Genomic DNA, 115,343 nt, shown 5'->3' with positions numbered 1-115,343 from the left:
TAGTAGCACTTTATCTTTCCTTTTTTCTAAATCAACTCAAAAAGCATCTGCTTAAACAGATGCTTTTTTTGCTAGTTTCTTCTATATATATTTAGAAAATATTTCATATAAAAAATCCCCGTTCGAAAAAGGGTGCTTTTTCGAACGGGGCATTACTTTAATTAATTACTTGGAAAAGAAAAATCCGTTTTATTTTCGATTTCTTTAGATTCAGGCCATCTTTCTGAAACGGTTTTGGTTTTTGTGAAAAAGCGGACGGTGTCTGGGCCAAACATGTGGCCTTCTCCAAATTTTGAACGTTTCCATCCACCAAAGTTGTGATATCCTACTGGGATTGGAATAGGTACGTTTATTCCTACCATCCCTACTTCAATTTGTTCAGAAAATTTTCTAGCAGCAGCACCGCTTTCTGTAAAGATCGTGACACCATTCCCAAATTCGTGATTATTAACTAATGCAATAGCTTCATCTAAGTTATTAACACGTACTACAATACGAGCTGGGCCAAACACTTCATCACGATAAATTTTCATTTCAGGAGTAACATGATCCAACAGTGTTGCTCCTAAATAAAAACCTTTGTTTGTTTCGCAAATTTCTGGATTTCGACCATCCACACATAATTCTGCGCCTTCTTCAAGACTTTCATCTATATACTTGATGATTGTATTTTTCGATTCTTGAGTAATAACGGCTCCGAAGTCTGCATTCTCGTCGTTATATGCTCCCACTTTTAATTCTTCAACACGAGTTTTTAATTTTGCCACGAATGCTTCAGCTGTTTTTTCGCCAATTGGCATTGCTGCTGAAATTGCCATACAACGTTGGGAAGCCGATCCATACGCAGCACCTAGGAAGGCATTAACCGCTTGATCTAAATCAGCATCAGGCATAATGATCATATGATTCTTTCCGCCACCAAAAGCAGCGACTCGTTTATTATTTCGGCATCCCTCGTGATAAATATATTCAGCTACCCTCGTGGAACCTACAAAAGAGATAGCATGTACTTTTTGATTTTTAAGTATGGCATCAACTGCCTCTTTATCACCATTAATAACGCTCCAAATCCCATCTGGCAAACCAGCTTTTTCCCATAATTCTGAGATGAATAAAGCAGCATTCGGAACACGTTCAGATGGTTTCAAAATCACTGCATTACCACATGCAACTGCCATCGTCGTCATCGCAAGCGGCACCATTGCCGGGAAATTAAATGGAGAGATCGCTGCAACCACACCTAAAGGTTGTTTCATGGAGAAAGCATTGATATTTCCCCCAACATTGACCGAATATTCACCTTTTAACATATGCGGAGCGTTAATAGCGAAATCAACAGATTCAATCCCTCTACTAATTTCCCCTTTTGCATCATCGATCGTTTTCCCATTTTCCAAACCTATTATATTGGCAAGTCTTTCTGTTTCTTCTACTAAAAGACTTCTGAAACGGTGGATGACCTCCACTCTTTTTCCGACAGAGGTATTTTTCCATGCTGTAAATGCCGCATGTGCCACATCAACTGTCTCATTCACATCTTCTACAGAAGCATATGGACACAAATTAATTACTTCACCCGTTGAAGGACTATACACATTACCAAAGCGTTCACTTTTGCCCGCTTTCATTTCTCCGCCAATAAAATGTGTTAATTTCTTTGTATCATTTTTAATTGTAGTCATTTTTATTCCTCCTAATTTTTATTAGATACTAAACCATCATTTTTACTTGCTATTAATTCCTTGACCATTAGATATACAGATGCCATATCCTGCTCGCCATATCCTTTTTCCACAGCCTCGGAATATAAATCAATTAATTTATCCCCAATTGGCAATGGAGTCTGGTTTTCGTCTGCCATTTGTTTTGCCAGCTTTAAATCTTTTAATAAGAGATTTGTTGAAAAACCTGGATTAAAGTCGTTTTGTGCAATATGACCTTTATAGTTTCTTTCATATATTCTGCTTTGACCGAAACTAACACTTAAAACATCATAAATCGTATCTGCTTTCACACCCATTTGTTCTCCAAGGGCAACAGCCTCTGCGACAGCTTGTGTATAAAAACCAATCATTAAGTTATTTAATAGTTTAATAACGGTCCCCACACCCACACTTTCACCTAAATGAAATGGATTGTCACCCAATACTCTCAGTAATGGCAGAGCTTGTTCATAAACCTTTTTGTCTCCACCCACCATGATCGTTAGGGTGCCATTTACTGCCCCAGAAACGCTTCCACTTACTGGTGCTCCAAGATAGTCGATTCCTTTCTCCTTGGTAATGGCATATATCTTTTCATTTAATTGAGGAGAAATGGTACTAAAATCAATAATAGTTAGAGCAGAATCTGCGTTTTCAACGATTCCACCATCTCCTAAGTAGACTTTCTCAACAATTTGTGGAGTAGGAAGACTTGTCATGACAATGTCTACCTGCTTAGCCAAAAGCTCAGTAGGGACACCTATTTTTCCACCATCTTGTGAAAACTTCTTTTCTGCTTCAGAATTTGTATCCACACCGTAAACGGTATATCCAGCTTTCACAAGATTAGTAGCCATGGGCAGTCCCATATTTCCTAAACCAATAAAAGCTATTGTTTGAAATTCCTTCATATAGTTCCCTCCATATTTATTAATTGTTTTCATGTTAATAAAAAATTGTATATAACAAGACCGCTAAAACCAATGCGATCATTGGAACAACAACACTCAGAATAAAAATTGGCTTATAAGCCCGTTTATGTGTCTCATTACTTACTACTCTAATGGTTGTGACCACATAACCGTTATGGGGAAGCGAATCAAGTCCACCAGAAGCAAGTGACGAAATACGGTGCATTGCCCCTGGATCTAACCCTTGTGCATTATAAAGAGGAGCCAAAATTGGAAGTGCGATTCCCAGTCCACCTGATGCTGAGCCTGTAACACCAGCAATAATCGTCACAGCAGCCGCTAATCCTGCATAAGCCATTCCAGGCATACCAACAAGCGAATCTACTATATATGTAAATGCTTGTGACTCTTTTGCAACTGCACCGAAACCAACAACTCCACAGATATTCGCAGTTGCAATGATAGCGTTTTCACTTCCTTTACCAAAAATCATGCCATATTTCCGGGTATATTTATTCATCAGTACAAGCCCAACGATAACCCCTAAAAATAAAGCCACTAACGCTGCACCAGTTGGAGAAAGAAACTTTGACACGATATTCAAAACAATGACTACTACAACCAAGGGTAAAATAGCAATCAGAATATTCGGTAATTTTTCGTCCTTTTTCATTTCTACCGTAGCTGCTGTTTCTGCTAATGCTGCCCCACCCGTTTCCGAATTCGGCAAATTGAAAAACTCTCCATCTTTCACTGCTTTAGAGACCATGCTCTTAAGCCAAAAACCACCTAGAATCATAATAAATACAGCAATGATAACACCAATCAAACCACCTGCTGTTGGCTGAGTATTAAAGAACTCCATAGGTATCAAATTCTGAACTTCTGGTGATCCTGGTGAAGTCATTGAGAATGAGATAGATCCAAATACAATAGCACCTGGAATAAATCGATGAGGCAGATTTGCTGCTTTAAATAAAGAGACTGCAATTGGATATACCGAAAATGCGACGATGGCAATACTTACTCCACCATAGGTCATCAAAGCACAAGCTGTAACAACAGCAAACACCGCTCGGTTAGCACCTACTTTGATTTTTATCCATTCTGCAATTGCGTCTGCGGCTTTCGTTTCTTCCATCACCTTTCCAAACACAGCTCCAAGTAAATATACTAGAAACCATGAAGCAAAATATCCGGTGAACCCATCCATGTAATTCACTGTAAGCGCTTTCTCCAAAGGCAACCCGCTTGTTAATGCTAGGATTGCTGAAGATACTAATGCAGCAATGATGATATTAACTCCTCGCATAGTAAAAATAATTAATAAAATTAAGGCGGCAAAAAATCCTATAAAGCTAATGACCATTAAGCACCTCCACCATTATTTAGTTTTTTTGATTCGACTCTTACCTATAAACAATGCAATAACTGTGCCACATTTGATTTATGTGAAAACACACAATTATTTTATTTTCAAACTAAAAAACTGTATAACTAATTATACAGTTGTAAAATATTTTGTTCAGGTGTCTAATCAAGTAGACAATTCTATGTTATATTCCTTCAATTTATTGTATAAAGTAGCTCTTGAAATCCCTAATTTTTTTGCTGCACGTGTTTTATTTCCCTTTTCTTCTTTAATAATTAGAAGTAATAATTCTTTTTCCTTATTTAATCCTGCATTTTTAAGGCTTTCAAATGAGTTAAAACTTTCAAGTTTTGTTCTTTCCATTGTTGTGAATTCTGGAATCTGCTTTTTTTGTTCTAAAAAATAGCGCTGAAAATCATCAAAATAAATATCATGGCCTTCTACCAATGTAACTAGCCTTTCTATTACATTCACCAGCTCCCTGATATTTCCTGGCCATTCATACTCCATCATAGCTGCTACCGTTTCTCTACTAATCTCTTTAGATGGTATCTTATATTTTTTACAAATTAATTTAATAAAATGACCAATAAGAAGTGGAATATCATTTTTCCTTTCCCTTAAAGGTGGAATATAGATGGGAATGACATTCAAACGATAATAAAGATCTTCTCGAAATTTATTTTTTTTTATCATATCCTCGATTGGACGGTTGGTCGCAGCTATAAGTCGGAAATCGACAGAAATAGGCTTTGATCCACCAACTGGTTCTACTTCTCGTTCTTGCAGGACACGTAATATCTTTGATTGCATATGTAAAGGCATATCACCAATCTCATCGAGAAAAAGGGTCCCTTTATGGGCTAAAAGAAACTTCCCTGGTTTCCCTTTTTTCTTTGAACCAGTAAAGGCCCCTTCTTCGTAACCAAATAGCTCCGATTCTAATAATTGTTCAGGTATAGAAGCACAGTTAACACTGATGAAAGGACCTCCGCTGTAATTACTAAGGGAGTGGATTGCCTGGGTAAATATCTCTTTTCCTACTCCACTTTCACCCGTTATCAATATGGATGCAGGTGACTTTGCTGCACGACGAGCAATGTTTTTTGCATGTGCAAAGCTTTCACTCTCACCAATGACTTGAGCAAAGGTTATTGGATCCTCTTTTGGAGGCTGTTGTTCAATATTAATGTTAGAAAGTGAAGGATTTTTTGTGACTTGTAAGTCCTGGATTCTATCAAATATCCTATATAATTCAGATACCCCTTGAAAAACGAGTATCCCTATCCCACCGATTATTTCATTATTCCTCCAAATAGGAATACGATGAGCAACCACTTCCTGTCCTTGCAAAAATTGAACTTGATTCCGTTCTGGAATACCGGTTTGAAGAACAATATGTAAGCGGGTTCCTTCTATTACACTTACTACATGTTGACCAATAGCTGCACCTTGTTCCACCCCAAGATAACTACTATATGCTTTATTAATCATTTTGACGAAACCATTTTTATCAACTACAATAATGCCTTCATAAATATTATCAAAACAAACATTAAACCATTCTACCTTAGTTTCTAGCAAGTTCATTTTGTGATAGGTTTGGGCAAGAACTTCTAAAATTTCATGCTGAGTCAACACACCTATCAAAATATTTTGATTATTAACAACAGGAACACTAGCTTTTGTCAGTGGCGAAATGTCTGATAATATTTCTTGAAAGGAAAGCGGTTTAATCCTCCGGTCATAATGTATTTCGATTGACTCGGCTAGGGAAGTGTCTTTTAACAAGGATTGCATAATCATAGATAAAGATAATACACCAAGAAAATGTTGATGTTCATCAACAATCGGTACCTCATTCAATTGATTCTTTATAAGAAGCTCCGCTGCATCTTTTAACGTAGTGGTATTACGCAAAAAAACAAAATCCGTTTTCATCCAGCGCGCAACTTCTAATTCGTCTCGCTGAAAATGCTCTTTATGTTCTACTAAATTATGTCTCATTGTTTCCCCTCCCCCAAAAATATAATATTTGGTAGATACATTCTATCATTTTGTAAAATAATCACATATATCCAAATTATATCATCTCTTCTTGCCCAAGTGAGTTTTAACTCTAGACGTATTTTGATAGTCGAAGCATAAGCATATAGGCACTAAAAATGAGGGGTCTAGGTTAATCTAGATCTGATCCAGGAGGGATGAAAAATCGGCTCCATCATTGGATTAGACATTGGAGAAGGAGAAAGTAAGACAAGCTTTCTCTAAATAAAGGAGGCTTAGGAAAATCACTATTGATTACTTACGCTTGAAGAGATTTCAACAGGTAACATTATCAGGGGCCAGTCGTTCAGTTCTTAGAGGAGATAGACTACAGTATCCGTTTTACTGTTAACATCGAATGTATGAAAAAGCATATTCGTTGTATTAACATAGAGTAATAATTTCACTCCATACGCTAAGCTTTTAGCGCTTCTTGTTCAACCTTTTGCATAAATTCCTGTACTACTTTATTTTTGCTTTTCTCGCTACCTAGTTTCAACATAGCTCTTCCTACAAAATTAACTCCTTTGTTTTGCCCCTCATAAATAAATTTCGTGTGTGTATCAGGAATATGCATGGATTTGATTTTCCCTGGTATAACGGAAGAACCCGGCTGTACCGCTGGCAAACACTTTATTGTTATTGAGAACGATATTTTGCGACCTGCTAACCTGTTATTTCTAGGAAGAATCACCATTATTCCCTTTCAATGCCTAAAAAAATTAAAAATAAAACGACAACAATCTGAAATATTAGCCTGAATTGATTCCCTTACTATTTCGTTTGCTTTTTCTTTTACGTATAACAGCTATCACCAATAAAGACAGCGGAATAATGGTTTGTATTAATACTGCATAAATAGGAAAAGTTTCGAGGTTAAAACGCTCCAAGTCCATTGAGTTAGGCATTGACCAAAAGCCGAAAACTATCATTAAGATTCCTAACGGCCATATAACGTGCCGATAATCCGAAAGATTTAACCACTGTGCGGTACCTAAAACAGTTGCATAATAAAACACAGAAATTTTCACAAAAGCCCCTACTACCCAAATGGCCATGACGATGGACTCCATATGTTCAAAAAATTCGCCAAAACTGATGTAACGAGCTACGTTCATCAGAGGATAAACCTTAGTTTGTGTCGTTGTTCCGAGTACAAAAAGAACGACAAGATTTACCACAACTAACGTGATCATCACAGCAAAGACCGTCAACATTCCATACTTCATTCCTTTTTTCTTATCCGCTAAAAAAGGTAGGAGAAAAGTCATAAGAAAAAACTCCGTGAACCATCCACCCGGAACAATTGAACCCTTGATTGGAGGCATAATCCCTTCCCCTAATATAGGGAATATATTCTTAAGTTCAAAATCGGGGAACACCAAAATGATTGCAATAAGCAGTGGAAATATAAAAAGAGGGACAAATAATTGGGCAGCCCTCCCTATTCCTTCTAAACCACCTTGTACGACGAAGGCACAGAGGACTGTCATTGTTCCCATGATCACGATTATTGGTGTATTAATTAGAAAGGAGTCCACTACAAATTCTGCATACTCTTTGATAATGATTCCCGTGATCTGTACATAAAAAAACAAGAATATAAAACCGATGATTTTCCCCGCTAATCGGCCAATGATATGTTCACTGAATTGGATAACTGTTTGTTCCGGATAAAGTTTGTGCAGTTTATATGCGATATACACCGTCACATACCCCATGAGGGACGCCAAAATAGGAGAAAGCCAAAAATCCGTATTGGCAAATTTCGCTGTGACGCTTGGAATCCCAAGAATAGCGGTAGCCACGATAGTTGGATACATCATGACTGCCATTTGTAGTGATGAAATTTTGCCTTTCTCCATCATCTTTCTCCTTTCTGTGATAGTATGGAAAATCGAAATCACGCAGCCCAAAGATCGATTCACTTTGCATAAACTCTCTAAACGGTTTTATAAGTGCTCTCGCCCATATAACGAGCCCCACCAATATCAAAAAAAAATCTAATTCAGCGTGTTTTCGTTCCCTTATTTCGCTTCCTTACAAAAGCAATCACCAACAAAAGCAGAGGAATAATCGTTTGCATCAAAATTCCATGAAAAGGGAAGGCGATGATATCATAACGACTAACTTCCATAGAGCTAGGAAACGACCAAAAGCTGAATTCTACAATTAAAATCCCTATCGGCCATACAACAGGCCGATAGTCGGAAAGATTCAGCCACTGGGCGGTACTTAAAGCAGCCGCATAATAAAACACAGAAATTTTGACAAACGCTCCTACTACCCAAATGGCCATAACGGCGGACTCCAAATGTTCAAAAAAGTCGGCAAACCTGATGTATCGAGATACGCTCATCAGAGGATATACCTTAGAGGGTGTCGTTGAACCGAGTACAAAAAGAACGATTAGGTTTACCACAACTAACGTCATCATCACGGCAAAAACAGTCATCATCCCGTATTTCATTCCTTTTTTCATATCCGCTAAAAAAGGGAGGAGAAAAATAATCAGAAAAAACTCGCTGAACCATCCACCCGGTATAATAGCACCCTTTAGTGGAGGCATAATCCCATTCCCCAATATCGGGAATATATTCTTAAAATCAAGATCTGCACTCAGTAGGATGATTAAGATACAGATTGGAAAGATAAAAACAGGTAAAAACAATTCGGCAGCTCTCCCTAACACCTCTATACCTCCGCGTACGATAAGTGCACAAAGGATTACCATCGATGCCATGATCACGATAATCGGGGTATTGACCATAAAAGAGTCGACAATAAAGTCTCCGTAACCTCTTAGGATTTCCCCCGTGATAGGGATATAAAAAAACAAGTATAAAAAACCGAGAATTTTCCCCGGAATCCGACCAATAATTTGTTCACTGAATTGGATAACCGTTTGTTTCGGATAAAGTTTGTGCAGTTTATAAGCGATATACACCGTCGCGTACCCGATGAGGGCAGCTAAAATGGGGGACAGCCATAAATCATTTAGAGCATATTTTGCTGTGATGCTTGGAGCCCCGAGTATAGCTGTAGCCACAATCGTAGGATACAACATGATCGCCATTTGCAGAGATGAAATTTTACCTTTCTCCATCATCCTCCTCCTTTCCTCTGCATGAGGTAAACGATATCCGCCTCAATCATGGGCCTTTACTTTTCCATAAACTCTCCAAACGGCTTAAAAAAAGTTTCAATCCATGCAGTGGGTCCTGACATTTGTTGAATGTTGAACATGGACAGAACCAAACCCATGAGGAGCAATGAACAAAAAGCCATTTTGTCTTTTTTAGGATTTTGTTTCATTTTCGGCCACTCATACAAAATGATTAGAGCTACAATTACGGTTGTACACAAAAATGTCCCCCATCTCACTTGTCCTTCACCTCTTTCTCAGGCAGCCCCGCCGGTTTGTCTATATAGCCCTGTCTGCGAATATGTGCCACAACATCAATTTCCACTTCAATCTCCTCAAATTTCTCATTCCAGTGGTTTTCGATTTTATTAAACTGCTTAGGATATTTCCGATAGAATTCTTTACCTAACCCTATAATGTCAGCTTTCTTATTCTGAGTATGCAGAAAAGCCATCTCGATACGCTTTTCTATCTCTTTTTGATAAGATCTTTCTGCATCCTTTAGTGCTTTTGGACTTGAAAGAATCAAATTCGTTCCATTCTGAATAACAGTTCCTTCTGTATTAACCTTCACTAGCAATTTCCATTTCTTATTTTGAATTTGTGGAACCAGCTTGACTTGTGCCGACACAGGATTTAAAGATATCTCCCCTTTTTCACCTTTGGGTTTTAGGGTCACTGTGTAGGATTCTATTTCATCTCTTAACCACAATATCCCTCTTGTTTCTTTTTCCGTCATCGTGCCAGTCATTTTATCTTTATTTAACACGGCTGCTCCGACAATGTAAGGAATCCCTTGTAATTTCTTTTGACCTTTCCCAGGCGGTAAAATGTCAATTAACGGAAGTGCAGCAGCGTGAGATTTACCCGTTAACATTTCATCTAAGTTCTGTAATGTGACCCGCATCCCTATATGTAAATCAGTTAGTTCCCTCATCACCTCCCCTGAATAGGTTTCTAGAGGAGGCAATGAATCAAGGATAGGCTTAGCTTTTCCTTTGCTGACATACACATATGCTCTCTCCCTTGGCTGCGGATGGCGCAGCAAGAAATCCAGATGCTCTTTTATTCCTTCCTTTGCTACCTTTTCGCCGAATACAAATACTTTACATTGTCCCCAAAAAATTTTGCGTGGAATCTTGCTTTGAAGCTTAGACAATGCATCTGAAATATTGGATCCTTTTTCGGATCTCACCAATGTTGTAGGTACTCCACCTCCTCCACCTGGCCCGCCTTGACCGCCTCCGCTGCTTAATGACTTAGGGATAAATACTTGGATGGATAGCTCGATTTGATTATCTTCCTTTTTTTCGATGGCCGCTGCTGTGACAATCGCCAAATCATTGATTTCCACTCGATCCCAACACCCGCTTACTAAAGGGATTGTTCCACAAATGCCCAGAAAAAGCAGGACGCTTTTCCTGAAGTGACCCCTCTTTACCTTCTCCAATATCTTTGATCGCCTCCAACCAGTATTCACTCCGTTTCACTTCCCCTTTTGGGTTTTGGCCCCTGTCCTGGAGACTGACGGTTTACGTTAGATTTCCCTGTAAAGCTCGGGCGTGTATCCATCATCCACATAGGAGATCTCCATAGTACATCTTTCAGTTCTTTACCTTTTAAAGGTGCAAGTGGTGCTAAATAGGGAACACCGAAGGAGCGCATGTTGCACAAATGAATGACTATAGCAATAACTCCCATTATTATGCCAAGCAGTCCTAAGGTACCGGCAAGAAGCATTATTGGAAAACGCAGCATCCTTATCGCAATTCCAGCAATATAACGAGGCATCATAAAAGAAGAAATCCCCGTAATCGCAACCACAATCACCATTGGTGCTGAAACCAACCCTGCTTGTACGGAAGCTTGACCAATCACTAGCGCTCCAACAATGCTGACAGCGGAGCCTACCTGCTTTGGCAATCGAACCCCTGCCTCTCTTAGTGCTTCAAACGTAATTTCCATGATCAATGCCTCGATAATAGCAGGAAAAGGGACCGCCTCCCGGGATGCAGCCATGCTTAGCAGCAGTGCAGTAGGGACCGCTTCATGATGGAACGTCAAAATAGCAATATAAAAGGAAGGAAGCAATAGAGATAACACCATAAAAATATAACGTAACCAACGGATGAGAGTTCCTATCATAAAACGTTGATAATAATCCTCTTGTGATTGAATCAAAGAAAAGAAAGATACTGGAGCAATTAAAGTAAAAGGGGTTCCTTCTACAAGAATGACAGCCCGTCCCTCCAGCAAGCACGAACTGGCCACATCAGGCCGTTCTGTTGACAAGATCTGAGGGAAAGGTGAATACGGATTGTCCTCAATCATTTCCTCGATATATCCACTTTCTAAAATACCGTCCATCTCAATTCGTTCCAGCCGAATCGTAATCTCTTCAATCAGTGTTTTATCCACAAGTCCATCAATATATGCAATCGCAACAGTCGTCTGAGTATACTTCCCAATTTTCATAGATTGCATTTTAAGAGCAGGACTTTTAATAATACGTCTCAATTGAGATGTATTTACCTCTAGAGATTCATTAAATCCCTCTCGCGATCCCCTTATTCCTCCCTCAGCAACAGGTTCTTCAATCGCTCGCTTTTCCCATTTAGACAATCCTAAAGAAAATCCATCACTCTCCCCTTCATATAGAAGAAGCGGGTTTCCAATGGAGATAGATTCAATGCAATCCGCTATCATTTTCACTCTTTTCACTTTTGAAACGGGCATTTTATGTACTAGAAAGTCATTTAATGGTTGTGGCACATTTGCTGATTCCTGCATGAGTGGAGAAAGCACATATTCTTCTATCCCCTCGATGTCTGAAAGACCCTCAATGTAAATAAGCATTGCTCTCGTTTTACCGAAAAGTAAGAACGAACGGAACATGACATCTGAACAATTATCATAAATCAAACGAAGCGTTTCTACATTTTGACTAAACTCTCCATTAAGAGGATCCTCCGGTTTAGAATCCTGGTAATCATTTTGTATATGAGGTTTTTTTTCTTTCGTCTTTCTTAACAATTTACTCACATTACGAATCAAGCTGGTTACCCCCATTTTTTTGCAGGTCGCTCTAACTCCATTTTTCTATGTTTCTTCATCCAGGATATTTTATACAGAAAATCCTGAAACTCACATAACATAATTTTCATATTGAAAAGATTTATCATGATGAAAATAAAGAGACACTTGGAGGAAACGATTATAAATGCTAAGGAACTGGGGATAAATCAGGTCATAATGGAACGTAGTTTTGAAAATGAGGTGAGGGAATTACAGCCAATACTCAGTTTGAGTAAAAGAGCTATTTTTGACGAGTTTCTTCTATAAAATAGCTACTTTTTTAAGTCTCTTTCGTATTCTTTTACCAACCCTTAAAAAAGTCGTATTTAATCCCCTAATTTCTCCATGGCTTTCACTAAAAAGATTCCCCCATACCAGGATCACTCAAAAAAACCGCAAATCCTTTTACTTCAAAGGTTTGCGGTTATTAATACAATACTATCCAGGTAGCGCTTCCTATTATTTTTCAAAAAAGTTCGGGTGGAGTCCAAGAAGAAGATTAGCTATCTATTTCATTCGAAAAAAAAATCAAATAAGCAGCCTAATGGCTGTTCTACCTCTCTCTTGTTCTCTTGATTTTAGGTCCTCCGTTAGGAGCTATGGTTATCATTCAACTAAAGTGTTCTTGAGTTTAACAAATGATGCATTTTTACAGCATCAGTTAAGTTTTCAGGATTAAGTAACTCAGCCGCATCCGCTTCATTAAACAGGCCTTTTTCAACTGCTACTTCCTTTACTGTTAGATTTTTCTCGTATGCCTCTGAAGCTATATTGTTAGCTACTTGATACCCGAATATAGAAGAAATAACGACGGACAAAGATAACGAATTCTCAGCGTTCTTCAAACAAACCGTTTTATTAGCTTTAATACCGTTTAGACATTTTTCAGTAAACAGCGTAATACAATTTGTCAAAATAGAAAAAGAGTCAAATATATTTTTCAAAATAATCGGTTCCCAAATGTTCAAATCCAGTTCGCCTCGATCTACAGCGAATGTAATCGCTTGATCATTTCCATATACATCAAAACAAACTTGCATCATCATTTCGGGTATACATGGATTGATTTTCCCTGGCATAATGGAAGAACCCGGCTGTACCGCTGGCAAATTGATTTCAGCAAATCCTGCCCTAGGCCCTGATGAAAGTAATCTTAAATCGCTGGCTATTTTCGATAATCCACTCGATAATCCTTTTAAGCAAGAAGATATTTTTAAATAAATATCTGCGTTTTGCAGTCCATCGAAAAAATTATCCACTTTGATAACAGCTAAATGTGATACCTCTGGCAAATATTCATATATTTTTTCTGTGTAACCAGGAGCAGCTCCTATACCTGTTCCCACTGCCGTTGCCCCAATTACAATAGACAAGCAATTTTTTTGCAGTTTCTTCATTTCTTCTATTTGTCTCTTGATAAAAGAATGATACCCGCTAAATTGTTGACCTAGAGTAATAGGTACAGCATCTTGGAGACAAGTTCTTGCTATTTTTACAACACCCGAAAATTCTTCTGTTTTATTCGCCAATGAGCATTCGATCTTATTCAAACTGATTAATAAATCGTCTATATAGAAATAGCAAGCCATCTTCATTGCACTAGGAAGTACATCGTTCGTTGATTGAGACATGTTAACATGTTCATTCGGATGTATACAATTATAACCTTTATGACCCGTCAGTAATTCATTTGCCCGGTTAGCAATTACTTCGTTGACGTTCATATTAATTGAGATTCCACCACCAGCTTGATAAATATCGACAGGAAATTGATTTTTCATTTCCCCATTTACTATTTCGTCTACAGCTTGGCAAATTACGTCTTTCTTCTCTTGATCAAGAACTCCTACACTTTGATTAGACATCGCTGCTGCTTTTTTTATATAAGCCATACTTCTTATTAAGTGGGGATATAATTCAATCGTCCGCCCAGAAATTGAAAAGTTCTGACAGGCACGAACCGTTTGTATTCCATAATATACATCCTCATCAATTTCCATTTCTCCAATTAAATCTTTTTCTACACGCATTTTTCTAACACTCCTTTTATTTTCAGTTAGAACAAAAAGAAGGTTGCTTAAATTGATTAATGACAGCAATTTAAACACCCTTCACTTTTATGGAATTTATTAAGAAATGCAGTTTGAAAATTAATCGTTAAACTCAATCACTGCTCTTCCCACATTGACACAACTGCAATCATGGAAAGAATCAAAAGCTTGATTGATATTGTCTAATTCAATACGATCTAACACAAGCTCATCTAATTTAAATTTCCCATCTAAATACATTTGTGCAATCATTGGGAAATCACGGAATGGCTGCGTATCTCCATAAAAACTTCCTTTTAATACTTTCCCAACTCTATGAAAACCTCCTGCTGGAAGATTCAATGTTTTTTCCGGATTAAATGCACCAACGACTACGACAGTGCCACCTTTTCTAGTACTCTTCCAAGCACTTTCGGTCGCTACAGTATGCCCCGAACAATCAATAGCAAAATGAACACCTAAACCTTTTGTCAGTTCTTTTAGCGCTACTTCTACATCCACTTCAGCTGAATTAATCGTATGCGTTGCACCAAACTGTTTCGCAATTTCCAGATTAGCAGGTTTAACATCACAGGCAATAATTTTAGAGGCACCGGCTATATGCGCTCCTTGAATCGCATTGACGCCTACTCCGCCAATACCGAAAATTGCGACTGTAGAACCTGGTGTTACACCAGCTGCATTCACAGCGGCTCCATAACCTGTCGCCACTCCGCATCCGATTAAGGAAGCTTGTGCCAAAGGCATTTCATCCGGCAACTTTACACATGCCATTTCGGGAACAACCGCATATTCTGCAAAAGTAGATAATAAAGAGTTGTGGTATACTCGCTTTCCATCTTGACTAAGTCTTGACGTACCATCAAGTAGAGTTCCTTCAAACATTGGACCAAATGCAGCCTCACATAAATGTACATCCCCTGTTACGCAAAATTCACATTTCCCGCAATATGGAACCCAACTTAAAGCTACTTTATCACCTGCTTTGACACTTGTTACATTTGAGCCGACTGCTTCAACTATTCCTGAACCTTCATGTCCAAGAATAGTCGGCGTTGGCGTCGTTTGATCATTTAAGGCATTTAAATCACTATGACAAACACCAGTTGCTTTTATTTTCACAAGAACTTCATTAGATTTCGGTTCACTAAGATCTACTTGCTGGATCGATAATGGTTTACCCACTTCAGTCATGATAGCTGCTTTTATTTTCATTGTACTATTCCCTCTTTCATGTGAATTTTCAATACGCGAACCAAATAGCTTTTGTTTTTGTAAATGCTTGTAATGAATGAATGGCATATTCTTTGCCCCATCCGCTTTGCTTTAGTCCGCCAAATGGGCTAGCAAAGTCATAGCAACCATATTTATTAACAAAAACCATACCCGCTTCAAGCTGTTTAGCTACCCGATGAGCACGGGAAGTATCACCTGTCCAGAGCCCTGCACCAAGACCATAAATAGTATCATTTGCCTTCTTGACAACTTCTTCTTCTGTTTCGAATGGGATGATGCAGAGGACGGGTCCGAAAATCTCTTCCTGTGCAATTTTCATTTTATTATCAACATCAGCAAAAATAGTTGGTTGAACAAAACAGCCTTTCGCATTTGTTCCAGTTATATCTCTTTCTCCACCAGCTACGATACGGGCCCCTTGCTCTTTGCCACTCTCAATGTAATTTAAAATAGATTCCATATGCTGTTTGGACACTTGTGCACCTTGATCACTTGCTGGATCGAATGGGTCGCCACATTTATAATTTTTAGCGTACTCGGCAATTTTCTCCACAACTTCATCATAAATTTCACGTTGGGCAAACAAGCGGGTCGGCGCAGAACATTTCTCACCTTTATGTGTAAATAACCCATAAAAAGAACGTTCGATCGCTGCATCTAAATCCGGAAAATCGCTAAAAATAATGTTAGGTGACTTACCACCAAGTTCTAATGTTACTGGTTTTAAATTGCTATCTGCTGAGTCGTGGATTAATTTTTTTCCGATATTTGTGCTACCGGTGAACGATAGTTTATCAATATCCATATGACGACTAATATGAGAACCAACCTCACCATCTCCAAGGATTAAATTAATAACCCCCTTTGGCAATACTCCTGCTTCATCAATAATTTCAAACAATCGAATAGCAGAATAAGAGGTTTTATCCGCTGGCTTTAAAATAACCGTATTTCCCATAGATAAGGCAGGCGATAGTTTTAAGACAGCCATTTGAATAGGGAAGTTAAATGGTACAATTTGTCCGCATACACCGATTGGATCTCTCGTGGTTACACTTAAGAAATTGCCTTCTACTGGATTGTTTTCACCATAATATTTATCTGTCCATCCTGCGTAATATTCAAATAAATCTGCTGCTTCTTGCACATCATCGTTGTACGCTTCTGTATATAATTTTCCGTTATCAAGCGCTTCCAATGTTGCAAGCTCTGCATGATGCTCATGAATAAGTTCGCTGATTTTCCGTAATGCTTTCCCTCTATCCTTTCGGCTCATTTCTTTCCATGAACCTTGTTCTAACGCGATTCTTGCTGCTTGTATAGCTGTATCGACGTCCTGCACTTCAGCACATTGAAAATCACCTAAAATTTCTCCATTAGCTGGATTGATCGATTCAATCACTTTATTTCCTGAGCTACCTGTCCATCTTCCATTTATGTAAAGTTTTTTCGTTGTTTTAAGCCATTCATGTGCCCACTCTAGCTTCGGCTGTTCAATTCCTTCAAACTGTTTGTTTTCATGTGTCATGGATCTATACCTCCATTATTTTAGTAAGTTTTTTATAAATTCCCGATCATGTTCTAACATTAATTTAGAAACTGCCGAATAACCCAATCGTTCCTTCAATTCCGTGATAACTGGAATAAATGTATTTGAAAGTTCTCTACATCTTTCTTCATTAGATGTTATGTCCTTTAGACATAGCTCTGTAAAGGAATAAACTGAGTTCGTCAGCATATGTAACCCATTCAATATATTGGCGCCAGCCATTCCTTCAAAAACATTTAAGTCAAGTTCACCATGTTCCAATGCAGCTTGAACAACCCGGTCACACCCAAGGACTTGAAAACAGCTTTGAATCATCGTTTCAGGGATGACTGGATTAACTTTTCCTGGAAAAAAAGAAGAACCAGCCTGAACAGATGGCAGGGTAATTTCTGAAAATCCCGCTTCTGGCCCAGATGAAAGTAATCTTAAATCTTTAGCAACTTTTATTAGAGATGTTGCTAATAAACTTAATTGCTTTGACATATGACCCAGGTCATCGATGTTTTGCGCTGCATCAAATAAATTATCACGTATTGTCACATTCATATTTGTTACTTCACGCAATTTCCCGATAACCACTTCTTTGTATTTTTCAGATGCACCTACGCCATTTCCAATAACAGTTGCTCCAAGGTTAACTGTAAGTAATGACATGATGGATTCTTTTAAAGAATTGTGACGTCTTTTGAGTACCGATGCATATCCACTGAAAACATCCCCTAGCTGAACCCGCATCGCATCCTGTAAACAAGTTCTGGAGATTGTAGTAACACCCACAAACTCTTGTGATTTTTTGTCCATCGTATTGTGCATCTTTGTTAATTCATTATCCAATCCTTCAAAACAGCGTACGATTGCCAGACGAATAGATGTATGACATACATCCGATGTAGATTGGGAAGCGTTTACATGATCTATAGGATGAACAGGCGTATATACACCTAAAGTTCCTTCTAAAGATTCATTTGCTAAATTAGCTAGCACCTCATTAACATTCATATTCGTACCAATCCCACCGCCTCCATGCATAATATCTACAATAAAGTGGTCTTGATAATTCCCGTGAATTAATTGATCACAAGCATTTACAATTGCGGTCCCAATAGATGGGGCTAAAATACCAGCCTCCACATTTGCTAATGTAGCTGCCTTCTTCACCATGGCTAATGACACAATATATTCCGGGAAATTTTTTAATAATTGACCCGAGAAAGAAAGATTTTGCACGGTTCTCAATGTTTGGATGCCGTATAGAGCATTTTTAGGAATATCTACTTTGCCGAAGTAATCTCTCTCCGTCCGTTTTTCAAACTCATCATTCTGACTGATTGAAATCCCTCCTACAAAACTTCTTTTATTAAAAGCGATGTAATCCATGTAGCCTCTATTCTATAAGGATAACGAGCACCACTCTTTTGTTCATATAACGAACATAAAGTTCATATAAAGAACTTATAGCTATTATATGGCCAGGTAATTTATCAGTCAATGAGAATTAATAAATTTTTCTAATTTTTTTGATTAGGGCGAATTAAGCGCATCTTTTTTTTTGATCAAAGTGAAATGATTGACATTCCATTATTCCCTTACGCTATAATAAAAAGATGGAAAATAATAATCAGACCACAACAAAAAAAACCAGCAATAAAGACAGTTCTTCTGTACAGGCTGTAGAACGTGCTTTATTACTTTTGAAGTTTATCGGAGAAAGCACATCACCCATTTCAGTCGGTGATTTGGCCAAACAAGCTGAGCTGAACCGTACTACGGCCTGGCGTTTGATTGGAACCCTTGAAAATCAAGGCTTTGTAGAAAAGGATCCTGTTACAAAAGGGTATCAGCTCGGATATACCCTTTATCAATTAACTTCTCAACATGATCCATATGGTTCTCTCATACGAAGAGCTCGAAGAACGCTAGAAGAATTAAAAGAAGAAGTGGGTGAAACTGTTTTACTTAGTGTTCCTAAGCATGATGGAACTCTTACTATTGATCAAATAGATACCGACCATAGCGTTAGACTAGTCGACTATACTCATACCATTTCACCTCTGCACTGCACATCTAATGGAAAAATTTTATTAAGTTTGCTACCTAAAAAGGAGTTGAACATTTTATTAGAGCAGACTCTTGAACCATTTTCCAAATATACAATTACAGATCCAGAAGAACTGCGCAAAGAACTTGAAAAGATTCGCGTACAAAAAGTTGGAACATCGATTGGTGAACTAGATGAAAATGAAAATGCCATTTCAGCTCCTATTTTTGACAGAAAAAAGAATTTAGTCGCTTTTATCACGCTAGGTGGACCGAGTTTTCGCCTAACAGAGAAAACTCTATTACTATTAAGCAATCGAATGCTAGAAGCCGCTAAAAAAATCGAAGATCAGTTAGAATGAGCTAAAAAAGGTTAAACAATCTCATTTGAAACAAAAAGAACGATGCTGTCATTTTACTGATTGTAAATGCCAGCATCGTTCTTTTTATTTGGTTCTCTACTTTTAACTCTATTTAATCTGAAGATTTTTAATTTTTTATAAAAGTTTGACAAAAACTCAAACACGCAATTATAATTCAGTTATATTCATATAACGCACTTAAAGTTCATATTGCGAACAAATTCCATTCTCCACAAATGAAAACGCTTCCCTCTATAAGCGGCTTCATATTTACCTTTATTAATCTACAAGTAACCGTAGAGGTTTAACAGCATCAATCAGGAGGAGATTCTATGAAAAATAAGAATGCAGCACTTAATGATAATGGCAGTGGTAATACAATTAAATTAGATGATGCACCATTAAACAAATTCCATATTAAAATTGCAGGTCTTACGTTCGGGGCTCATTTCACTGATGGATATATATTAGGTATTATCGCATTTGCCCTATCCCTGCTGACACCTCAAATGGATTTAACACCATTTTGGATCGGGTTAATCGGAAGTTCTGCTTTAATAGGTCTTTTTTTAGGCAGTTTGGTTTTAGGATGGATATCTGATTATGTAGGAAGGCAAAAAATATTTGTCTTTAGTTTTATCGTCATTACCGCTGCATCCATTTTACAGTTTTTTGCAGACAGTCCTACAGAGCTTGTACTATACAGAATTTTGCTTGGAATTGGACTAGGAGGCGATTATAGCGTAGGACACACGATGTTGGCTGAATTTTCACCGCGTAAACATCGCGGTGTGTTATTAGGATCATTTAGTGTAGTCTGGACGTTTGGCTACGTGATAGCAAACTTGATCGGCATTCTTGCAGTCGACTCCGCTCCAGACGCTTGGCGGTGGATGCTTGCTTCATCAGCGATTCCTGCTGTCATCATTTTGGTTTTGCGAATGGGTACACCTGAGTCACCCAGATGGCTGATTAGCAAAGGCCGGGTTGAAGAAGCCCGAGAAATCGTCAAAAAGCATGTCGGCCCCAATATTGTACTTGATGATGAAAGACCTGTACAAACGAATAGCAGTTTTGCAACTTTATTCCGTAAAGATATAAGAAAACGTACAGCTTTCAATTGTATATTTTTCGTTTGTCTCGTTATCCCTTACTTTGCTATTTACACGTTTTTACCAAGCATTCTCGAAGCAATCGGACTAAGTGAAGGATATGGAACAGATTTTCTATTAAATGGACTACTCATTGTAGGTGCCATTTTAGGTATTTGGTTTACTGTTAAATTTTCTCGTCGAGGATTTTTGATCAGCTCTTTTATTGTATTAATCGTTACTCTCACTCTTCTAAGTGTTTTACCTAGCAGTGCAACAGTATTAATGATTCTTTCATTTGCCACCTTCACCTTGATTATGTCTGCTGTAAGTAACTTGGTTGGCGTATTTCCAGCCGAGAGCTTTCCAACAGAAATCCGATCTTCTGGCGTTGGACTGGCAACAGCAATAAGTAGATTAGGATCAGCAATCGGTACGTTCCTACTTCCAATTGGTATTGCAAGTATAGGAATTCAATTTACAATGCTTTGTCTCACAGCTGTACTAATTATTGGAGCAATTGTATCAATTGCTTGGGCTCCTGAAACTAAATCACTTACACTTAGTGAAGCAAGTAATAGCGGAAAGAAAAATTAAAGGATTGTTTATTATTCAGGACTTTTATAAATAAAATCCTTTAAAAGTTTTATATGGTTGCATCAGCAACAGCCAAAACAGGCACCAGCTGTTCCTTTAGCTGGCGCCTGTTTCTTTTTATCAAAACTTCAGCCCATTTCCTTCATCCTCACAGTTTGAATAATACATTAAGATTTAGTTTTATAGATTCTTCATTGATAGTTATTTCTATGCTACTGTTATCAGCTGATCCTCTTTTATCCATTTAATGAGCGATATCGATGCCATCTCCATTATTAATATGAGTAGTGCGGAGGTAATGACTACTACTAAATTAAAAAGGAATAAATTTCTGCTTCAAATAGGAAGAATCAACCTCTATGTTCAACTGCAAGCTCTCCATTCACATATACTTTTGCAGCATGTGTTGCAGAACCGAATCTTAATACAACACGTTCTGAAGCAAGAATGGCCGGCACTGTAAATTCACGTTCATACCAGACCTAGCCAACATGATTGCGGATTTCACCCGTAACTCCTACATCATTGAAAGAGGATGGGACCGCCATCGTCATAGTGCCAGCCAATTTTTCGTCTTTCCAATTTTCATGAAACCCTTCACCTGCATCCAGTTTAAAGTTCCAAATTCCATTCAGGTCTATAAGGTTTCGAGTTTCGGTTACGATGGGATATAACATGTCCAACACTCCTTTAAAAAATAAAATGATTTATTCCTTTTAACTCCATTAACATTTAAAAAATCAAGCAAAAAAAGACAACAATTATTTTTTATCGTTTCGCAAAATATTTTTCAGCATTGTAATAGCCAATATTCCTGACCATTTGCTCACGTAGCTCTTTATCATTAGGCATTAATCCTTGTTCAGTCCAATCGCCTAGGATGTTGCAAAGAATCCTACGGAAATAATCATGGCGAGCATACGAAAGGAAGCTTCGGGAATCTGTCAGCATACCAACAAAGTGGCTCAGAAGTCCGACATTCGCAAGTTCCTTCATTTGTTTTTCCATTCCATCAATATGGTCATTAAACCACCAGCCTGAACCAAATTGAACTTTTCCCGGGATCCCTTCTTCAAAGAAATTTCCGATCATTCCCGCAAGAATCGCATTATCTTTTGGATTTAAATTGAATAATACAGTTCTGGGTAAGGATCCATCTTGATCTAGCGCATCAAGAAAACTAGATAATCCTTCTGCTAAATTGGTCTCTCCAATAGAATCGAATCCAATATCTGTACCAATTAGTTCCTTCATCTTAGTGTTGTTATTACGCATAGCTCCCATATGCAGCTGCATAACCCACTGCTTTTCTGCATACATTTTCCCCAATTCCTTCAATAAGAATGATCGGTAAGCAGTCAATTCTTCAGTTGATAGCTGTTCGTCATTCATCCGTTTCTTGAAGATGATATCCGCTTCTTCTAAAGTGGTGTCTACATATACCATTTTCTGAATATCATGATCCGAACCCCTACCACCGTTTTCATGAAAGTAATTGACACGTTGTTTAAGGGCCTTTATTAGGCTTTCAATTGAATTCACGTTAATTTTTGATACTTTTTCTAATTTTTGAAGCCAGCTTTTAAAATCAGGACGTTCGACAAATAAGGCTCCATCGGGACGGAAAGTCGGAGCAATGGTTATTTGAAAGGATTCGTCCTGCTTCAGTAACTGATGGAATTCGAGCTCAGAAATAGGATCATCCGTCGTTCCAATAAATTTAACGTTTGATTTTTCAATAAATGATCTTGGTTTGAATTCGTGCCTGGAAAGCTTTTCGTTGCACTCATCGTAAATTTCTTGCGCAGTTTCAGGGCTCAGGATTTTTTCAATACCAAAAAACATTTTCAGCTCCATGTGTGCCCAATGATATAGAGGGTTTCCAATTAATTGAGGCATCGTTTCCGCCCATGCAGCAAACTTATCCCAATCCTCTGCATCACCTGTTATATATCGCTCGCCAATTCCGTGCATACGCATGGCTCTCCATTTATAATGGTCGCCTCCAAGCCACAATTGTGTAATATTTTCATAGGGTTTGTTTTCCCATACCTCTTGTGGGGATAAGTGGCAATGAAAATCAAAAATCGGCAGGTTTCCACCAACATTTTCGTATAATTCGATTGCTGTGTTCGTGTTTAACAAAAAATGATCATCCAAAAAGACTTTCATAAATTTCCCTCCTGATAAAAGTTTATATGGGTACCAGCATCGGTTCTACTGTAAGCACTTTCATTTTTTAATAAGCTCATCTAATTAATTCGTTTACTAAACTAATTAATTATATAAATAATTTATCATTTTTTAACTTTTCCGTCAATTAACTCTATCTGAATACACTATAATCTAATAGTATTTGACATACGAGAAACTGTTATAATAAAAATATATCTAAAAGTTGTTGCCAAAATGGGAGGATATTAATGATTACCGGTGATGCAGCATATATCAAAAAAATTAATCGTGGGTTAATTATTAAAGAAATAATAAAAGAAAGCATGATTTCAAGGGCAGATTTGTCCAAAGCTACGGATTTAACAAGAGCAACTATCTCAGCGCAGGTTGCAGATTTATTGGACGAAGATCTAATAGTAGAAACACAACTAGAGCATAACAGTGTCGGTAGGAAGCCTATCATGCTCTCCTTAAACGGCCAAGCAGGATATGCTCTCGGGATTGACATTGATTACGGACGGATTTCCTTCACTCTAAGCAATCTTCTCGGCTGTAGTGTCACCTCCTCTATCAAAGAAATAAATACTACAGACTACTCGGAGATTCTCAAACTGCTGAATAAAACGATCAAAAAGTACAAAGCCAAATACGCTGACAGTCGCTATGGAATTGTTGGTATAGTCATTGCTATCCATGGTCTGGTAGGAAAAGACGAACTCATTCACTTTGTACCACGATTTAAATGGAAAGATATCAATTTAAAAAACGACATAGAAAAGGAATTTGAAATTGATGTTCATCTTGAAAACAATGCTAATCTAAGTGCTTTTGCTGAGCGTATTTTTGTGCATCATGAAGCAGATAACCTTTTAAGCGCAACCTTTCATTCTGGAATAGGCCTTGGAATGATGATGAAGAATGAGTTTTTTCGGGGACATGATGGATTTGCAGGAGAAATTGGCCATATGATTGTTGTTCCGGACGGAAAGCAGTGTAGTTGTGGTAATAAAGGCTGCTGGGAGAAATACGCTTCAGAATCGAGTATTTTTGAATTTCTATCAGAAGAAAAACAAATCCCAAATTTGACATATGAGAATATTCAACGCTGGATTGATGAAGGTGATGAAGCGGTACATAAGATTATGGAACGATTTATTTACTACTTATCCATTGGCCTAAACAATATGATTAACATGTATAATCCGGACGTACTGGTATTAGACAGTGAATTGCTTCGTATATATCCTGATTCCATTAACAAAATCAGGAATAATCTGACCTCCTCCATTAGTCATTACCGAGAACTTACTCTCTCGGCAATTGGAAAAAAATCATGTGTAATGGGGGCATGTGCCCTTGCAATCAAAAATTTCCTTGATGTTCCTATTCTGAATCTTTCTTATGAAAATAGCTATCCCAAATAATAACGAAAAACTCCCCTTTCTGTGTTTCAGGGGAGTTTTTTCACTAATCCTTAATATTTCTTCTCTCAGCCAAGTCTTCAGCAAGTTGAATGGTCCTTTTCTTATTTAATGGATAAAGGAAGGCCAAAATTAAGAAAACAACTATATAGATGACTGCGGGTACTAAGGTTGCCAGTGCATGAATTCCATCAAGCGCTTGTTGTGTTTGTGCTTCTCGTGTTGCATCGTATCCAACCATTGCAATCGCAAAACCGCCGATTCCTCCTGCAATTGCTTGTCCTACTTTACGAGCAAATGAATAGATTGAATATACAGTTCCATCTTCACGAAGGCCAGTTAAATATTCGTGATAATCTATTACATCTGTTACAAATGCCCACACCACAATATTAAAGAATCCGAATCCAAACATCCCTATCGCTGAAATGATGATGAATTGTATCGCAGATAGGTTTGGCATGAAGTACAGTAGCCCATATACTCCCCCCGCAAGCAGCATCCCTATTGACGCCGTTTCTTTTTTACCAAATTTAGCAACGCATGGTTTTGCTATTGGCATAGCAACGAAAACTGCGGCAGTTTGTACAAATCCTATTAAACTTAGGGCTGATGCATTGCTGAAATAATCTTTAAACAAATACACATTAATTGCTCCTATCAGCATCGTACACATCATGAAAATTAAGGATGCTGAAAGGATAGACAATAAAGGCTTGTTTTTGACAATTCCTTTTACAGACATCCTTTATTGCATCCTATTAAACTAACGCACCTGTAGTTCTATAAGAAATCAGATAATTATTAGACAATAAATTTAGTACCGCGCAATATATCCTGCCCCTGGAATAAAAAATACTTGAGCTAGTAAAGTTCCTAATAAACGAGAAGTAACCATCATAAGAGATACACCCTTGAAATTAAGGTAACTTCCCTTTTGATTTATTACGTCATCCGCAAGAATAGATTCTTTGGTATTGTCTTTTTTCGAAGTTACAGAAATTTATTTTCATGGTAGTTCAAGAAGGATTAAACCAATTTATACATAAGAATGTCATCTACATATAAGTCCTCGCTAAACTTTACTTCTTTAATTTTACGTCCTTCCTCTACAAATCCCACACTTTTGTATAAGGCTATTGCCCTCTGATTTGTTGATAAAACTCCTAAACTTACTTTCTCAATTAAAGGGTTTTGTTCTGCCCAGTTTAAAAGTTCTTTAATAAGGAGTTTACCAATACCCATATCTCGATAATCTTTCTTTATCATAGTCGTAAAATAACCAGTATGAGCAAGTCTTTTGGTATTTTTTGAACGAAATACAATCAAACCAATAACTTTTCCTTTAATTTCAGCCACAATTATTGTTTCTCTTTCATTTTCTAAAATTTTCTGTATCCAAGTTCTTTGTTGCTCCGTTGTCTCTTCAAATTCTTCTAAAACGGAAATCATAAATTCGTTTTCTGAAACAACTTCCCTTTGAATTTCTAACAAGGCTTCTGCATCATCTAAATTTCCTGTTCTTAGGGAAACTTGGAAATCATTTTTTGTCATCATTATTAGCCCCTTTACCTTACATATTTCAATAATAATTCCACAAATATGGTAGATACCCTCTTTCACTAACCTGCCCCTTTTATTCTATAAGAAAAAGGCTGCCATATCTGACTGCCCACACTCAATGATCTCACCTTTGTTAGTTCATGATAAATCAAATATTCTTGTGCAGTGCTTTCTGAGCTTTTTGTTCATCTTCTTTTTTAACAAAAACATCATATTGAGTAGAATCCATACGATTTTGGAGATTTTCGGAACCTATATTTATTGGAGTTTTAGTTTTGTATGTTATTCCTTCGCTTTTCAGTTTGGCAACCACCTTAAAATAATTCTCATATCCAAATGTAGTATAGATACATTTCCAATACCTATTTGAAATTAGTTGGGTAGTTACAATAAACACAATCACAAAAACTAGAAATGCAATTATTATATACACCTTTTTAGCTCCTCTTCTTTCCGGATTCTCTTAAAAAAATGTAAGTAAAGGATATATATTACATTACATTCTTTCGCATGTGTACTATTTCCTTCTAGAACTAAACTGCCCCGTTAGTTGCATAAAAAAAAGCTGCCTTAAAGACAACTCCTTGTTCAACTAACGCACCCGTTTGTTTAAGTACAATTTATCACAATGTGAGTCGGTATAATTCATTTATAAGTGAATTATACTTTCAGTTCTGATTATAAAGTCTATTTCGTTAAGTAGAAGTGACACTTCACTAATTTAGTGAAGAATAGTTCTTTTAAAATTAAATAACTTTATTGTCTTTTTACAATTTTCTCGGTATTGTAGCGAGAAATTAGGCTTCTTCTTCAAAATGCCAGTCAGTGGTCGGTGTATTCTATAATAAATTATAGTCTAACCTTAACCTCAGTACCGTCCTTAGCTTTGACATCTACTAGTACGATCCCCTTATAATTTTTCAGTTCCTTGACGATAGGCTTTAGCGTTTTTTTGTCTATTAGTGGAAAGGTAAAGTCCAGTTTTTTTCTTTCGAAGTGCTCTTTTGTCCATTTGTTTGCATTTTGCTGAAAAAATTTTGAAGACAAAATTGAAATAACAATGTTTAAAATAGCATATGGAATTGGGATGGTAAACCGAACGTCTTTTGCTTTCACTTTTACATGTATCATAAGCAAATCACTAATCAATGATGACCGAAACGGTATCCCCGTTTGCCGATTTAATATCAACAATTTGGCCATCTAATTCGTTTTCGATTGCTTCAATAATAAGGCTTATGTCTATATCTTTAATGTATTTTTCCGATTGAGGAATACTCGCTGCGATGCTGTGTCCAGCCATTAATACTACCTTGACAAGTTTTATAGGCAAATTGACCGTGACGTTATCATTTTCGGCTGATACAACACGAATTTTTAATTTTTTATCTAAATATTTAGTCGGTTTTTCAAAAAGCTTATTACCTGTTTCTTCTTTCTCTTTTAATACTTGGATCAGTTCTGATCCCTTATCTGCATCAATCTTCCCTTCTTGAACCATTGTTAACACTCTTGTAATTTCCTCTTTCATGATAAATTCCTCCCTATTCATCTTTTAAGAGCTTAATGGCTTCTTCTGGTGTGATTTCGCCATTTTCCAACATGGTGACAACTTTTTTCTCGTCTACTTCATTTTTCTTCTTCTGTACATATCCAAGGGATGAAATGATGTCTGTTAGCTTGCCTCGAACCGTTGGATACGAAATCCCCAGTTCCTTTTCAACTTCTTTGATATTCCCTCTGCATGTTAAAAATACTTCCACAAAATGAAGCTGATCCTTTGATAAGGATGCCAGCTTAGATAATTCAAACTCATTTTCAATCGTAGTGTGACAATGAGAGCACTGCAACTTTATAATTTTCAATGTTTTACTGCAGACAGGACAATGTGTGAGTACTTTATAAGCCATAATGAAATTCCTTCCTTTTAGTTGATTCGATTATATAACAATGAATTAAAAATATAAATAATAAAATTTAAATTTTTTAATCAAAAAAATCAATAATATTAATTTACTATTTAATATTATTGATTATCCATTTTCATTATTCATTCAAGTATTATATTTACCATAATGGTTAAAATTGTAGACATTCCTCTTGGTGAAAATACCCAGTTACATAATGAGCACGATTACTTAGTCTTTGAGATGCTGATTAATAATCCATGGATATTTGATATTAATATTCCAACTGATGATGATTCAGCAGTCGTTAGCATTGATGTATTATTTAATGATTTAGAACTTGAAATTTATTAAGCTTACGGGTTGATTAATCTCCAATTATGCAGTGATTTGAGGACTTAGTCTATATTTTAGTTATTCCAGAATAGGGCGCTATTGTTGAATAAAACTTAGATTTTTTAAACGACTTTATTGTTATATTTTTAAGTACAGAAGTATCTTATAGCGAAAATTAAAGAACTATATTTTTACCCCCGTCCTAAATTTAGAAAGGGGGTATGCTTGTTTTAGGTTTTAAAATTAAATAACTTTATTGTCTTTTTACACTAAGAAGAACTTTATATTGTTATACATTGCAATTTTTTCTTATTCAACTAACCTGCCCCTTTAGTTGCGTAAAAAAAGATCCTTAAAGACAGCTCTGATCTTCAGCTAACGCACCCGTTAGCTCAATAGCAAATGAATTACAACTCGTTATTTCTCCCAAAGCTCGACCAGTCGACCTTCAGGATCTTCAATCCAAATAAACTTTCCAAATTCACTAATCTCTTTTTTCTTTGCAAGAGGTACACCAATATGTTCAAGATGCTTAATAGTCTCGTTTAGATTATGTACTTGGAAATTTAACATCACTTGTTGTTCTGTTGGAAAATAACTGTCATTCTCGGTAAAGAAAGAAAAGATAGTCTCATTTCCTAATTGGGGTTTTATCACAGTCCCATTCCAATTTTCTATTTCAATCTTCAACACTTCACTGTACCATTTTTTTATAACTTCAAGATTCTTAGTTCTCCAAAATATTCCTCCGAAACCTTTTATCATCTTATCTAACTCCTGTCTGTCATCAATTTTTAGCTATTTCCTTTTTCAACAATACTGCCCCGATAGTTCCATAAGAAAAACGGTTAAATTTTTTTCAAATCGGTACGACTTTATTGTAAATTAAACACCTATAAGAATAAAGTAAGCCTACGATCCTTGCTATTTAAGGAAGTAGGCTTTCTTCTATTTCAGTTATTTTTTGGCTTTTCTCTATTTTTTAAATGGAATTTGTGGTTCTTCGTCTTTATATCGAGAATAAGTCGTTCCTGCGCTTTCCATTTCTGAGCATTGTTCATTACTGCAAGCAAACAGATAGGTTTGTATGTCAGTACGGACACTTACTCCAAAATAGTAGGGGAACATTCCACCTTTATTTTTATCCATGTTTGCATCAATAGCAATAATATTCTCTTTTTCTGCTAACTTTTTATACTCTTTACTCTCAACTGTTTTCTGCACCATTTCACTTAAAATAGCCTGTTCACTTTCGGATGGTTCATACGCTTGTTCAAAAATAAACCATCTTCCAAATAAAAACAAATTAATCCCTATACTGATTATCAATACTGTAACTAAAATCTTATTCTTCATATATCCCCATCCCTATACCTTTGTCTATCTCGATAGTCCCCACCGCCTGTAATTCATTTAAACGACTTAAACTCTCTTCTTTATTAAAAGAACTATGCCAACGATAATCATATTGATCCAATATACGGTAATGGTTACTAATCAAATTTTGTTGCAAACGAAAATCCCCTCTATACTCGATTTCTTTCCACCATATCTTACCACCCATTGTTTTTTCTTTAGGCGTACCACCATTTTTGCTAGCAATTAACTGAACAAAATCAACTGGATTGTCACCAATTGATGATATCAACAATTGGCTATGATTAAACAAAGCACAAAATGCAACAACGGTGGTCCAATTGGCTTCTGTTCTTCTTTTTTCAATTTGAACTAGTGTTTTTTTTGAAATCCCTAGAATTTCAGACATCTTATCTTGAGAAAAACTTTGTTCTGTTCGGACAAGTTTCATTTTTTCTGATATTAAATTGATGAATTCTTCTTTTTCCATATATACTAAACGCTCCCTTTTAGTGTAATTTTACACTAATAGTATTATTTTTCAACAAAAAAATACCCTTTTTGAATAAAAAGCAACTTTAAAACACAAAGAAAAAAGCAAGAAATAACCTTGCTCTAAATAAGTTTGAAATGGCAATATTTCTTAATTAAAGCCTGTTGAACTAAACTGCCCCGATAGTTGCATAAGCAAAAGCGATTCTTCTTAATGAAGAATCGCACCTGTTAGTTGAATAAGAACCTTGCTATCCATTATTCAAGAGCTTAAGTTCAAACAGACTATCTTCCTTTTAAATGCAAAAAATAATCAAAAAGTTACTCCTTATTATTTAACGAAAAGTTTTCAACCTTTCCATTCCACGTCACTTCTATATCGATAACATCAGTTTTTGATGTAGAAAATTCACCCGTTTCAGTTTTATGTGTTTTGTATACACCAGTACTATTCAATTCAATATCGCCCATACCCCAAGCATAATTAGGAGTATTAATCTTAAATTCAAGGTTTTCAACAGCTTTATAATCCTTTCCTTTGAACTGTAATTCAAACTTTTTAGTTTCTTTATCGTTATCAGTTTTTACTACATTAAGTTTTGCTGACCAATTTTCACTATTACCCTTAAAATTCAAATTTTCTGATGATTGTTGGCAAGCCACTAATACTAGCAATAATATTAAATTAAGGGCATAAAGGCTTTTCTTTTTAATAGTAATCCCCACTTTTATTTTTTCTTTATTGTACCAAAGATAGAAAAATTAACATCTTAAATTGACTACTCAAATCTTATACTACAATCCTGCTACTTTAGCTCCATAAATCGAGTAGGAGGAGGCGCCTAGCCTCCGACCTCTCACACCACCGTACATACCGTTCGGTATACGGCGGTTCAGTTTAAGTCTGACGTAGTTTTGTATATCGTTCATATAGATTTACTAACCCATGATGGAGCCAATAAACATTATTAAGGGTTTTGTCTAGAATAGGACTATGCGCTATGCGCCAATAACCCTTTCTGCTATTTCCCCATTCATATGCTTTTCCAAATGGGACGCCTAATCCTTTGAGTTTCTTCACCCTCGTTCTTGGCAATTTCCATTGCTTCCATAGGCACATCCTGAGTCTTCTTCGAATCCATGAATCTAAATTCTTCAATACGTTCGGAGTATCAATGAGGGCGAAATACCCCATCCAACCTCTAAGGTATTGCTTTAACTTATTTATTCGGAGTTTCATGGGTATCGGTAATTTTCTCGAGGTCATTTCCCTGATTCGTTTCTTTACTCTCTTCACCGTTTGTTTAGCCAGTAGAACCTTCGGGTTCTTCTTTGACTTCGTGAAACTAAAACCGAGAAACGTTCTGTTCCAAGGGCGATCATACTTCGACTTCTCGTAGTTGACCTTTAGCTTCAGTTTATTTTCAATGAAGCTTGAGATATTTCCCATTGCACGTTTGGCGGCTTTTCGTGTCTTCACAAAGATAGTACTGTCATCCGCATACCTTACGAATCGAAGATTGCGTTTCTCTAGTTCTTTATCTAAATCGTCTAACATGATATTAGATAATAAAGGACTTAACGGACCTCCTTGCGGAGTTCCCTCCTCACTTTTATGAAAAAGTCCGCCTATCATAATGCCTGCTTGAAGGAATTTACGAATCAGTTTGAGAACTCGTTTATCTTCAATTTTCCGCTCTAACATTCCCATGAGCTTGTCATGATTCACTTTATCGAAGAACTTCTCCAAGTCCATATCCACTACCCATGTATAACCTTCGGTTATATAGGACTTTGCCTTTCGAACCGCCTGGTGCCCTTGTTTGTTAGGGCGAAATCCATAGCTATTCTCCGAAAAGGTTGAGTCATATATCTTAGTCAATATTTGGGCAATGGCTTGTTGAATGAAACGGTCTAGAACGGTTGGAATACCCAATAGCCGAACTCCGCCGTTTGGTTTCGGGATTTCGATACGACGGACGGGCTGCGGTTGATAGGTACCCTGTAAAAGGGCAGTTTTCATGTTGTACCATTCGGTTGCGAGGTGCGGTCTCAGGTTTTGAACCGGCATTCCATCTACACCATGGCTTCCCTTATTTCTTTCTACACGCTTCAATGCCTGTATTAAGTTTTCCCTCTCTAGTATCTGTTCCATTAACATCGTTGATATCCTTTCCCTGCGTGGACGAGATGGTCTATTTGTGCCTTTATCTGCTCCGCCCTTTTGAAGTTCCCCGTGTATTCACCACTTCTTCCTTCAAATAAGTTCCGTTAGGAATTGTTTGCTTCTTCGCAGATAACGAACGCCTAGTATTCATCCTCCTTAATCTGTTCGGTCCTTCCTTATCTTCTCGAGTAGACAAGTACTATGACCTCTGCTGACTTCTGATGATTCAGCTGTCCATCACTGGACAGGTTACCAAGTGTACTTGGCTGTCATCAGACCTCCCCGGGTAAGAGTGCAATCTTTCCCTCCATCTATCTGCTTCATTTACTCTGTACCACCTTCGGCAGTAAGGACTTTGTTTTGTTTCGCAAACTCATCCAATGATACCTAGCCTTATATGAAGTTCGTGTTCCTCAGACCGGAGGTTTGCCGCTTGCTTCCTTCAGATTCCACGTCACCGTGGACACCCTTGCATTAAGCTAACCACTACTACTGCCTTCATGGTTCGGGACTTTCACCCTATAGATTGCACCCATGCCGGGCGCACGAAAAGAGCTGATTATCACAGCTCTTTAAAGAACGAACGCACCTGTTAATTGCATAACAAACTGCAGCTGAAAATTGGAACATGAAAATAATGATCAATACTGATGCTACCGTTTATGGAACTATTCCAGTTAAATATTCTACTGTACACTTGATTATCCCCTCATTGATAAAAAAAAGGGATAGTAAAACTTAATCCAATAGTTGAATTTTAATCCTTTTTTTCATGGGACCTTTATTTTGAATTTTCATAATGGAAAAGTCTTTAATTTCAGTTGTGTTGTTGACGTGGGTTCCGCCACATGCTTGCTCATCAATATCATTTATTTGAACGATCCGAATTTCGTTAAGAGAAGCTGGAAGTAAGTTAATTACCGTCTTAATAGTCCCTTCTTTTTGCTCGGCTTCATCTCTACTTAATATTTTCGTGTAAACATTATGGGGTTGTGCCAGTAACTTCTTTATTGATTGTTCTAATTGATCAAATGGTATTTCTTGTATAATATCAGGAGAAAAAGACAGCTCTAATCTCGCATGTTCTTTTTCAATTTGACTACTTGTAGCTAAAGCATTGTAATGTTGATATAAATAACCTGAAATGACATGCAATAATGTGTGATACTGCATATTCTGAAACCGCCAAGACCAGTCAATCTGCATTTCTACTGTTTGATTAATGTCCTGTAATGGGCGTTCTAGTTCATGAATAATTTCACCATCTATTTTTTTTACTGTTAAAATATTATAGGTTTTATCACCTTGTTTAATAATCCCTCGGTCACAAGGCTGTCCACCGCCACCTGGATAAAAAATCGTTTGATTAAACACAACAAATTGTTCTTTTATTGAAACAATATTTGCCGTGCATTCTTTTATATAACTATTCTCTGCGTATAACTCTATCGTTGCCATTTTTTTATCCTTTAGTCGCCTTAATATCTTCTACTAGCATTTCAACATGTTCTTTTTTCGTAGACCAACTAGTACAAAATCTCATAGCACTGTGTGTAGCATCGACTTTTTCCCAGAAGGAAAATGAATACTTTTTGCCTAATTCCAAAATTACATCATCCGGCAAAATGGGAAACTGCTGATTTGATGTAGAATCATATCGTAATGAAAATCCATTTTCAACAAATGCATCTCGAATCATGATTGCCATTTCCACGGCATGATTAGAAATTTCATAGTATAATCCATCTTCAAATAACGTTTCAAACTGGATCCCCAAAAGTCTTCCCTTAGCCAATAATCCTCCCTTTTGCTTGATAATATATCGGAAATCCTTTTTCAGGGCATCATTTATGATGACTACCGCTTCACCAAACATCGCACCAACTTTAGTTCCGCCAATATAGAATACATCACATAGACTTGCAATATCTGCCAAGGTTAAATCACTATCCATTGAAGCCAAACCATATCCTAATCTAGCGCCATCCATTACCAATGGCAAACGACATTCCCGGCAAACTTTACTTAATGCTTCCAATTCGACTTTACTATAAGTCGTTCCATTTTCTGTAGGATTAGAAATGTAAACCAAGCCTGGCTGTACCATATGCTCATGAGTGACATCATTCCAATGAGCATCATATAAATTTTTCACCTGTGCTGCTTGGATTTTCCCATCATCACTCGGTAAAGTAAGTATTTTATGACCCGTTGCTTCAATTGCGCCAGATTCATGTGCTGCTATATGACCAGTAATTGCTGAAACTGCACCTTGATGCAGGCGCAAAATGGAAGCGATAATAGTGGTATTCGTTTGTGTTCCTCCTACTAAAAAGTGTATATCTGCATTCGGAGCATCACACTCTTTTCGAATGTAAGCCCTCGCTTTTTCACAGTGTTCGTCCACTCCATATCCGGGTGTTTGTTCTTCATTGGTTTCTATTAATCGTTTTAGAATTTGCTTATGAGCACCTTCTGTATAATCATTTTCAAAACGTATCATCCTATATTCTCCCCAAACTATCCAGTTTCTTCTGAATGAACATCATAGAAGCATGGATTTCTTTTATTTCATTTTGTGATAATCCTTGGAATAACCTCACTAATTGTTCATCGGATCTTTCATTAAGCTGGTTAAAAAGAGTCATCCCTTTAGGAGTCAACCGAATCAGACTAGTTCTGTTATCCAAAGTCGAGTTTTCCTTAATAACCAGTCCATCTTTACTTAACTTGTTAATTATTCTACTCATATAACTGCGATCAATTTCCAGTTTATCAACTAAATTGTTTGCTATACACTGCTCCATCATACCGATTTCTAAAACTACTCGTGCCTCAGTGAAAGAATATCCGGTATCCAAAATATGCTTATCCAATACACCAAGTATATTCGTATAAAATCTATTGAATTGCCGTATATCAGCAATGGTATTATTATTAATTTTCATTGTAGCCTTCCCTTTTAGTGGACTTTATCCACTAATACTTTAGTATTATTAGTGGACTTTGTCAACATCTTTTAAATCAATGAAGGATGAAGGATAAAACGTAATCCCAAATACGCTTTCCAATTGATTTGATACCACTAGTTTGGCCAATTTCAAAAATAAAAAATAACCCCGAAAGATCGAGGTTATTTTTTTCAATATTGAACAAAAACACCATTCTTAATAATTATTTTTTATGCAACTAACCTGCCCCGATAGTTGCATAAAATCGAGTAGGAGGAGGCGCCTAGCCTCCGACCTCTCACACCACCGTACATACCGTTCGGTATACGGCGGTTCAGTTTAAGTCTGACGTAGTTTTGTATATCGTTCATATAGATTTACTAACCCATGATGGAGCCAATAAACATTATTAAGGGTTTTGTCTAGAATAGGACTATGCGCTATGCGCCAATAACCCTTTCTGCTATTTCCCCATTCATATGCTTTTCCAAATGGGACGCCTAATCCTTTGAGTTTCTTCACCCTCGTTCTTGGCAATTTCCATTGCTTCCATAGGCACATCCTGAGTCTTCTTCGAATCCATGAATCTAAATTCTTCAATACGTTCGGAGTATCAATGAGGGCGAAATACCCCATCCAACCTCTAAGGTATTGCTTTAACTTATTTATTCGGAGTTTCATGGGTATCGGTAATTTTCTCGAGGTCATTTCCCTGATTCGTTTCTTTACTCTCTTCACCGTTTGTTTAGCCAGTAGAACCTTCGGGTTCTTCTTTGACTTCGTGAAACTAAAACCGAGAAACGTTCTGTTCCAAGGGCGATCATACTTCGACTTCTCGTAGTTGACCTTTAGCTTCAGTTTATTTTCAATGAAGCTTGAGATATTTCCCATTGCACGTTTGGCGGCTTTTCGTGTCTTCACAAAGATAGTACTGTCATCCGCATACCTTACGAATCGAAGATTGCGTTTCTCTAGTTCTTTATCTAAATCGTCTAACATGATATTAGATAATAAAGGACTTAACGGACCTCCTTGCGGAGTTCCCTCCTCACTTTTATGAAAAAGTCCGCCTATCATAATGCCTGCTTGAAGGAATTTACGAATCAGTTTGAGAACTCGTTTATCTTCAATTTTCCGCTCTAACATTCCCATGAGCTTGTCATGATTCACTTTATCGAAGAACTTCTCCAAGTCCATATCCACTACCCATGTATAACCTTCGGTTATATAGGACTTTGCCTTTCGAACCGCCTGGTGCCCTTGTTTGTTAGGGCGAAATCCATAGCTATTCTCCGAAAAGGTTGAGTCATATATCTTAGTCAATATTTGGGCAATGGCTTGTTGAATGAAACGGTCTAGAACGGTTGGAATACCCAATAGCCGAACTCCGCCGTTTGGTTTCGGGATTTCGATACGACGGACGGGCTGCGGTTGATAGGTACCCTGTAAAAGGGCAGTTTTCATGTTGTACCATTCGGTTGCGAGGTGCGGTCTCAGGTTTTGAACCGGCATTCCATCTACACCATGGCTTCCCTTATTTCTTTCTACACGCTTCAATGCCTGTATTAAGTTTTCCCTCTCTAGTATCTGTTCCATTAACATCGTTGATATCCTTTCCCTGCGTGGACGAGATGGTCTATTTGTGCCTTTATCTGCTCCGCCCTTTTGAAGTTCCCCGTGTATTCACCACTTCTTCCTTCAAATAAGTTCCGTTAGGAATTGTTTGCTTCTTCGCAGATAACGAACGCCTAGTATTCATCCTCCTTAATCTGTTCGGTCCTTCCTTATCTTCTCGAGTAGACAAGTACTATGACCTCTGCTGACTTCTGATGATTCAGCTGTCCATCACTGGACAGGTTACCAAGTGTACTTGGCTGTCATCAGACCTCCCCGGGTAAGAGTGCAATCTTTCCCTCCATCTATCTGCTTCATTTACTCTGTACCACCTTCGGCAGTAAGGACTTTGTTTTGTTTCGCAAACTCATCCAATGATACCTAGCCTTATATGAAGTTCGTGTTCCTCAGACCGGAGGTTTGCCGCTTGCTTCCTTCAGATTCCACGTCACCGTGGACACCCTTGCATTAAGCTAACCACTACTACTGCCTTCATGGTTCGGGACTTTCACCCTATAGATTGCACCCATGCCGGGCGCACGAAAAAGCTGCCTTAAAGACAGCTCTGATTCTTCAGCTAACGCACCCGTTAGTTAAAAAAGAAGGAAAAATCCACTTACTTCACTATCCAGCTAATTTTGTAAACAAAAATAGCGTTAACCCTTTTGGTTAACGCTCTAAAATCGATTTAAAATACATTAATAACGAATACATGAACCTATTCGACTATGCCAAGCATAAATTTCAATATCAATCTTCATTCTCTACTTCTTCTTCATATAAATCATGTTCACCAATATAAATAGGGCTGTTTGCATGATCAATTCTGATTGGCCATTCATAAGGAACAGATAAACGGCTGGATACACCTCTCCAAAATTTACTCGAATCGGTTTCAAAATCTTGAAACTCTTTTAATAGTTCTTTATAAGATGCACCGTCAAACTGTATATTCATTTCCTGCAACCTCATGAAAGCCATATGTCTAATTTCAAGCTCTGCTGCCTTTTCCATTTCTTCTTCCGTTGCCTCTCCGATAATGGTTCCTGGAGGGGGTAAGATAGCGTAGATATTATCTACTTCTTCTCCCGTTTCTTGTGTGGGAATCAATTTATTCTTGATCCGATTAAGCATAAAGTCAATTCCTAATGGTTTTCATCTATTATATATAAGTCTATCGAGCTGCGTAAACTAAATACTCTTCATGTTCAACTAAAGCACCCTTTAGTTTGAATACATATCTCACAATCTTGCTTTCTTGGATAAATTACTATTACTAAATATTTGATATATTAAAAAAGGGAACACCTGCTAACCAGGAGGTTCCCTTTTTATTTTGTGAGATAAAAGTACACTTTAAAACAACGATTGAAAAAATAGGCTGCGGTTAGGGTTCCAAGCATTGTTTTCAACCGACAACTGTTACATTACCTACAGGAGTTGCATTGAATGAATATGGTTGGCTACCAGCACCTGAAAATTTTGTATTCGTAGCACCAAAAAGGCAAAATTACAATAAAATTCAAGAATTAATAATAGCTCCTAGACAACCTAACCGGTATAAACACTTTCACATGATCCAGGTTTTGGTTCATAATAACAATGATTTTTATATTGTCCAGCAAAAGGTTGATCGTACCATGTAGGTGGGCATGGAGCATATGGATTAAAATACCAAAGGGCATATTTCCCTGGGTGTTGTCTCCAGTATTCCAAATTCTGTTTTGCTAATCGTTTTTCAGCAGTTCTCGCTCTTTGATAAAATACATTACCTTTTTGAACAGCTTCAAAAGAATAATTTCCTCCTTGTACGTGATAAATGACCTGTGGAATTGTTCTTAAATCTTTAAAGTCTAAACAATCAGCTTTAAGACGATTAACAATTACATTTCCAACATATAACATTCCTTGTAATCCTTCACCTTCGGCTTCTGCTCTCATCATCCTTGCCATTAAGTCAACGTCTGAACTTCGGTAATTTACTCTTGTCATTTTTTCACCCCAAATATATCGTATGAAAAAAAGCCCACATTAATGTCATTGATTATAAAATAAGAATGCTTAGTTTTTAAAGCTTACAGTTTTTAAGTAAGATGAAAACTATGGCATTCTTTATTCAACTAAACTGCCCCGTTAGTTGCATAAAGAAAAAAAAAGCTGCCTTAAAGACAGCTCCGATCTTCAGCTAAAGAACCCGTTAGTTCTATAAGATTTTTATTACTTTATCTTCTTACCATATACGTTCCAAGAACACTTCATTATTAATACAGTTTATTTGAAAAACGTCAGGATTACTAAGATTCTTCCAACACTCGAAATCAAAGTCACTATTATAATTCTTTAAAAGTAAGGATATTATATTTCCGTGACTGACGATTACTGTGTTTTCAGCCCCACTTTTAAAGACTTCTTCTACAACATTTACGATTCGATCCATTGCTTCTTGACTTGACTCTCCTCCTTCAAATTTTAATTCCATATCAATAAATGTTGCTTTTAGTTTTTCATACCAATCATGTAAGTCAGTTGTGCTTAGTGAGCGTTCTGAGAGGCGTTCATCGATCTCTATTTTAATATTCGTTTTTTCACTTAATGGTTCTACTGATTGAATAGCACGCAAAAATGGACTTGATATTATTCGGTCAATTTTTGCATTACTGAAGAAATCAACTAAATATTTCGCTTGTTTTGAACCTTTTTCTGTTAATTGAGATTCCGAAGGTTGTCCCTGTGCTTCGCAATGTCTGACAATGTAAATCTTCATTAGCATAAGATCCTCCCACATAAGTAATAAATACTAGTTTCTATATTTGTCTGTAATTTTCCTTATTGAACTAACTTGCCCCGTTAGTTCAATAAGAAAAATCAAAAGCATTGTTTAATAGAGTCTATTTTAAAGAAGTAACAATCAAAAAAAGTTCGTAAAAGACTGGTCCCCCCCGGGGGAGTCGGACTTAAACGTAATCCACAAGTATTTATGAGACCCGGTGACACAGTGGTAGTAGAAGTAAGTCAAATTGGAGTATTAACCAATAAAATTAAAGCCGAATGAATTAAAACAAAAAAATGATTTCGTTATGTGCCTGCAGTTTAAATAAAAAAGACACTTACTACATGACACCAATAAAGTAGAAACCCTTGAGATTCAAAGTCTTATAGTATAGGAATTTTGAAGAAGTAATGTACGTCATGCATAATGAAAAAAACAAGAATCTCCTTTTTTTAAAAAAGGAGATTCTTCTCTTGCCGTGATCAACCAAAGAATAGATCCAGCAGATTACTGCCTGCTGATGATTGCTTATTATAAAACTCCGAATAGCCGCACTTCTTGCAATACACAACCGTAAATTGATTAGTTTGGACATCAAACATTTTCGACAATCCTGTTCCAGTCATTGCCACGTCTTTCTTAGCAGCATCATTGCTTCCACATTTCATACATCCTTTTTCACTCATAATTCTTCATCCCCCAATTTATGTAGGTTTAATTAAAGTAGCTTATCTATTAAATCCTATAGTTTCATCTTGGCAGTACTTACAGATACTGAACAAAGCCAATTATTTCAGTTGTGTTCTATGTTAAGTGAAAATAAAATTATGTAATTTTATTACCTTAAAGCGTATGCGTTATCCATTATCAGTAAGTCTAATTTTTCCTAGTAAAATCAATATATCTTGTTCCTTGAAAGGTCAAAGTGCCGATATCTCCTTCTGCAAGCATACCAAATTCCTTGCCTGAAATACGAAATTCTGATCGATCGCCACTCTCAAATTCAAATGTACTAAAATAAGTCGTAGAGGAGCCATGCGAGTGGACATTGTTATTATGATCGTGAAGATGACTATTCCTTGTGACATTCGTTCGTTTAATTTTTACAATTGCAGGAACAGATAAGCGAGGAGATTCCTCATTTTTCTTCCATTGACTAAGTCCACTGAATAAATTAACTATTATTACTATAAAAATGATAACGAAAATAATTCCTATAAACATCGGAGCAACTGTGAAAAGCCAATCTCCGCTTCCACCAACATCGTACATTAGATATTCCTCCTTGTTATGATAATAAAATATACGGATAAAATGAAATAAAGTTTCAGACTACCTTCAAAAAAATGGCATATACATTTTGGACTTATCCTACCCTTTGCTCTTCGAATGGCTCCCCTTCATAATGAAGAGTAGCACTTGTTAGCTGAAGAAGACTTTTTACTTTACGAAGGTAGAGTGATAGATTTTCAATGGAAGGGATTCTGGTGAAAATGTGACATGTATTAGTTGTTGGCGGTAGGGAATGTTAGCGGATGTTTCTAAATGGCATGCAAAACGTTATCATAAGGATCGATAATCGCTCGGGATAAATTGAAGATGCAAAAAATAGAAAGGGAGAGTTCTTTTTATTCCCCTTTTTTTAAACCAAGGTATGTGTCTATAAAAACATTTATGAACGTTCGTCGATTTTGAATTGACTTTTGCGAATGTTTTTTAATAGAAAGGAAGAAAAAAGGAGTCGCTGCAGCAACTCACCCTCTTGTACTCAAGCCCCCGTTAGTTAAAGATGACTCATACACTAAGAGAAACTTTCTACTCCATCAAATGTGATGGACCAAATAGAATCAAAGAACAGCCAACCCTTGTGATCCTAAATATGGAAAGTTGGTCCAAGCAGCAACCTGCAACCTAACCAGACTTCCATCATCTTGAATAGTAAATACGGAGACTGTGCCCTGGTTTCCGTTAAGAGTGTAAAAATGCCGTCCATCTTTACTCACTCCAACATCCATGGGCAGTCCTGGAGCTGTACCTGGCGGTGTACTGGTAATATGCCTTACAACTGAAAGTGCTCCATTGCGATCGATTCGGTAGGTGGAGATGGTGCCGCTTAAGGTATTGGTAATATATGCAAAACGTTCATTCCTCGTTGTTACAACCCAGCATGCGGTTTTATATCCAGTTGGTACAGAGCCACTGATCACATGAAGGATCCCGTCGGTACTCATTGAATAGGATGACAGGGCATTTGAATCTGCTTCAGTAACTAAGAGGATTCCAGAGGATAGAAAATAAGCACCCAATGGTCCTTGACCATAAGAATCATTAACGATTGGTTCTGTAACCGTACCATTTTGATTTACATGGAATACACTGAGATGGTTTGAAGTAAGCTCGGATACAAGGATTTTACTACCATCACGAGTGAAGAGAACCTGAGCGGGCTGAGCATTGAAAGTACTGAGAGAATGGGTGGATCCAGGAATAGGAGTAAGGCGTCCGTTATTATCTATGCGAAAACCAGTGATATTGGAGGCGAAATTGTTAGCCACATTCCCTACATTGGCAACATAGACAAGATTACCAAACACATCTACGGTATTGGGCTGAGTACCTCCTGATGGCTTCACATCTACGAGAACGGGTGCACCGCTGTCAGTAATGATAAAACTGCTGATACTATGGCTGCCTGCGTTCACTGCAAGAAGGAAACGTCCATCACGGGACAAAGTTAGGGCTCCTTGTGACGTAAGGGGATCGACACCATCGTTTGCCGTTGCAGTGGAGACTTCCTTTGTACCAGTACCTCTACCATAAGTTGGGTAGGAATCCACAAAGGTAAGCATTCCATTCATGTCCCTGTAAAAGGAAATGATTTGATTCATTACTTCATTATTGGTCATAATGTAAACCATACTCGCATTCGCACGGAAATATTCGTTCATTATCTGCATTTTATACCTTCCTCCTTTCATTGTTTTATATGGTGCTTTTCCCATTTAAATTCCCCAAATTGATGCAAATTGGTTAAAAGGCTTATCATCCACTTATCCCACAGCCTATCTCTAGTTATAACAACAAATGAAAAAGGACTGCCGAAACAGTCCATTTATTGTTAAACTAACCTGCCCCGTTAGTGCCATAAGAAAAAGGCTGCCTCAGCAACCTTCCTTATTCAAGTAAAGCACCTGTTTGTTTTAACAAACGCAGCCTTCTATTCTTCACCTTTTTCTTCAATATATCTACGTTCACCGTTTTTGCGATTAACATAGACTCTTATTAAAACCTTTGAAATTGGGTCAATAAACACTTCTTGCGTGGGCTCAAAATCTTTTGAAAGGTTATCATTATTTGCTTTATAACGCCTATCTTTACGTTTGGAAAAAATCCAAAAGAGAAGTATTAAACAAATTTGAAATAAAAAATAATACCAAATCCATTTCATAATTTACTCAACCTTTTCAATTACAACTGCTGTTCCGTATGCTACAATTTCACTCATGTTTTGTCCAATTTCACCTGAATCAAATCGAAACATGACTATTGCATTAGCTCCCATTGCATGAGCGTTCTGTGTTAATCGGTCTATTGCTTGTTTTCTTGCATCCTCAAGCATTTCTGTATATTCATGAATTTCTCCTCCTACAAGAGACCTTAACGCCGCAGTAACTTGTCCAGCAAAACCACGACTTCTTACAACCAGACCAAAACAAGCCCCTTTTATTTCTTTAATTTTATACCCCTCAATCTGTTCTTTCGTTACAATTAGCATAAATACTCCCCCTTGTATATATTAAGATAAATATGTTCTTATGTGCCAATCATTTACTAATGAAACAAGTGTACTATTCAATGGTTTATCCAGGTTCTTCATAAATATTTTTTTCAAATTAAGAAACGATACATCTTCTTCTTGGTTTCTAAGCAACCCTGCTATTGAAGTAAAGCACCTGTTAGTTCAGTAAGAATTAAAGTTCTTTATAAAATTTTGCTTTTTATAGAAGTCCTATGCAACACTGTTCTCAAACCAATCATCTAATTCTATTAAATCTATTCCTCGATCGTTCGCAATTTCATATATACATTCCATAAGACTTGAACCATAACCCTTATTCCTCTTTGTTTCTACTATGCTAATCTGGTGTATATATTCTCTTATCTCTATCCAAGCATAGCCAAGAGCTTCTTCGTTATCTTCTAACAAAAGGAAAATGAAACTTTCGTTATTAACCAGACTTTTGAAAACTTCCTTCACATTTTCCCTTAAAGTATTTAGGATATAAATTTGAATGTAAATCGAGCACATATTTATTTAATTTAGCGACCAAATTGAAATTCCTGATTTGACTAATTTTCATAACAAATCCCTCATCTATCTTTCACTAATTTTAGGTAAATTTTCAATATTTCCCTTATGGAACTATCCTGCCCCGATAGTTCCATAAAGAAACAGCTGCCTTAAAGACAGCTCTGATCTTCAGCTAACCCGCCCGTTAGTAAAAAAACAAAAAGGCATTAATACTTATTCAGTAAAGAATTCTTTAGCAAAAACATCAATGCTTTAGTCTTTCTTTTTCCAAGACATTAAATCAGAAAAAGCCAATCCAAATGATACACCAAAAGGAATACTTAAATCCCAAACATCCATTTCCGAACTTTTTAAAAAATAATACATAAGATAGTATGTAGCACTTAAAGAAATAAACCAAGTAATAAACGTAAAAAGCCTTTTTCTTATTTGAATCCAATTTAACTTCCTTGTATTCGCAATAACTAGAAAGATGGAGAACAAACCATATAGAAGAAGATAGATTACATATCCTATGATAACTTTAAGAGAAAGAGAAGTATCAATATCCTTATATATTATAAATATCGTAATTATGGTTCCTGCCAAAAGTACAATAAACAAAATTATGTTTATTGAAATATATTTCTTCATCTTTTACCCCTTTACCTTCAAAGTCTTGATATCTTTTGATTATCTCAAAATAAGAACTTATGTATTGATAACTCATTCCTTGTTGAACTAACCAGCCCCGTTAGTGCCATAAGAAAAGGAGCTGTTTCCAGCCCCCTAAAGAAGTAATGCCCCCTTTAATTGATGCAAAGATTTCACCCTCAATTGTCAAGATAATATATATTTGGTTCCTTGTTTTTAGTTACATAAACGTTCATATTTCCTATAGATTCATCATTTAAAAATAGTTGCAATTTCCAAATACCAGATTCGCTGAATTTAATTGAAGTGGATGCTATAGATACAGGGAGTTTAAAATTAATTTTTATATCTTCTTCTATACTTTTATTAATACTAACTGGCTTTGGGGTATAATCTTTAGGCATTTCTTTTATAGGTGTCTCTTTCTTAACTATCTCTCCTTTTGCTGTTATACTCTTTCCACTTTCATCTTGAACGGCTTTTAGCTCTAACTCACCTAAAGGAAGCTTGTCATCAATTGTCCAAAAAAGCCATTCCAACTTAATTTCTTTATCCATTATCAAAGGTTTATCGAAAAAACCAAATTTTCGATTCCCCCCCCTTATTTCATATACCATTATTACATCTTTTACTTTTTCATGTATTTTGAATGTTGGTGTTTGTTTTGAATTGTTGTTAGATGAAATAATTTCAGAACTAGAATTTGGTTTAATACTTTGTTCCTTTAGGACATCTTGTACCTCTGCTTTCGCAACATTGTCATTGTTTTGCTTCGAAGAACACCCTAACAATAAAACCAGGGATAAAACTAAAACAACAAAATAGTGTATTTTCATTATTACTCCTTTCAAATTTAGGATTAATATCAATGACGTAATTAGTTTGGTTTAGTTTCAATTTTATGGAAAAATCGTAACTTATTCATCTTTTTCTTATAGAACTATACTGCCCCTTTAGTTCCATACAAAAAAGAGCTGCCGAAGCAACTCCCTTATTGAAGTAAAGCACCCGTTAGTTCTATAAGAAAAGCGAACCTTATTAAAGAATCGCGCCCGATTGCGGAAGATCAACAATATTATTAAAGGCTTAAGAGCCTTCTTACACTTAGCTGCCAGGCAGAAAATTGTTCCGGTTTTGTATTGTTACTAAATAATAAAAAGTCATTTGTTGATAGTTACACACAAGCAAAGAAATTATCAGTTTTTTAAGACTGGTTGAAACTCGTCTCTAAAATATCGCATATCAATAATCTTTCAGTTCAATCCCGTTGGCAGCTTTCGCTATCATTTTCGAAATCATCTTAAACGATACAACCATAAGGATGGGTACGCGAAACATTAAATTGCGTAGAAAGATTTTGAAGTTTGATCTTTCAATCATACTCCCGGCAGCCATTAGTCCTATTTTTTGATTTTTCTCAACAAACTTTCTCATTTTTTGTTCGTAGGCAACAAAGGCACGGGTGAAATCGCAATCTGCAGCTTTGAGTTCACCAGCTAATACAAAAGCTCCGACAAGCGCCAGACTAGACCCTTGACCCGATAGTGGTGATGGGCCATACGCCGCATCGCCTAACAATGTAACCCGACCTTTTGACCATGTCGGCATGTGAATCTGGCAAATCTCGTCAAAATAAAAGTCTGTCGCATCTTTCATGGTTTTGAGTAGATTCGAGGTTTCCCAGCCCGTATGGCCTACGAAGGCATTTTCTACAAGTTTCTTTTGAGATTCTGTATCATAGCGGTCGTATTTCAATGCCTCTGATTGGAACAAGAACATACCCCTTGCTTCGGTATTGTTACGGGCGCTATACATACCTACAGTTTTGCCTGGTATCGTATAAAGCAGCTGGCGGTGGTCGAGGTTGAGGTAATTCTCAAGGGTGAAAATTGAGATATAACAGCCAAGCCTACGTTTAAACTGTGCTTCGTCGCCAAAAGTCAAGGTGCGCACATTAGAATGGAGACCGTCCGCTCCGATTACCAGATCGAAAGTCTGCGGCTTGCAATACATAAATTGAACTTCTGCACCAGCTTCAGTCTCATGTATTGCGGTAATCGAATCGCCCCAAATGTATTCGACCGTATCCTTAGTTAAATCGTACAAAATGTGACAAAGATCGTCACGCATGATTTCGATGTCCAGACCTTGATGGTTCCCCATACTCGCTTCGCTTATTTGACCTTCGATCTTGCCTTTGCTATTCACGAAGTAAACACCAGTCATGTTCGTGTCAGCTGCACGAACTTGATCGAGTATCCCCATCCCCTCAAGCACCGTAATGGCTGCACCACGGATATCAACCCCGTACCCACCCGTGCGCAATGCTGGTGCACGTTCTATTACAGTCACGTCGAATCCGTGGCGATGAAGCCAGTAAGCAAGTGCCGGACCGGCAATGCTCGCACCAGAAATAAGAACGCGCATCGTTTGTTTCATAATTGCTTATTCACTCCTATCCTAATTAAAGTCTTAACATATCCACAGTATATTCACGGCCTATTTAACTTATTTACCACAGTAAAATATTAGGACTTTAATTATTCAACAAAATGGCCCAATTGTTGAATAAAGTTCAAACAGCACTCTTCAACTAACCTGCCCTGTTAGTTGCATAAGACTTATTTTTGAGTTGACACATACTGTGACATAAAAAAAAGACGGGTTTTACCGTCTAATAAATTGCACTAGTTTTCTTAGTAAAAACAAACCTAATATTACGAAAAGAGAAAATTGAATTAATCCTGGAATACTAAGCCACCTTAGTCAAACATATATGCTCTTTTTCGATAGCTTATTGAAAAAATTAATCCCATTGCTAACATATTGCCCATTAATGAGCTGCCTCCGTAGCTTATAAAAGGTAAAGGTATCCCTGTTATCGGCAGTAAACCTATATTCATTCCAATATTCTCAAAAATATGGAAAAAAATCATAGAAACCGCACCTGCACATAGGTAAGATTCAAAACTATTTTTGACATCTATGGCTAACTTCACCATGCTCGAAATAAGGAGAAAATAAATTGTTATTAAAATACTAGATCCTAAGAAACCAAATTTAGAAGCAATAACGCTAAATATAAAATCTGTATGTGCTTCAGGAACGTATACACCGTCTCCTCTATAACCATAAAATGCACCTGATCCTATGGCAAGTAAGGCTTTGGTTAGGTTATAACCTTCTCCTGATTGATAAGACTCTGGGTCAATCCAAGCATAAATCCTTCCTAATTGAAATGTTTTTATTCCCATTAATTGAAGAAGTTCAGGGTTAAGAAAAACTAAGTAAAAAATTCCACTGGCAATTAATACGCAAATAATAAAAATAACACCAATTATTCTCCATGATATTCCTGAAACAAATAATATCCCTATAAAAATACACATTAATACTAAAGATGTTCCTAAATCTGGTTGTTTCATAATTAAAAGTATAGGAAGAAGTGTTGCGGCCCCCATCTTAATTAATAGAATAAAATCCGTTTTCAAAGTTTTGTCTACATATTTATTATGATGTTTTTGTATTAAGTAACTTAAACAAATTATTAAAGATATTTTAGTAAATTCAGCCGGCTGTATAGACCCAATCCCAGGAATTTGAAACCAACTTTTGGCACCATTTATTTTTCGTGCTATTGACTCAGGTGACAAAATTAATGCAATTAATAGAAATAAACTAAGCGAGTAAATAAACCAATTCAAGCGAAATATTTGTTCAGAATCTAAATACATAACTCCTAAAATCATACCGAAACCTATAAAATACCAAGATACTTGTCTAAATAAAAAATTCCCTTCGTATTGACCAAATTCTTGAGCAGTATATATGGCTATACAACTAGTTATAAATAGCAAAAGTAAAAGTGTAATTAGGTTGTAATCCAACTTTGAATTTTTCATTTTTTCCCCTTGTAAATATTTACTTATGTTATAATTTTACTTCATTATACTAAAAATGTAATTTTTTAAAAATAAAAGCACTTTTATTATTCATACATTCTAGGTATACAATTGAATAAAAATATGCCTGGAGGATTGTATGGAGGATAACCAATTAAAAAAAAGGCTTAAAATGATATCATTTTTTTGTTATACGCTTTTATTTTTTCTTTTTATTTGTTCAGTGATTAAATTTTGGTAGTAACATAGCCTCATTTAAATATTATTTCACAAAAAGTATTTTAAGGTATACCATTAATACCAGTAACAGATATAAACTAATAACAATCCTTTTGACTTTTTCAAATTCCCCCAAGCGTTGAGCATATCCCCCGATATAAAAACCAGTAGCCTTTAAGGCTACCAAATTCGTCTGTAAGAAGTTATCTATCCATTCCCATACATGTTGACGACTTTTTGTATTATTCTTGCCTCTTATTTTCTGCTGCTGGCGATTTTGTTCCCTTTGCATTTCCCTTCCTGCCTGTTCAATGCCATTTATTACTACTTCAAGTATGCAGATCCCTTTTTCTTCGGCTTGAATCTGATCTATAATTTGAGGAGTTCGCGGAGTCTTTATGGCTTGAAGCCCAATCTTCATATTAGGAGCTGTAGTTTTGTACAATTGGTAATTAACCAACATTTATTTTTATTGTTGTTTGTTAACTTTAAACTCCATGTACTTCCACCTTTTTTTAGAGTAACAGTTGAATTGGTTCCAATTGAACCAACTGCTGTGGAAACTTGACACCATGAAGATGGTGGAATATACTGCTGCTTTTTTACTTTGAATTATCTCAAGGTTTTTATATTCTCAATAGGCCAATATACAAGGCTTGCCTTACCAGTTATTTCATCCACCGATACAGTACCTATTTCACGGCTGTCCAAGCTGTTTCGACGATTATCACCCATAACAAAAATCTGGTCTTTTGGAACTGTTTTTCTTCCGGTTCGATCCTCAATTTTGAAATCTAATGTTAATGGCTCGCCTGCCATCTGTTTTTTATATTTATCAAGATAAGTTTCTTCATAGTTCTCGCCGTTTATATATAGAGTATCATTGTTATATTCAATATGATCTCCCGGTAAACCAATTACCCTCTTAATGTAATCTTTATCTTTACTTGCGTGAAAAACGACAATATCAAACCTATGGATATCATTGATTTTGGTATCGAACTTACTGAGGACAATGCGCTCATGATCTTTCAATGTTGGCATCATGGATTCGCCATCTACGACAATAGGAGCAAAAATATATGTTCTAATTGTGAAGGCCAAAATAACTGCAATTACAATTGCTTTAATCCATGAAAAAATTTCTTTACCCATCATTCAACCCCCCTTTTTACCTATTTTTTCCTGGCTTATTATAACATAATAAAAACTCTAATTTATTAATATACTTATTTTTGTAATATTTGCATTAATTCCCCTGATAGATTAATTAAAGAAGGATACTTTTTACTTGAATTTGAAAGTTGAAGTCTAAGAATTTCACTTATAAAAGGCCGCCAATTGGCGGCCTTCTTATGGCGCTAACGCACCCTTTAGTTGATTAAGAAAGCCTTTATAGAAGTAAAGACAAGAAAATAAATAAAGAGATAGCAATATTCATATACCCCCAAAATCCTTTTCTGTCTTTTTGAAGTTCGGCTAATCCTATCACCAATATTAGTGCCCCAAGGAAAAACATATAATACGGCATTAACTCAAAGGTTTGAGTTATTAGACTATAACCTGATAGAACAATAACCACTATTGCTAAGATAATTCTAACCATTTTCAAGAATATATTTCCCCCTAAAAATTAAGTTCTGTACAATTTCTGTTTCAATCATACCATTTGACACCTTTTCATTTGTGTAAAAAATGGAAATTCCTTGTTGAACTAAACTGCCCCGTTTGTTCATTAAGAACTTCAGACTATACATAAGGAATTACAACAGCATTACATGCTTTTTCATAAAATTCTATCGGTCCTGCTGCTCCGATAATTGCATACTCATAACCAACATCACTCATATCCTTTAAACAATTATGGAGTAGCGAATAGCCAATCCCACTAATCCTATTAGATACCGATACGCCCATAGGACCAAAATAACCTTTCTTATTCTTATATATATCAAAACCTGCAAAACCGATTATTTCTCCTTTACTATCTAAAGCTATATATATCGAAGGTTCACTTAATAAAAATGCTTCTCTAATAGTTTGTGACCATTCTTTTGAAAAATTATTTTCAACAAAGGGAACAAGGTTGGTTGCATCGTTATTATTCACTTTACGAATTGAGTGCGAATTTATTTTTGGGAATATGTAATTGCAAAGATGAGTAATCATATCTCGCGAAGTAGTACCGAGGGTTAAAATTATTTTCTTGTCTTCGTCTGATAAGAAACTGTCAATAACATTAGTTGTTATTAAAGCTTTAAGCAAATGACCTTCGTTTATATAGGTTTGGTTATATTTTTTCATATAACTAATTGCAACTTCGAAAACCTTTATTACATCTTCAGTTACGCCAACGTTGAAAAAAATACTGTTTGTTGTATTTTGAGTTGAAGGATTATCTATATTCTTATTCAAAGCTCTCAGAGAAGTTCTTTCTATGGTACATTTTAAAGATATTTCCCCAAGTACTCCTGTTTTTTCATTTAAACAAGCTATAAGTAAGTGTAAGGGCTGTAACACTTTAAGATTAGAAAATATAGCTGCTTCATTTTCTGCACTCCTCATTATTCTTAACATTCTACTAGTGAAATTTATATTGGAATTATTCAGTTTTACTCCTCCTTTCCAGCCATTCTACCATATTAAACCATATATAAAGAATTCCTTGTTCAACTAACCTGCCCTGTTAGTTCATAAAGGAAAAAAGCCACCAAATGGCAGCTCCTAATCTCAACTAACGCAACGGTTCTTCATCAACTAAACTGTCCTGTTAGTTGCATAAGAAAAAGCTGCATTAAAGACAGCTATGATCTTGTGTTAAATCACTGTTGTTTAAGTGAATCTCTTTACATTTGAAATCAAATCACTATTATATAATCAAAAATTATTCATTTATTTTTCTTCTATTTTAATTTTTAGTAAAAATACAATTTTATCATCACTTATCATTTTCTTCACTTCATTTTCGTCTTGTAAATTGTATGTCCTTATGGAGTTTCCATTGGATTCTCTGTATGCACCTAATAAATACGTTTCTCCTAATTTTAATTCCACTTTATCTTCCCCTATGGCATAATCCCATCCACTAAACACATCAACAGAATGTATTTTGTCTATTTTTTGTGGGGTTGCAGTTACATTGGGTGCATAAAGAAAACCTAAACGAGTATCATTAGTATTTATTATTCCAAATCCTAAATTTCCTTCCTCCACTTTGTTAGGGCTTTTCCCATAAGATAGTTCAGCTATCGGTTGAGGTTCTTGTTTTCCATCTTTGTAACTTTCTATCCAAACATTTACCCAAGTTTTATCTGCATTATTTAATTTGAAATCAAAATCATACAGTTCCCCTAAATTTAATTTTTTAAAAGTATTCGTATGTTCAGAATCGGAATTAACTGAAATTGTAGCTATGCTGTCTTTATTAGTGCAACCAGAAATTATTATCAAGGATAAAATTGATATTAAACTAAAAATGAAATAGTTTTTTTTCAAAAGATTTCCCCCAGTCTCATATTGATTTTACTAAATCTAAATTAATTTTACCAAATTACCCCAACCACTTGTTGAACTATCCTGCCCCGATAGTTCCATAACAAAAAGAGTTGCCAAAGCAACTCTCTTATTGAAGTAGAGCACCCTTTAGTTGAAGAAGGATAGATATCTACCGAAAATTGGTATTCTAACAGATATTACGCTTCAGAAAATAACTCTCCTTTGTGCTCGTCCCGATATATCTGAAATTCATTATCGGAATTGATGATTATTTTATTGTTATTTATTAATGTAATCTCAAGAGGAAATATGGCAGATGTTTTATCAGAAAATATCCATCTTCTCCCTGGTTGGGCTAATATAATAAATATTCCATTCCTTCTTTCACCCATGAAATTAAGGGATTTTCTACTTATTGTATTATTGTCACGCTCGGTCACACCAATTTCATTTAATTTTTCGCTTACACTTATAGTGTTTTCTACAATTAAACCTATTTCACTAATGTTTAAAATACTTTTAACCGAAAAAGGCTCAATACTATCTTTAGCAATTTCATATCTTGAAATAAATTCTACTATATTACCAGAAGGGTCATAGAAATAAAGAGCATGGGCAGGTAAATGAGCAAAATTAGCTTCATCTACCCCATCTTCAACAAGTAAACTTACTCTTTCTTTTGCCCATGATTTTGCTTCATAAAATTTGTTAGCTGGTATGTTAAAAGCAAAGTGGTAATAGGGGTTATCTTCCACGTCTTTTGTTGTAAACTCAAATTCACCTGTACCCACAGCGATTCGAAAGCTATTCTTATCCTCATTAATTAGAGAAAAACCTAACGTATCAATATAGAATTTTTTCATTTGCATTAAACTTTTATTCTGTAAAACAATCGATTTAATTTCCAATGATAATAACACCACCTTCCTTGTATATCTAATAATGTAAGTAAGTCTATGTATAAATCGTATCCACATCCTTGTTATACCATAATTATCCATTAAGGTAAAATTAATCTATTTTTTGATATATACTAATTCATCTTATTGTTGCAGTTGTAACCTCGCATATTTATTGTTTGTAACTATCCTGCTCCGGTTGTTGCATAAAGAAAAAGCTGCCTTAAAGACAGCTCCGATCTTCAGCTAACGCCCCTGTTAGTCTACCCATTTATGAATTTCCCTAATGAATAAACCAATAAAATTAATAATTGATAAAGAGTAAAGGGGATTAATGTAATGAGTGGGATGTACTTTATCTTATTTTTTTCTTTCCTTTTTACAGCTATAATCGTACAAACAATAGAAACACCATACAGGCTCAAACTACTAATTAGTAATATATCACTTAACTTGTAATCAATTATTTCAATTGCAGCAAATAAAAGTAATGGAGCCATAACTCCAACTATGGCTGACGTAAAACTAAACATATTTTTCTTCATTTCAATTTCCAACCTAAATTCATTTGATAATGGTAGTGGCAGCCCCACATCTTGAACTATAGCACAAGTTAGCTTAATAAAATTATCTCTGTTAATCACTCTTTTTTTCAATAATAGATTTGTTAAATCCTACTTGTCTTATTCAACTCCCTCAGTATGATAGCTATATCTCTCGAATGCTCACTTATTCGCAGGATTTCATAACCCTTGAAAATACATTAACGGTTAAAAGCAATGAGCTCAGATCATTTTGGTTTCATGGAGACATAGTTAAATAAAGGAGTAATAGGAAACTCCATATTCTACCATATAATGCACATAATCTCCACGCCGCCCCTGGAGGCTTTCCCTCCCATGTCTCAACGGGTCATCGAAAAATATGCCCTCTCATTCCTTCGTCATGCCTATCCAAGGGGTGGAGGCCAGTTATGCTAACCTAATGGGTCGGTGCCCTTTTGTTCAAGAAATCTGGTACTCCGTGCATCTTTGAAATCCTACGAATAAGAAAACATTCGACAAAAGATAAGCTGAAAATAAAGTATTAATTATTTTCAAGTGAGGTTCCCTTCGAGAACCTGTAAAGCATGATTTATTCAATAAAAACTAGGCTGCTAGAGCTGAAAAAGGTTGTAATTTTTCTGGGGAATAAGATTCATTTCGTTTGGCTATGCCTACAAATACTCGAGCCAGTTTACCAACCAATTTCATAATTGATTTCATTTTCTTTATTTTTTTCACCTTAACATTATTAGCGTGCAACGCTTTAAACTCAGGGTTATTCATGACAAGGCACATCGTCGCTAGGTATAAGAAACGCCGTAGCCTGGATCTCCCACGTTTAGAAATGACAATCTGACCTTTCCATTTACCAGAGCTCGCCTCGGAAAGATGTAACCCTGCATGACGAAGTAGAGAATTACCGTGGGCGAATCCACTTAAATCTCCAGCTTCCCCTAAAATTCCAGCTAAAGAGATTTCACTGATCCCTTTAATAGCCAACAGTTTCTTTGCGAAAGGAATTTGTTGAAGCACGTTAGTGACTTCTTGTTCCACTCTTTCGAGTTGCGTTGTAGCTAGATCATACTCTTCCAGTAGTTGTTCTAAATGTAGCTTGTAAGCATCATGTGCTTGGTGGGATCCGATAGAGCGTTTAGCTAAATCTATAAGTTGATAAGCTTTTTTCAACCCAGGCTGACGCTTCATTACCGATTTCCATTTGGCTACAATATCTTGAGGTTGCATCGATCGTAACTCGATTGGTGTCGGAAACAAACGTAGAGTTGCGATTGCCCCTTTTCCTTTCACATCTTTAAACACTTGTCGTAGCTCAGGAAAGACAACATCTACCCATCGATTTAATTGATTAATAGAACTAACGAGACGTTTTACGATTACGTCACGGTTGGACATAAGAACTCGAAGTTTTTCGAAAGACTCTGAAGCCACATGAACAAAAGAATAGTATCCATTCTTGACCATATCCGCAATCACGAGAGCGTCTTTTTTATCACTTTTGGACTGAGTGTTATCTCGATTTTCTTTATTTCTTTTTACAAGGTGAGGATTGACTGTTACGACATCAACCTTTTCGTTAGATAACCATTTCGATAGATTAATCCAGTAATGACCTGTAGGTTCCATACCGACAATAGTTGTGTCTAATCTGTTTTTACCTTTTAGTTTATTAATCCATTCTAGAAATCTGTTAAAGCCTTCTTCGTTATTTTCAAAAGTAAGAGGATCACCTACCACGATTCCTCGATAATTTACAGCTCGAGCAACGTGAAATTGTTGGGCGATATCCACGCCAACAACGAGATGTCGATCAGAAATTCGTTCAATGAGTTGATTTTGTTTGTCCTGCATTTTAAAATTCATATTAGGGTTCCTCCTAAGGTTTTGAGTTAGAGTGATGTCTTACTCATATCTTACTGAGGAGCCCTATTTTTTTCAAAGTTAATAATTAACGCTCTACAGGAATGCTAACCTGCCCCTTTAGTGCCATAAGAAAAAGGCTGCATCAGCAACCTCCCTTATTAAGAAAAGCACCCGTTAGTTGAAGAACAAAATAATCAATCACTCTAACGGTTTCCAATTTGGGTCCTTTATATCGGACTTATTTGGCTTTCTTACATACTGCAAACTTCTTTCACCTTTAGCCCCAAATTTTTTAAAATTTTGTTGTGCTTCTCTAAAGGAAACATAATTTGCTCCATCCTCACCTGGATGTTCATATTGGTAACCATCATCTTCCCAAAAGCAGATTTCACAAATATCATACGTTCCTGGAGGTTCTTCATCTAATGTTTTATATCCACAGCAAGGACAAGTATATTTCATACACTCACCTCTTAGTTGTTTGTTTTTCTTTTATATAGTTATACATAATTCTTCAACTAACCTGCCCCATAAGTTCCGTAAGAAAAAGGTTGCCGTAGCAACCTCCATTAATGAAGTAAATCACCCATTTGTTGAATAATGAAATTTGAAATTTCACTCCGTCCAATCATAATAATTATCTACCAATATTGTACTTGTGTTTTCCGCCTCATCTTCATCAAAATCTCTATCCTCAATCCATTGTTGATAATGAATAATTTCGTGAGCCATACTATTTAAAATAGCAAAGACAGCATCCTCTTCTCCTCGTTCAGATACTAATTCTTCATAATCCCCTGTTGCAACTCTAATGTAAGGCTCCACATCCTTATCGTAAGGAGCAAAAAACGTCGCACTTACCATCTCTTTAGTATCTAAAGTTTTAATTTGATAATCTTTCTTAATGTACACAACACACCTTATTGGAAATTTCTTATTTATTCGTAACCAAATAGCAAAATTCAAACAGGCTTGTCTTACTCTTGAATTAACACCCTGTTCGCATCTTACTCTTAACCCTGAACGTAGGTACTGTATATTAGACATCATATCTTTACCCTTCTTCAACTAATCTGCCCCGTTACTTCAATAAGAAAAGAGCCAGTAGTGGCAGCCTTTATCTTTGCCTACTTATAGATCTTTTTGATTAACATTTAGTTCAATCAAATTACCATCTGGGTCGGCACAAAAAATTTGTGCAAATCCACTTTTTCCGTATGGTTTTTCAAGTATTTCAACTTTATTCTGTTTTAACCATTTAAGAGTGTCATAGTGGTTCTCGACTCTAAGGGCAAAGTGACCTTCTCTGCTGGATAAGCTTTTATCCTTACGAATTGTTTGTGAAGAGGGATCGACTATCAAGTGAAGTTGATGTCCCTCTATTTCATACCAGGCACCTGGAAAATCAAAATCAGGACGCTGTATTTCTTTTAAACATAAAGTTTTACCATAGAATTCTTTTGCTCTTTCCAAATCTGTCACAGTAAGACTTACATGATGGAGGCATTTATATTTAATCAAAACCTTCACTTCTTTCATTTCAACTATTTTTTTTACCTTAGTCATTTTATGGCTAAGATGACCCCTTGCATCGCATCTGGAGCTGGATCGGTTAATTTAAACTATTCGGCAGCTAGAATCAATAATCCTTCTTCAACTAAACTGCGCTCGATAGATGAATAAAGAAAAAGCTAACTTAAAGTCAGCTTAGATCTTCGCACCCGTTAGTTAAATAGACTATATAACAATCCTATTTCTGGTGATATTATTCTTGAATCTCTTTAATGCTTCTTCCACAGAAATAGGCGTGTCCCATTTTTAGTTTTTCTACTGTTGTAAATAAGTATTTTTGATGCATTTTTTCTATTCATTCATTATAAAAGACTTTGATTTTTACATAATTAGTCACTTGGATTAATAAAAAATTTATTTCAAAAATTCTTACTTTAATGTACAATAACATGTAGTTTATATTTTTGCAGAATAGTTTTAATAATAAGAAAGGGGATATGTATGGTTCTAATTGGTGTTCTTTTAATCATGATTGGCTTCGTACTTAGATTCAATTCAGCAGTTGTGGTAACTATTTCAGCACTCGTTACGGGGATGATTGCAGGTATTCCCATTACCAGTATTATTACGCAATTTGGCGAAGCATTTACAACTAACAGGTACATGTCTATTCTTATAGTCACGCTTCCCGTTATTGGGCTGCTTGAAAAAAATGGTCTGCAGCAGCAAGCTTCAAAGGTTGTATCAAAAATTAAAGCCATCACTGTTGGCCGGGTATTGACCATGTATTTATTGATCAGGGAAGTCGGAGCTGCTCTTGGTTTAAACAGCCTTGGTGGTCATCCGCAGACTGTACGTCCGCTGATTGCCCCAATGGCAGAAGGGGCTGCTCTAACAAAATATGGTAAGCTACCTGAGAAAGAGCAACAGGAAATCCGTGCACACGCTGCCGCTACCGATAATATCGGCTTGTTTTTCGGAGAAGATATTTTCGTGGCGGTTGGTGCAATTCTATTGATGAACGGATTTTTTGAACAGAACAATATCCCTGCTGACCCAATATCAATGGCGTTATGGGGAATTCCTACTGCCATCTTTGCTTTTATTGTACATGCCATTCGCCTCCGTATGTTTGATAAAAAGCTGGATAAACGTTTGGGCAGTCGTGACCAATAATGATAAACACTCCAAAGAGAAAGTGAGCATCTATTATGATATTCTCAGTTGAAATGATTTACGTATTGATGGGCATCATTGTTCTAGGCTGCTCCCTATTTATTTTCACTGATCGGACGAACAGCCGCCGGTTGACTACGGGAAGCTTTTACTTGATTTATTCAATTACATTAATGTTCGGCCAAATTATTCCGCCATTTTACATTGGGCTTATGGTTATTATTATGGTTTTAATCATTGCAGGTGGCGGGTTAAAGAAAAGCGAACATGTTGAAGAAAGCATTACTGTAAAGGAAGAGCGAAGAAAACGGCTTGGCGGCCGTCTTTTCCTACCCGCCATCTTGATTCCTATTTTAACCTTAGCTGGTTCTAAGCTGCTAGACGGTGTTAAAATTGGCGGAAAGGCTTTGCTGGATCCATCTAATGTAACGATGGTTGCTTTAGGTCTGGCGTGTTTGACTGCCATTATTTTTGCGATGGTGATGACACGCGGAACACCTACAGGAGCTGTGAAAGAATCACGTCGCCTGCTAGAATCTATTGGTTGGGCTGTATTGCTGCCACAGCTACTTGCAACATTGGGAACCATTTACACAAATGCAGGGGTTGGTACAGTCGTTTCCAAAGCTGTGACAGCAATCATTCCCGAAGGTTCGCTATTTTGGGTTGTGGTCATTTTCTGTCTCGGCATGGCTATATTCACTATGATCATGGGGAACGCCTTTGCTGCCTTCCCAGTTATGGCTGCAGGTATCGCCATTCCTTTTCTGATTAACCAATTTGACGCTAATCCAAATCATATAGCTGCCATATCTATGTTTGCGGGTTATTGTGGAACATTAATGACGCCAATGGCTGCCAACTTTAATATTGTGCCGGCAGCCTTGCTGGACTTGAAAGATAAAAACCATGTCATAAAAGTTCAAGTTCCAACAGCCTTGGCAGTATTAGCTTTCAATATCGTACTTATGTACTTACTTGTTTCATTAGGAGTATAGGAGGGATCTTCATGAAGCAAAAAGTGTTATTAACCGGGTTTGAGCCCTTTGGCGGAGAAAGAGTAAACCCTTCCTGGGAAGCAGTAAAACAGTTACATGGAGAAGTTATTGATGATGTGACTCTAGTTGCTGAACAAATCCCAACTGTATTCGGGAAATCAGTTGCAGTAATGGAGCAGCTTATCCAGCAGCATAATCCTGACATCGTTATCTGTGTAGGACAAGCCGGGGGTCGGCTTCACATCACCCCTGAACGGGTAGCAATCAATATGGATGATGCTAGAATCCCAGACAATCAGGGAAACCAGCCTATTGATGAGCCTATTGCAGACAAAGGGCCAGTAGCCTATTGGTCTACGATCCCAATCAAAAGAATTGTCGAAAACATGAAGGAAAGCAACATTCCTGCATCGGTATCCCATACCGCCGGAACATTTGTATGCAACCATATCTTCTATGGATTAATGGACTATATCACCCGAACCTCATCAAACATCCGGGGTGGATTTATCCATATTCCTTTCATTCCGGAGCAAACCATTAATAAAGAAGCGCCTAGCTTAAGCCTTGAGACAATTGTTAAGGGCATAAAAATAGCTGCTGTCACAGCTGTTAAATATGAATCGGATATTCATACAGTAGGCGGGACGACCCATTAATTGTACCATTTTTTTAAAATTTGACCGATTTACTTGTTTTGGTTATAATTCATGATTGGCCTCATGTTTATGATGAAAGTGTCCTTTTCGCTTGCGAGCTTGGGACACTTTCATCATATCAAGAGGTCTTTTTGTGCTCAAATCTCTTTTTCATTCATTACAATAATCCCCATAATAAAAGGAGCTGCTGATCAGCTTCTGATAATGAAGTAAAGCACCTGTTAGTTCATTACTGTTTTTTCCATAACCCACCTGAACAGGGAGTAAAGCCACAAGTTTCATAAAATAATACTTATGACCATTTTTCATCATCATCAATCCACTGATTACTCTTTAAATTAAATGATTCGTCCTCATCGTGAAAAACAAAGTATGAAGGCAAGTGTAATGCTTGTCCACCTGCTTTTTCCCAACATTCCCCAAACCCCTTCTATTCTTTTTTTATGTGTTTACGGTTCACTAAAAAGGAATTACTTAGAATTCTTTGTCTTTATTTTCTTGATATGCGATCTTCTGCGAAAAGTGTGTCTATGATTTTCTCAGTGACACTACCTACCATTTCTCAATGGCCACTGGACAAAACATAGAAAGGTTGCCGGTTATTTTTTCTCCTACACGAAGGAATAAGCCACTAGCTTCTCCACCAATTAAGAAAGACCCTACAAGCATTTTTCCAGTATATTCTCCGTCCCAAGTATTTACCGTTTTAGTTGGCATCTCAACATATTGTTGATATACCTTTTGCCATTCTGCGTAATAATCTTCTTCATCTTTCTCTACTAACTTAGAAAAGTTGTCAAAAATCTCAACACTTCCGCCTTCGCGTCCGTAAATTGGCTTTGCTACATATGCTTTATTCTCAAAAGGAAAACCACTTTTTAAATAAGTAGGTAAGAAGTATCGACGGATGCTTTCTCGTTCTTCAAAGCTGAAGATCCCGCTGTCATCTCGTAGCGTCCATATCAGAGCTAAAACCGCTTTAGACTGCATAAGAAAGGATCCGGGCGGATTTATTAATTTTACTTTACCATCAGCAATATGTTGCAAAAAAGAAAGGCCAATTTCATTTCCTGTAGAATCTTTATCATCAACTAAATATTCAAGCGGATAAAGTCGATATAAGAAGTTAATCTTATCTCCTTCTTGGTCGAACAGCCCCTCATCCGATACGATAATATCTTCAATAGCTATAAATTTAGTTTTATGTAGACAACTCTTATTTAAATTGAATAAAACAGTTTCACGATCTTCATCGTGCCAACCGTAGGAAGTAAAATGAACGGTGTCATTATCTGTTATATTATATTCTTTGCTAATCATTGCCCAAGTTCTTTTGATATTTTCTTCAAGTTTATTTGGAGATACAAATTCATATTCTTCACAAATGATTTGATTAACAATAGATGATTCTATATATCCTGTAGGTGTATCACAATTCACTTCAATTAGCTTGATTTCATCTCCATTAACAATGAAATCCATTCTAGTAAAGTAGCTAAATAAATCACTAGGAACATTGGCAGCATCCCAGGTTTGAACAGGCAATCCTAGTTCAGACTTCCAGACGTTACTTTCTTGAGAACCGTCCAACAGTTTGTGATACATCTTGTTGTATACGTTCCCTATTTTTTTGGTAGCAATATTAATGCTATCTATTTCTCTTTGAGAATATGTATGTATACCATAAGACATATATTGGTGCCAATCTTCATCTTCTTCTAAACTTCCCCAGGTAAAGCCTTTCTCGACCATTTTGTCGTTTAATTCAATCCACTTTAAAAGATATTGTGCTTCATTCTTATTATCCATATTAGTCTCTCCTTAGATGCTTTTTGAAATTTCAATTTAACTACTTGCCCCGCCTTTTCCGCTTCCAATACCAGTGGAACCTTTACTAGCTTTGCTAGAACCACTGACGACACCATTTTTAGTTGTTTTAGAACCGGTTACCGGAGGAACAACTGTATGACTGTTGGAATTTGTATTGGTATTAGAGCTAGAACCTGAACCTGAACTTGAATCATTTTGTTCTTCGTCTTCTTTGTACTTTTCATCACTTTTATTAACAGACGGAGTAGATCCGCAACCTACTAAAACAGAGCTAGTTAACCCTAAAGAGGCTATTAAAGAAGCTAATTTTCTCTTATTCATTTTCATTAAATAATTCACCATATTTTCATTTGTATTTTTTATAAAAAATTTTAATTCTTTCTTAAACTAATTTATATTACATATTTTTTTTATTATTTTCCGAGAATCAGAGAGAAAGCGGATTAAGTATTTAAATGCTGATAAAATGACTTTTGATTTTTTATTATGGCTCTGTTAAACATTGTTTATTGAACAAAAAAAAAGACAACTCTGTGGTCTTGTACGACATAATGAACTAACACACCTTTAGTTCTATAAGATTCAAAATGAATTTTAGTTAAGGTTAAATAAAAAAATAGTTACAAAGAGCACTAATACTGTCCATATAAATGATGATTTAATCTTTTTCGCATTTGAAATTGTATTCTTTTTTATTTTATTTATTAAGGTTACAACTAAAATGTTTATTAAAAATAGAAAATAATAGATGGTTATGAATAAAATCCACCTACTACTCTGAATTACTTCACTGAGGGGACTTATAAAAAACGCACTAATAAATACAACTATTGATATAACCAATAGGAAAGATACTATTATGTGCATTTTTTTCCAAATAGGATACAATAAAAAAGTATTACTTTTCTTAGATTAAAAAAACATAAGTAAGCTAAATAAACCAATAACAGCAATAATAAATAATAGTGTCATTAACATCTGTACTGTATTTACAGTGTTTGATGGATTTGACGTTGCCATATCTTTCTTAAAATAATCGGTTATAAATGCGAGAATTCCTAAAATTATTACTATAATCCCTTGGAGAAACGTCCACCGTGAAAACATCAATACATACACACCCTCTCTCTATATTCTACGGATAGAAAGCCCCAATAGTTTCATAATTTTTCCTTATTGAACTAACCTGCCCCTATAGTTGCATAAAGAAAAAGCAATATTAGAAATTATTAATCTTAAATGTAACAGCTAGTTGAAATTCAAGCCAACGGAACCAATAGAGGTAGTGAGCAATTTTAAGGTTAGAAATCCCTCTTTTCTTGTCTTTCTCACCCCTTTTTGTGCAGCGATAATAAAGTTGTTTAATTTTTATTCTAGAAATGCAGTAACCTTCTATCACATTGTTTGATAGAAGGTTATTAAAACTGTTTGAAATTTATGTTTTTTCTTTCATACTTTGATTTTTTTTAGGGATAATATAGTTATTTAATTTCGCAAAGCGAATAGTTCATCATCGCTCCCATACTAACAAACCGAATATCGAAATTTCGTTATTTCTAATATTAAAAAAAAGGAAAAAAACACACTTTTGTATTTGATTAGCTAGCACTGTACTATATATTACTTGTAATATTCCTATTCGTTTCCTTAATAGCTCATCTTTTAATCACTCTTTTGCAACTTGTGAAATAGCATTTTATTAGAATTATCTTTCTTAAATAACTGATTCCGTTCCTTTCGCTACAATAAAGTCAATGAAATATCGACTTGTAATCGGTAAAATACTTTTCTCTTTATAAGCTATACTAATAGTCCGCATTACTTGTGGTTCAATCGATTTTGTCACAATATTATATTGTAAACGTTCTAATATTAATGAAGGTAAAATTGAGAGACCTAGTCCCTGCTCAATCATTGACATAATGGCATAATCATCTTGTACACGATATTCGATTTTCGGTTCAAATTGGTGTCGATGAAATACATTAAGAGGTTCACTAACAGCTCCTTCATCTAATAAGATATAAGGCTCCTCTAATAATTCCTGTAATAGTACTTTATCACGCATTTCCAAATGATGATTTGGTGGTAAACACGCAAGCATTTCATCTTGTTGAATAGGAATCATTTCGAGTTGTGTCACTGCATCTGGATTCACAAAGCCAAAATCTACTACCCCTTCTTTAATTAAATTTTCAATATCCGTATAATCACCTAAATGAATTTCAAATCGGACATTAGGATACAGTAATTTAAATTCCTTCATCCATTGTGGTAACCAGTGACATGCCACACTCGAAAATGTTCCAATTCGAATAGTCCCTCGTTCTAACCCTTGCATTTCCTTTTTCTTTTCATGTAATTCTCTAATTGCATTACAAATACTTCTAATAAACGGTAAATATTGCTCTCCATCTGGTGTCAGTGTTACTCCTGTCCGTGAACGAATGATAAGCTGCGTTTCCAAGTCAGCTTCTACTGTATGAACAAGCTGACTGACAGCTGATTGCGTATAACCAAGTTGTTTTGCTGCACTTGTAAAACTACCCGTTTCAAGTACCGCAAGAAGTGCGAAATATGCATTCATGTTAATCACCTCTATATTAGTAAATCTAATAGTTTTATTAAAAACATTCGTTTCCCTAATAACAAAAGGGATGCTACGATTATACCACTTATATAGAGAGGGAGATTAACATGACACAAAAACAAGCTAATATTCTATTAGTCTTCGTTACAATGGGATGGGGTTCATCTTATATATTTACGAAGTTCAGTATAGGTGAAGTGCAGCCATTTATGCTTGTTGCATTTCGATTTATTATTGCATTCATTGTAATGGCTCTATTGTTTTTTCAAAAAATACGTCACGTGCATCGGCAAACGATCCAAGCGAGTGCGGTTTTAGGTACTATATTATGTGGTGTGTTTGCTACATTTGGCTTTGCAATGCAAACTACCAGTGCCTCAACAGCTGGCTTTTTAATTACGACAACTGTTATTTTTGTTCCTTTGATTATGGTTGTAATTAAAAGGAAATTGCCAGTACGCAAAGTTATGTTGGGCACTCTAATTACGTTCACAGGACTCACTTTGCTTTCATTGAAAGATTCATTCACTTTTGAAATCGGGATAATTTATTGTTTATTAACAGCCTTCTTATATGCCATCCATATTGTAGCAAATAATTATTTTGCACGAACTGTTGATGCCTTTCAGCTTGGAATTTTTCAGCTTGGGTTTACGGGGATACTGGGGCTAATTGCATCATTACTTTTTGAGCCATTTTCATGGCCAATAGGTGCTGTTAGTTGGGCAGCCATTGTCAGTTTAGCAATCATTTGCTCTGCTTTTGGATTTGTCGTTCAATCAATAGCGCAAAACTACACAACACCTGAAAATACTGGCTTTATCTTTTCCTTAGAACCAATTACCGCTGCAATTTTTGCCTTTCTATTCCTTGGTGAAAAGATGGTCATGCAAGAATATATTGGTGCAACGATAATTTTAATTGGTATTTTTGTTGCCAATCATACTCCGAAGAAAAGGATAGAATATGGTATGAATTGAACGTCGTAAATATATAAAAGATAGTTGAATACGGTTAGTAAACTTATTCTGTGCTAAAAATAAAGTAACCTTCAATCAGATTTTTAGATAGAAGGTTATTAATTGTGCTTCTGTTCATGATTTTCTTTTATTTTGTCCTTTGTTTAACTAACTGAATATCGAAACATTCTTACTTTATTAGTTTTTAAACGACTTTATTGTAAATTAAACAACTTTATTGTCATTCTACACGTTTTTTAGCTTTTCTATGGGCGATTTCATGACCTTTTAAAGACTCAAAAAGGTTGAATTAGGCAAGGGTTTGGCGTTTGATAAACGTGTAGAACAAATGCTTATTTCAGCGTGTCAAAAATCAAATTATACAACCGTTGAAATGTTGAGAACTGCATAACAAAAGACCTCAGTTGAGAGGTCCATTAAAAGACATTTAAAATTGAACTTTTCTTTGTTTGAAAAGAGAGAGCGACGAAAATAACAATAAGACAATCCCAATAATTAAATACCCTCTCTGACCTTCATATGAAATCATTAAAATAAGTTCCCACACATTTGATGGACCAGAATTAGGACCATCGCTGTATGGATAAGCCAACATAAAAGGCAGTATTCCGATAATTGTCACGATCGTCCCTAAGACAAGTAATAAAACTGAAATTTTTTTCATATATATACCTCCTATCCTATCTCTTTGGTTTATTTTATCATAATATTTAAATGTACTTACTTTTATTTCCATAAAACCGAAAGTTCAATATTTAACATAAAACAACAATCTTTTAGAAAACAGCCTTAATTAATAATGTTTACTCAACTAACGGTTGCCTTAGTGTTTCTTATTAAACTAAACTGCCCCGATAGTTGCATAAAGAAAAATCCGCCTTAAAGACAGCTCCGATCTTCAGCTAAAGCACCCGTTTGTTCTATAAGGTTTTTACCTTTTTCCTTAGTTTTTCAATTTCTTCAATTATTAATTTTGGATATTCTTTAGGCGATGTGTTCTTTGTATTTTTTTCCTTAAACACCTTGTAATCATTCAATATATTCCAAAAGTGTGTTGCTCCATCTAAAATGGCCTCCAAGAATTCTCTTTTAGGTAATATAGCTTGTGCAAACACCTTAACAGGTTCCCAATCCCCCACAATAGAAAGTTCCAATAAATTGCTGTTTATTGAGATTAACTTCATAAGATATGGATCGATACCATAAGGTATTTCAACGTTCTCACCGTTTAAATATTGCTCTATACCAACTATATAATCACTCCATAAATCTAACCCACTAGGAATATCATTTCCTACAACAATTTGATCATTATACTGAATCTTTATATGCATTTGAATATGCTCCGGAGTAAATTTTCGATGTTCAAAAATTTCTCTTATTTTTAAAGAATCATCTAAGGATATATAACTCTCTTCACCATCACTAGTTTTAACTAGAAATGTACTTATTTTAAACATCATTAAACTCCAATCTTTAATAAATTTTATAGCTATACTAACAAGTAGTTGAATAAGAAAAAGAGCTGCCAAAGCAACTCCCTTATTGAATTAAAACACCTGTTAGTTGATGAGATTATTTAAAAATAAATTCAGACAAAAAAGTTACGAAAATAAAAGCTGAAATCAAAGTCACCCAGCTTACTTTATTTGTTACCTGTTTCTGAAGGAATTTGATTTTAGATACAATAGAAAGAACACCAAAAAGTACTGCAAATATACATACTGATTTAAGCCAAAAAGAAATACCAATTATATCTAGATACGGAGGAAGGAAAGTTAGTACAATAAAAATCGAACTACCATTCGCTACATTTTCCCATTTTTTACCTTGTCCACCACCATTAATTTTCCTATTTCTATCAATTATCAATATTTTCTTCGCACGATCCACCCTATTACCTTCCAAGTCTTGGAGCTTTTTGATTATCTCAAAATCTCAAAATATATGTATCGGTAGTTCGTTCCTTATGGAACTATCCTGCCCCGTTAGTTTAAGTACTATATTTCACAATCTTATCTATATACATGAATATACAGTTTTCTGTGTTGATCAATTATCTGGCCCTATAATGGAAATAAGCGCTGTTCCTTGTTACAGAAAAGCGCCCGATTGTGGAAGAAGAACATTATATTTAACATTTTTCTACATTAAAACACAGGTGGGGTAACTGAAAATAATACAACTGCATTTTGACTAAAATTATTTTCCCATTTATGTTTCAAATTTGCTGGTATTTTCACACTATCACCAGCTTCTAATAGATATTCTTCTTCACCTAAATACACCTTTATTTTTCCTTCCAAAATAAATGCTACTTCCTCTCCTCTATGTTCTAGAAGATTTTCTGACGAAGAAGTATTCGAAGGAACTTTCATAATCGCTGTTGCTAAATTACCCGTAAAATTAGGTGACAATAACTCATAAGACAAATTATCAATGATCATTTTCTTACGATTACTAGACCTAACGATTAAATCCTCCGTAATTGTTTCTTCAAGTAAAAAACTAAAAGTTGGAACATTCAGGGTTTTAGCTAAGACCTTTAGGGTTTGAATAGAAGGATTCGCCAAACCTCGTTCAATTTGGCTTAACATTGAAGGTGTAATTTCAGCTAATTTTGCTAACTCTCTACTACTCAATCCTTTAGCTTTTCTATATTTTTCAACTTTCTTACCAATATCTATATTTTCCATAATCGATACTCCTTAACAAAATGTTAAATTTAATTTAAACAAATCAAATTTAAATTAACATAAAGATAATTGTATGTTAAACTGTATTAAAATTTATTTAATTATAATTTATAACACGACTCGTTACAAGAAAATTAGGAGGATCAAACAAATGAAAGAGATTGAAAGCAAAGAAATACAAACATGGAAAGACCAATATCCTTTACTAAACAATCTCATTTCGATGGATGAAGTATTTTGGCTCAATCCAAATGTCGAAAAATTTCAAACAGGCATTAAAAAATCCCCCCTTACTCAAGCAGATGTAAGAGATGCAGATGAAAGGTTGAAACGTTTTGCTCCATATATCGCCAAGGTTTTCCCTGAAACAAAAGGAACGAATGGTATCATAGAATCTCCTTTAGTGAGAATTCCTGCCATGAAACAATCCTTAGAACAGGATTATCAACAACCTATATTAGGAGAATTATTACTAAAATGTGATAGTCACCTTCCTATATCAGGATCTATTAAAGCAAGAGGCGGGATTTATGAAATTCTCAAACATGCAGAAGAATTAGCTTTTCAACATCAATTGTTAACGATCCAAGATGATTATTCGATTTTTGATAGTGATAGGTTTCGAACCTTTTTCTCACAATATTCAATCGCAGTAGGCTCGACTGGAAATTTAGGACTTAGTATTGGCATCATCAGTGCAAAGTTAGGTTTTAATGTTTCTGTTCATATGTCAGCTGATGCAAAACAGTGGAAAAAAGACTTGCTTAGAAGCAAAAATGTCAAAGTTATTGAATATAAAGCTGATTATAGTAAAGCTGTAGAGGAAGGTCGAATCCAAGCAGATAGTGACCCAACATGTTATTTTGTGGATGATGAAAATTCTCACGACCTATTTTTAGGATATGCAGTGGCTGCATCTCGATTGAAGAAACAATTAGAAGAGCTAGAGATAATAATAGATGAAAATCATCCTTTGTTTGTTTACCTTCCATGTGGAGTAGGTGGAGGTCCTGGAGGCGTAGCTTTTGGTTTGAAATTATTGTATCAAGACCATGTTCACTGTTTCTTTGCAGAACCTACCCACTCACCGTGTATGTTACTCGGTTTAATGACTGGACTTCATGATAATGTTTCTGTACTTGATGTTGGTATCGATAATGTAACAGACGCGGATGGACTTGCTGTAGGAAAACCATCTGGGTTTGTGGGTAAAACTATGGAACCTTTTTTAAGTGGTAATTATACGGTTAGCGATGAACAGTTGTATAAGTTGCTAAAAGAGCTAGTCGATACAGAGGGGATCCATTTAGAACCTTCTGCACTAGCAGGCATGATAGGACCAAGTAAATTATGTAAAGAGGGCATCGATTATTTACAGAAGCATAGTTTAACGGAAAAGATGAGTAGGGGTACACATATTATTTGGGGGACTGGTGGAAGCATGGTTCCTGAAGAGATGATGACACAATATTATCAAAAAGGGTTGAAATTATCGTTAGAGAAACAGAAGTAATTTAACAAGGGGTAGTTTAACCCCTTGTTTTTATATTTGAAATTTCAGTTCTTGTTAAACTAACCTCCCGATAGTATAAGTACAAACCCTCACAAACTCTTCTAAACTTTGATTTAGATATCAAATTTTCTATGAAGGTGTTGTTCCACAATCTGGCCCGATTGTGGAACAACAAAATCCTGCATATCGATACATGACTTTTGATCAAACTTTATTTAAATTATCAATCTTTTTTATAAATCATCGAACTTTTTTACAAATTATCAAACTTTATTTTAAATCTACAGTAGGCTTTTTTTATTTTTCTTGCTTATTAGCTAACTGTTTTTATATAACTTTGAATATAATTGTTTATTTTTGTGTTTGTTCATGAACTAACGCACCTGTTAGTTCTATAAGCTCTAAATAACCTTTTATTAAAGTCCACCATCTAAACCGTCAATTTTTACCCCTCTACTCCAATCACGATCGATTTTCAATTCATTATTTGTCGTGGATATGGTTAGTTCTCCTTCTTTCTCATAAATTTTAGATGAGTTCTCGTCATAAACTTTAAATTTCATTGTATATAAGTAATCTATTGTGCCATCATTATTTTTGCCTTGTTCTTCAAGTTTCACATCTTGTACTTCAATACTTTTATTAATTTGTTTGGATACCAATTCTGGTATTTGAAATTTACGGTTAGCGATTTCTGCATTATATTGTTCTTCTGTTAAATATACTTTAATATTTTCTGCGATTTCATCAAAAGTTGGGGGATTAGATGAATCTTTAATGGTATATAGTTCTGTACTATAACCTTTAAAAAATTTTTCTGCATCTTCTACATTGACCACTTTTCCCTCTTTAATAGGCTTCCCCTCTTGTTCCTCACCGTTTTCTTTGACCACATCCTTGTTACAAGCAACTACACCAATAAACAATATAAACAAAAACAATAAACTAAAAATTTTCTTTATGATAGCCACCTCATTTCCTTCAAATGTTCCTACACTCAACATCTTCTATACAAATTGTGCATTATCCTTGTTCAACTAATCGGCCCCGTTAGTTGCATAACGAACTCTTATTTTTCATTCCCATTCCTCAGCCAGTTTTGCGTAAATAATATGGTCTACATAATGATCATATAGCCGTTCTGCTTGTCTTAATCTTCCTTCTTCTATAAAGCCCTGCCGTTCAGCAAGTGCTCGACTTCTTTTGTTCTCAACAGCTATGCTAACCTCAATTCGATTTAGCCCAAGTTCTCTAAATCCGTAATCAATAAATGTCTTAAATACTTTTGTCATTATGCCATTCCCCTGAAAACCTTCTCCAAGCCAGTAGCCGATGCTCCCAATCTTACTTGCCTTGTTTATGTCATTAAATCCGATAGTTCCTGCTATTTCACCTCTATAAATGATAGCAACTGACTTTGGATACCCTCCAGTTTCTAAACCCATATGGAGATGGATTTGCCTCGAAGCGAATAGTCAAAATTCTTTTAGAGAAATTGAGTGCTGATAAAAATAAGATGATAAATTGCCCAACCCTCTCATCCTAATTTTTATCATTTATTAAACAGCTTCATCGTTAGAAAGAACGAAAAATAAAAAAAGAAGCCTAACACTCTTTAAGAGATTGTTAGGCTTTTCCTAATTCTTCTTATAACTTAAATTTTAAAATGATTCACTTCCATTTTAAGACTCTCGGCCAAGGTTGCTAGTACTTGAGAGTCTTCAGAAATCTGTTCAGTCGCTGCATGCTATTCTTCAGTTGCAGAATTAGCATCAAAGAACTTCTATGTAAGTAGTTATATGGAGGCCACTCACCTAATCAGTAGCCTCTATATTTATTTTGAAAAGATGATTTACTTTCCTTGTACTTTTAATATTTCATCTTATTTAGAAACATAAGCTACTTCTTTATATTTTCTAATGCTCTATAAGCATTTGCTTCTCCTGAACCAAATAAAGCATCTTGTCCTTTCTTTCCATAGTCAAGAGCTGTTTGCTTAATACGTGCTGTTACTTGGGCAGGTTTATACTCAGGATGAGCTGCCTTAATAACTCCTGCAATTCCAGCTACTTGAGGAGTGGCCATAGAAGTACCAGCATTAAACTCATATGAAGTGCCTAAATAGGTAGGCCAAGTACTTAGGATTAAGTTACTTGGATCAGCCGCCGCAGGATCATTGGTTTCTGCATATTTAGGCCCATAATCTCCTCCAGGAGCTGCCACGTCAATAGCACTGTTTCCATAATTAGAGTAGAAAGCAAGCTGTTGAGTTGACCATTTTGTGGAGGCAGACACATTAATAACTCCTGGCATTTGTGCTGGTACTACAGTTGCAGGCCCTTTCACGCTCATTCCATATGGTTCATACATTTTATTTAAATATTCGTTTACTTCCTTCTTGTCATCTAAATTTAAACTTTCATTACCACTACCAGCTACTACAGTTACTCCATTCTTTACTGCATATTGAATTGCTCTCTTCCAAAGTAACGTTTCAGCGACTGATTTATAACTTTCTCCCTCAATTGTCATTTTGGAATTATTATAGAAACGAAGAGACATATTAATAACATCTACCTTGTCATTTGTTGCTGCAATAATTCCATCTATAATCCAAGCTGGTAATCCAAGGGCCTGCTCTGAGTATAATACGCGATAGGATCGGATTCCTAAATCTGGTCCTACACCGTTTACTTTACCATTTGCTCCAATGATCCCGGCAACGTGAGTACCGTGCCCATTGCGATCTTTTATATCAGTAGGATCACCTGTTTCAGATTCATCCATTCCAGCAGGAACAAGATTACGTCCACCTATTATATTATTCTTTAAGTCAGGATGAGACTCATCAATTCCAGTATCAATCACTCCCACCACTGCTTTATGAGTAATACTACCATCTTTATTTTTATATCCGCCTGTTTCTAAATCATATGATTTCCCGTCGTTGGTCACCCTTTGAATATCCCATTGGGAGTCCCAATAACTCTCTGAATTTTGCTGGCTAATGATACTAGACTCATAGTTATAAGGGCTGACTGCTGTTTTGTCTAAGGTTAGGGGAATTTCTCTGTTAGCAGCTTCTATTGAAGAATTACCTTTTAGGTTTTTAAGAAAAGAAGGCTCGTCAGATTGAGCTTCTATTCCTCCAACTTCGGGAAGAACTTTAATTACTTTACCACCAGCTTTCCGTATTATCTCTTGATAATTCTCTGGTAATCCACTTTTAAAAGCTATTGCGTATGTGTCATTCATCTCCTGATTTTGACTCTTAGCTTGGGTAGGAACACCACCAACGGACAGTATCCCTGCTCCTACTGCAATCGAAAGTACCGTATGTAGAATTTTCTTTTTCATATGTCTCCTCCTATATATGGAAAATATTCATCATATACTATCTTAATATACAACAACTTAAATTCCAAGTTTTCCTAATAAATCTCATATTATTGAAATAAATAATAAATACTTTTTAATAAATAAAAGAGCAGCGTCCCGTGATAAAGCTCGGAATACTCCTCTCATTATTATTGTGATGAACGCAGTATTATTTAGATAATATTAAATAAGCTCTGTAGTCGAGATTTTATGGTCTCAACAGTATCCTCTACTTTTTCTACGTAATCAAGCCATCCAAGCCATTCTTTGAGATAAGGTTTTGAACTAATGATCAAATTGAAAAACTCTTCAGCGTCACCCACATTGAATAACCTCAAAGATACTTCGTCATTGATTTTATGTATTAACAAAAATTCTCCTCCTGACTTATTGCTCCTATCAATTCTACACAATAATTCTATTTTCCTTCTTCAACTAAACTGCCCCGTTAGTTGCATAAAGAAAAAAACTGCGTTAAAGAAAGTTCCGATCTTCAGCTAACGCACTGATATTTCAACAAGGTCTAAATAGTGTTTTATTGAATTAGAACAGTTACTCTAGGTAAGGTGTATACACCTTGCCTTTTTCTATAAAGTTCAACTGTTTAAATCAATATGGGATTTTTCAAAAAAATGGTAATATAAAAATTAGTAATGCTGGAGGAACTGGAGGTAGAAAATGAGTAAAACATTGAGTAAATCGCATATATTTAATCTTTTAGCTGGAGTAATAATTATTGGTCTGATGATTTATTACTTTACTTTAGGATATAATTGGCTTGTTTTAAGTTTCAATATCTTAATATTTGTAGTTTCGTATATTTTGGAAAGAAATAAAGTAACTATATTTGCTTGGTTGCCGATTACTTTAATTTTATTTTCTGCCAAAATCGGTATTAAACAAACAAAACCCTATAAAGTCGGGATAAAAATGACACAGACTTCGAATCAAATAATGATTTGGTAAAGCCATGCGTTATTGCACGAGAATGTACGAAGGATATCAGGCTGTCTGCCTTTATCTTGAGAAACATCAGTGAAATTGCCAAAACGATTAAACGGACTGAATTGTATGAAGGTTTACATCCTAAAAACCCGCCGCCCCATGAGGCATAAAAAGTTAAGAAAAGAAATCGATGACTTGATGGATGAATTGTTTTGAAGATTAACAGATTAGCCCTTCTCATTTAAGAGAAGGGCTTTTACGATTTGATGACGCAGAAAGTTTATTTGTCTACATTTATTTTTTGTTCATCTGATTTTTGGATGATTTCTTTTAGTTCTCCTGTATCACCTTTAGCATTAATAATTTCAAAGATCTCATTTAAGCCATCTGAGGTTTTTTCATCTTCCGTTTTCACTAAATCCCTCCTAATTGTGGTTATCTTTTAAGGTCTCCCAAATTAATAAAAAAAAAACCCTCCAAATAGGAGAGGGTGTAAAGGGGCTTATGGAGTTGCCTGGGCCTGGGGAATACATCTCGATATACATCTAGATAGGGCATGAAGGTTTACTACCTTATACAATTATCATCAAAAGTATTTTCAATGGCTAATTCCAATTCTTCTTTTCCTTCTCCTACATAACGTTTGGTCATGTTCAAATCTTTATGCCCCATCAATTTTGAAACGGTTTGAAGGTCTATCCCCGAATCGATTAATTTTTGGCAAAACGTATTCCGCAGCTTATGGGGAGTCGCATTATATTTAGTCAGCATATATTGCACGGACCTTGGCGTGATGCGCTGATTCACACTGGATATGAAGATGGCTTCCGTTTCCATATTTAAAAATTCCTTGTATGCCCTGATCTTTTCACTAGCAGCCATGGAGAGTGGAATCTTCCTGTCTATATCCCCTTTTGAATCCCGGATGAGGATATATTGCCTGTCTCCCTCTTTTTGAATGTCGCTATGGTTCAAATCACAAAGTTCGGACACCCGGATACCCGTATGGATCAGTGTATAGACAATGGCAATATTCCTGAAATGCCCAGAGGCCTCGATTTCTTTTAGGAGATCAGCTTGCTCAAGCATGTTCAGGGCTTCTGGCGGATCTTCTTTCTTTTCCTTTGCTTTACGGTCGATGTTGAGGACGATCTCGGGTTTATCAAGGAACCTGGAAAACATCGTAATGGCTGAATAATGTTTTTCAATCGTTCCTCCACTCTTATTTGACTGTTCCATATCGTCTAAATAGGTTTGCACGTGGGATTTTTCAATCTCTTCCGCTTCTTCTTTAAACCATTGAAGAAACTGGGAGATGACTCCCACATAGGTTTTAATCGTACCATCGGATTTATTTTGACCCATTAACCATTCCGCAAAAGAATGAAGAATTTGTTTATTGTCCAGGTTTTCTTCTTTACTGGTCATCGAGAAGCCCCCCTACCAAAATCATGCTTTTAATAAGCCTATCCAATACACGAATAGTGGAATTTACACAAAAAAACCTTAGGAGAATCCTAAGGTTTAGAATGCGTAGATAGGATTTGAACCTGATTATACGGGTTTATGAATCCTAATTGATGTGATAAACATTGCTTGGCGGCGTCCTACTCTCACAGGGGGAAACCCCCAACTACCATCGGCGCTGAAGAGCTTAACTGCCGTGTTCGGAATGGGAACGGGTGTGACCTCTTCGCTATCGCCACCAAACATTAAAGGAACGTTGTTCCTTCAAAACTAGATAATAAGAAGGTATTTCATTTTTTAAAGCGTGGTTAAGTCCTCGATCTATTAGTATCAGTCAGCTCCACATGTCGCCACGCTTCCACCTCTGACCTATCAACCTGATCATCTTTCAGGGATCTTACTAGCTTGCGCTATGGGAAATCTCATCTCGAGGGGGGCTTCATGCTTAGATGCTTTCAGCACTTATCCCGTCCGCACGTAGCTACCCAGCTATGCCTTTGGCAAGACAACTGGTACACCAGCGGTGCGTCCATCCCGGTCCTCTCGTACTAAGGACAGCTCCTCTCAAATTTCCTGCGCCCGCGACGGATAGGGACCGAACTGTCTCACGACGTTCTGAACCCAGCTCGCGTACCGCTTTAATGGGCGAACAGCCCAACCCTTGGGACCGACTACAGCCCCAGGATGCGATGAGCCGACATCGAGGTGCCAAACCTCCCCGTCGATGTGGACTCTTGGGGGAGATAAGCCTGTTATCCCCGGGGTAGCTTTTATCCGTTGAGCGATGGCCCTTCCATGCGGAACCACCGGATCACTAAGCCCGACTTTCGTCCCTGCTCGACTTGTAGGTCTCGCAGTCAAGCTCCCTTGTGCCTTTACACTCTACGAATGATTTCCAACCATTCTGAGGGAACCTTTGGGCGCCTCCGTTACTCTTTAGGAGGCGACCGCCCCAGTCAAACTGCCCACCTGACACTGTCTCCCACCCCGATAAGGGGCGCGGGTTAGAATTTCAATACAGCCAGGGTAGTATCCCACCAACGCCTCCACCGAAGCTAGCGCTCCGGCTTCTCAGGCTCCTACCTATCCTGTACAAGCTGTACCAAAATTCAATATCAGGCTGCAGTAAAGCTCCACGGGGTCTTTCCGTCCTGTCGCGGGTAACCTGCATCTTCACAGGTACTATAATTTCACCGAGTCTCTCGTTGAGACAGTGCCCAGATCGTTACACCTTTCGTGCGGGTCGGAACTTACCCGACAAGGAATTTCGCTACCTTAGGACCGTTATAGTTACGGCCGCCGTTTACTGGGGCTTCGGTTCAAAGCTTCGCTTGCGCTAACCTCTCCCCTTAACCTTCCAGCACCGGGCAGGTGTCAGCCCCTATACTTCGCCTTGCGGCTTCGCAGAGACCTGTGTTTTTGCTAAACAGTCGCCTGGGCCTATTCACTGCGGCTTTTCTGGGCTATTCACCCTAAAAAGCACCCCTTCTCCCGAAGTTACGGGGTCATTTTGCCGAGTTCCTTAACGAGAGTTCTCTCGCACACCTTAGGATTCTCTCCTCGCCTACCTGTGTCGGTTTGCGGTACGGGCACCTTACATCTCACTAGAGGCTTTTCTTGGCAGCGTGGAATCAGGAACTTCGGTACTATATTTCCCTCGCCATCACAGCTCCGCCTTAATGGAAACGGGATTTGCCTCGTTTCCGGCCTAACTGCTTGGACGCGCATATCCAACAGCGCGCTTACCCTATCCTTCTGCGTCCCCCCATCGTTCAAACGATGTATAGGTGGTACAGGAATATCAACCTGTTGTCCATCGCCTACGCCTTTCGGCCTCGGCTTAGGTCCCGACTAACCCTGAGCGGACGAGCCTTCCTCAGGAAACCTTAGGCATTCGGTGGAAGGGATTCTCACCCTTCTTTCGCTACTCATACCGGCATTCTCACTTCTAAGCGCTCCACCAGTCCTTCCGGTCTGACTTCAACGCCCTTAGAACGCTCTCCTACCATCGACACCATACGGTGTCAATCCACAGCTTCGGTGATACGTTTAGCCCCGGTACATTTTCGGCGCGGAGTCACTCGACCAGTGAGCTATTACGCACTCTTTAAATGATGGCTGCTTCTGAGCCAACATCCTGGTTGTCTAAGCAACTCCACATCCTTTTCCACTTAACGTATACTTTGGGACCTTAGCTGGTGGTCTGGGCTGTTTCCCTTTCGACTACGGATCTTATCACTCGCAGTCTGACTCCCAAGAATAAGTATTTGGCATTCGGAGTTTGACTGAATTCGGTAACCCGTTGGGGGCCCCTAGTCCAATCAGTGCTCTACCTCCAATACTCTCATCTTGAGGCTAGCCCTAAAGCTATTTCGGAGAGAACCAGCTATCTCCAGGTTCGATTGGAATTTCTCCGCTACCCACACCTCATCCCCGCACTTTTCAACGTGCGTGGGTTCGGGCCTCCATTCAGTGTTACCTGAACTTCACCCTGGACATGGGTAGATCACCTGGTTTCGGGTCTACGACCTCATACTCATTCGCCCTATTCAGACTCGCTTTCGCTGCGGCTCCGTCTTATCAACTTAACCTCGCATGAAATCGTAACTCGCCGGTTCATTCTACAAAAGGCACGCCATTACCCATTAACGGGCTTTGACTACTTGTAGGCACACGGTTTCAGGATCTATTTCACTCCCCTTCCGGGGTGCTTTTCACCTTTCCCTCACGGTACTGGTTCACTATCGGTCACTAGGTAGTATTTAGCCTTGGGAGATGGTCCTCCCTGCTTCCGACGGGATTTCTCGTGTCCCGCCGTACTCAGGATCCACTCAGGAGGGAACGAAGTTTCAACTACAGGGTTTTTACCTTCTTTGACGGACCTTTCCAGATCACTTCATTTACCCCGTTCCTTTGTAACTCCATGTTGAGTGTCCTACAACCCCAAGAGGCAAGCCTCTTGGTTTGGGCTAATTCCGTTTCGCTCGCCGCTACTCAGGAAATCGCATTTGCTTTCTCTTCCTCCGGGTACTTAGATGTTTCAGTTCCCCGGGTCTGCCTTCAGTACCCTATGTATTCAGGTAAAGATACTGTTCCATTACGAACAGTGGGTTTCCCCATTCGGAAATCTCCGGATCAAAGCTTACTTACAGCTCCCCGAAGCATATCGGTGTTAGTCCCGTCCTTCATCGGCTCCTAGTGCCAAGGCATCCACCGTGCGCCCTTTCTAACTTAACCGTTAAAAAAGATCTTACTGATGCTTTGAAAAAATTAATTGCCTTCTATCTATTATCTAGTTTTCAAGGAACAAAGAAGAAAGAATTCCATCACTACGTGATGAGATCTTTCGAATCTGAATGAATTACTCATTCAAAACTGAACAAAACAAAAGCGCTCTCGTATTTATCCTTAGAAAGGAGGTGATCCAGCCGCACCTTCCGATACGGCTACCTTGTTACGACTTCACCCCAATCATCTGTCCCACCTTAGGCGGCTGGCTCCATAAAGGTTACCTCACCGACTTCGGGTGTTACAAACTCTCGTGGTGTGACGGGCGGTGTGTACAAGGCCCGGGAACGTATTCACCGCGGCATGCTGATCCGCGATTACTAGCGATTCCGGCTTCATGTAGGCGAGTTGCAGCCTACAATCCGAACTGAGAATGGCTTTATGGGATTCGCTTACCTTCGCAGGTTTGCAGCCCTTTGTACCATCCATTGTAGCACGTGTGTAGCCCAGGTCATAAGGGGCATGATGATTTGACGTCATCCCCACCTTCCTCCGGTTTGTCACCGGCAGTCACCTTAGAGTGCCCAACTGAATGCTGGCAACTAAGATCAAGGGTTGCGCTCGTTGCGGGACTTAACCCAACATCTCACGACACGAGCTGACGACAACCATGCACCACCTGTCACTCTGTCCCCCGAAGGGGAACGCCCTATCTCTAGGGTTGTCAGAGGATGTCAAGACCTGGTAAGGTTCTTCGCGTTGCTTCGAATTAAACCACATGCTCCACCGCTTGTGCGGGCCCCCGTCAATTCCTTTGAGTTTCAGCCTTGCGGCCGTACTCCCCAGGCGGAGTGCTTAATGCGTTAGCTGCAGCACTAAAGGGCGGAAACCCTCTAACACTTAGCACTCATCGTTTACGGCGTGGACTACCAGGGTATCTAATCCTGTTTGCTCCCCACGCTTTCGCGCCTCAGTGTCAGTTACAGACCAGAAAGTCGCCTTCGCCACTGGTGTTCCTCCAAATCTCTACGCATTTCACCGCTACACTTGGAATTCCACTTTCCTCTTCTGCACTCAAGTTCCCCAGTTTCCAATGACCCTCCACGGTTGAGCCGTGGGCTTTCACATCAGACTTAAGGAACCACCTGCGCGCGCTTTACGCCCAATAATTCCGGACAACGCTTGCCACCTACGTATTACCGCGGCTGCTGGCACGTAGTTAGCCGTGGCTTTCTGGTTAGGTACCGTCAAGGTACCAGCAGTTACTCTGGTACTTGTTCTTCCCTAACAACAGAACTTTACGACCCGAAGGCCTTCTTCGTTCACGCGGCGTTGCTCCGTCAGACTTTCGTCCATTGCGGAAGATTCCCTACTGCTGCCTCCCGTAGGAGTCTGGGCCGTGTCTCAGTCCCAGTGTGGCCGATCACCCTCTCAGGTCGGCTACGCATCGTCGCCTTGGTGAGCCATTACCTCACCAACTAGCTAATGCGCCGCGGGCCCATCTATAAGTGACAGCCGAAACCGTCTTTCCATCTTCTCTCATGCGAGAAAAGAACGTATCCGGTATTAGCTCCGGTTTCCCGAAGTTATCCCAGTCTTATAGGCAGGTTGCCCACGTGTTACTCACCCGTCCGCCGCTAATCTCAGGGAGCAAGCTCCCATCGATTCGCTCGACTTGCATGTATTAGGCACGCCGCCAGCGTTCGTCCTGAGCCAGGATCAAACTCTCCGAAGAAATGTTTGACTTGCTCATTTTGCTTTTTGATAGTGTGTGCTCACTTAAAAAATTAACGTTGGCGCTTTGTTTTGTTCAGTTTTCAAAGAGCAATTTCGTTGTCGGTTTGTTTCGACTTATTCATCTTAACATAGCTACGAATAGTTGTCAACTTCTGCGAAGAATTTCAGTTTCATAAAATCGCCCATTAATTAAGCGACTTCATTATCATACTTCTATTTTTAAAAATAGTCAACTTGGAATTGATAAATTAACAAACTATGACGTTTGTTCACCTTGAACCTATTTTGTTGATGTACAAAAAATCACCTAAGCAAGTTCTCCGGTCAGTATTAAAAATCCCAATCTCTCATTTATATCACTGAGAGATTGGGAATTATTCAACAAATCTTCTATTAGCTGATATTGAAGAAAAGCACAGTAATTTTGCATGCCTATTTCATATTATCCGGATTATAGGAAGTAATACAACAACCCTGATAATGCTAAAAAGATTGCTTCAATAAGTCCACTCCACTTAGTGTGGATACAAATTTAAAGGTATTGATAGTTAGTTGGGAGTTCGCCTCATATTGGTTTAAATCACCGTTCAATACCACACCGGCTACAGCAGTTCCATGGTCAACCCCCTGCCTAATTGGATTGGATTTTACTGATTTATTCTCTTTTGCGTAGTTAACTAATAGAGGATGGGTTGTATCAATCCCTCCGTCAAAAATTCCTACTCTTATTTGTGAGATATTTTGCCCGACTGGAGGTTTCAACATTAAAGGATTGCTCTTTGAACTCCTTAACTCCGGGAAAAAATCAACTCTCAATGGATGAACTGTTCGTAACGGGTTAAAATCAGATACGTCTATTAACGCTCGTCTGTTTAAGTAAACACTAACAAATGTCGGACCGTTTAATTAGGTCTTTACCCTCATTGAGTCACCATTGATATTATTTTTCAAAAGAATATTTTTAAATTTTTCAAGCATTTTCTCATGATCGTCACCAAAGGGGTGTAGGACAAATTCCACTGTTCCTTCTTACCACTTTTCATCAAACCCCGAATTACTTCGCTACCAGCAAGTAAAGAAATATCCTCGACCTTTCTAATATCATCTTTAAAGCTGTCTGTCAGTCGAGCCTCTTCCTTGTTTAAGATTTCTTCAAAGTTTCCAAGCTATCCAAATTCATTTTAACGAAATGCATTTTGCTATAATGCTTTTCTTCTTCCTCTTCTCGGTAAAATCCCCACCGTCTTGATCCGATATTTTCAAATCTCGCGTGCTTAAAAAGAGTGTTAGGAATATATGATTTTGCTAGAAATTTTTCATTTAACCTTATAGTTACAACAATTTCTTCCATACGTTTTTCTTGAGGAATTTTGTTTATTTTCTCTTTAATAGTTTGTACTTGTTGCTTAACTCTTGCTTGAACCTGGCTATATGTTCTCGGAAACGTAGGCTATGCAGCATTAACATCTGCATAGAGTATCTTTTTTTATTAAGACTTATTCATGATCATAGTAGCTCTTTCTGCCTTGTATGTAAGAATTGGCAAGGTCCAATGCTTTTTGAACGGCACCAATTCGGTTATAGAAGTGGAAGAGTTTTTTTTCGTAGTGTTCAATTAACATGGTGAAGCCCATATTTTTAAAAAAAGGAAGGGCTGTAGTCTCAATAAAATGATAGTAATCGTCTTCTTCATGATTAAGCTGATAAAGGTGTAATTCAAAAAAAATCCAGTTATACGATTTTGTCGATTTTGCTATTCTTAGGCCTTTATGTGCTAATTCCAATAAAATCTCGTTTGAAAGTAGTTTTCCTTTATAACAAGTATTAATATAACCATCTAATGCAGTTAAATAATGAGGAACCTTTTCATCCATTAGTTCCATGGCTTCTTTGTATAGTTCGGATGCTTCTTTGTATTTTTTTCTTCTGTAAAGTTCAAATGCAAAATTATTAAGGAGCTTTGATTTACGGTCTATTTCATTAATGGTATCACAGGTACGTATTAATTGTTCGTAACGTTCTTTCGTCTCTTCAAAATCATGAAGCTCCTTTGAATTTAATTGTAATAACATGATCGTCTCTGTATCAATTATTCGGATGACATTTAACGTTTTTTGAAAATAGTCAAGAACTTTCTCTGCATAATAATACGATATTATATTAAAATGAATAAGGTGATAGGCTAGTGCCAAATGGTAATAATATTCAAATTGATTATATTGACTTTGATCAATTGATGTTAAAATTTGAATACAATCTCGATACTGTCCGTTGTGAAAATAATACATACCTAGAACATGTTTTAACATATTGCGGTCTTGCGGAGAAAAAGATGATTCATTTTTTTGCAGTTTTTGAATAATTAATAATGCTGTTTCTAATTGATAATTAGATAAATAATACCTTGCAGAGAGTAATTGATAGAAAACTTGAAAATCTGGCAATTGAATCAGTGTTTCTTTTTCGATTTCATCTTTTAAAATTTCTGATTCTTTGCTTTGTTGCATAACGAACGTGTTGTGCCATAACTTTAGTTTCTGTTGAAGATTATGATACCGCACAAATTCATCATCAAGACAGATATTCAATCTTTGGGATAATAAGTGAGTAATTTCCCCTGAATATTCTGTTATCTCTCGTTCTATCTTACTAAGATGTGTAGCAGAACAAATTCCTTCACAAAGCTGCCCCTGAGTCACCCCCGCTTTTTCACGATAAAACTTGATAAGTTTCCCCTCAATCATAGCTTCACCTCTAGGTTGAAATTTTATCTAGTATATATAGGAAAAAAATGAATATATAATCTATATATTCTAGTAAAATTAAGAAAAGCGCAAGACTACTTTAATACCTTTCCTCTATTTATTAGCTTTTTCAATATTTACTCTTGTTTCCCTTTTTTACGAATTCCCAATCTACCTCAATATTTTATTCTGAAGAAAATCCAAATAACGCAACCTTATTGGAATACTCTCTTTCTTTAAAAATACTTTTAGAAAAATTTTATATTTTCTTTAAAAGTTAAAACACGATGAAGCTAAGCTTTCATCGTGTTTTTTAATATTTATGGCTGTATTCCCAACTCAACTAAAATTGATTCTAATGTCTTACCTTTATACTTCTTCTTTGGTTTTGGGGCATCCTCAACATGCTCATTTTGCTTGAGATAGTTTGTTTGAACATATTTCATATCTTTGGCATCAACAATTCCATCAAAGGTGATATCCGCTGCACGCTTCTTTGTTTTCCAAGCATTTTGAATTTCAATCGCATCTAGAACATCAATGACATTGTCTTGGTTAACATCACCTGCTGTAATATTAAGGGCAGGTATCCAGCGATTTTGACCGTATAACTCACCATTGTGCTCAAAACCAATACCAGAATTTAGTTTTTCTTTCGTGTCAAAGTGGCCTGGCACTTTCATTTCAATCGTAAAGGCATTTGTGCTTAACGGCAGCTTGTTGAATACATATTGTCCATTATCTTCTACCGTTGATGTCGCATCGAACTCAGTTCCTTCTGAATCAAAGATTTTCACTGTACCGCCAACCTTGCTCCAATCCCTTTTCTCTGTAACAGTCCCATCTTCATTTTTAAATCCTTGCGGAGTGACATAACCTCTAGCCATTGAGAATTGAGGGTTAACCTTCCAACTATAACCAGATTTTAACACACTGCTTGTCTGATTATTAGCATCCATTACGCTCACAATCGGATTAATCGCTGCTCCAAGGGTATATTGATCATCCTGAACCTTTAACGTAACCTCAACGACTTTTGCATGGTCTAATGCTTTACTCTCTTCATTAAATTGGACAGTAACGACCTTGTCTTTAATCGTTAAAGAGGCTTTGTCCGAGAATTTGCTGTGAAGCTTGGCATCAACTAACTCTACGCTATCTAAACCTCTGTCGTAGCCTCCGTCACCATTAAAGTTCCATTCCGCCTTTGACACTGCGTTTAGGTTATCTAATGATAGCGTTGCTTTTACCGTATCGCCTGTTTTCACCTCATACTTTTCGCCAATAGTATACGCGACAGGTGTACCTTCTTTTACAAAGTAATATTGCTTTGTTGCCGGTTTGTTTCCTGCCATATCATATCCATTCATGCGGAATTGAAGTGCTGGGATGGATTCATCCAGGGCGATTTCTTCGACAAACTTTCCTTCTTTATCCATTGGAATTGGCGTAGAAGGGAAACCACCTTGACCCCAGTAATACACCATCGAGTTCGATGATTGATCGATATTTACGCCCAATTTCTTTAGTTCGTCAATAGTTGGATCTGTGATTTGAATGTCGAATGGATATGTTTCTTGACCTGGCTTATATTCAATAAATGGAGACTTTCCATCAAGTGAACTTTTGAAGCTCGGTGCATCGATATCGATGAGCAAATGCTGCGTTTCAGTTGTAACCTTCCCGGAAGTACCTGTACCAATGAATTTCAACTTGTAATGTCCCGTTTTTTTCACATAACTTGCTTCTTCCGAAATGGGCTGTTTTGAGTTTCCTGTAAACTCATAAAAAGCTCCATTAAATGCATATAATCCATAATCTACATTGTCATAAGCGTAATCTAAATTTATTGTTCCGACCAACCCGAGGTCCTTTCCTGTTTTGCCATCTTGAAGAACGACATCCATTTTTTCCATTGGTGCACGAAGGTTAAAATCAGCAAATACAAATGGAGTACGCATAGGATCCCATGCTACTTGGTTTAAATGACTTGGGGAATAGGCAGGATTTAGTACCTCAACCTTATTAAACCCATCTTCCATTGTTCGGAAGCTGAAAGGAATCCGATACTGCTCTGATGAATTCGCATTGTTTGTTAATGTAATATAGCCTTCGTAAATTCCATCCTTTGCTTTCTTAGGGATAAGCAAACGTGGTGTTACTTTTTTGAAGTCTTCACTTTTTACAGAAATTTTGCTTGGAATATCCAGCTTCACTCCATTTTCCTTCAAGCTGTTTGAACCATTCGATTCAGTTACAGATACACTGAAAGTTTTGTTTACTTTATCATGGTTTTCAATAGTAATTGATTTTTTTAGATTTAGTTTTTTATCTGCATAGTGAACGTCAAAGCTGAGTCCGCCCGTCAATTCTTTTACCTTGATTAATTCCTCAGCACCTGGAACAAATGTTTTATCGTTAATTTTGAAGGTTGTTCCACTATACACTGCTTGGTATGGATCAACTCTTCCTGCTCCAACTTCAAATACACTATAGTCTCCGTTTAGTGGATCTGCCGTATTCATTAGAACGGCTTTAATATCTTCCGGCTCAAATTGCGGATTCGCTTGAAGCAAGAGTGCTGCAATCCCTGCTGTATGAGGAGTAGCCATAGATGTTCCAGAATATCTGGAATATGCATATTGATAGTTTTCTTGATGTTCAGCGTCCACCATATAAGAAGGGACTGTTGAAAGAACACTTACTCCCGGTGCCGTCACTTCTGGCTTCATATCGTATGTTTCTCTTGCCGGGCCTCTTGAGCTAAAGTCCGCTAAGTGGTCACCTTCTGTTTGTTTATCCGCGTATTTGGAGAAAGTAAAATTCGCTTCACCTGCTTGAATCTGTGCTTTAATGCTTTCTCCCGCTTCTTTTGTTAAAGAAAATGACGGCACAAAGTCAACGGACTCTCCAAGATTGGCATTAATTTGCCCTTCCACATTATTATAAAGAAGAACGGCGGCTGCTCCATTTTGTTTCGCATTGCTGACCTTTTCCGCTAAGGCGAATTCGCCGCGTTCCACAAGTGCAATTTTCCCTTTTACATCCTTGCCGGAATAATCAGAGCCATTTCCTAAACCGACATTCACTACCTCATAGGATTTCCCTTCCCATTCCTTTAATTGGTCTGAATAGTGGCGTGCCAAACTAACAAGTTCTATCGAATCTTTATTTCCGATTTTCCCATTGAAAGTAGAAACCGCCATCGGCACATCACTCGCCCCGACTGTCAAAGCAAGTGCTGCTGAGCCAGGTGAACCTAATGTATAATCATCTGATCCTGCATTTCCAGCTGCTACAACTGCTGTTACATCATTAAGGACAGCATAGTTAATGGCAGTACTGGTTGGATCATAAGGATCATTGATGTCCGATCCGAGGGAAAGGTTGATAACATCCATGCCATCGTTTACAGCTTTTTCTATACCTGCAATGACCCCTTCAGATGATCCTGAGCCATATGGTCCAAGAACACGATACGAATATAAATCCACATCAGGAGCCACACCTTTCACAGAAACCTCTGCATTCGTTCCTTGTCCAGCAATGGTACCTGCGACATGTGTTCCATGGGAAGTATAATAGGAAGAACCGGACCAGCTAAATTCTGGTTGCCCCGACGCTTGCCAATCCTTGTAAGTTGCCTCCATTGGATCATTATCTTGATCAACTAAATCGTAACCGCCCTTATAGGCATCTTTCAAATCAGGGTGGTTGTAATCAATCCCTGTATCAAGAACCCCAACTTTGATTCCTTTTCCTGTAATACCTTCATTGTGCAGCTGGTCAATTTTTAAATATGGAATACTTTCAACGGATGTACCAGGGGCTGATTTCTCTCCCATGGCGATCGGATCGACCTTAAATTCCACATTTTTATATACTGCTTTTACGACTTCGGATTGTAAAAGCTGCTCTACCTGATTAGCTGGCAGCTTCATAGCTACCCCGTTATAAACGGTCTTAAAGGTAGAAGTGATTTTATGACCTGTTTTCTTGCTTCTAAGATTAGTAGATGGAAGAATCGATTGAATTTCTTTATTAAACTGAGCATGTTCCTTTTCTACTTGATCATCCGCTTGTTTTTTAGAAAGCTCCTTTCCTTTTACATTCGCATCCAAGACTGCAACTTTTCCCGGCTTTGATTTAAACTGGACAATGACCGAGATTTCTTTATCCTTTTTTAACTCTTCCATTTTAAATCCTTGCAATCCGACATTATCTGTCATTTCAAGTTGATTTAACGCTTTTCGTTGTTCACTTGTCAACGAAGCTAAGACGTCTTCTGCCTTTATGTTCGCTGCATTTGCATAAGGAATGAAAGGCGTGTTTGCTGATGATAGCAACAAGCCAGCTGACAGCGTAATCGCCGCTGTTCGTTTAATGAATGAATGAATTTTCATATGTTCCCTACTTTCTTTGTTAAATAGAAGATTTCCGAAAAAATACCCCTTTCTGAAAATTTAAAAGATTCATATAATAATATTAATTGCCTTTCTATTGGATTGCTATTGGGGTTATTTAACAGTGTTTTCTACCTATTTTTCTTTTAAATGTTCTAAAAAAAGCATTCTCCATGCGAAATTTAGTAAAAAAGACTTAAATGCATTTTTATAAATTGGGGTTTTCTTTAGTCAAATAAGAAAATATGAATTCCATTGAGAGAGTTGAAAAGAGGAGTTCACGATGCTAGAGAGAAACATCATCGAATTCTATCGCGAACGGCAGAATATGATGCAAAAGGATTTAGGAAAGCCAAACCACGGTAGTATCTTCTTCATCAAACCTGATCCGTTAGTTTTAGTACATTCTTTCACAAACTATATAAAAGAAGGATTTTATTAGTTGTTCTGTAATCTATGTGGTAAATTCCGATATCATTATTAATCATTCGCTCTAATATACGAAAAAGGAGAGACTCAAATTAAGATCCTTATCAATACGACTGTATCTAATCCTATGAAACGCTTCAAGAGGATAATTTGTGGTTTCTTCTTTGAAATCGATCATTGTAAAGAAATCAAAAAAAAGCGATTAGAATGTCATCTCTATGGTCAACTAATTGCCAACCTCCTTTGTTCTTCTACCATGTTTCAAATGCGGCAGCTACTCCTCACCAAGAAAAAACGAGAACTCAGCGAATTTAAAGCCATTTATATCATCAAAGATTATTTTTTATTACTGTTTCAATCGATACAAAAAAGCACCCAAGAGCTATCAAATGTCCTGTTTCGCCTGTTTGCCCTCCTACAGAAAAACGGGCGAAAGTCTCATCGATACGAGAAGAAAACAGTCTTTGATATATTGGGTGTGGTTTCATTCCAGTTCCAATTCATATATACATCCCCTATATCAACTGAATTACTTACTATCCTCATCACCATTCAACTCTCTATGTTATAACATTTTCTTATTCAACTATCCTGCCCCGTTAGTTAATTAAGCAAAAAGGCCACCACATGGCAGCCCTGGATCTCAACTAACGCACCTATAGTCAGACTCGATCATTTCCAAGATTTCTTCAGCCGTGTATTTTTTCTCAAAACCTCCTTCAATTATTTCTCATGAATTTTTCAAGTTCTTCTACTTTCCTCCCATCAGCATGGTATGTGTATCCAGTCAGTTCTTTTCCTTTTATACCATTTGCGACAATATCAAGGTCGTTAAACACGTACTTCATGTATGTTATAGCTTGTTTCTGTCTGTCTGTAGATTCCAATACTTATGAGCTTCCCATTTATCTGTCCCTTTCGGTAGGGTAACTCCCTCTAAAACTTTGCCTTGTTCTTCTTGAATTATGTAGGATAGTTCTAAGAGGTTGTTGAAGTCTTGTACTAAAACTTTTGGTATATCGTTAGCATCTTCTTCACTCGTAAATGATTGAGCTTCTGCTAAGTAGTAGTATTCAATTGGGTTGCGATATTGCTATCGGATTCATCAACTAAAATTCTTCTTCTAACATCTCATGATCTCGTTAATTATTTTCAAATTTGGCTTGTACATCTTCAATGGTTTCTTTAGGTGCTTAAGGAGCAAGTTTCATATCCTCAAATGTCATCTCGGTTCGAGCGATTTTCTTATCATATGTTAGATGTTTTACCCTTATTTTGAGAGCCGTTTTTTGCTTTGCTTTTTCTAGATTGATGTTGGACGACATAGGACGACCACCGGACATTTGATAAACAATTCTGATACTTGGAATAATAAAAATAAAAAGCCCTTCTCACACGAGAGGGGCTTTTTTGTTATTAATATTCACTTACAGAATAACTTTTGTATGTTAACTTGTTGTTTTCAAAAGCCATATCAACATATATGTCAGTAGTGTCACTGTAACGGCTCCAGACATAATCTTTTTCGGTAATACCGCCATAGGTATATGTTGATTCTAATTTCATATATTCACCTGTGATAGATACCATTTGATTATAAGTCATTCCTTTTTTTACATTCGTATATTCATTGAAAGTTATACCATTTTTAATGGGAGTAAAGAAATATCCTTTGGCTGTTTTTGTATACTTGACCCACTTTGTTCCTACTTTATCATAATCTACAAATGTTACTGTAGCATATGAAAAGTTTTTATTTGTTGCATATGGAGTTAACGTTACAGCTTTAGTAGTTTTTGCATTAATTGTATTACCTTTATAATCTTGAACCTTATAGGTAGTACCTACTAAGGCGCTCTTATAGAAAGTTGAACCGATCGGCTTTGTTACTGTTGCAGCTTCTCCTTTATTTGCTCCAACTCCTGCCAGTAATCCTAGAGCTAATACTCCTACAGTTAATGCCTTTGCTAGTTTTTTCATCTTAATTTCTCCCCCAACCCGTTAGGTCTTATGAATTTATATGTACATTTGTAGAATACCAAATCTTTTTCAATGGGTCTATGACTTTTCGTAGAGAACGGGTATTTACAATATCCATCTTAGGCAATGCGGCTTTTGACTTTAGTAAACTTTAACACAAACCAATGCTCCATATTCATGAGTTCTTAGAAAAAGACGCAATTGCACCCCAATATATAATTAACTTTCCAAACTTGTTAAACCGGATTGAAGAATTTAATCCAGAAGCACATAAAAAATACCGTTGCTTAGATGTAATAGAAGATACTTGTTGGACAATCAGCTTGAGGTGATAATTTCTTGAGCCAATAATATAGCCGATGAACCGGCAGGTTCTGTTTTTGACACTAAGCAGCTTTTGATAATCCACTTTCTTTAAAATCTTGAATGTGAGCTTCCCATTCTTTCTTTATAAGGCACCTTTTCATAAAAAAACCTCCACATGTAGGATGTAAGGAGATTATTTCATGAGATATTTACAAGTAGTAGGTGGGGAATATTTGACGCTTACTTTTATCTACTGCTTTTTCTTCTTGCATACATGCACCAAGCAATCCAATTGCAGAAAACTATTCTAAGCGATTTTCAAACTTTCTAATGATGATCGATAAGCTAATTTTGTCTAAGGCTAACTCTAACTCATCATCTATCTATTTTTTTATATAAAGAATTCCATAATTGCGTAAACCTGTAAACCCTTTAACCTATAAACGTTGATATAGTAGGTTTTTTATAGGTTTACTCATTGGTTTACCTTTAAGTTATTAGAAGTAAATTCAGCGCATTGGTATTCCCTGACTTTCTTTGAGTGTGGGGTGTTGAGAAAGTATCTTGCTGAAAAGATCGAGACTTATCTTTTTATTCAGCTACCTAAGCCAAGTGAGTATCCAAATGTTTTAAAAATTTCTGCTGGAGATTACTGGTGTATCCAAAATAACGGCTGGTCTATTGATTCTGCTACTGAAATTTTTAGTGAGGAATGGATATCTGATGACGAGTTTTTTGTCACCGAATCTGAAATTTATGGGAATAATAAACTCTATCATCAATTGAAAAAAGAACTTCGAATAAGAAAAACATAGGGAGATTTTAGTCTTCCTATGTTTTCATTCATATTATTTATCTGTTTGTTTTTGCTTCTTTTTCAAATACTCCGCACGTATTTTTTCAAGTTGCTGCTTTTTATCAAATTTGGCAGGCGTCTGTTTTTCATGAAACTTTGTCACAGCTACCTGACCTTTGTAATCCAATTGATATTTTCCCACTTTGTTCACCTACTTTTCTTGTCTTTAAAGATAATCTATTCAACAAATATAATATACCTTATTTTACTGAAGTAAACCTTATTACTTTATTAGTGTACTGCTAACTTTGCATATATCAGTAAAAACATTAAAAACTTAGTAAAATAATTCATCGCCAAATGGTATTCATTTCATTGCTATAATCAAAATAAAATGCCTTGACACTCTGCATAAGCCTCAATAATTCTATTTCTTGTTTGTTCAGCTCTCTTCTAAAGGTCCAATTGTTCGGTAAATAAGGTTTAAAATATTAAAACAATCTAAGTCTACTCCATCTTTTAAATGGTTCTTAATGCTAATAACCATTACGTTCTCGATGATTTCAAATTTAGGTTTCTGAGGGGAAATATTGTTTTTTTTGCAAAGTCTTTTTACTACTTGTTTAAAAAAATCTACATCCCCAATATTTTTCTCCAAAAAATCACCCCTTGTTATTAACTTTTCTACTTATATCTATCTTAATCCAAATATCACCTTATTCAACTAACCTGCCCCGTTAGTTAATTAAGGGTACTTTCTCACTTTAGATTGAATGTATGATAATATAAAGAATCGTACATTTAAAAGGCCCCAAAATTGGGGGCCTTTTCATTTAATTTATTTTTTATAAATATAATTCAATATTAGGAACATTAATTACTTCTAGAACTGCGCATTGCTCTCCGGCGGTCGTGCAGTACCATCAGGATAATTATTCCCATCATCACTCCCAAGACGCTACCTAACTCGGTGGTTAGTACATATGCAAGCGGGTACTCTAGAGCAGGTTGTGCATCGGGGCGAGTGGCGGACAAGCGGTTAAAGAGGTTATAAGAGAACAGCATTCCCGACGAGATCCATGCTGCTGCCATAGGAGGGAAGAACCTCTTCAACCCGCGGCGGGTGGTCAGTACCAACAAACCCCACGCCCCCGCGAAGGCCCATACACCGGTACTCAATGACAATAGGTGCCACCATAAATCGCGGTTATCCAACATAGCTGGGTTGATGCCAATAGTTCCACCAACCGCCCAGAATAGCTTAATAAATCCAAGCAGGATACAGCCAGCCGCGACAAGCCTAGCCAAGGTGATATGCAGTTTCTGGCTGTTGCCCGGGAGTAATTCAATGTCGATTGGATCAGCAAATGCCTCTGGCCAACGCGCTTTAGCGTATCCAGCTAAGGCGAAAGGTAGGCAGATGCCGACTCCAACCAGTGAGACCATTACGAAAATCTGCTCATATACCCAAACGTTGGCAGCTCCTGCCTGCTGATCGCGTATCATAGCAGCAGGACCAAGCACAGGCGCCAGCAACAGCATAGGAATAAGTAAACCAGTACCTACCCAGACGGGCAAGGCAACCAACCAGGCGGGCAGTCGCTCACCCCATGTCATGCTAAACGCCAATGCTAACAGGATACCAACAGCAGCTAGAACCATTGTTACTGCGTTTGCAGTGCGCCAACTTGGGTCGCCCATTTGTTCGGTCGGCATGAAGAGACCGAAAGTCCAGGCGATTTTGATTAACAGATAAGGCATTACCGCTATAGCGGCACCATAACCCCAAAATCTACGCTTCTTCATCAAATGTGAAATTGGCTGCTTTTTCATTACTGTCATGAGGTCACCTCGGCCGCCAGACCAGTGAGTTCGTAAATCTCTACCTCTACAATGAACAGAGCGCTTCCAATTAAACTCTCATTTTTATTTCTATTTATAACTATAAATAAACACCCCTTAAGAATTATAATTTAAACTGTTTTAGTTTTAATGAATCATAGGACTTTTCACGAAGATAATCATTTCCCCCATTACTCTCACCATCAATACCCTAAAAACTGCTCTGCTCGCTTTGACTTTAACATAATATTCCAATTATGAATCCCTTATTCTAAAAAATTAACACAAGAAGATCGCCTTCATTGACGACCTTCTAGTGTCAATTCTTTATGCAACTATCCTGCCCCGATAGTTGCATAAAGAAAAAGATGCCTTAAAGACAGCTCTGATCTTCAGCTAACGCACCCTTTAGTTGAAGAAGAAGTCATCATTTTAATAACTCAGTCTTATACCTATATCTTACATTTTCAGGAATTTGGTTAAAAATATGCAAAGGGATTCCTACTTTATCTTTAATTTCTATTTCTTTTCCCGAATCAAAGTATGTAAGGAATCCCCAATAAGAAATGAAAAAGTTATAAGTTGGTTCGTAAATAAACTCCATCCAACCCTCTGCAATATGTTTATCTTTTTCATCGAATATATTAATTCCTGAGAAGTTTTCCACTACCCCATCTAAATAAATAGCATCATCTCCTTCTATACAACTTTCAGACCAGTCAAATTTAAACTTATTTGCCATTATTCCATAGATTTTCAGGTCATCGCATAGTTGTTTTTCTACTAACATTCTTAATTTAGGCCCCATTTTGTCTGAGTATCCTAAATCAGTGTAATTTGGTTTCAAATTTCCCCACTCCATATATATGTGTTTTGTCGTTATAACACTGCTTACTTTACTGATTAAAACCTTCTTCAACTAATCTGCCCCGATAGTGCCATAAGAAAAAGGCCTGCCGCAGCAACCCTTGTTATTGAAGTAAAGCACCCGTTAGTTCATTAAGAAAAGCGAATCTTATTCAAGAATCGCGCCCGTTAATTAAACAAGTTACACGCGTGTAAATCTTTATTACTCTTACTCAATACATAATTCTGAGATATCCTTCCAGCTATAAGCAATATCCTCTACTATGGTTCCTCCAAACGTACTGGTCCTATGAATGTATTCTTTTCCTCCCATACGTTCATAAAATCCAAGTCCAGAATTATTCTGTTTCATTACCCAAACCATCATAGAATAAATACCTTTTTCTTTAAAATGTTTAGCAATAGCTGAAATAAGCTGCCTACCAACACCAAATCCTCTACATTCCTGTAAGAGATAAAGCGAATATAGTTCTCCATCGTAATTCTTCTCATCTATACTTTTACCGGATGCAAAACCTATAATTTTCCCTGTTTCATTAATTGCAACATATATAAAAGGTTCATTTTCGTTATATAAAAAATCATTCCATCTTTTTTCTGCATCTTCATACGATAATTCGTCCAGATAATCGTCAGGTACTAGATCACGATAAGTAGTCCTCCAACTATCAACATAAACTCTTGATATGCCCTTTATATCTTCTTTCCTTGCTTTTCTAATTTCCAAGTTAAGTACCTCCAATGCAAAACAGTAAAATAATAAAAATTTATTATAACATTCTTTCTTCAACCCTCAGTTAGCTCAATAAGTGTTATTCCATAAAATGAACCAATTGTTGAACAAATCAATATGCACTCTTGAACTATCCTGCCCCGATAGTTCTATAAGAATAGGCTGCCATTATCAATACAGCTACTGATAATATCGTTAAAGTCTATGAGGAAAACATTCAGTTTGCAAAAACAAATGAAAGTTATTGGAAAGGAACAGCGTTAGGGACTCGAATCGATCTTGGGAATATTAAATTATCTAAAGAAAATGAACAATATCGAGTGGAAATTCCAGTAGAATTTCATAATAAACAAAAAAGATACAATGGATTTAATGATAGTGAACCAATAGTAGAAATATTTGAGGAATACTGGTTAGCTTTAACTAATAATGAAAAATTCAAACGATGGATTATAGTTGATGTAAAAGATTACTATGCATTGAATAAAGAATTTATAGAAGGAAATAACGTGGTGAAAAGTGAATTTTAATAAAAAAGCCTACGATCCTTGCTATTCAAGGAAGTTGGGCGGTTGTTAAACATTCGACATCCGAAATATTTGTTGAAATCAAGTATCAGTAAAAGTGTACAGTGCATTATACTGATGCTGTAAAGTTACAATAAACTTATTTAATTCTGTGGCCTTAAACACGCAATTTGGACGCTCTCTATAACAAAGGCGCCTGATTGTGGAAGATCATTTATGCTGTCTAACTGAATAAAAGCATACAACGAACGAGTGCAAAATATCCTATTTTAATAAATCATTGACCTTGATTCTCCAAACCATATGATCATACCCTTCATCCCAATAATCCTTTAACAAATAATCAGGATCTCCAAATTTCTTTTTCCAGATTTTTTGTGCACGAATATATCCACTATCTAAACAAAATTCTTCTATGCCCCTATGCTGCAAAGTATGATACATTGTCTTCAATAGTAAATTACCTACCCCATTCCTCTGGTAGTCAGGATGAACAAATACTGTACCTACCTCAATTAGCTTATTTAAAGCATTTTTTGTACAATTGCATATCAGCTCGCTTGAAGGACCGTATTCGATTGAACCAATAATTTTATCATCATCTAAAGCAATCAAGAAATATCGTTTTTCCCCATTGCTTTCAAGATCACTTTCTAAGTATTTTTTCTTAGCTTCGATTTCATCTTCTATATCATCCAACTTCTCTCCGATACCTTCTTTAGTAAACGTGTCTGTAATCACTACCCTAAAAAAATGATTTAACTCTTTAATGTTCTCAGTTCTTGGCCTTCTAATCTCAACATTAAGCACTCCGAACCCCTCCCTCTCAGCTCTTAAATTCAATAAAGCTTTCAATAATCCTTTTTGAAGTATCTGCTTCTTTAGTTTAAGTGAAAACCTACAAAATTTTCATACCATATTTCTGTAGCTTTGAAACAAAGTTTGATCAAATTAATACAAGAAACCTTAATATGAATAAATAGAAAGGGCATGTTTTGAAAAAAGATTAATCAAAACATGCCCTTATACTATTTAATTGGAATATTCTTTTATAAAAAAGATTGATCATTTTTGTGTTCCTTAATGAACTAATGCACCCGTTAGTTCATTAAGAAATGATTCAATACTCAACTATATTTAGCCATTGACCATCAGGTTTATCATTTATCTCAAATATATTTACACCAAGCTCTTTTAATACTGCCGTTTCTCTAGCAGCACCACATGCGAATGCAAGTACAAAGAAACTCTTCTTTCTTTTTATTGCGATGTCCCCTGTAACATTTTAAAAAATCGGCTCATCTATTTATGAACATTTTCATATTTGGCATTAAGAATACTGGCAAACCCTACTGAACCTCATTACATAACCGACCGATATTCTCTACTTCAACAACGACCTCATCCCCTGACTTGATCGGGCAGCTGCCAGATGGTGAACCCGTGGCCAAAATGTCACCTGGCTCAAGTGTCATTACCTGCGAAAGCCAGCTGATTAGATACGGAATGCTTAGAGACATTTCATTGGTATTCCCGTCTTGGACAACGCGGCCGTTTAAAGTGGTCACAATCCGCAAATTTGTAGGATCTACCCCGGTAACGATGCACGGCCCCAAAGGTCCGAACGTATCAAATCCTTTGCCCCTCGTAAACTGTGGATCTTTTTTTGTAAGATCTCTTGCTGTGACGTCATTAAATATCGTGCAACCAAACACATAATCAAGCGCATCTTCTTCTTTAATGTTTTTTCCGCGCTTTCCAATCACCAAGGCTACTTCCCCTTCAAGTTCTACTTGGTTGGATAGATCGTTTGGAGGAAGGATAATTTTCTCCTTGTCTGGAATAAGCGCAGATAATGGCTTTAAAAATAGAAATGGTTCTACAAGGTTTGCCTCTCCCCCTGTTTCCTTCGCATGACCTGCATATGTCCAGCCGAAATTAACCACTTTAGAAGGTTTTACAGGTTCCAAAATTTTAACGTCACTATATTTCAGCTCTACCCCGTCATACTTTATTTCCTTGTTGACAAGTTCAGCAAAACTGCTAGACAGTTGTAATATCATCTCATCCTCAACAATACCGTAATGTATTTTGCCCTGTTGATTCTGATAGCGAACTATTTTTTGTGTTTTTTGTAGCACATTCATGATGAATAAACTCCTTTGATAAGTAAGGTATACTACCTCAGATAATATAAAATTCGGGTCTCCACATAATCGCAAACGAAGACTTCCAACTTCATTATAACCGATAAGCCCATTGAAAATGAAGTTAGTGGTAATATCGAAGTCGCTCTAGACATAATAGTAGGGAAATGGAAGCCTGTAAGTAACACCTCAATGACATTTGGAACATAATTAAACGCTTCTTCGGGAGACATTCCTTTAGTAATTGATTCGAACGAATTACAGGATAATCTCCTACTTCGTAAGTTTTAGGAATTAATATTTTTAATGCTTTAACTACTTCTTATCCCTTATTGATATTTCTACTAACTCATTTAACTCTGGGCATTCTTTGAGTGCATACACTCCAACTGAATTTAAAGTAAATAGAGATATAATCAAATTCAGTACAATAAGTTTTTTTATATAAAAACACACATCTTTTCTAATCTTTCCTAATTAGAAAAAATTTATCAATCCTTCTTCAACTATTCTGCCCCGATAGAGGCATAAAGAAAAAGATGCCTTAAAGACAGCTCTGATCTTCAGCTAACGCACCCGTTCATTAAGACTTATTGTAGAATGGACACAAACTGTGAAATTATGAAATCTAATTTAATCTGCAACATATATAGTTAGCTCATTCAATTCTTTGTCATTAATATACCGATGTTTGTATGAAATCACACTATATTTAGTATATTTTTCTCCTGGTATACGAATAGTCATTTGAATTAACTTAAAAGGCGGGTTGATGGGTCCCTCATATCCAATTACATGTAATGACACTTCATATGTATCATTTTGAATATCTCTTGAAATTTTTTCAATTCTATTAAATGTGAATAATTGACTATCACCGTGTTTTTCCATAACTTCAAGAATGGTTCCACCAAGATATCTTAGAAAAGCTAATTCCATAATGGAAGGTGGCTTGTTTTGAGGAATTGTTTCAATTGTGTTTTTTGCTTCAGTAGCACTACTAGACGAAATGAAAAAGATAAGAAAGAGTATGGCTATTTTTTTCATTATTAAGTCTCCTTGTAGATTATTATCTTATTTTTTACAAGAAGTTAGGTTTTATCCATAAAATTCTTTATTGCACAGTTCGAATACACTACTGTTGGCTTAAAATAAAGTTCGATTAAAAAGTTGCTGAAAACATTCATTTCATCATGAAAAGAATCCCCTACGTTTTGAACAAAGATTGATCAAAATGTAAGGGATTTAACTCTCGAAAATGTTATAAAAAAGATTGATAATTTTGGTAAGCGAATAAGTTATAATAACCACCATTTCTTTATAAACTCACAAATTCACTTTCTATATTATTTTGTTCGAAACGAATGGTAGTAGGTCGCCATTAATGTCATTAACATTGGAATAGTAATGACAAGTGATAATAAAAAAAGTTTTGAAAATATTGTACTTAATAATCCTGAACTTACTGAAAAAACTATATAGCTTACAATGAGCATAGCCATACTGATGGCAACTGCTAATATAACTGGTTTTCTAAGGTTTTTTATCTTTTCCTGTTTTGTTTCTTTATCTGTATAAATTGGCTTTGTATCAGGTCTCGCTTTAAATAGGTGCATATTATAACTTGAACAAATATACTCCCAACCTGCCAATTCAAACATTTCAATATATTCTTCTAGTTCATTTTCTGCTAATTCTCTTACATCAAGACTAAAAATAACATCTTCAGCAACACCCTTTTCTAATTCATATCCCATTTTTTTAAAGCGTTTCACAATCCATCCTTTTGCAGCATACTTTCTTAGTATTTTTAAATCTTTTTTTTCTGAAAAAGCAATCCCGTTTGAAACTATAAATTTTGTTTCCCCCACTTTAGTTCTCCCCTTTTAATCCATTTTCAGCGAAATCAAGCATCGTTTTACGTCTCAAAATATCTTGTTCCAACACATTTCTGCCTTTATTTGTCAATATATATACTTTTCTACGTGAATCTGAATCATCAAATAGCTCAATATAGGATTCGGTTATTAACTTTTTAATAATTGTGTATAGCGATGCAGGTCCAATTACTACTTGCCCATTCGTTAATTCTTCAATCAAACTCATCACCGCATAGCCATGTCTTGGTTTTGTAAATCCTGCCATAATATAAAATACAGAATCGGTTAACTGTTCTAATGATTTCATTTTCACCCTACCTTTTTATATCACTTTGTGATATATCTAAAAATAATATATCATAAAGTGATACAATTAACAATAAAAATATAGAATAAATATCCATTTCCATTCATATTTAAAGGAAGTTCTTATCAAACTATTTTCTTTGTGGGGATAGCTCTAGGAAAAGGCTAAATAAATTAATAGGAAATGAGGGGGCCTTTCAGACAATTTATCAGGTAGCGATTGATCCACTATTTACGAAAAGTATTTGTCCTGATATGTAAGAAGAATCATCAGAAGCCAGCAGCCAATAAACAAAGAGCTGCTAAAAAAGCAACCTCAATCAGGTAAAAACATTATTACTGAAACTACTTATCTCTCTTACCTTAAAAAATTACTGTCCATCCTCTCTCAATTCCCTCTCTTATCTAACTCATCATTCAAAATTTTCACTTGGTAGCGGAAATAGAGATAGAAAATAATCCAGATGATCGCATAGAATGGTAGGAAAATACCAATTCCTGTTACTAACCCTTTTAAACTAAATGGAATCCATCCAACAAAGAAAGAAAGAAAGAAGAAAAGGGACTTTTGAAATGAAAGAAAGATTATATGAACTGGAAAAGGACCTTCCAGGTAATCAGTTCGTTCGATTATCCAAATCGGTGATCGCAAATCTAAATGAGTTAAGCAGATTTGAGGCATCTTTCAACGGAACTTTATGCGTTTATTTTAGGTCAGGGGAAAAAGAATATGTTTCTCGACACTATGTTCAAGGAATTAAGAAAGCATTTCAATGGAGAAGGAAGGGATTATGATGAAAACACTTTTGTTTCGTAGTTTTGTAGGGATTTGTTTTGGAGCACTCGTGATGGTATTGACGTGTTTTGGAGTAATAGGTTTTGGTGATGTGACCTCATTAGACAGTGGGATTTTCGTAAAAAATGCGATAGGCTGCCTATTATGTGGCTGGTTTTTCAGCACAGCAACTATATTATTTGAAATAGAGAAATGGAGTTTATTATCTCAGACTATTCTACATTTTTTGACTGTTAGCATACTATACTGTTTCGTCCGCACCATTATGGAATCTTGCTCTGTAAACAAACAGATTATTTCTTCTGCCCTGAAAACATGCTGCATATCTTCTTTCCTGCCAACAAAATATGGTCGTTTTCTCTCCTTCAAGCGCTCCATTAATTCTTGCACTTCCTCATTCCATTCATGATTTCGGATAAGTACCTCTATCGCTTGGACCTCCTCATCTATCTCTACCTGTATTTTCATCTTTGCGACCTCCCTTTGCTTATATTTTAAGTATATTGATAAACTGCAATTTCGCTTGTGATTTCCAGCCACATGTAACTAAATAGCTCTAACTTGCAAAAAATGCGCTGTCAGTTACATCGGTATTTTGGTACAAAAAGCGCAACCGCCTTGGAATCACCCACTTGGATGGACTTTCTCCATCAAGCTAAGGTGAATATGTATGTTAAAACATTCTGCCCTGCACTGTCTTTCATTCTTTGATTTTGAAGATACTTGCTAGGTGCACTAAATAACCGTCCAAATGCTTGGACGGTCACATACTCTTTTTCTTATAAAGCTTTTATTAGGCCTTACTTCTTCTCAACTGAAGGATCCGTTGTATTGATTACTTATGACTCATCATGCTAGGGATTATTCTTTGCTTGTAAAAGTGCTTGGCATCACCACTGCTACAACTTCTCCACGAGCACAAAGTGTTCCATTTGCAAATACTTCTGTATCAATTTTCCACTTCTTAGGATGAATCTCTTGTATCTTCCCAACCGCTATTAAGGGAACATCATTTGGAGTTGGCCTTACAAATTCCACTTTTAATGAAGCTGTTACAAACCGAGGAGGCTCTATTCCATCCCCAACTTCATGCCCATTTTTTCGATGCAATGCCAATGCAGCCGAACCTGTTCCATGAATGTCAATGTTGTTAAACCAATATACAATTATCTAGTTCAAGAACCAGCTGTTCAAACGAAGCGACATGTGCCCCGTTTGCGAATTCATTTCTAAACACGTTGTACATCGCTTCGGCCACGGTGTTATCATACGGACATACTTTTGCACACTAAGTGATAGTTGATTTCCAAATGTCTCTAGTGCATCTGAAATCAACTTGTTATCTTTGCCACGATCTATAAAACAAATATGATGTAAAATCCTTTTTATACTCGCATTGGCTTGACACAACAAGGGCCGCTGTAGCATTGAAATAAAGTTTGATTAAATTAACGTCATCTTAAAATGGACAACATACATAAAAAGTTTCAAGATGGTCAATTATAATAATCATTTCCCCTGCTCCTTTTCTCGATATATGACAAAAGCCCCTGTACGCTAGGTAGCGTTCAGGGGCTTTTAGTTGACCTCACCTACTTTATAGAAGTAGCCAAATACACCTGCAGTTCGTGAATTTATCCAGTATATTTCAGCTGAATTACCTTTTTAATCATGAAAAAAAGGAATTCATCGCATGATTTATATGTATTTTACGAATAAATAAAACTGCGTTATAGTTATTTCTGTCAAATACAAATGATTTTTCAGGAGGAAAATAACATGGAAAAAACTTGTTACCAACAAGGTGTAGATATTATAAAGGAGTATACTTTAACAGATAACAAGGAAATTGGAACACACATGAATATTGTAGACGAATTTAAAGAACTTGCACCTGATTTAGAGAGTTATATTGTTGAATTTGCTTTTGGAGATATTTATTCACGAGAGGGCTTAACTAATCATCAACGTACGATTGCCACAATCTCTTCTCTTGTAACTCTAGGTACGGAGCCGCAATTGGAATTGCATATCAACACAGGACTTACAATTGGATTAACTCCAAATGAAATTGTTGGAACTGTCATGCACTTGATTCCCTATACAGGCTTCCCGCGTGTCTTGAATGCTCTAAAGGTGGTAAAAAAAGTTTTTGCTCAAAGAAATGTAAAAATTAAGGATTTAGAAATGCAGCCAAATTAATAAAACCGCTAACACGCCTTAAACGACCACATGCTAAAGCAGGTGGATTTGGACATATATGTCGACGACTAAAGTCATCCCAAAGTCCTTAAGCATAATAAATTTTTTCGACATATTCAGTCTTCAATCCTGAATATGCCGTTCTTTTCTTCATTGACTTGATTAGCTATATGATTTCTAATTGTTTCTTCTGTCATCGTTCCTACTGTGGCTCAGAAATAGCCTCTTACCCATAAATGTTGTCCCCCAATACTTCTTTTTCAGCTCAGGGAATTGACCCTGCAGAATTCTTGAGGATTTTCCTTTTAGGTACTGCATGATTTTACTGGGTGCTAAACTTGACGAACAAGATAATAATAAGTGTATATGCTCTTTACCTACACCTACCAAATGTGGATGTAACGAATAAAGAAGAAATAGATCAAGTCTTACCTTGGTCAACGGATGTACCTTCCATATGCAAGGTACCTGTAAAAAGGGAAGCAAACAAAAAGCAGCCCCGAAAACACAATTTTCATCGTGTATTTAGGGCTACTTGACGTTTACATTGGAAAGGAGTCGGAGTCTGATTTTGACATTAATCTCTCAGGGAACAACATAGCTTTCTGAAATAACAGCAACAAGGAAGACGTTATTCTTTCACAATTTAATGATTTTCTATTTTGAGTCTTTCCATTGCATTGTCTACTTAATCAGCTTCAAAAAAACCTTCCCCTTCTTAAAAGTTAAGCCTTTTTCTTAAATCCCAATATTTAAATGTTATCTTACTCATTTTCGACTTCGAAAGTGAATCGTATTTACGTCCAAGTGCTAGGTTTTGTTTTTCTAGCTTAGTAATTTGTTTAAGTTGAACCTCGTTCAGTTTTTTTAATTTCTTTACTTCTTTAACAAATTCTTTGTTTTTCACTTTAACATCATTGTTTTTATTTTCTACAATTATCCGTTCTTTTTTTGAAATTTCCATGTCTTTTGGTTTTAATTTTGGAGTGCTATTGGTTTCAAATCCTATAGTTTTTAGATAAGGCAAATTATTTTGAAAGTTTTCCTCAAAGCTGCTATAACTTTTATGAATTTGAAGGAAGGTAAAACATCCTGCTTTTTCCGCTTGAATGATTTGACCAAACCCAGACAGCTTAACAAGTTTTTCTACTTTTTTCAATTCTTCTGGAATGCTTTTGAAAATATAGGTGAAAACTTCTTCAACATTTATATCTGCAGGCAATTTTTTTACCTGATGGGATGGTACATGCTTATTTAGTTCATCAAAGTCATCTTCATCAATATAATACGCATTTCCACTTTTATATAAATAATCAGTAATACGTCTACTCCATAATAGCCCTTGCAGTTTTTTTAATGCTTCCGAAAACAAAAACTGCCTGCTAACTTGATACATTCGTTTGGCTGCAAACTCATAAATATCCTTATTACATAAAGCTAATTTGACTGTGTCACGGAAATCCTTCTCTGTAACAGCATATAACGGGTAATCTTCCCCAAAAAGCTTTAAATGCATTTTGGTTGGATTCATTATTACAGCCTTCCTTAAAATTCCGTATTCCAATAACTTCGTAGACAGTTCCAGACTGCTGTCCATTTCCTCACTTCTCCAGGTTATCCCAATGTCACTGTTCACTATTAATTGTTGAGCATTCTCCCTCGTCAATGCCCCGTACCATGTAAGCCCTTCTGTATGTTCCAGGAGATATGTCGCTTCTTCCTTAAACTGAGAATCGCCTTTAACCCATTTGAATTTATCCCCTGCTATATCCAGTGAAAGATTCGGAATCTCACGCTTTAATTCTTTAAAAGCAGTAATGATAGGAATCGTCTTCCAATCAGGGTCAAATTTCCCGGTATATACAAGTTTGTGTTTTAACCGATCTTCCCCTCCTGCTGATTCAACGTTTGGTATCATCGGGGTAAGTAGGGAAACTTTGTTTTTTTCTTTATTCAAATTAAGAATCTCAATTACAAATTCGCACATCTCTTCTGTTTGACATAAGAAATAAGCACATTGATTGTATATATTTTTGATGCTCTCAAATTTTTCTTCATTAACATCCTGACCTATGTGAGTTAAGCCTGTAGCATAAACTAATGTATTCTTTATGATATGCTTATGCCTTGCTATTTTTTCAACAGTCTCAATGCTTCTTACAAATAGCCAATCATATTCCTTTTGACTCCAATAATGAGAAATGAGCATTTCAGCAATATCAAAATTAATGACACCTTTTTTTACCCATTCTTCATCGGTGGCATTAAAAAAAGGATCAACAAAAGGATTAAGAATCGTTATATTGTCAAATTTCTCAAGTGGCTGAATTAATATATCGCGTTTGACTGGGCTAGCTAAAAGTAAATCTACCTCGATGTTAGAATCTAACGCAATAGTCGAAGCTAGGGAAGATAAAAATACTGCAGATCCATCCATTGAATTCATGTCAATAAAGCCAAATAGAAGTACCTTCATTTTTCTGTTACGCACTAATTCATGTGAACTCAAAGTTTTCACTCCAATGACTGAAATGTGATATGAATTTCTATTTTTTTATATGTTCTTTCATAGATGATTTGAGTGCAAGGTATTTCAACGTGAATTTCCCTATATATGTAACCTTGAATTTGTGCTCTAATAACTTAAGTCTACGTATCTCTTTGTTTAGCTTAATGTTTTCTTGTTGGGCTAACTTACTTTTTTCTAATTCTTCTCGCAACCTATTATTTTCTTTTGTAACGTTCTCAATAATGTTTTGTTTTTCAGTGCTATTGTTCTCTATGAGCTCTAATGTCATGGACATCATGTCTTTCATTTGTAATTCTAGTTCCTCATACATAGTTTTCCAATATTCGTTTCGTTCGTCCATATTGAAAAAACTCCCCTCCATTAACCTTGGATAATCTCTAATTCTCTTTTAATAACAACATCTACGGCGCATTTATCTCGAATAGACTGCGATGCTTGTTTTGACACTCTTAAGAATACGTCCGAATTGTAATATAAGCGTTCTATTGCATCCGCAATTTCGATAGGAGACTCAGGTTTTGTAAGAAGGCCAGAAACATCGTGTTTAACGAACTCGGGGATTGCCGTGATATCTGTTGAAATCGGCACTAGCCCACTAGACATAGCCTCACACATTGAAACCCCTTGAGAGTCCAAACGGGTTGGACAAAGAAAAATTCCATACTCCTTATGCAATGCAGCGATTTGCTCTTGAGATATAAAACCTTTATGAATAGTTACATTCTCAAAATTACGGATTGGCTCAACTGTTTGATCGAACAACTTTCCATCACCATAAAAAGCAAATTCTAATTTATTGAAATATGGTCTCTTTGAAAGCTCTAGCACTGCTTTCACCGATAAATCATTGGCATATTTTCGAGAAGCGTACGGCCTTATTGAAAGGACTTTTGTCCGCATATCTACTGGCTTTTCTATAAAAGTAAACAGATTGTCATCTATTACATTGGGAATGATTACTGAATTTTTCGATTCTGCTCTCGCGTCACATTCCGCTATATGTTCTTTAAACCATTTGGAAATATGAACAAAAGTTGTATCCAATTCATTCGTTTGATAAAACCAATTCATAAAAGAAAGCTGTGCTACATAATAGTCGTCCGCCATTTCAAGAATCTTCCGTAAGCTTTCAGGGCTTTCAAGAAAATTAAACCATCTTCTATGCCAAGCCTCCGTTTCAAAACCATGTATCCACGTAATAATTGGTAAATCTGTGTTTGTTTCTTTTATCGCTTGTACCATTTTTGAATTAACAAAATGAATGAGCGCTTTTTTATGTACTTTATGATTTAAGAACATGCGTAGATGCTGTTCAGTTCCTCGATAAACAGGCACATCTTCATACGAATACTTTTCTGCTTTTTTATAGGCAGGATGTAAAACAAAGACATCGACCTTCAAACCCTCTGCCAAATAAGCCTTGACTCTTCGGTGGATAAACCCATTACGATATAATTGCTTTTCGTGTGGATAAGCATTCGTAATGATTACATATCTATCTTTATCGTTAAATGTAAGTTCATTTAGATTTATAGATTGCTCCATTTTTGTTCACTCCTACTTTTCAGCCATCTTCAATCAGCCTGCTACTCATCTGTAAATGAAAGATTTATAGAAGACCCTTATCCCAAGTCAATTCTACTTTTAAAACTGTGAATCGATTATAACAAACATGTATTACTGAATATTGACATCAATACGAGAAGTATGTAAATAAAAGTAAAGTTTTCATGAATTTTTATATGTTTTAGTAAAGAGAATAGGGATTCTAGAACATATTTTTAAAATTATTACAGAGATAGGATGATTACCAGTATTTACATGAAGAGTTGATGACAATGTTAACTAGCAAAAATAAAGAGAGAACGATTCATTTACCAGAATCGTCCTCTTACATTGAAACTATTGTATTTTTTGTGCACTGGAAAATTAAGGCGAAATATCAAAACTGTTAAGTGAAATAGTCAAACGATGATGAAGATCCTTTAATACTATGGTACAGTGAGCATCCTTTTCTCCTGATTATAATCAGATGACTCCCATTACCTTTTTGCCGTTTGGTACTGATCGATTAATCGACTTAATCGTCGCAATTGAAGGCTATATTCTACGATGGAAGAAGCAATAATCATTGTGCGTAATTTCTGTTCTTTATTTTGACTGTATATTTCGAGAGCACGCTCGAAAAATAATTGGCTTTTTTCCGCCATATCATTTTCAATATGATAATCTTCCCCTTTTATTTTCCCTTCGTATTTTAGCAACAAGTATTCATGACCTTTGATTAACTCTTCAAGATGATGGTCGAAGAGATGGTTTTCCTCATCATTCGTCTTACTCTGGAAATAATGTTCATCAATGTTTTCTACTACTTGTTCTGCCTGCTTGAGGGTCTTCAGCATTTGTTTAAATACTACGATTTCCCTAACATCCAGCTGGTTTAGTTTTACAAGATTCCCCCTTTCTTCATCAAAAATCTTATATTGTTCTTCTAGTTTTGGAATGTCTTTAATTAATTTTGCATAGTGTTCTTGAAAAGATTTTGCCTTCATCTCCTTGGAAAATGCCGTACGTAATAATAAAGAAAGATTGTTAAAAATCAATTGAACTTTATCAAGGTAATTTCGTTTATATTTTGGTGGGAAGATGGCAATATTTACGATCATTGCACACACAATGCCAACTAAAATGATTAAACAACGATTTAATATAAAGTGCAGACTTTCATTACCTGGAGCACTCATGATGGCTAATACCGTAACGAGTGTAAGCGGTATTGTGCTTTCCATTTTCAATTTCAAACATAGCGAAATTACCAATATCATGACAAGTCCAATCATAATTGGACTATCCCCCAAGAAATGAATCGAAAAAAGCGCAGTCAGTGCACCAATTACATTGGTAATGATTTGGTCAAACAAATGCCTCCATGTACGATAAATAGAAGGCTGTATCGTGAAAACAGCTGCCACCCCTGCAAACACTGCAGGCTGCAAATTTAAGATCGAGCAAATTAACAATGCCAATGTAACAGCAATTCCTGTTTTAAGGACACGCGGGCCTAGAGTCATGGATTTGTATCTCCCATTCTGTAATCTTTCTTAATAATCAACACAACAAATAAATAGGATCTCACAAAATTCACCACCAACAATTTCCTGTTTATGTATTACTAACTTTATAGCAACTGTAAGGGAAAAACCTGTCATTGTAAGATTAACTATGTAATATGGATTACAGTATCACAAAAACAAATGAACTTTAACTTTTATTTCTTAGATCTTCACAATAAAAATTCTGAAAGGAAAAATATAATAAAAAATGGCTCAAAAGCATAACAAGCACTTTGTCGACTAATAAGTGTGAGTGAAATCATAAACAGTCTAGAAAAGTTTGAACTACCCACCACTTATCGACCTTACGGTCTGATTGAAGTGGGGGATTCCTAAGAACATTAGCCTATCGGCCAATTTTTAATTAGGCTACTCCCGTAGTTCCTACGGTTAGAAGCCTTATGGCTTCATTCATTAGATTGAGTCCTGCGTTAATATCTCGATCGTGGTGAGTAGAACAAAAAGGACAATCCCATTCACGAAGATTCAGATGTTTAACGTCTTTATTTTGGTAACCGCAGCTAGAACACAATTGGCTAGAAGCAAACGTTTTAGATACGGTCACGATTTGTTTACCATACCATTTTGCTTTGTATTCCAACATTTTTTTGAATTGGTACCAAGATACTTCACTAATAGCTTTAGCTAGTTTGTGATTTTTCATCATATTCGACACTTGCAAGTCTTCCATTCCAATAACATCGTGGTTTTTGATGATTTCGGTAGAAACTTTATGTAAGTAATCCATTCGGGCATTTGAAATTTTTTCGTGTAGGATAGCCACTTTTCGTTTTTGTTTTTGATAGTTTTTGGCTTCAGCCAATGGTTTATTTTGATTCAAGGCTATTTCTTGTCGCCTTGAAAGAATCCGTTGTGCTTTGGCCAATTTCTTTTCGACCGTCCGGAAGAATTTTGGGTTTTGATAGACCGTACCATCTGAAAGAATAGCAAAGTTCTTCAAACCAACATCTACACCGCACGAACGATTCGTTTTAGGAAGTACTTGTACATTGGTTTCGGCTAAAACGGAAATGAAATATTTACCCGAAGGGTTCCGCCTGATTGTGGCATTGATGATTCGCCCTTCGACTTCGCGGCTTTTAGCAAAACGAACTAGACCGAGTTTTGGCAATTTGATTTTGTTTCCAACAATTCCAATATTCCCATTCGTATGTTTAGTCGTATAGGACTGGATAGGATTCTTTTTCGATTTGAAGCGTGGTGACTTGTTTTGCTTTTTATAATATCGACTATAGGAATCTGCTAAATTTTCCACCGATTTCTGTAAGGCAATACTGTCTACTTCTTTCAGGAAAGAATACTCTTTCTTTAAAGCTGGAAGTTCTTTGATTGTTGCGTATTTATTCAGAAAAGAACCTTTCCATTCATTAGAGGGTAATTGGCCGTTCTGCTTCATTTCTTCACAGATATACCAGTAGGCATCTTTCTCCTTTTGTTTGCCTAAAAAGAAGTTATAGACAAAACGGGAGCAGCCGATCGTTTTATTGATTAGAACTAGTTGTTCTTTAGTTGGATAGATTCGAAATTTATAAGCTTTGTTTACGACCATTGGTTTCACCCCCTTATAGTTATAATTAATAACCGAACGTATGTTTGTCAAAAGATTACTTTGGCTTATGCCAAACCGCCATTCATCTCCCCCTTATCGTTGGGCTCTCGCCCTTCACACGCTTGAGGAGGGAGTCTTCCGGCGGGAAATGATAAAAAAGGTTAACCAGTAAGAACTGGCTAACCTTTGATTTGAACGTAAAATTTTTTTCATTTGTTTCAACATTATTCAGCTGATGTTAATTCACTTTCTGTTACCCATTTATGGTTTTTAACTTCTTCTCCACCATTAGTCGGAGTGAAATCAACCATATACACAGTCGTTTCTTCGGCAAAATCAATTTCAGCGGTTGCACCATCCATCCCCTCCATATGGGATGCATCTACTGTAACCTCTGCTCCAGGTTCTAACGTTTTCTCGCCAGCATCTTTAAGCTCTTCGTGAATAACCCATTTATGATTTTCCACTTTGTCTCCACCATTTGAAGGAGTATACGAAATAGCATAAGCGGTAGTATCATAGGCACCAACAATTGTTGCTTTCGCACCCTTCATACTTTCCATGTGATCTGATTCTATAATCGCTTGACTTCCGACTTCATAGGTTGGACTTTCAGCTACTTTTAAACCTTTAGGAAAATCACCTGAACTAGAATGGTTCATGTCCATATTACTATGATCCTTGTCTTCCTTATTTTCTTTGCTTTCATCATTAGTGTTGGAGCATGCACCCAGTACTAAGAAAAGGGCTGCACATAATGATAAAATGATGGGCATTTTTATTCTTTTTTTCAGCATGTAATAAATCCTCCTTTAACATTTGAATACATCGTACCAATTAAATATGCAGAAATTGTGGAGTACGCTCAGGACAAAAAAATAGAGCCTTTCATACTGTTTTTTTCATTTAGTGGGTTTATTCCGGTTTATCTCCTGACCTATAAACAAATAAAAAGACGACTTTTCCAACTCTAGGTGGAAAAATCGTCTTTTATTGTTATCCTAACCTGCTACAATTGAAGACTTAATTGGATAAATTCTTCTACTCATTACATAAAGAACTTACCTTTACTCAGAATGCCTCTTCTGTTATATCTTCCCCTAAATGCTTTTTACTCAATCTTCAGGCAACGTGATTGTCTTGTCATGAAGTAAGGGTAAATCCCCCCCTTTTTTTACAATAAAGAAACTACTCGGAGGCTTTTGATTGTTCAATTTTCTTTATTATATGTGTAAGGTTCATAGAAGAATGTTCTTCAAAATCTCTACCAATAGACCTAAATAATCCTCTTGCTATACACCTTAAAATACTTTCGGCATGCTCGTCCACCATAAAAGACTTTTCAGGAAGACTTGATTCCACGTGAGCACCACCACTCTTTTGAGCAGACTCCTTAATAAAATCTAAGATTGTAATTTCCTGGAGAATGCCCCCTAAACTACTTTTATAGATTACTTGATTTCGCCAAATATTTAAATCAATCCTCGGCTTAGTGTAATCGAAAAGTTCTTCGGGTATTTCTGTATTGCCTTCTTTGCTTATTTCAATGAAATCTTTAACGGGATACAATTTCGGGTTAGGATTGATTTTCTTTATTAAGGAGTTATCAATGGTGACTTTTTCCCTCTTTATTCGTGTATATTTGTTCTCACATAGAATTAGCCTTAACTGCCCGGCAATAACATTATTAAATTCTTTTAAGTCGAAGAGTTCAACAAGCATTACGCTATATTCCAGAATTGTAATAGCCTCATCGAATTTCCGTTTAGTACCAGCGTTTGATCTAGTAAAAACTAATCGATTTTTCTTCTCCATTTTGAATCTCTCCCTTTTCACCTATTCAATTAAAACTATAACAAATGATAAAAAAAAACACCCGTATTGGGTGCTTTATTTATTAGGCCTAAACTTAATTTGCTCTAATTTACGTTTATCTTGGTCTCCTGCAAATTCGATACTAATTACATTAGCTAAGTTGATATGCTTCCCACCTGCTTGTAACCATGTCGCATTTTGAATTAATTGCAGATTCAGAATACTATTGGCTTCATCAGTATAGGGTTCATTCGTCTCTAACTCCTCTGTTTCCCCATTCACATAATAAAATTTGTATTTTGCATTACTCATTTTCATCAGCCTCTTCTCTTGTACTTAGTTCGACAAGGAAGGGTGATTGTCCTGCATTTAATGAGGATAACAAAATCAGATTGTCTCCTTCCTTCAAGGTCGTACACTAATGGTTTCCGCATTCAAGCACCCTAACAAATTCAATGTCTAAGTTAAGTAACATAAAAAGAGGCTGTCAAAGGTTTCTCGACAGCCTGAGGGAGGGCAACTTTCTTTCGTTATCTCTTATCTATCAAAATACTGTTTCATTATCTCTTTGAATCGTGTGCTATCTATTTCTTCTTTTGTCACTTTCCCGTCGTCCCACTGCGTAAAGGATGTATCGGTTAAAGTGATGTTCCCGCTATTTGTAAGTCGAGTGATTAAAGGATATTTGTTAAAAGGTGATTTTGGGTTTTCCCTGATGATAGTTTGAATCTCATTCAGTTCCACAACATTTTCTACGGTCTTTGAAGAATCGAAAGCATATCCAATTTTCCAATCGGGATCTTTATGTTTCAGCTTTAATTCAAAAATATAATCTCCATGTTCGTTACATTCCTTTTTAATTCGAAATTCACCATTTTGAGAAATAACGGTTTCTCCGTTAAACGGTACTGGTTTTAAAGGCAAATTCCCTCCAAATCCCGTATCGACTAAATAAGTTTGACCTTCATGATTTAATAGAATGGCGACATGGGTTCTACCTATGGTCATCCACCCTTGAGTGTAAATTACGCCGCGAACTAAGAAAACGTCAAAGTCATTTTCCACTAGGAAAAAATAAAGCGCCGTATTCAATTCATAACAAAGTCCCCCCTCGTTTCTCACGAGAACTTTGTTCATGATATTTTCTTTGTTGATGTCACTAAGATGAGATGCCATGATGGATAAGTTTTCAAAGGGAATTGTTTTCGCTGTCTTTTCAAGAATTTCATCTAATTTTTCAAAAGTCACTTTTTCATGTTCCAGCAGCCCTATTCTTTTTCGGAATAATGCGTTCAGTTCATTCATTACGATTTCCCCCCTTAAGTTAGACTCTGCAAAAAGGTATCTTAACTCTTTACATATTTCATTATACTTTGTCCATATTTTAGTCTTCAACTATTCTGGAGTGCCTTGCGGTCTATGGATGCTCTATACAAATGAGCTGTATGTGGCGATGCAACAGAATATCCTTATGTATATGTATTAGTACATCTACACGTGATCTAACGGGCTATTCATTCTCAATAACTCCATCGTTTTTGATTAATCATTTCTTGTTTAGTTCATACTAATTTTTGATGAAAGATTATTAGGGATGGCGCTGAATGGAATTTGGAATTTCAAGCTAATAATACTACAGAAACTCTCTTCACGATTGTAAAGCTGAATCGGTGTTTTTACGGATATGCCTTGATTAAGGATGTTCAGAACAAGAAATCCTGGAAGAAATCGGAGTGACGGCAGCATTTGGAGGAGGAGCAACTATAAACCAGGCTGTAACTCTTGTCCAAAATTGTGTTCAGGAAATAAATCAGATGAAACAATAATAAGGAAACAACACTGGTTAAAATTATTGAAGGGATAGGACTTACGGTGCTTAGTCCTATCCCTTAATAAATTGCTATAGTTATCTAACTGGTCGGAATAAATTTGTTAGTTTTTTAATTAATGGCTTACGTTGTTGTTTCCTTGTGCAGGTGAATATGAATTCAACATTTGTTGCATATCCTGCTGTGCAAGCTGTGGAACTTGGTAGTAATGATGTTTGTTCTGATATATCGAAATCTCATATGCCATTTCAATGCAGTTCGGAATAGAATCTGCAAATACGCGACGCACAACTGGGTTTGTAATTTCAAGTGCAGACATTGCTTTTAAAGAAGCAGCAGACTTCACTGCCCCAAGCATCAAGCCTGAAATGCATTCATCCGTAATTTCCGATATGGATTGCAAAGGTTTCTTTGGCTGAGTTGGTGTCAATCCATATATAAAATCGTTCCCTTGATTCATTTTGTAGCTCTGTGTTCGTTTGGATGGGTCTTGGCCAGATTGAAAGCACTCTAATGAAAGGTTATATTCATCTTGGATGAACTGATATTGACGATCCAGAATGTCCAGTAATTCTTGATCCTGTACATGCTGACGCAAAAGCATATAAGTGTTTAAAGTACCAATCGTTCCCGACAACACTTCATGTACATCAAATACTTCATGACCACCGTGATTCATTTGTGGGGGAATAGCACCCGTTTGCATGTTCTGGTGTACTTGACCTTGTTGATTTTGGTTTTGCATTTTATTTCCCTCCTCGTTTTATCAATGATGCGAACAAGTTTAGTATGTTAAAACCCAACAGGATTATTCAATATAAACTCTTCCATGAAAACTAATAAGCCACGCTCTTCATAATAATTGTATTGTTTTTTTTGACTAACATTATTACTAAGAAATGAAGGACATACTAGGATAAAGGAAAGTACCTGAGGTAACTTATACTTGTAAAAGGAAGAGGGAATATCTTGGGTATCTTTGGGAATTCAAAATCTAATTCGGTGCATACGAAAAATAAGGAAAAAGGATTGTTAGTCCCTCTTCCCCTTCATACTTAATAATCTTAAGGAACATTAAAGTAGCTCTTTAAATTTGCTGATTTTCTTCTTACTAGAATACCCAGGATCCAAAAATCTCTACCATTGCAGACTCTCAATTAAGTGGCACTTTGTGCATTCTTGTATATAATCATTTTTCACAAATTCATGATTACAATTTTCCCGAAAAATACTCAGCTCTTTTTTTAGCTGATCCAGCTGATTTTCCAACTGTTTCATTTCAACTTTAATCTGGATTACTCGATTCATCGAATTCTCCTTTTCGTCCACATTATTGATAGATTTTTCCGTCTGTGTTTCTAAATTCATTCGCTTTTTCTTTCAGGCCTTCATCGATTACAGACTCAAAACCAAGCCCTTTTTCTTTAGCTAAATCACGAATATCTTGTGAGATTCTCATGCTGCAGAATTTAGGACCGCACATTGAACAAAAGTGAGCTGTTTTGGCACCCTCAGCAGGTAGAGTTTCATCATGATATTCAACGGCTCTTTCTGGATCGAGCGATAGATTAAACTGATCTCTCCAACGAAATTCGAACCTTGCTTTTGAAAGGGCATCATCTCGTTTTTGAGCATTAGGATGGCCTTTTGCTAGGTCAGCAGCATGGGCTGCAATTTTATACGTAATAACCCCTATTCGAACATCCTCTTTATTTGGAAGTCCAAGGTGCTCTTTCGGTGTCACATAACAAAGCATCGCAGTTCCAAACCAGCCAATCATGGCAGCCCCAATCGCAGAAGTAATATGATCGTAGCCAGGAGCTATATCAGTTGTCAGGGGTCCCAGTGTATAGAATGGGGCTTCTTGACAGACTTCCAATTGCTTATCCATATTTTCTTTAATCAAATGCATTGGAACGTGACCGGGTCCCTCAACCATAACTTGTACATCATGTTTCCAAGCAATCTTTGTTAGTTCACCCAATGTTTCCAATTCCGCAAATTGCGCT

Annotated in this window: 112 protein-coding genes, 3 rRNA genes and 8 pseudogenes (1 of these 123 running past the window's edge); 19 read left to right on the top strand and 104 right to left on the bottom strand. The window is 36.5% G+C overall.

The genetic code is table 11. The features are described from left to right. Window positions 1-161: 161 nt before the first annotated feature. The 14 genes from NST21_RS04460 to NST21_RS04395 form a co-directional block, all read right to left on the bottom strand. On the bottom strand, window positions 162-1,682 hold the full coding sequence (locus tag NST21_RS04460) for a CoA-acylating methylmalonate-semialdehyde dehydrogenase (protein WP_340887944.1): 1,521 nt from the start codon (window positions 1,680-1,682) through the stop codon (window positions 162-164). An 11-nt stretch (window positions 1,683-1,693) separates the two neighbouring features. Next, window positions 1,694-2,614, bottom strand: coding sequence for an NAD(P)-dependent oxidoreductase (locus NST21_RS04455; protein ID WP_340887942.1), 921 nt, complete (start codon window positions 2,612-2,614; stop codon window positions 1,694-1,696). Between the two features lie 34 nt (window positions 2,615-2,648). After that, entirely contained in the window at window positions 2,649-3,983 is a 1,335-nt protein-coding gene (locus NST21_RS04450) for a GntP family permease (RefSeq protein WP_116821479.1), read from the bottom strand. Window positions 3,984-4,151: 168 nt separating this feature from the next. Beyond that, window positions 4,152-5,993 (bottom strand): sigma 54-interacting transcriptional regulator, encoded by a 1,842-nt coding sequence (locus NST21_RS04445; protein WP_340887940.1) that lies wholly within the window; start codon window positions 5,991-5,993, stop codon window positions 4,152-4,154. Between the two features lie 454 nt (window positions 5,994-6,447). Further along, a complete protein-coding gene (locus NST21_RS04440) occupies window positions 6,448-6,609 on the bottom strand; it encodes a hypothetical protein (protein WP_340887938.1) in 162 nt (53 codons plus the stop codon). 175 nt (window positions 6,610-6,784) lie between these two features. Further along, window positions 6,785-7,897, bottom strand: coding sequence for a GerAB/ArcD/ProY family transporter (locus tag NST21_RS04435; protein ID WP_340887936.1), 1,113 nt, complete (start codon window positions 7,895-7,897; stop codon window positions 6,785-6,787). A gap of 143 nt (window positions 7,898-8,040) precedes the next feature. Next, window positions 8,041-9,138 carry a GerAB/ArcD/ProY family transporter gene (locus tag NST21_RS04430; protein ID WP_340887934.1) on the bottom strand — a complete coding sequence of 366 codons (1,098 nt, stop codon included), beginning with the start codon at window positions 9,136-9,138 and terminating at the stop codon, window positions 8,041-8,043. A gap of 56 nt (window positions 9,139-9,194) precedes the next feature. Then, window positions 9,195-9,398: a hypothetical protein gene (locus NST21_RS04425; RefSeq protein WP_340887932.1), complete on the bottom strand. Its 204-nt coding sequence runs from the start codon at window positions 9,396-9,398 to the stop codon at window positions 9,195-9,197. A 14-nt stretch (window positions 9,399-9,412) separates the two neighbouring features. After that, on the bottom strand, window positions 9,413-10,627 hold the full coding sequence (locus tag NST21_RS04420) for a Ger(x)C family spore germination protein (protein ID WP_340887931.1): 1,215 nt from the start codon (window positions 10,625-10,627) through the stop codon (window positions 9,413-9,415). A gap of 26 nt (window positions 10,628-10,653) precedes the next feature. Continuing rightward, window positions 10,654-12,231: a spore germination protein gene (locus tag NST21_RS04415; RefSeq protein WP_445670475.1), complete on the bottom strand. Its 1,578-nt coding sequence runs from the start codon at window positions 12,229-12,231 to the stop codon at window positions 10,654-10,656. 635 nt (window positions 12,232-12,866) lie between these two features. Continuing rightward, window positions 12,867-14,282: an aspartate ammonia-lyase gene (locus tag NST21_RS04410; protein WP_340887930.1), complete on the bottom strand. Its 1,416-nt coding sequence runs from the start codon at window positions 14,280-14,282 to the stop codon at window positions 12,867-12,869. Window positions 14,283-14,402: 120 nt separating this feature from the next. Then, window positions 14,403-15,518, bottom strand: a complete 1,116-nt coding sequence (locus tag NST21_RS04405) for a Zn-dependent alcohol dehydrogenase (protein WP_340887929.1) — start codon at window positions 15,516-15,518, stop codon at window positions 14,403-14,405. Between the two features lie 28 nt (window positions 15,519-15,546). After that, on the bottom strand, window positions 15,547-17,067 hold the full coding sequence (locus tag NST21_RS04400) for an aldehyde dehydrogenase family protein (protein WP_340887928.1): 1,521 nt from the start codon (window positions 17,065-17,067) through the stop codon (window positions 15,547-15,549). 15 nt (window positions 17,068-17,082) lie between these two features. Beyond that, window positions 17,083-18,465: a lyase family protein gene (locus NST21_RS04395; RefSeq protein ID WP_340887926.1), complete on the bottom strand. Its 1,383-nt coding sequence runs from the start codon at window positions 18,463-18,465 to the stop codon at window positions 17,083-17,085. Window positions 18,466-18,692: 227 nt separating this feature from the next. On the opposite strand from NST21_RS04395, the gene NST21_RS04390 reads away from it, so the two are divergent. Together NST21_RS04390 and NST21_RS04385 are read left to right on the top strand one after the other, a co-directional pair. Continuing rightward, window positions 18,693-19,487 carry an IclR family transcriptional regulator gene (locus NST21_RS04390; RefSeq protein ID WP_340887923.1) on the top strand — a complete coding sequence of 265 codons (795 nt, stop codon included), beginning with the start codon at window positions 18,693-18,695 and terminating at the stop codon, window positions 19,485-19,487. A 332-nt stretch (window positions 19,488-19,819) separates the two neighbouring features. Then, on the top strand, window positions 19,820-21,175 hold the full coding sequence (locus NST21_RS04385; protein ID WP_340887922.1) for an MFS transporter: 1,356 nt from the start codon (window positions 19,820-19,822) through the stop codon (window positions 21,173-21,175). A 353-nt stretch (window positions 21,176-21,528) separates the two neighbouring features. Here NST21_RS04385 and NST21_RS04380 read toward each other — a convergent pair. After that, a pseudogene (locus tag NST21_RS04380) lies at window positions 21,529-21,852 on the bottom strand (sugar-binding domain-containing protein); the annotation flags it as partial. Window positions 21,853-21,943: 91 nt separating this feature from the next. Further along, window positions 21,944-23,347, bottom strand: a complete 1,404-nt coding sequence (uxaC, locus tag NST21_RS04375) for a glucuronate isomerase (protein WP_340887921.1) — start codon at window positions 23,345-23,347, stop codon at window positions 21,944-21,946. 251 nt (window positions 23,348-23,598) lie between these two features. Here uxaC and NST21_RS04370 point away from each other — a divergent pair, with 251 nt between their 5' ends. Next, window positions 23,599-24,774 (top strand): ROK family transcriptional regulator, encoded by a 1,176-nt coding sequence (locus NST21_RS04370; RefSeq protein WP_340887919.1) that lies wholly within the window; start codon window positions 23,599-23,601, stop codon window positions 24,772-24,774. Between the two features lie 43 nt (window positions 24,775-24,817). Here the strand turns inward: NST21_RS04370 and NST21_RS04365 are convergent, their stop codons facing one another. The 19 genes and pseudogenes from NST21_RS04365 to NST21_RS04275 form a co-directional block, all read right to left on the bottom strand. Next, window positions 24,818-25,516 carry an MFS transporter gene (locus NST21_RS04365; RefSeq protein ID WP_340887918.1) on the bottom strand — a complete coding sequence of 233 codons (699 nt, stop codon included), beginning with the start codon at window positions 25,514-25,516 and terminating at the stop codon, window positions 24,818-24,820. A gap of 59 nt (window positions 25,517-25,575) precedes the next feature. Continuing rightward, a pseudogene (locus tag NST21_RS04360) lies at window positions 25,576-25,744 on the bottom strand (lipid II flippase family protein); the annotation flags it as partial. 56 nt (window positions 25,745-25,800) lie between these two features. Continuing rightward, the gene (locus NST21_RS04355; RefSeq protein WP_340892449.1) at window positions 25,801-26,328 is read right to left on the bottom strand and encodes a GNAT family N-acetyltransferase; all 528 of its coding nucleotides are present in this window, start codon (window positions 26,326-26,328) and stop codon (window positions 25,801-25,803) included. Between the two features lie 154 nt (window positions 26,329-26,482). Further along, complete coding sequence (locus tag NST21_RS04350; protein ID WP_053344594.1) at window positions 26,483-26,767, bottom strand: hypothetical protein; 285 nt, start codon at window positions 26,765-26,767, stop codon at window positions 26,483-26,485. 416 nt (window positions 26,768-27,183) lie between these two features. Next, window positions 27,184-27,465, bottom strand: coding sequence for a hypothetical protein (locus NST21_RS04345; RefSeq protein WP_340887916.1), 282 nt, complete (start codon window positions 27,463-27,465; stop codon window positions 27,184-27,186). Window positions 27,466-27,475: 10 nt separating this feature from the next. Further along, window positions 27,476-27,865, bottom strand: a complete 390-nt coding sequence (locus NST21_RS04340; protein WP_201185493.1) for an SHOCT-like domain-containing protein — start codon at window positions 27,863-27,865, stop codon at window positions 27,476-27,478. 13 nt (window positions 27,866-27,878) lie between these two features. Then, window positions 27,879-28,244: a DUF2089 domain-containing protein gene (locus NST21_RS04335; RefSeq protein WP_340887914.1), complete on the bottom strand. Its 366-nt coding sequence runs from the start codon at window positions 28,242-28,244 to the stop codon at window positions 27,879-27,881. A 750-nt stretch (window positions 28,245-28,994) separates the two neighbouring features. After that, complete coding sequence (locus tag NST21_RS04330) at window positions 28,995-29,342, bottom strand: VOC family protein (RefSeq protein ID WP_047685110.1); 348 nt, start codon at window positions 29,340-29,342, stop codon at window positions 28,995-28,997. Window positions 29,343-29,552: 210 nt separating this feature from the next. Beyond that, on the bottom strand, window positions 29,553-29,933 hold the full coding sequence (locus NST21_RS04325) for a hypothetical protein (RefSeq protein WP_340887912.1): 381 nt from the start codon (window positions 29,931-29,933) through the stop codon (window positions 29,553-29,555). Then, the gene (locus NST21_RS04320) at window positions 29,923-30,423 is read right to left on the bottom strand and encodes a helix-turn-helix transcriptional regulator (RefSeq protein WP_340887910.1); all 501 of its coding nucleotides are present in this window, start codon (window positions 30,421-30,423) and stop codon (window positions 29,923-29,925) included. Before NST21_RS04320 ends, NST21_RS04325 begins: the two co-directional genes overlap by 11 nt. A gap of 323 nt (window positions 30,424-30,746) precedes the next feature. Beyond that, window positions 30,747-31,151, bottom strand: a complete 405-nt coding sequence (locus tag NST21_RS04315; protein ID WP_340887909.1) for a hypothetical protein — start codon at window positions 31,149-31,151, stop codon at window positions 30,747-30,749. A gap of 172 nt (window positions 31,152-31,323) precedes the next feature. Then, on the bottom strand, window positions 31,324-32,586 hold the full coding sequence (ltrA, locus tag NST21_RS04310; protein ID WP_053344638.1) for a group II intron reverse transcriptase/maturase: 1,263 nt from the start codon (window positions 32,584-32,586) through the stop codon (window positions 31,324-31,326). 744 nt (window positions 32,587-33,330) lie between these two features. Continuing rightward, a complete protein-coding gene (locus NST21_RS04305; RefSeq protein WP_340887908.1) occupies window positions 33,331-34,050 on the bottom strand; it encodes an alanyl-tRNA editing protein in 720 nt (239 codons plus the stop codon). A 4-nt stretch (window positions 34,051-34,054) separates the two neighbouring features. Further along, complete coding sequence (locus tag NST21_RS04300; protein ID WP_340887907.1) at window positions 34,055-35,095, bottom strand: threonine aldolase family protein; 1,041 nt, start codon at window positions 35,093-35,095, stop codon at window positions 34,055-34,057. A 1-nt stretch (window position 35,096) separates the two neighbouring features. Continuing rightward, window positions 35,097-35,540 carry a MarR family winged helix-turn-helix transcriptional regulator gene (locus NST21_RS04295; RefSeq protein WP_340887906.1) on the bottom strand — a complete coding sequence of 148 codons (444 nt, stop codon included), beginning with the start codon at window positions 35,538-35,540 and terminating at the stop codon, window positions 35,097-35,099. A gap of 342 nt (window positions 35,541-35,882) precedes the next feature. Continuing rightward, window positions 35,883-37,145: a group II intron reverse transcriptase/maturase gene (gene ltrA, locus NST21_RS04290; protein WP_053344638.1), complete on the bottom strand. Its 1,263-nt coding sequence runs from the start codon at window positions 37,143-37,145 to the stop codon at window positions 35,883-35,885. 762 nt (window positions 37,146-37,907) lie between these two features. Beyond that, window positions 37,908-38,291, bottom strand: coding sequence for a hypothetical protein (locus tag NST21_RS04285; protein WP_057217740.1), 384 nt, complete (start codon window positions 38,289-38,291; stop codon window positions 37,908-37,910). 417 nt (window positions 38,292-38,708) lie between these two features. Continuing rightward, the gene (locus NST21_RS04280; RefSeq protein ID WP_340887903.1) at window positions 38,709-39,149 is read right to left on the bottom strand and encodes a cell wall hydrolase; all 441 of its coding nucleotides are present in this window, start codon (window positions 39,147-39,149) and stop codon (window positions 38,709-38,711) included. A gap of 238 nt (window positions 39,150-39,387) precedes the next feature. Continuing rightward, window positions 39,388-39,927, bottom strand: coding sequence for a histidine phosphatase family protein (locus NST21_RS04275; RefSeq protein ID WP_340887902.1), 540 nt, complete (start codon window positions 39,925-39,927; stop codon window positions 39,388-39,390). A 159-nt stretch (window positions 39,928-40,086) separates the two neighbouring features. Here NST21_RS04275 and NST21_RS04270 point away from each other — a divergent pair, with 159 nt between their 5' ends. After that, window positions 40,087-40,209 carry a fumarylacetoacetate hydrolase family protein gene (locus NST21_RS04270; protein ID WP_340892448.1) on the top strand — a complete coding sequence of 41 codons (123 nt, stop codon included), beginning with the start codon at window positions 40,087-40,089 and terminating at the stop codon, window positions 40,207-40,209. Between the two features lie 200 nt (window positions 40,210-40,409). On the opposite strand, the gene NST21_RS04265 is transcribed toward NST21_RS04270, so the two are convergent. The 21 genes from NST21_RS04265 to NST21_RS04165 all read right to left on the bottom strand — a co-directional run bounded on the left by NST21_RS04265 (window position 40,410) and on the right by NST21_RS04165 (window position 57,331). After that, complete coding sequence (locus NST21_RS04265; protein WP_340887901.1) at window positions 40,410-40,613, bottom strand: zinc ribbon domain-containing protein; 204 nt, start codon at window positions 40,611-40,613, stop codon at window positions 40,410-40,412. Between the two features lie 190 nt (window positions 40,614-40,803). Then, window positions 40,804-41,199 carry a DUF2500 domain-containing protein gene (locus NST21_RS04260; RefSeq protein ID WP_340887899.1) on the bottom strand — a complete coding sequence of 132 codons (396 nt, stop codon included), beginning with the start codon at window positions 41,197-41,199 and terminating at the stop codon, window positions 40,804-40,806. Window positions 41,200-41,774: 575 nt separating this feature from the next. After that, the gene (locus NST21_RS04255; RefSeq protein ID WP_201182617.1) at window positions 41,775-42,884 is read right to left on the bottom strand and encodes a lactonase family protein; all 1,110 of its coding nucleotides are present in this window, start codon (window positions 42,882-42,884) and stop codon (window positions 41,775-41,777) included. Window positions 42,885-43,144: 260 nt separating this feature from the next. Further along, on the bottom strand, window positions 43,145-43,375 hold the full coding sequence (locus NST21_RS04250; RefSeq protein WP_340887894.1) for a hypothetical protein: 231 nt from the start codon (window positions 43,373-43,375) through the stop codon (window positions 43,145-43,147). Between the two features lie 3 nt (window positions 43,376-43,378). Beyond that, on the bottom strand, window positions 43,379-43,702 hold the full coding sequence (locus NST21_RS04245; protein WP_201182621.1) for a heavy metal-binding domain-containing protein: 324 nt from the start codon (window positions 43,700-43,702) through the stop codon (window positions 43,379-43,381). 234 nt (window positions 43,703-43,936) lie between these two features. Beyond that, window positions 43,937-44,236: a GNAT family N-acetyltransferase gene (locus NST21_RS04240; RefSeq protein WP_340887892.1), complete on the bottom strand. Its 300-nt coding sequence runs from the start codon at window positions 44,234-44,236 to the stop codon at window positions 43,937-43,939. A gap of 255 nt (window positions 44,237-44,491) precedes the next feature. Beyond that, window positions 44,492-44,872: a hypothetical protein gene (locus NST21_RS04235; RefSeq protein ID WP_328116711.1), complete on the bottom strand. Its 381-nt coding sequence runs from the start codon at window positions 44,870-44,872 to the stop codon at window positions 44,492-44,494. Between the two features lie 179 nt (window positions 44,873-45,051). Further along, window positions 45,052-45,708, bottom strand: a complete 657-nt coding sequence (locus tag NST21_RS04230; RefSeq protein ID WP_340887890.1) for a hypothetical protein — start codon at window positions 45,706-45,708, stop codon at window positions 45,052-45,054. A gap of 406 nt (window positions 45,709-46,114) precedes the next feature. After that, window positions 46,115-47,311, bottom strand: coding sequence for an FAD-dependent monooxygenase (locus tag NST21_RS04225; RefSeq protein WP_340887888.1), 1,197 nt, complete (start codon window positions 47,309-47,311; stop codon window positions 46,115-46,117). A 323-nt stretch (window positions 47,312-47,634) separates the two neighbouring features. Then, window positions 47,635-48,774: an FtsW/RodA/SpoVE family cell cycle protein gene (locus tag NST21_RS04220; RefSeq protein WP_340887887.1), complete on the bottom strand. Its 1,140-nt coding sequence runs from the start codon at window positions 48,772-48,774 to the stop codon at window positions 47,635-47,637. 262 nt (window positions 48,775-49,036) lie between these two features. Beyond that, the gene (locus tag NST21_RS04215; RefSeq protein WP_340887886.1) at window positions 49,037-49,438 is read right to left on the bottom strand and encodes a hypothetical protein; all 402 of its coding nucleotides are present in this window, start codon (window positions 49,436-49,438) and stop codon (window positions 49,037-49,039) included. A gap of 167 nt (window positions 49,439-49,605) precedes the next feature. Continuing rightward, window positions 49,606-50,151, bottom strand: a complete 546-nt coding sequence (lepB, locus tag NST21_RS04210; RefSeq protein ID WP_445670474.1) for a signal peptidase I — start codon at window positions 50,149-50,151, stop codon at window positions 49,606-49,608. 235 nt (window positions 50,152-50,386) lie between these two features. Continuing rightward, a complete protein-coding gene (locus tag NST21_RS04205; RefSeq protein ID WP_340892447.1) occupies window positions 50,387-50,599 on the bottom strand; it encodes a DUF3953 domain-containing protein in 213 nt (70 codons plus the stop codon). Between the two features lie 143 nt (window positions 50,600-50,742). Next, the gene (locus NST21_RS04200; RefSeq protein ID WP_340887883.1) at window positions 50,743-51,558 is read right to left on the bottom strand and encodes a GNAT family N-acetyltransferase; all 816 of its coding nucleotides are present in this window, start codon (window positions 51,556-51,558) and stop codon (window positions 50,743-50,745) included. A 327-nt stretch (window positions 51,559-51,885) separates the two neighbouring features. Beyond that, the gene (locus NST21_RS04195; RefSeq protein WP_340887881.1) at window positions 51,886-52,488 is read right to left on the bottom strand and encodes a hypothetical protein; all 603 of its coding nucleotides are present in this window, start codon (window positions 52,486-52,488) and stop codon (window positions 51,886-51,888) included. Window positions 52,489-52,685: 197 nt separating this feature from the next. Then, the gene (locus NST21_RS04190; protein ID WP_340887880.1) at window positions 52,686-53,396 is read right to left on the bottom strand and encodes a hypothetical protein; all 711 of its coding nucleotides are present in this window, start codon (window positions 53,394-53,396) and stop codon (window positions 52,686-52,688) included. 254 nt (window positions 53,397-53,650) lie between these two features. Further along, window positions 53,651-54,043 carry a hypothetical protein gene (locus NST21_RS04185; protein ID WP_340887878.1) on the bottom strand — a complete coding sequence of 131 codons (393 nt, stop codon included), beginning with the start codon at window positions 54,041-54,043 and terminating at the stop codon, window positions 53,651-53,653. A gap of 492 nt (window positions 54,044-54,535) precedes the next feature. Further along, complete coding sequence (locus NST21_RS04180) at window positions 54,536-55,810, bottom strand: IS110 family transposase (protein WP_340887875.1); 1,275 nt, start codon at window positions 55,808-55,810, stop codon at window positions 54,536-54,538. Between the two features lie 198 nt (window positions 55,811-56,008). After that, window positions 56,009-56,272 (bottom strand): CPCC family cysteine-rich protein, encoded by a 264-nt coding sequence (locus tag NST21_RS04175; protein ID WP_340887874.1) that lies wholly within the window; start codon window positions 56,270-56,272, stop codon window positions 56,009-56,011. 153 nt (window positions 56,273-56,425) lie between these two features. Then, window positions 56,426-56,878: a hypothetical protein gene (locus NST21_RS04170; protein ID WP_235566026.1), complete on the bottom strand. Its 453-nt coding sequence runs from the start codon at window positions 56,876-56,878 to the stop codon at window positions 56,426-56,428. A gap of 63 nt (window positions 56,879-56,941) precedes the next feature. Further along, complete coding sequence (locus tag NST21_RS04165) at window positions 56,942-57,331, bottom strand: VOC family protein (RefSeq protein ID WP_201183486.1); 390 nt, start codon at window positions 57,329-57,331, stop codon at window positions 56,942-56,944. A gap of 492 nt (window positions 57,332-57,823) precedes the next feature. Here NST21_RS04165 and NST21_RS04160 point away from each other — a divergent pair, with 492 nt between their 5' ends. From NST21_RS04160 to pcp, 3 genes are read left to right on the top strand one after another with little or no spacing between them, the layout of a single operon-like run. Next, window positions 57,824-58,498, top strand: coding sequence for a DUF969 domain-containing protein (locus NST21_RS04160; RefSeq protein WP_340887869.1), 675 nt, complete (start codon window positions 57,824-57,826; stop codon window positions 58,496-58,498). 35 nt (window positions 58,499-58,533) lie between these two features. Beyond that, a complete protein-coding gene (locus tag NST21_RS04155) occupies window positions 58,534-59,496 on the top strand; it encodes a DUF979 domain-containing protein (protein ID WP_340887868.1) in 963 nt (320 codons plus the stop codon). Window positions 59,497-59,507: 11 nt separating this feature from the next. Continuing rightward, window positions 59,508-60,155 (top strand): pyroglutamyl-peptidase I, encoded by a 648-nt coding sequence (gene pcp / locus NST21_RS04150; RefSeq protein ID WP_340887866.1) that lies wholly within the window; start codon window positions 59,508-59,510, stop codon window positions 60,153-60,155. 552 nt (window positions 60,156-60,707) lie between these two features. On the opposite strand, the gene NST21_RS04145 is transcribed toward pcp, so the two are convergent. From NST21_RS04145 to NST21_RS04135, 3 genes are all read right to left on the bottom strand, one after another. Next, on the bottom strand, window positions 60,708-61,964 hold the full coding sequence (locus tag NST21_RS04145) for a glutathionylspermidine synthase family protein (RefSeq protein ID WP_340887865.1): 1,257 nt from the start codon (window positions 61,962-61,964) through the stop codon (window positions 60,708-60,710). A 36-nt stretch (window positions 61,965-62,000) separates the two neighbouring features. Further along, window positions 62,001-62,312, bottom strand: a complete 312-nt coding sequence (locus tag NST21_RS04140) for a hypothetical protein (RefSeq protein ID WP_340887864.1) — start codon at window positions 62,310-62,312, stop codon at window positions 62,001-62,003. A gap of 1,387 nt (window positions 62,313-63,699) precedes the next feature. Then, window positions 63,700-64,572, bottom strand: coding sequence for a LysR family transcriptional regulator (locus tag NST21_RS04135; protein ID WP_340887863.1), 873 nt, complete (start codon window positions 64,570-64,572; stop codon window positions 63,700-63,702). A 110-nt stretch (window positions 64,573-64,682) separates the two neighbouring features. Here NST21_RS04135 and NST21_RS04130 point away from each other — a divergent pair, with 110 nt between their 5' ends. Then, window positions 64,683-65,555, top strand: a complete 873-nt coding sequence (locus NST21_RS04130; RefSeq protein WP_340887862.1) for a DMT family transporter — start codon at window positions 64,683-64,685, stop codon at window positions 65,553-65,555. 283 nt (window positions 65,556-65,838) lie between these two features. Then, window positions 65,839-65,946: pseudogene (locus NST21_RS04125) on the top strand (IS1595 family transposase); the annotation flags it as partial. A 36-nt stretch (window positions 65,947-65,982) separates the two neighbouring features. Here NST21_RS04125 and NST21_RS04120 read toward each other — a convergent pair. The 4 genes from NST21_RS04120 to NST21_RS04105 all read right to left on the bottom strand — a co-directional run bounded on the left by NST21_RS04120 (window position 65,983) and on the right by NST21_RS04105 (window position 68,251). After that, the gene (locus tag NST21_RS04120; protein ID WP_056523398.1) at window positions 65,983-66,219 is read right to left on the bottom strand and encodes a hypothetical protein; all 237 of its coding nucleotides are present in this window, start codon (window positions 66,217-66,219) and stop codon (window positions 65,983-65,985) included. A 256-nt stretch (window positions 66,220-66,475) separates the two neighbouring features. Next, entirely contained in the window at window positions 66,476-67,087 is a 612-nt protein-coding gene (locus tag NST21_RS04115; RefSeq protein WP_340887861.1) for a hypothetical protein, read from the bottom strand. A 43-nt stretch (window positions 67,088-67,130) separates the two neighbouring features. Further along, the gene (locus tag NST21_RS04110; RefSeq protein WP_340887859.1) at window positions 67,131-67,448 is read right to left on the bottom strand and encodes a hypothetical protein; all 318 of its coding nucleotides are present in this window, start codon (window positions 67,446-67,448) and stop codon (window positions 67,131-67,133) included. 257 nt (window positions 67,449-67,705) lie between these two features. Next, a complete protein-coding gene (locus NST21_RS04105) occupies window positions 67,706-68,251 on the bottom strand; it encodes a helix-turn-helix domain-containing protein (protein WP_056529909.1) in 546 nt (181 codons plus the stop codon). 151 nt (window positions 68,252-68,402) lie between these two features. Here NST21_RS04105 and NST21_RS04100 point away from each other — a divergent pair, with 151 nt between their 5' ends. After that, complete coding sequence (locus tag NST21_RS04100; protein ID WP_340887856.1) at window positions 68,403-69,764, top strand: D-serine ammonia-lyase; 1,362 nt, start codon at window positions 68,403-68,405, stop codon at window positions 69,762-69,764. Window positions 69,765-70,180: 416 nt separating this feature from the next. On the opposite strand, the gene NST21_RS04095 is transcribed toward NST21_RS04100, so the two are convergent. The 4 genes from NST21_RS04095 to NST21_RS04080 all read right to left on the bottom strand — a co-directional run bounded on the left by NST21_RS04095 (window position 70,181) and on the right by NST21_RS04080 (window position 73,513). Beyond that, window positions 70,181-70,735 carry a hypothetical protein gene (locus NST21_RS04095; protein WP_340887854.1) on the bottom strand — a complete coding sequence of 185 codons (555 nt, stop codon included), beginning with the start codon at window positions 70,733-70,735 and terminating at the stop codon, window positions 70,181-70,183. Window positions 70,736-70,840: 105 nt separating this feature from the next. Next, window positions 70,841-71,209 carry a GNAT family N-acetyltransferase gene (locus tag NST21_RS04090; protein WP_340887853.1) on the bottom strand — a complete coding sequence of 123 codons (369 nt, stop codon included), beginning with the start codon at window positions 71,207-71,209 and terminating at the stop codon, window positions 70,841-70,843. A 454-nt stretch (window positions 71,210-71,663) separates the two neighbouring features. Beyond that, window positions 71,664-73,121 carry a S8 family serine peptidase gene (locus NST21_RS04085; protein WP_340887851.1) on the bottom strand — a complete coding sequence of 486 codons (1,458 nt, stop codon included), beginning with the start codon at window positions 73,119-73,121 and terminating at the stop codon, window positions 71,664-71,666. A 194-nt stretch (window positions 73,122-73,315) separates the two neighbouring features. Next, window positions 73,316-73,513 (bottom strand): hypothetical protein, encoded by a 198-nt coding sequence (locus tag NST21_RS04080; RefSeq protein WP_340887848.1) that lies wholly within the window; start codon window positions 73,511-73,513, stop codon window positions 73,316-73,318. A gap of 307 nt (window positions 73,514-73,820) precedes the next feature. Between NST21_RS04080 and NST21_RS04075 the strand changes: the two genes are divergently transcribed. Beyond that, a complete protein-coding gene (locus tag NST21_RS04075; RefSeq protein ID WP_340887846.1) occupies window positions 73,821-74,108 on the top strand; it encodes a hypothetical protein in 288 nt (95 codons plus the stop codon). A 259-nt stretch (window positions 74,109-74,367) separates the two neighbouring features. Here the strand turns inward: NST21_RS04075 and NST21_RS04070 are convergent, their stop codons facing one another. The 9 genes and pseudogenes from NST21_RS04070 to NST21_RS04035 form a co-directional block, all read right to left on the bottom strand. Then, window positions 74,368-74,502 (bottom strand): hypothetical protein, encoded by a 135-nt coding sequence (locus NST21_RS04070; protein ID WP_321175460.1) that lies wholly within the window; start codon window positions 74,500-74,502, stop codon window positions 74,368-74,370. A gap of 152 nt (window positions 74,503-74,654) precedes the next feature. Continuing rightward, window positions 74,655-75,515 carry a tyrosine-type recombinase/integrase gene (locus NST21_RS04065; RefSeq protein ID WP_340887844.1) on the bottom strand — a complete coding sequence of 287 codons (861 nt, stop codon included), beginning with the start codon at window positions 75,513-75,515 and terminating at the stop codon, window positions 74,655-74,657. A gap of 166 nt (window positions 75,516-75,681) precedes the next feature. Continuing rightward, window positions 75,682-75,797 (bottom strand): 5S ribosomal RNA (rrf, locus tag NST21_RS04060). 61 nt (window positions 75,798-75,858) lie between these two features. Beyond that, window positions 75,859-78,791: ribosomal RNA gene (locus NST21_RS04055) — 23S ribosomal RNA — on the bottom strand. 175 nt (window positions 78,792-78,966) lie between these two features. Beyond that, window positions 78,967-80,517, bottom strand: a 16S ribosomal RNA gene (locus tag NST21_RS04050). Together the 16S, 23S and 5S rRNA genes form the textbook arrangement of a ribosomal RNA operon. Before the next feature lie 485 nt (window positions 80,518-81,002). After that, window positions 81,003-81,284 carry a S8 family serine peptidase gene (locus NST21_RS04045; protein ID WP_340887842.1) on the bottom strand — a complete coding sequence of 94 codons (282 nt, stop codon included), beginning with the start codon at window positions 81,282-81,284 and terminating at the stop codon, window positions 81,003-81,005. A gap of 731 nt (window positions 81,285-82,015) precedes the next feature. Continuing rightward, window positions 82,016-83,263 (bottom strand): helix-turn-helix transcriptional regulator, encoded by a 1,248-nt coding sequence (locus NST21_RS04040; protein ID WP_340887841.1) that lies wholly within the window; start codon window positions 83,261-83,263, stop codon window positions 82,016-82,018. 130 nt (window positions 83,264-83,393) lie between these two features. Then, window positions 83,394-83,507 (bottom strand): annotated as a pseudogene (locus NST21_RS28685) (MarR family transcriptional regulator); the annotation flags it as partial. Between the two features lie 76 nt (window positions 83,508-83,583). Continuing rightward, a complete protein-coding gene (locus tag NST21_RS04035) occupies window positions 83,584-87,666 on the bottom strand; it encodes a S8 family serine peptidase (RefSeq protein WP_340887838.1) in 4,083 nt (1,360 codons plus the stop codon). 283 nt (window positions 87,667-87,949) lie between these two features. Between NST21_RS04035 and NST21_RS04030 the strand changes: the two genes are divergently transcribed. Beyond that, window positions 87,950-88,108, top strand: a complete 159-nt coding sequence (locus tag NST21_RS04030; protein ID WP_157443986.1) for a hypothetical protein — start codon at window positions 87,950-87,952, stop codon at window positions 88,106-88,108. A gap of 147 nt (window positions 88,109-88,255) precedes the next feature. Next, window positions 88,256-88,666, top strand: a pseudogene (locus tag NST21_RS04025) (hypothetical protein); the annotation flags it as partial. Window positions 88,667-88,814: 148 nt separating this feature from the next. On the opposite strand, the gene NST21_RS04020 reads toward NST21_RS04025, so the two are convergent. The 3 genes from NST21_RS04020 to NST21_RS04010 form a co-directional block, all read right to left on the bottom strand. Further along, window positions 88,815-88,982, bottom strand: a complete 168-nt coding sequence (locus NST21_RS04020) for a hypothetical protein (protein ID WP_340887837.1) — start codon at window positions 88,980-88,982, stop codon at window positions 88,815-88,817. 306 nt (window positions 88,983-89,288) lie between these two features. Beyond that, on the bottom strand, window positions 89,289-89,420 hold the full coding sequence (locus tag NST21_RS04015; RefSeq protein WP_274608140.1) for a hypothetical protein: 132 nt from the start codon (window positions 89,418-89,420) through the stop codon (window positions 89,289-89,291). A 91-nt stretch (window positions 89,421-89,511) separates the two neighbouring features. Beyond that, window positions 89,512-90,075, bottom strand: coding sequence for a hypothetical protein (locus NST21_RS04010; protein ID WP_201222801.1), 564 nt, complete (start codon window positions 90,073-90,075; stop codon window positions 89,512-89,514). 857 nt (window positions 90,076-90,932) lie between these two features. On the opposite strand from NST21_RS04010, the gene NST21_RS04005 reads away from it, so the two are divergent. Beyond that, complete coding sequence (locus NST21_RS04005; protein WP_056529736.1) at window positions 90,933-91,196, top strand: hypothetical protein; 264 nt, start codon at window positions 90,933-90,935, stop codon at window positions 91,194-91,196. Between the two features lie 33 nt (window positions 91,197-91,229). Here the strand turns inward: NST21_RS04005 and NST21_RS04000 are convergent, their stop codons facing one another. The 5 genes from NST21_RS04000 to NST21_RS03980 form a co-directional block, all read right to left on the bottom strand. Continuing rightward, on the bottom strand, window positions 91,230-91,379 hold the full coding sequence (locus NST21_RS04000) for a hypothetical protein (RefSeq protein WP_056529733.1): 150 nt from the start codon (window positions 91,377-91,379) through the stop codon (window positions 91,230-91,232). Window positions 91,380-91,619: 240 nt separating this feature from the next. Then, entirely contained in the window at window positions 91,620-91,835 is a 216-nt protein-coding gene (locus NST21_RS03995; protein WP_053348812.1) for a hypothetical protein, read from the bottom strand. Window positions 91,836-92,050: 215 nt separating this feature from the next. Beyond that, a complete protein-coding gene (locus NST21_RS03990) occupies window positions 92,051-93,019 on the bottom strand; it encodes a hypothetical protein (protein WP_340887833.1) in 969 nt (322 codons plus the stop codon). A 427-nt stretch (window positions 93,020-93,446) separates the two neighbouring features. Further along, window positions 93,447-93,938 carry a hypothetical protein gene (locus NST21_RS03985; RefSeq protein WP_340887832.1) on the bottom strand — a complete coding sequence of 164 codons (492 nt, stop codon included), beginning with the start codon at window positions 93,936-93,938 and terminating at the stop codon, window positions 93,447-93,449. A 156-nt stretch (window positions 93,939-94,094) separates the two neighbouring features. Beyond that, the gene (locus tag NST21_RS03980) at window positions 94,095-94,613 is read right to left on the bottom strand and encodes a GNAT family N-acetyltransferase (protein ID WP_057217175.1); all 519 of its coding nucleotides are present in this window, start codon (window positions 94,611-94,613) and stop codon (window positions 94,095-94,097) included. A gap of 173 nt (window positions 94,614-94,786) precedes the next feature. On the opposite strand from NST21_RS03980, the gene NST21_RS28680 reads away from it, so the two are divergent. Next, window positions 94,787-95,149 carry a hypothetical protein gene (locus NST21_RS28680; protein ID WP_445670587.1) on the top strand — a complete coding sequence of 121 codons (363 nt, stop codon included), beginning with the start codon at window positions 94,787-94,789 and terminating at the stop codon, window positions 95,147-95,149. 261 nt (window positions 95,150-95,410) lie between these two features. On the opposite strand, the gene NST21_RS03970 is transcribed toward NST21_RS28680, so the two are convergent. The 6 genes from NST21_RS03970 to NST21_RS28675 all read right to left on the bottom strand — a co-directional run bounded on the left by NST21_RS03970 (window position 95,411) and on the right by NST21_RS28675 (window position 100,131). After that, entirely contained in the window at window positions 95,411-95,956 is a 546-nt protein-coding gene (locus tag NST21_RS03970) for a GNAT family N-acetyltransferase (protein ID WP_201222094.1), read from the bottom strand. A gap of 539 nt (window positions 95,957-96,495) precedes the next feature. Next, window positions 96,496-97,293 (bottom strand): fumarylacetoacetate hydrolase family protein, encoded by a 798-nt coding sequence (locus tag NST21_RS03965; protein ID WP_053344548.1) that lies wholly within the window; start codon window positions 97,291-97,293, stop codon window positions 96,496-96,498. Window positions 97,294-97,926: 633 nt separating this feature from the next. Then, window positions 97,927-98,340 carry a hypothetical protein gene (locus NST21_RS03960; protein ID WP_340887830.1) on the bottom strand — a complete coding sequence of 138 codons (414 nt, stop codon included), beginning with the start codon at window positions 98,338-98,340 and terminating at the stop codon, window positions 97,927-97,929. Window positions 98,341-98,639: 299 nt separating this feature from the next. Beyond that, window positions 98,640-99,164 (bottom strand): DUF2812 domain-containing protein, encoded by a 525-nt coding sequence (locus tag NST21_RS03955; protein WP_340887829.1) that lies wholly within the window; start codon window positions 99,162-99,164, stop codon window positions 98,640-98,642. A gap of 1 nt (window position 99,165) precedes the next feature. Beyond that, window positions 99,166-99,480: a PadR family transcriptional regulator gene (locus tag NST21_RS03950; RefSeq protein WP_340887828.1), complete on the bottom strand. Its 315-nt coding sequence runs from the start codon at window positions 99,478-99,480 to the stop codon at window positions 99,166-99,168. A gap of 387 nt (window positions 99,481-99,867) precedes the next feature. Then, the gene (locus NST21_RS28675) at window positions 99,868-100,131 is read right to left on the bottom strand and encodes a DUF3021 family protein (protein WP_445670586.1); all 264 of its coding nucleotides are present in this window, start codon (window positions 100,129-100,131) and stop codon (window positions 99,868-99,870) included. On the opposite strand from NST21_RS28675, the pseudogene NST21_RS03945 reads away from it, so the two are divergent. Further along, window positions 100,038-100,274, top strand: a pseudogene (locus NST21_RS03945) (LytTR family DNA-binding domain-containing protein); the annotation flags it as partial. The gene NST21_RS28675 and the pseudogene NST21_RS03945 overlap by 94 nt on opposite strands. Continuing rightward, window positions 100,253-100,684: a DUF3021 domain-containing protein gene (locus NST21_RS28670; protein WP_445670472.1), complete on the top strand. Its 432-nt coding sequence runs from the start codon at window positions 100,253-100,255 to the stop codon at window positions 100,682-100,684. The pseudogene NST21_RS03945 and the gene NST21_RS28670, both read left to right, overlap by 22 nt. A gap of 452 nt (window positions 100,685-101,136) precedes the next feature. Here NST21_RS28670 and NST21_RS03935 read toward each other — a convergent pair. Continuing rightward, window positions 101,137-101,421, bottom strand: a pseudogene (locus NST21_RS03935) (PaaI family thioesterase); the annotation flags it as partial. A 633-nt stretch (window positions 101,422-102,054) separates the two neighbouring features. Here NST21_RS03935 and NST21_RS03930 point away from each other — a divergent pair. Continuing rightward, entirely contained in the window at window positions 102,055-102,477 is a 423-nt protein-coding gene (locus NST21_RS03930; RefSeq protein WP_340887822.1) for a carboxymuconolactone decarboxylase family protein, read from the top strand. Between the two features lie 177 nt (window positions 102,478-102,654). Here the strand turns inward: NST21_RS03930 and NST21_RS28665 are convergent, their stop codons facing one another. The 10 genes from NST21_RS28665 to NST21_RS03885 all read right to left on the bottom strand — a co-directional run bounded on the left by NST21_RS28665 (window position 102,655) and on the right by NST21_RS03885 (window position 112,810). After that, complete coding sequence (locus NST21_RS28665) at window positions 102,655-102,867, bottom strand: transposase (protein ID WP_445670585.1); 213 nt, start codon at window positions 102,865-102,867, stop codon at window positions 102,655-102,657. A 328-nt stretch (window positions 102,868-103,195) separates the two neighbouring features. Further along, entirely contained in the window at window positions 103,196-104,986 is a 1,791-nt protein-coding gene (locus NST21_RS03925) for a hypothetical protein (protein ID WP_340887820.1), read from the bottom strand. A gap of 37 nt (window positions 104,987-105,023) precedes the next feature. After that, the gene (locus NST21_RS03920) at window positions 105,024-105,347 is read right to left on the bottom strand and encodes a hypothetical protein (RefSeq protein ID WP_340887818.1); all 324 of its coding nucleotides are present in this window, start codon (window positions 105,345-105,347) and stop codon (window positions 105,024-105,026) included. 20 nt (window positions 105,348-105,367) lie between these two features. Further along, entirely contained in the window at window positions 105,368-106,552 is a 1,185-nt protein-coding gene (locus tag NST21_RS03915; RefSeq protein ID WP_340887816.1) for a glycosyltransferase family 4 protein, read from the bottom strand. A 497-nt stretch (window positions 106,553-107,049) separates the two neighbouring features. Then, complete coding sequence (locus tag NST21_RS03910) at window positions 107,050-108,078, bottom strand: FUSC family protein (RefSeq protein ID WP_340887813.1); 1,029 nt, start codon at window positions 108,076-108,078, stop codon at window positions 107,050-107,052. Between the two features lie 406 nt (window positions 108,079-108,484). Next, window positions 108,485-109,690, bottom strand: coding sequence for an IS200/IS605 family element RNA-guided endonuclease TnpB (gene tnpB, locus NST21_RS03905; protein ID WP_340887812.1), 1,206 nt, complete (start codon window positions 109,688-109,690; stop codon window positions 108,485-108,487). A 224-nt stretch (window positions 109,691-109,914) separates the two neighbouring features. Further along, window positions 109,915-110,487, bottom strand: coding sequence for a YdhK family protein (locus tag NST21_RS03900; RefSeq protein ID WP_340887811.1), 573 nt, complete (start codon window positions 110,485-110,487; stop codon window positions 109,915-109,917). A 391-nt stretch (window positions 110,488-110,878) separates the two neighbouring features. Continuing rightward, complete coding sequence (locus NST21_RS03895; RefSeq protein WP_340887810.1) at window positions 110,879-111,505, bottom strand: hypothetical protein; 627 nt, start codon at window positions 111,503-111,505, stop codon at window positions 110,879-110,881. A 75-nt stretch (window positions 111,506-111,580) separates the two neighbouring features. Then, window positions 111,581-111,817 (bottom strand): hypothetical protein, encoded by a 237-nt coding sequence (locus NST21_RS03890; RefSeq protein ID WP_053344532.1) that lies wholly within the window; start codon window positions 111,815-111,817, stop codon window positions 111,581-111,583. A 225-nt stretch (window positions 111,818-112,042) separates the two neighbouring features. Then, complete coding sequence (locus NST21_RS03885) at window positions 112,043-112,810, bottom strand: arylamine N-acetyltransferase family protein (RefSeq protein ID WP_340887808.1); 768 nt, start codon at window positions 112,808-112,810, stop codon at window positions 112,043-112,045. A gap of 392 nt (window positions 112,811-113,202) precedes the next feature. On the opposite strand from NST21_RS03885, the pseudogene NST21_RS03880 reads away from it, so the two are divergent. Then, window positions 113,203-113,331, top strand: a pseudogene (locus NST21_RS03880) (carboxymuconolactone decarboxylase family protein); the annotation flags it as partial. Window positions 113,332-113,449: 118 nt separating this feature from the next. On the opposite strand, the gene NST21_RS03875 reads toward NST21_RS03880, so the two are convergent. The 3 genes from NST21_RS03875 to thiC form a co-directional block, all read right to left on the bottom strand. Beyond that, a complete protein-coding gene (locus NST21_RS03875; protein ID WP_056527353.1) occupies window positions 113,450-114,079 on the bottom strand; it encodes a spore coat protein in 630 nt (209 codons plus the stop codon). A 392-nt stretch (window positions 114,080-114,471) separates the two neighbouring features. Beyond that, entirely contained in the window at window positions 114,472-114,642 is a 171-nt protein-coding gene (locus NST21_RS03870) for a hypothetical protein (RefSeq protein WP_157443975.1), read from the bottom strand. 22 nt (window positions 114,643-114,664) lie between these two features. After that, window positions 114,665-115,343, bottom strand: partial view of a phosphomethylpyrimidine synthase ThiC gene (gene thiC / locus NST21_RS03865; RefSeq protein WP_056527356.1) — the end only. 1,103 nt of this gene lie beyond the right edge of the window; the window shows 679 of its 1,782 coding nt (coding positions 1,104-1,782); the start codon falls outside the window, past its right edge — the gene reads right to left on this strand; the stop codon is at window positions 114,665-114,667.

It is taken from the genome of Peribacillus sp. FSL K6-1552 (assembly GCF_038005205.1).
In the GTDB taxonomy this organism is placed as follows: domain Bacteria; phylum Bacillota; class Bacilli; order Bacillales; family DSM-1321; genus Peribacillus; species Peribacillus butanolivorans.
This window is presented reverse-complemented; position numbering and strand designations above follow the sequence as displayed.

Coding starts and splice junctions, on each gene's coding strand:
- NST21_RS04460 (WP_340887944.1), bottom strand. CDS start 1,682: ATGACTACAATTAAAAATGATACAAAGAAATTAACACATTTTATTGGC.
- NST21_RS04455 (WP_340887942.1), bottom strand. CDS start 2,614: ATGAAGGAATTTCAAACAATAGCTTTTATTGGTTTAGGAAATATGGGA.
- NST21_RS04450 (WP_116821479.1), bottom strand. CDS start 3,983: ATGGTCATTAGCTTTATAGGATTTTTTGCCGCCTTAATTTTATTAATT.
- NST21_RS04445 (WP_340887940.1), bottom strand. CDS start 5,993: ATGAGACATAATTTAGTAGAACATAAAGAGCATTTTCAGCGAGACGAA.
- NST21_RS04440 (WP_340887938.1), bottom strand. CDS start 6,609: ATGCATATTCCTGATACACACACGAAATTTATTTATGAGGGGCAAAAC.
- NST21_RS04435 (WP_340887936.1), bottom strand. CDS start 7,897: ATGGAGAAAGGCAAAATTTCATCACTACAAATGGCAGTCATGATGTAT.
- NST21_RS04430 (WP_340887934.1), bottom strand. CDS start 9,138: ATGGAGAAAGGTAAAATTTCATCTCTGCAAATGGCGATCATGTTGTAT.
- NST21_RS04410 (WP_340887930.1), bottom strand. CDS start 14,282: ATGCGTGTAGAAAAAGATTTAATTGGAGAAATGGAAATTGATGAGGAT.
- NST21_RS04405 (WP_340887929.1), bottom strand. CDS start 15,518: ATGAAAATAAAAGCAGCTATCATGACTGAAGTGGGTAAACCATTATCG.
- NST21_RS04400 (WP_340887928.1), bottom strand. CDS start 17,067: ATGACACATGAAAACAAACAGTTTGAAGGAATTGAACAGCCGAAGCTA.
- NST21_RS04395 (WP_340887926.1), bottom strand. CDS start 18,465: ATGGATTACATCGCTTTTAATAAAAGAAGTTTTGTAGGAGGGATTTCA.
- NST21_RS04390 (WP_340887923.1), top strand. CDS start 18,693: ATGGAAAATAATAATCAGACCACAACAAAAAAAACCAGCAATAAAGAC.
- NST21_RS04385 (WP_340887922.1), top strand. CDS start 19,820: ATGAAAAATAAGAATGCAGCACTTAATGATAATGGCAGTGGTAATACA.
- uxaC (WP_340887921.1), bottom strand. CDS start 23,347: ATGAAAGTCTTTTTGGATGATCATTTTTTGTTAAACACGAACACAGCA.
- NST21_RS04370 (WP_340887919.1), top strand. CDS start 23,599: ATGATTACCGGTGATGCAGCATATATCAAAAAAATTAATCGTGGGTTA.
- NST21_RS04365 (WP_340887918.1), bottom strand. CDS start 25,516: ATGTCTGTAAAAGGAATTGTCAAAAACAAGCCTTTATTGTCTATCCTT.
- NST21_RS04355 (WP_340892449.1), bottom strand. CDS start 26,328: ATGATGACAAAAAATGATTTCCAAGTTTCCCTAAGAACAGGAAATTTA.
- NST21_RS04345 (WP_340887916.1), bottom strand. CDS start 27,465: ATGATACATGTAAAAGTGAAAGCAAAAGACGTTCGGTTTACCATCCCA.
- NST21_RS04340 (WP_201185493.1), bottom strand. CDS start 27,865: ATGAAAGAGGAAATTACAAGAGTGTTAACAATGGTTCAAGAAGGGAAG.
- NST21_RS04335 (WP_340887914.1), bottom strand. CDS start 28,244: ATGGCTTATAAAGTACTCACACATTGTCCTGTCTGCAGTAAAACATTG.
- NST21_RS04330 (WP_047685110.1), bottom strand. CDS start 29,342: ATGATAAAAGGTTTCGGAGGAATATTTTGGAGAACTAAGAATCTTGAA.
- NST21_RS04325 (WP_340887912.1), bottom strand. CDS start 29,933: ATGAAGAATAAGATTTTAGTTACAGTATTGATAATCAGTATAGGGATT.
- NST21_RS04320 (WP_340887910.1), bottom strand. CDS start 30,423: ATGGAAAAAGAAGAATTCATCAATTTAATATCAGAAAAAATGAAACTT.
- ltrA (WP_053344638.1), bottom strand. CDS start 32,586: ATGTTAATGGAACAGATACTAGAGAGGGAAAACTTAATACAGGCATTG.
- NST21_RS04305 (WP_340887908.1), bottom strand. CDS start 34,050: ATGGCAACGATAGAGTTATACGCAGAGAATAGTTATATAAAAGAATGC.
- NST21_RS04300 (WP_340887907.1), bottom strand. CDS start 35,095: ATGATACGTTTTGAAAATGATTATACAGAAGGTGCTCATAAGCAAATT.
- NST21_RS04295 (WP_340887906.1), bottom strand. CDS start 35,540: ATGAAAATTAATAATAATACCATTGCTGATATACGGCAATTCAATAGA.
- ltrA (WP_053344638.1), bottom strand. CDS start 37,145: ATGTTAATGGAACAGATACTAGAGAGGGAAAACTTAATACAGGCATTG.
- NST21_RS04285 (WP_057217740.1), bottom strand. CDS start 38,291: ATGCTTAATCGGATCAAGAATAAATTGATTCCCACACAAGAAACGGGA.
- NST21_RS04280 (WP_340887903.1), bottom strand. CDS start 39,149: ATGACAAGAGTAAATTACCGAAGTTCAGACGTTGACTTAATGGCAAGG.
- NST21_RS04275 (WP_340887902.1), bottom strand. CDS start 39,927: ATGCTAATGAAGATTTACATTGTCAGACATTGCGAAGCACAGGGACAA.
- NST21_RS04265 (WP_340887901.1), bottom strand. CDS start 40,613: ATGAGTGAAAAAGGATGTATGAAATGTGGAAGCAATGATGCTGCTAAG.
- NST21_RS04260 (WP_340887899.1), bottom strand. CDS start 41,199: ATGTACGATGTTGGTGGAAGCGGAGATTGGCTTTTCACAGTTGCTCCG.
- NST21_RS04255 (WP_201182617.1), bottom strand. CDS start 42,884: ATGCAGATAATGAACGAATATTTCCGTGCGAATGCGAGTATGGTTTAC.
- NST21_RS04250 (WP_340887894.1), bottom strand. CDS start 43,375: ATGAAATGGATTTGGTATTATTTTTTATTTCAAATTTGTTTAATACTT.
- NST21_RS04245 (WP_201182621.1), bottom strand. CDS start 43,702: ATGCTAATTGTAACGAAAGAACAGATTGAGGGGTATAAAATTAAAGAA.
- NST21_RS04240 (WP_340887892.1), bottom strand. CDS start 44,236: ATGTGCTCGATTTACATTCAAATTTATATCCTAAATACTTTAAGGGAA.
- NST21_RS04235 (WP_328116711.1), bottom strand. CDS start 44,872: ATGAAGAAATATATTTCAATAAACATAATTTTGTTTATTGTACTTTTG.
- NST21_RS04230 (WP_340887890.1), bottom strand. CDS start 45,708: ATGAAAATACACTATTTTGTTGTTTTAGTTTTATCCCTGGTTTTATTG.
- NST21_RS04225 (WP_340887888.1), bottom strand. CDS start 47,311: ATGAAACAAACGATGCGCGTTCTTATTTCTGGTGCGAGCATTGCCGGT.
- NST21_RS04220 (WP_340887887.1), bottom strand. CDS start 48,774: ATGAAAAATTCAAAGTTGGATTACAACCTAATTACACTTTTACTTTTG.
- lepB (WP_445670474.1), bottom strand. CDS start 50,151: ATGATGGGTAAAGAAATTTTTTCATGGATTAAAGCAATTGTAATTGCA.
- NST21_RS04205 (WP_340892447.1), bottom strand. CDS start 50,599: ATGGTTAGAATTATCTTAGCAATAGTGGTTATTGTTCTATCAGGTTAT.
- NST21_RS04200 (WP_340887883.1), bottom strand. CDS start 51,558: ATGAGGAGTGCAGAAAATGAAGCAGCTATATTTTCTAATCTTAAAGTG.
- NST21_RS04180 (WP_340887875.1), bottom strand. CDS start 55,810: ATGAATTTTAAAATGCAGGACAAACAAAATCAACTCATTGAACGAATT.
- NST21_RS04175 (WP_340887874.1), bottom strand. CDS start 56,272: ATGAAATATACTTGTCCTTGCTGTGGATATAAAACATTAGATGAAGAA.
- NST21_RS04160 (WP_340887869.1), top strand. CDS start 57,824: ATGGTTCTAATTGGTGTTCTTTTAATCATGATTGGCTTCGTACTTAGA.
- NST21_RS04155 (WP_340887868.1), top strand. CDS start 58,534: ATGATATTCTCAGTTGAAATGATTTACGTATTGATGGGCATCATTGTT.
- pcp (WP_340887866.1), top strand. CDS start 59,508: ATGAAGCAAAAAGTGTTATTAACCGGGTTTGAGCCCTTTGGCGGAGAA.
- NST21_RS04145 (WP_340887865.1), bottom strand. CDS start 61,964: ATGGATAATAAGAATGAAGCACAATATCTTTTAAAGTGGATTGAATTA.
- NST21_RS04140 (WP_340887864.1), bottom strand. CDS start 62,312: ATGAAAATGAATAAGAGAAAATTAGCTTCTTTAATAGCCTCTTTAGGG.
- NST21_RS04135 (WP_340887863.1), bottom strand. CDS start 64,572: ATGAATGCATATTTCGCACTTCTTGCGGTACTTGAAACGGGTAGTTTT.
- NST21_RS04130 (WP_340887862.1), top strand. CDS start 64,683: ATGACACAAAAACAAGCTAATATTCTATTAGTCTTCGTTACAATGGGA.
- NST21_RS04120 (WP_056523398.1), bottom strand. CDS start 66,219: ATGAAAAAAATTTCAGTTTTATTACTTGTCTTAGGGACGATCGTGACA.
- NST21_RS04105 (WP_056529909.1), bottom strand. CDS start 68,251: ATGGAAAATATAGATATTGGTAAGAAAGTTGAAAAATATAGAAAAGCT.
- NST21_RS04100 (WP_340887856.1), top strand. CDS start 68,403: ATGAAAGAGATTGAAAGCAAAGAAATACAAACATGGAAAGACCAATAT.
- NST21_RS04090 (WP_340887853.1), bottom strand. CDS start 71,209: ATGGGTTTAGAAACTGGAGGGTATCCAAAGTCAGTTGCTATCATTTAT.
- NST21_RS04085 (WP_340887851.1), bottom strand. CDS start 73,121: ATGAAAAAGAAAATTCTACATACGGTACTTTCGATTGCAGTAGGAGCA.
- NST21_RS04075 (WP_340887846.1), top strand. CDS start 73,821: ATGAGTAAAACATTGAGTAAATCGCATATATTTAATCTTTTAGCTGGA.
- NST21_RS04065 (WP_340887844.1), bottom strand. CDS start 75,515: ATGACCAGTAAAGAAGAAAACCTGGACAATAAACAAATTCTTCATTCT.
- NST21_RS04045 (WP_340887842.1), bottom strand. CDS start 81,284: ATGTTGAAACCTCCAGTCGGGCAAAATATCTCACAAATAAGAGTAGGA.
- NST21_RS04040 (WP_340887841.1), bottom strand. CDS start 83,263: ATGATTGAGGGGAAACTTATCAAGTTTTATCGTGAAAAAGCGGGGGTG.
- NST21_RS04035 (WP_340887838.1), bottom strand. CDS start 87,666: ATGAAAATTCATTCATTCATTAAACGAACAGCGGCGATTACGCTGTCA.
- NST21_RS04030 (WP_157443986.1), top strand. CDS start 87,950: ATGCTAGAGAGAAACATCATCGAATTCTATCGCGAACGGCAGAATATG.
- NST21_RS04015 (WP_274608140.1), bottom strand. CDS start 89,420: ATGTCGTCCAACATCAATCTAGAAAAAGCAAAGCAAAAAACGGCTCTC.
- NST21_RS04010 (WP_201222801.1), bottom strand. CDS start 90,075: ATGAAAAAACTAGCAAAGGCATTAACTGTAGGAGTATTAGCTCTAGGA.
- NST21_RS03990 (WP_340887833.1), bottom strand. CDS start 93,019: ATGACAGTAATGAAAAAGCAGCCAATTTCACATTTGATGAAGAAGCGT.
- NST21_RS03965 (WP_053344548.1), bottom strand. CDS start 97,293: ATGAATGTGCTACAAAAAACACAAAAAATAGTTCGCTATCAGAATCAA.
- NST21_RS03960 (WP_340887830.1), bottom strand. CDS start 98,340: ATGAAAAAAATAGCCATACTCTTTCTTATCTTTTTCATTTCGTCTAGT.
- NST21_RS03950 (WP_340887828.1), bottom strand. CDS start 99,480: ATGAAATCATTAGAACAGTTAACCGATTCTGTATTTTATATTATGGCA.
- NST21_RS28670 (WP_445670472.1), top strand. CDS start 100,253: ATGGAGAAGGAAGGGATTATGATGAAAACACTTTTGTTTCGTAGTTTT.
- NST21_RS03930 (WP_340887822.1), top strand. CDS start 102,055: ATGGAAAAAACTTGTTACCAACAAGGTGTAGATATTATAAAGGAGTAT.
- NST21_RS03920 (WP_340887818.1), bottom strand. CDS start 105,347: ATGGACGAACGAAACGAATATTGGAAAACTATGTATGAGGAACTAGAA.
- NST21_RS03915 (WP_340887816.1), bottom strand. CDS start 106,552: ATGGAGCAATCTATAAATCTAAATGAACTTACATTTAACGATAAAGAT.
- NST21_RS03910 (WP_340887813.1), bottom strand. CDS start 108,078: ATGACTCTAGGCCCGCGTGTCCTTAAAACAGGAATTGCTGTTACATTG.
- tnpB (WP_340887812.1), bottom strand. CDS start 109,690: ATGGTCGTAAACAAAGCTTATAAATTTCGAATCTATCCAACTAAAGAA.
- NST21_RS03900 (WP_340887811.1), bottom strand. CDS start 110,487: ATGCTGAAAAAAAGAATAAAAATGCCCATCATTTTATCATTATGTGCA.
- NST21_RS03895 (WP_340887810.1), bottom strand. CDS start 111,505: ATGGAGAAGAAAAATCGATTAGTTTTTACTAGATCAAACGCTGGTACT.
- NST21_RS03890 (WP_053344532.1), bottom strand. CDS start 111,817: ATGAGTAATGCAAAATACAAATTTTATTATGTGAATGGGGAAACAGAG.
- NST21_RS03885 (WP_340887808.1), bottom strand. CDS start 112,810: ATGAATGAACTGAACGCATTATTCCGAAAAAGAATAGGGCTGCTGGAA.
- NST21_RS03875 (WP_056527353.1), bottom strand. CDS start 114,079: ATGCAAAACCAAAATCAACAAGGTCAAGTACACCAGAACATGCAAACG.
- NST21_RS03870 (WP_157443975.1), bottom strand. CDS start 114,642: ATGAATCGAGTAATCCAGATTAAAGTTGAAATGAAACAGTTGGAAAAT.